General features: G+C 69.1%; 92 protein-coding genes and 2 pseudogenes. 54 read left to right on the forward strand and 40 right to left on the reverse strand.

Translation table 11 applies throughout. From position 1 onward, the window contains the following. Window positions 1-431: pseudogene (locus BST17_RS19225) on the forward strand (glycoside hydrolase); the annotation flags it as partial. Here the strand turns inward: BST17_RS19225 and BST17_RS19230 are convergent. Genes BST17_RS19230 through BST17_RS19240 form a run of 3 tightly spaced genes read right to left on the reverse strand, consistent with a single transcriptional unit; the run spans window position 421 to window position 4,888 of the window. Further along, on the reverse strand, window positions 421-1,605 hold the full coding sequence (locus BST17_RS19230) for a lycopene cyclase family protein (protein ID WP_083060505.1): 1,185 nt from the start codon (window positions 1,603-1,605) through the stop codon (window positions 421-423). The pseudogene BST17_RS19225 and the gene BST17_RS19230 overlap by 11 nt on opposite strands. A gap of 5 nt (window positions 1,606-1,610) precedes the next feature. Then, the gene (locus BST17_RS19235; RefSeq protein WP_083060506.1) at window positions 1,611-2,429 is read right to left on the reverse strand and encodes an MOSC domain-containing protein; all 819 of its coding nucleotides are present in this window, start codon (window positions 2,427-2,429) and stop codon (window positions 1,611-1,613) included. A 29-nt stretch (window positions 2,430-2,458) separates the two neighbouring features. Further along, window positions 2,459-4,888 carry a S15 peptidase family protein gene (locus BST17_RS19240; RefSeq protein WP_234807733.1) on the reverse strand — a complete coding sequence of 810 codons (2,430 nt, stop codon included), beginning with the start codon at window positions 4,886-4,888 and terminating at the stop codon, window positions 2,459-2,461. Between the two features lie 121 nt (window positions 4,889-5,009). Here BST17_RS19240 and BST17_RS19245 point away from each other — a divergent pair, with 121 nt between their 5' ends. Beyond that, window positions 5,010-5,336 (forward strand): hypothetical protein, encoded by a 327-nt coding sequence (locus BST17_RS19245; protein WP_234807734.1) that lies wholly within the window; start codon window positions 5,010-5,012, stop codon window positions 5,334-5,336. A 129-nt stretch (window positions 5,337-5,465) separates the two neighbouring features. Here the strand turns inward: BST17_RS19245 and BST17_RS19250 are convergent, their stop codons facing one another. Both BST17_RS19250 and BST17_RS19255 read right to left on the reverse strand, forming a co-directional pair. Next, the gene (locus BST17_RS19250; protein ID WP_083060507.1) at window positions 5,466-6,209 is read right to left on the reverse strand and encodes an NADPH-dependent F420 reductase; all 744 of its coding nucleotides are present in this window, start codon (window positions 6,207-6,209) and stop codon (window positions 5,466-5,468) included. A 49-nt stretch (window positions 6,210-6,258) separates the two neighbouring features. Then, on the reverse strand, window positions 6,259-6,570 hold the full coding sequence (locus BST17_RS19255) for an NIPSNAP family protein (protein ID WP_083060508.1): 312 nt from the start codon (window positions 6,568-6,570) through the stop codon (window positions 6,259-6,261). Between the two features lie 176 nt (window positions 6,571-6,746). On the opposite strand from BST17_RS19255, the gene BST17_RS19260 reads away from it, so the two are divergent. Further along, window positions 6,747-7,598 carry an HpcH/HpaI aldolase/citrate lyase family protein gene (locus BST17_RS19260; RefSeq protein WP_083060509.1) on the forward strand — a complete coding sequence of 284 codons (852 nt, stop codon included), beginning with the start codon at window positions 6,747-6,749 and terminating at the stop codon, window positions 7,596-7,598. 1 nt (window position 7,599) lies between these two features. Here BST17_RS19260 and BST17_RS19265 read toward each other — a convergent pair whose 3' ends face one another. Further along, a complete protein-coding gene (locus BST17_RS19265) occupies window positions 7,600-8,364 on the reverse strand; it encodes a DUF1906 domain-containing protein (RefSeq protein ID WP_083060510.1) in 765 nt (254 codons plus the stop codon). A 144-nt stretch (window positions 8,365-8,508) separates the two neighbouring features. Here BST17_RS19265 and BST17_RS19270 point away from each other — a divergent pair, with 144 nt between their 5' ends. Next, complete coding sequence (locus BST17_RS19270) at window positions 8,509-8,961, forward strand: carboxymuconolactone decarboxylase family protein (protein ID WP_083060511.1); 453 nt, start codon at window positions 8,509-8,511, stop codon at window positions 8,959-8,961. Between the two features lie 185 nt (window positions 8,962-9,146). On the opposite strand, the gene BST17_RS19275 is transcribed toward BST17_RS19270, so the two are convergent. The 6 genes from BST17_RS19275 to BST17_RS19300 form a co-directional block, all read right to left on the reverse strand. Next, window positions 9,147-10,343: a DUF222 domain-containing protein gene (locus BST17_RS19275; RefSeq protein ID WP_308214700.1), complete on the reverse strand. Its 1,197-nt coding sequence runs from the start codon at window positions 10,341-10,343 to the stop codon at window positions 9,147-9,149. Between the two features lie 367 nt (window positions 10,344-10,710). Continuing rightward, window positions 10,711-11,244: a GNAT family N-acetyltransferase gene (locus BST17_RS19280; protein ID WP_083060513.1), complete on the reverse strand. Its 534-nt coding sequence runs from the start codon at window positions 11,242-11,244 to the stop codon at window positions 10,711-10,713. 57 nt (window positions 11,245-11,301) lie between these two features. Next, window positions 11,302-13,446, reverse strand: a complete 2,145-nt coding sequence (locus BST17_RS19285; protein WP_083060514.1) for a DNA gyrase subunit A — start codon at window positions 13,444-13,446, stop codon at window positions 11,302-11,304. A 9-nt stretch (window positions 13,447-13,455) separates the two neighbouring features. Beyond that, a complete protein-coding gene (locus BST17_RS19290) occupies window positions 13,456-15,489 on the reverse strand; it encodes a toprim domain-containing protein (RefSeq protein ID WP_083060515.1) in 2,034 nt (677 codons plus the stop codon). 135 nt (window positions 15,490-15,624) lie between these two features. Further along, window positions 15,625-16,170 carry a hypothetical protein gene (locus BST17_RS19295; RefSeq protein WP_083060516.1) on the reverse strand — a complete coding sequence of 182 codons (546 nt, stop codon included), beginning with the start codon at window positions 16,168-16,170 and terminating at the stop codon, window positions 15,625-15,627. A 24-nt stretch (window positions 16,171-16,194) separates the two neighbouring features. Continuing rightward, window positions 16,195-17,355 carry a YihY/virulence factor BrkB family protein gene (locus tag BST17_RS19300; RefSeq protein WP_234807735.1) on the reverse strand — a complete coding sequence of 387 codons (1,161 nt, stop codon included), beginning with the start codon at window positions 17,353-17,355 and terminating at the stop codon, window positions 16,195-16,197. Between the two features lie 138 nt (window positions 17,356-17,493). Here BST17_RS19300 and BST17_RS19305 point away from each other — a divergent pair, with 138 nt between their 5' ends. Further along, window positions 17,494-17,934, forward strand: coding sequence for a thiol-disulfide oxidoreductase DCC family protein (locus BST17_RS19305; protein WP_083060517.1), 441 nt, complete (start codon window positions 17,494-17,496; stop codon window positions 17,932-17,934). Here the strand turns inward: BST17_RS19305 and BST17_RS19310 are convergent. After that, the gene (locus tag BST17_RS19310) at window positions 17,925-19,079 is read right to left on the reverse strand and encodes an NAD(P)/FAD-dependent oxidoreductase (RefSeq protein WP_083060518.1); all 1,155 of its coding nucleotides are present in this window, start codon (window positions 19,077-19,079) and stop codon (window positions 17,925-17,927) included. The genes BST17_RS19305 and BST17_RS19310 overlap by 10 nt on opposite strands. Before the next feature lie 144 nt (window positions 19,080-19,223). On the opposite strand from BST17_RS19310, the gene BST17_RS19315 reads away from it, so the two are divergent. Then, window positions 19,224-20,324, forward strand: coding sequence for a glutamate--cysteine ligase (locus tag BST17_RS19315; protein WP_083060519.1), 1,101 nt, complete (start codon window positions 19,224-19,226; stop codon window positions 20,322-20,324). Here BST17_RS19315 and BST17_RS19320 read toward each other — a convergent pair. Further along, window positions 20,321-20,938: a TetR/AcrR family transcriptional regulator gene (locus BST17_RS19320; RefSeq protein ID WP_083060520.1), complete on the reverse strand. Its 618-nt coding sequence runs from the start codon at window positions 20,936-20,938 to the stop codon at window positions 20,321-20,323. The genes BST17_RS19315 and BST17_RS19320 overlap by 4 nt on opposite strands. Before the next feature lie 102 nt (window positions 20,939-21,040). On the opposite strand from BST17_RS19320, the gene BST17_RS19325 reads away from it, so the two are divergent. The 4 genes from BST17_RS19325 (at window position 21,041) to BST17_RS19340 (ending at window position 24,772) form a co-directional block, all read left to right on the forward strand. Beyond that, a complete protein-coding gene (locus BST17_RS19325) occupies window positions 21,041-22,438 on the forward strand; it encodes a serine hydrolase domain-containing protein (protein WP_083060521.1) in 1,398 nt (465 codons plus the stop codon). 77 nt (window positions 22,439-22,515) lie between these two features. Beyond that, on the forward strand, window positions 22,516-22,731 hold the full coding sequence (locus BST17_RS19330) for a hypothetical protein (protein WP_083060522.1): 216 nt from the start codon (window positions 22,516-22,518) through the stop codon (window positions 22,729-22,731). A gap of 131 nt (window positions 22,732-22,862) precedes the next feature. Further along, complete coding sequence (locus BST17_RS19335) at window positions 22,863-24,131, forward strand: sensor histidine kinase (RefSeq protein WP_234807736.1); 1,269 nt, start codon at window positions 22,863-22,865, stop codon at window positions 24,129-24,131. After that, entirely contained in the window at window positions 24,128-24,772 is a 645-nt protein-coding gene (locus tag BST17_RS19340) for a response regulator transcription factor (RefSeq protein ID WP_083060586.1), read from the forward strand. The genes BST17_RS19335 and BST17_RS19340 overlap by 4 nt, the downstream gene beginning before the upstream one ends. Window positions 24,773-24,774: 2 nt before the next feature. Here the strand turns inward: BST17_RS19340 and BST17_RS19345 are convergent, their stop codons facing one another. The 3 genes from BST17_RS19345 to BST17_RS19355 form a co-directional block, all read right to left on the reverse strand. Beyond that, a complete protein-coding gene (locus tag BST17_RS19345) occupies window positions 24,775-26,967 on the reverse strand; it encodes an MMPL family transporter (RefSeq protein WP_083060524.1) in 2,193 nt (730 codons plus the stop codon). A gap of 80 nt (window positions 26,968-27,047) precedes the next feature. Then, the gene (locus BST17_RS19350; RefSeq protein WP_083060525.1) at window positions 27,048-28,679 is read right to left on the reverse strand and encodes a cation:proton antiporter domain-containing protein; all 1,632 of its coding nucleotides are present in this window, start codon (window positions 28,677-28,679) and stop codon (window positions 27,048-27,050) included. Between the two features lie 81 nt (window positions 28,680-28,760). Beyond that, a complete protein-coding gene (locus tag BST17_RS19355; protein ID WP_083060526.1) occupies window positions 28,761-29,336 on the reverse strand; it encodes a TetR family transcriptional regulator in 576 nt (191 codons plus the stop codon). A 116-nt stretch (window positions 29,337-29,452) separates the two neighbouring features. On the opposite strand from BST17_RS19355, the gene BST17_RS19360 reads away from it, so the two are divergent. Then, window positions 29,453-30,889: an MFS transporter gene (locus BST17_RS19360; RefSeq protein WP_234807737.1), complete on the forward strand. Its 1,437-nt coding sequence runs from the start codon at window positions 29,453-29,455 to the stop codon at window positions 30,887-30,889. 71 nt (window positions 30,890-30,960) lie between these two features. After that, entirely contained in the window at window positions 30,961-31,212 is a 252-nt protein-coding gene (locus BST17_RS19365) for a hypothetical protein (protein WP_083060527.1), read from the forward strand. Window positions 31,213-31,362: 150 nt separating this feature from the next. On the opposite strand, the gene BST17_RS19370 is transcribed toward BST17_RS19365, so the two are convergent. Then, window positions 31,363-31,740 carry a heme-binding protein gene (locus BST17_RS19370; RefSeq protein ID WP_083060528.1) on the reverse strand — a complete coding sequence of 126 codons (378 nt, stop codon included), beginning with the start codon at window positions 31,738-31,740 and terminating at the stop codon, window positions 31,363-31,365. 618 nt (window positions 31,741-32,358) lie between these two features. Here BST17_RS19370 and BST17_RS19375 point away from each other — a divergent pair. Continuing rightward, window positions 32,359-34,626 (forward strand): hypothetical protein, encoded by a 2,268-nt coding sequence (locus tag BST17_RS19375; protein ID WP_133053554.1) that lies wholly within the window; start codon window positions 32,359-32,361, stop codon window positions 34,624-34,626. 14 nt (window positions 34,627-34,640) lie between these two features. Beyond that, complete coding sequence (gene ilvA / locus BST17_RS19380; protein WP_083060530.1) at window positions 34,641-35,870, forward strand: threonine ammonia-lyase; 1,230 nt, start codon at window positions 34,641-34,643, stop codon at window positions 35,868-35,870. Here the strand turns inward: ilvA and BST17_RS19385 are convergent. Then, a complete protein-coding gene (locus tag BST17_RS19385; RefSeq protein WP_083060531.1) occupies window positions 35,863-36,888 on the reverse strand; it encodes a fused (3R)-hydroxyacyl-ACP dehydratase subunits HadA/HadB in 1,026 nt (341 codons plus the stop codon). The two genes, ilvA and BST17_RS19385, sit on opposite strands and share 8 nt — an antisense overlap. Window positions 36,889-37,175: 287 nt before the next feature. Beyond that, complete coding sequence (locus BST17_RS19390; RefSeq protein WP_083060532.1) at window positions 37,176-38,000, reverse strand: alpha/beta fold hydrolase; 825 nt, start codon at window positions 37,998-38,000, stop codon at window positions 37,176-37,178. 77 nt (window positions 38,001-38,077) lie between these two features. On the opposite strand from BST17_RS19390, the gene BST17_RS19395 reads away from it, so the two are divergent. After that, complete coding sequence (locus BST17_RS19395) at window positions 38,078-38,653, forward strand: TetR/AcrR family transcriptional regulator (RefSeq protein ID WP_083060588.1); 576 nt, start codon at window positions 38,078-38,080, stop codon at window positions 38,651-38,653. Here BST17_RS19395 and BST17_RS19400 read toward each other — a convergent pair. Continuing rightward, window positions 38,631-39,092, reverse strand: coding sequence for a GNAT family N-acetyltransferase (locus BST17_RS19400; protein WP_083060533.1), 462 nt, complete (start codon window positions 39,090-39,092; stop codon window positions 38,631-38,633). The two genes, BST17_RS19395 and BST17_RS19400, sit on opposite strands and share 23 nt — an antisense overlap. 38 nt (window positions 39,093-39,130) lie before the next feature. On the opposite strand from BST17_RS19400, the gene BST17_RS19405 reads away from it, so the two are divergent. Next, on the forward strand, window positions 39,131-39,334 hold the full coding sequence (locus BST17_RS19405) for a zinc-ribbon domain-containing protein (RefSeq protein ID WP_083060534.1): 204 nt from the start codon (window positions 39,131-39,133) through the stop codon (window positions 39,332-39,334). Next, window positions 39,331-40,971, forward strand: coding sequence for an ABC-F family ATP-binding cassette domain-containing protein (locus BST17_RS19410; protein WP_083060535.1), 1,641 nt, complete (start codon window positions 39,331-39,333; stop codon window positions 40,969-40,971). Before BST17_RS19405 ends, BST17_RS19410 begins: the two co-directional genes overlap by 4 nt. Window positions 40,972-41,019: 48 nt before the next feature. On the opposite strand, the gene BST17_RS19415 is transcribed toward BST17_RS19410, so the two are convergent. Continuing rightward, entirely contained in the window at window positions 41,020-42,126 is a 1,107-nt protein-coding gene (locus tag BST17_RS19415; RefSeq protein ID WP_083060536.1) for a cellulase family glycosylhydrolase, read from the reverse strand. Between the two features lie 815 nt (window positions 42,127-42,941). Between BST17_RS19415 and BST17_RS19420 the strand changes: the two genes are divergently transcribed. The 3 genes from BST17_RS19420 (at window position 42,942) to BST17_RS19430 (ending at window position 45,971) form a co-directional block, all read left to right on the forward strand. Then, window positions 42,942-43,475: a sigma-70 family RNA polymerase sigma factor gene (locus tag BST17_RS19420; protein WP_109750214.1), complete on the forward strand. Its 534-nt coding sequence runs from the start codon at window positions 42,942-42,944 to the stop codon at window positions 43,473-43,475. Window positions 43,476-43,748: 273 nt separating this feature from the next. Continuing rightward, window positions 43,749-44,756 carry a glycoside hydrolase family 6 protein gene (locus BST17_RS19425; protein ID WP_083060538.1) on the forward strand — a complete coding sequence of 336 codons (1,008 nt, stop codon included), beginning with the start codon at window positions 43,749-43,751 and terminating at the stop codon, window positions 44,754-44,756. A gap of 90 nt (window positions 44,757-44,846) precedes the next feature. Beyond that, the gene (locus BST17_RS19430; protein ID WP_083060539.1) at window positions 44,847-45,971 is read left to right on the forward strand and encodes an RES family NAD+ phosphorylase; all 1,125 of its coding nucleotides are present in this window, start codon (window positions 44,847-44,849) and stop codon (window positions 45,969-45,971) included. On the opposite strand, the gene BST17_RS19435 is transcribed toward BST17_RS19430, so the two are convergent. Both BST17_RS19435 and BST17_RS19440 read right to left on the reverse strand, forming a co-directional pair. Continuing rightward, on the reverse strand, window positions 45,938-46,387 hold the full coding sequence (locus BST17_RS19435; protein WP_083060589.1) for a pyridoxamine 5'-phosphate oxidase family protein: 450 nt from the start codon (window positions 46,385-46,387) through the stop codon (window positions 45,938-45,940). The two genes, BST17_RS19430 and BST17_RS19435, sit on opposite strands and share 34 nt — an antisense overlap. Beyond that, window positions 46,384-47,217, reverse strand: a complete 834-nt coding sequence (locus BST17_RS19440) for an NAD(P)H-binding protein (RefSeq protein WP_083060540.1) — start codon at window positions 47,215-47,217, stop codon at window positions 46,384-46,386. Before BST17_RS19440 ends, BST17_RS19435 begins: the two co-directional genes overlap by 4 nt. Before the next feature lie 81 nt (window positions 47,218-47,298). On the opposite strand from BST17_RS19440, the gene BST17_RS19445 reads away from it, so the two are divergent. The 7 genes from BST17_RS19445 to BST17_RS19470 all read left to right on the forward strand — a co-directional run bounded on the left by BST17_RS19445 (window position 47,299) and on the right by BST17_RS19470 (window position 53,974). Beyond that, entirely contained in the window at window positions 47,299-48,237 is a 939-nt protein-coding gene (locus BST17_RS19445) for an AraC family transcriptional regulator (protein WP_083060541.1), read from the forward strand. 81 nt (window positions 48,238-48,318) lie between these two features. Beyond that, window positions 48,319-49,098: a cutinase family protein gene (locus BST17_RS19450; RefSeq protein ID WP_234807738.1), complete on the forward strand. Its 780-nt coding sequence runs from the start codon at window positions 48,319-48,321 to the stop codon at window positions 49,096-49,098. Between the two features lie 76 nt (window positions 49,099-49,174). Then, window positions 49,175-50,647: a serine/threonine-protein kinase gene (locus BST17_RS19455; RefSeq protein WP_083060543.1), complete on the forward strand. Its 1,473-nt coding sequence runs from the start codon at window positions 49,175-49,177 to the stop codon at window positions 50,645-50,647. Window positions 50,648-50,696: 49 nt separating this feature from the next. Continuing rightward, the gene (locus BST17_RS19460; RefSeq protein ID WP_083060544.1) at window positions 50,697-51,890 is read left to right on the forward strand and encodes a DUF7373 family lipoprotein; all 1,194 of its coding nucleotides are present in this window, start codon (window positions 50,697-50,699) and stop codon (window positions 51,888-51,890) included. A 45-nt stretch (window positions 51,891-51,935) separates the two neighbouring features. Continuing rightward, window positions 51,936-52,058, forward strand: a complete 123-nt coding sequence (locus BST17_RS29880; RefSeq protein WP_264002063.1) for a hypothetical protein — start codon at window positions 51,936-51,938, stop codon at window positions 52,056-52,058. Window positions 52,059-52,181: 123 nt separating this feature from the next. Then, window positions 52,182-53,321, forward strand: coding sequence for an NAD(P)H-binding protein (locus BST17_RS29975; RefSeq protein WP_083060545.1), 1,140 nt, complete (start codon window positions 52,182-52,184; stop codon window positions 53,319-53,321). Then, window positions 53,318-53,974, forward strand: a complete 657-nt coding sequence (locus BST17_RS19470) for a nitroreductase (protein WP_083060546.1) — start codon at window positions 53,318-53,320, stop codon at window positions 53,972-53,974. Before BST17_RS29975 ends, BST17_RS19470 begins: the two co-directional genes overlap by 4 nt. On the opposite strand, the gene BST17_RS19475 is transcribed toward BST17_RS19470, so the two are convergent. From BST17_RS19475 to BST17_RS19495, 5 genes are all read right to left on the reverse strand, one after another. Then, on the reverse strand, window positions 53,952-56,735 hold the full coding sequence (locus BST17_RS19475; RefSeq protein WP_083060547.1) for a helix-turn-helix transcriptional regulator: 2,784 nt from the start codon (window positions 56,733-56,735) through the stop codon (window positions 53,952-53,954). The genes BST17_RS19470 and BST17_RS19475 overlap by 23 nt on opposite strands. Before the next feature lie 42 nt (window positions 56,736-56,777). Continuing rightward, entirely contained in the window at window positions 56,778-57,656 is an 879-nt protein-coding gene (locus BST17_RS19480; protein ID WP_083060548.1) for a TIGR03854 family LLM class F420-dependent oxidoreductase, read from the reverse strand. A 27-nt stretch (window positions 57,657-57,683) separates the two neighbouring features. Then, window positions 57,684-58,052, reverse strand: a complete 369-nt coding sequence (locus BST17_RS19485) for an STAS domain-containing protein (RefSeq protein ID WP_083060549.1) — start codon at window positions 58,050-58,052, stop codon at window positions 57,684-57,686. Between the two features lie 133 nt (window positions 58,053-58,185). Further along, a complete protein-coding gene (locus BST17_RS19490) occupies window positions 58,186-59,166 on the reverse strand; it encodes a helix-turn-helix transcriptional regulator (protein WP_083060550.1) in 981 nt (326 codons plus the stop codon). 102 nt (window positions 59,167-59,268) lie between these two features. Further along, the gene (locus tag BST17_RS19495; RefSeq protein ID WP_083060551.1) at window positions 59,269-59,979 is read right to left on the reverse strand and encodes a GAF and ANTAR domain-containing protein; all 711 of its coding nucleotides are present in this window, start codon (window positions 59,977-59,979) and stop codon (window positions 59,269-59,271) included. 72 nt (window positions 59,980-60,051) lie between these two features. Here BST17_RS19495 and BST17_RS19500 point away from each other — a divergent pair, with 72 nt between their 5' ends. Continuing rightward, entirely contained in the window at window positions 60,052-60,531 is a 480-nt protein-coding gene (locus tag BST17_RS19500; RefSeq protein WP_083060552.1) for an SRPBCC family protein, read from the forward strand. A gap of 3 nt (window positions 60,532-60,534) precedes the next feature. Here BST17_RS19500 and BST17_RS19505 read toward each other — a convergent pair whose 3' ends face one another. The 3 genes from BST17_RS19505 to BST17_RS19515 form a co-directional block, all read right to left on the reverse strand. Then, window positions 60,535-61,404, reverse strand: coding sequence for an alpha/beta fold hydrolase (locus BST17_RS19505; RefSeq protein ID WP_083060553.1), 870 nt, complete (start codon window positions 61,402-61,404; stop codon window positions 60,535-60,537). Between the two features lie 20 nt (window positions 61,405-61,424). Continuing rightward, window positions 61,425-61,898 (reverse strand): hypothetical protein, encoded by a 474-nt coding sequence (locus tag BST17_RS19510; RefSeq protein ID WP_083060554.1) that lies wholly within the window; start codon window positions 61,896-61,898, stop codon window positions 61,425-61,427. Window positions 61,899-62,051: 153 nt separating this feature from the next. Continuing rightward, the gene (locus BST17_RS19515; protein WP_083060555.1) at window positions 62,052-63,302 is read right to left on the reverse strand and encodes an MFS transporter; all 1,251 of its coding nucleotides are present in this window, start codon (window positions 63,300-63,302) and stop codon (window positions 62,052-62,054) included. A 116-nt stretch (window positions 63,303-63,418) separates the two neighbouring features. Between BST17_RS19515 and BST17_RS19520 the strand changes: the two genes are divergently transcribed. The 9 genes from BST17_RS19520 to BST17_RS19560 all read left to right on the forward strand — a co-directional run bounded on the left by BST17_RS19520 (window position 63,419) and on the right by BST17_RS19560 (window position 70,416). After that, a complete protein-coding gene (locus BST17_RS19520) occupies window positions 63,419-64,420 on the forward strand; it encodes an AAA family ATPase (RefSeq protein ID WP_083060556.1) in 1,002 nt (333 codons plus the stop codon). A 7-nt stretch (window positions 64,421-64,427) separates the two neighbouring features. Next, window positions 64,428-65,297, forward strand: a complete 870-nt coding sequence (locus BST17_RS19525; RefSeq protein ID WP_083060557.1) for a DUF58 domain-containing protein — start codon at window positions 64,428-64,430, stop codon at window positions 65,295-65,297. 16 nt (window positions 65,298-65,313) lie between these two features. Further along, on the forward strand, window positions 65,314-65,754 hold the full coding sequence (locus BST17_RS19530) for a hypothetical protein (RefSeq protein WP_234807739.1): 441 nt from the start codon (window positions 65,314-65,316) through the stop codon (window positions 65,752-65,754). Beyond that, the gene (locus BST17_RS19535) at window positions 65,745-66,680 is read left to right on the forward strand and encodes a hypothetical protein (protein WP_083060558.1); all 936 of its coding nucleotides are present in this window, start codon (window positions 65,745-65,747) and stop codon (window positions 66,678-66,680) included. Before BST17_RS19530 ends, BST17_RS19535 begins: the two co-directional genes overlap by 10 nt. Continuing rightward, window positions 66,677-67,549, forward strand: a complete 873-nt coding sequence (locus tag BST17_RS19540; protein WP_083060559.1) for a vWA domain-containing protein — start codon at window positions 66,677-66,679, stop codon at window positions 67,547-67,549. The genes BST17_RS19535 and BST17_RS19540 overlap by 4 nt, the downstream gene beginning before the upstream one ends. Beyond that, window positions 67,546-68,157, forward strand: coding sequence for a hypothetical protein (locus tag BST17_RS19545; protein WP_083060560.1), 612 nt, complete (start codon window positions 67,546-67,548; stop codon window positions 68,155-68,157). Before BST17_RS19540 ends, BST17_RS19545 begins: the two co-directional genes overlap by 4 nt. A gap of 65 nt (window positions 68,158-68,222) precedes the next feature. Next, window positions 68,223-69,062: an SDR family oxidoreductase gene (locus BST17_RS19550; RefSeq protein ID WP_083060561.1), complete on the forward strand. Its 840-nt coding sequence runs from the start codon at window positions 68,223-68,225 to the stop codon at window positions 69,060-69,062. A gap of 38 nt (window positions 69,063-69,100) precedes the next feature. Beyond that, complete coding sequence (locus BST17_RS19555) at window positions 69,101-70,117, forward strand: DNA topoisomerase IB (protein WP_083060562.1); 1,017 nt, start codon at window positions 69,101-69,103, stop codon at window positions 70,115-70,117. A 41-nt stretch (window positions 70,118-70,158) separates the two neighbouring features. Next, entirely contained in the window at window positions 70,159-70,416 is a 258-nt protein-coding gene (locus BST17_RS19560; RefSeq protein WP_083060563.1) for a DUF7218 family protein, read from the forward strand. Here the strand turns inward: BST17_RS19560 and BST17_RS19565 are convergent. Beyond that, complete coding sequence (locus tag BST17_RS19565) at window positions 70,410-70,958, reverse strand: hypothetical protein (RefSeq protein WP_083060591.1); 549 nt, start codon at window positions 70,956-70,958, stop codon at window positions 70,410-70,412. The two genes, BST17_RS19560 and BST17_RS19565, sit on opposite strands and share 7 nt — an antisense overlap. A 23-nt stretch (window positions 70,959-70,981) precedes the next feature. Here BST17_RS19565 and BST17_RS19570 point away from each other — a divergent pair, with 23 nt between their 5' ends. Next, window positions 70,982-71,746: an endonuclease/exonuclease/phosphatase family protein gene (locus tag BST17_RS19570; protein ID WP_083060564.1), complete on the forward strand. Its 765-nt coding sequence runs from the start codon at window positions 70,982-70,984 to the stop codon at window positions 71,744-71,746. On the opposite strand, the gene BST17_RS19575 is transcribed toward BST17_RS19570, so the two are convergent. Next, entirely contained in the window at window positions 71,743-71,928 is a 186-nt protein-coding gene (locus BST17_RS19575) for a hypothetical protein (protein ID WP_083060565.1), read from the reverse strand. The two genes, BST17_RS19570 and BST17_RS19575, sit on opposite strands and share 4 nt — an antisense overlap. 178 nt (window positions 71,929-72,106) lie before the next feature. Here BST17_RS19575 and BST17_RS19580 point away from each other — a divergent pair, with 178 nt between their 5' ends. Beyond that, window positions 72,107-72,295: a hypothetical protein gene (locus BST17_RS19580; protein ID WP_083060566.1), complete on the forward strand. Its 189-nt coding sequence runs from the start codon at window positions 72,107-72,109 to the stop codon at window positions 72,293-72,295. Here the strand turns inward: BST17_RS19580 and BST17_RS19585 are convergent. Next, the gene (locus BST17_RS19585; RefSeq protein ID WP_234807740.1) at window positions 72,292-73,356 is read right to left on the reverse strand and encodes an Rv2629 family ribosome hibernation factor; all 1,065 of its coding nucleotides are present in this window, start codon (window positions 73,354-73,356) and stop codon (window positions 72,292-72,294) included. The two genes, BST17_RS19580 and BST17_RS19585, sit on opposite strands and share 4 nt — an antisense overlap. A 132-nt stretch (window positions 73,357-73,488) precedes the next feature. Between BST17_RS19585 and BST17_RS19590 the strand changes: the two genes are divergently transcribed. The 5 genes from BST17_RS19590 (at window position 73,489) to BST17_RS19605 (ending at window position 78,602) form a co-directional block, all read left to right on the forward strand. After that, a complete protein-coding gene (locus BST17_RS19590; RefSeq protein ID WP_083060567.1) occupies window positions 73,489-74,397 on the forward strand; it encodes an aldehyde dehydrogenase family protein in 909 nt (302 codons plus the stop codon). A gap of 42 nt (window positions 74,398-74,439) precedes the next feature. Further along, window positions 74,440-74,583: a hypothetical protein gene (locus tag BST17_RS29355; protein ID WP_165762307.1), complete on the forward strand. Its 144-nt coding sequence runs from the start codon at window positions 74,440-74,442 to the stop codon at window positions 74,581-74,583. Continuing rightward, window positions 74,580-76,076 (forward strand): FAD-dependent oxidoreductase, encoded by a 1,497-nt coding sequence (locus BST17_RS19595; protein ID WP_083060568.1) that lies wholly within the window; start codon window positions 74,580-74,582, stop codon window positions 76,074-76,076. The genes BST17_RS29355 and BST17_RS19595 overlap by 4 nt, the downstream gene beginning before the upstream one ends. A gap of 45 nt (window positions 76,077-76,121) precedes the next feature. Continuing rightward, window positions 76,122-77,300: a zinc-dependent alcohol dehydrogenase gene (locus BST17_RS19600; protein WP_083060569.1), complete on the forward strand. Its 1,179-nt coding sequence runs from the start codon at window positions 76,122-76,124 to the stop codon at window positions 77,298-77,300. Window positions 77,301-77,471: 171 nt separating this feature from the next. Beyond that, entirely contained in the window at window positions 77,472-78,602 is a 1,131-nt protein-coding gene (locus BST17_RS19605; protein ID WP_083060570.1) for a glycoside hydrolase 5 family protein, read from the forward strand. Here the strand turns inward: BST17_RS19605 and BST17_RS19610 are convergent. The 3 genes from BST17_RS19610 to BST17_RS19620 all read right to left on the reverse strand — a co-directional run bounded on the left by BST17_RS19610 (window position 78,577) and on the right by BST17_RS19620 (window position 82,240). Next, window positions 78,577-78,966, reverse strand: a complete 390-nt coding sequence (locus tag BST17_RS19610) for a VOC family protein (protein WP_083060571.1) — start codon at window positions 78,964-78,966, stop codon at window positions 78,577-78,579. The genes BST17_RS19605 and BST17_RS19610 overlap by 26 nt on opposite strands. Window positions 78,967-79,073: 107 nt before the next feature. After that, the gene (locus BST17_RS19615; RefSeq protein ID WP_083060572.1) at window positions 79,074-81,581 is read right to left on the reverse strand and encodes a DEAD/DEAH box helicase; all 2,508 of its coding nucleotides are present in this window, start codon (window positions 81,579-81,581) and stop codon (window positions 79,074-79,076) included. 56 nt (window positions 81,582-81,637) lie between these two features. Next, window positions 81,638-82,240, reverse strand: coding sequence for a TetR/AcrR family transcriptional regulator (locus BST17_RS19620; RefSeq protein ID WP_083060573.1), 603 nt, complete (start codon window positions 82,238-82,240; stop codon window positions 81,638-81,640). Between the two features lie 69 nt (window positions 82,241-82,309). Between BST17_RS19620 and BST17_RS19625 the strand changes: the two genes are divergently transcribed. The 6 genes and pseudogenes from BST17_RS19625 to BST17_RS19650 all read left to right on the forward strand — a co-directional run. After that, complete coding sequence (locus BST17_RS19625; protein WP_083060574.1) at window positions 82,310-83,476, forward strand: spirocyclase AveC family protein; 1,167 nt, start codon at window positions 82,310-82,312, stop codon at window positions 83,474-83,476. Next, entirely contained in the window at window positions 83,473-84,270 is a 798-nt protein-coding gene (locus BST17_RS19630; RefSeq protein ID WP_083060575.1) for a CbbQ/NirQ/NorQ/GpvN family protein, read from the forward strand. The genes BST17_RS19625 and BST17_RS19630 overlap by 4 nt, the downstream gene beginning before the upstream one ends. Then, a complete protein-coding gene (locus BST17_RS19635; RefSeq protein ID WP_083060576.1) occupies window positions 84,267-85,901 on the forward strand; it encodes a nitric oxide reductase activation protein NorD in 1,635 nt (544 codons plus the stop codon). Before BST17_RS19630 ends, BST17_RS19635 begins: the two co-directional genes overlap by 4 nt. Window positions 85,902-85,998: 97 nt before the next feature. After that, window positions 85,999-86,757, forward strand: coding sequence for an SDR family oxidoreductase (locus BST17_RS19640; protein WP_083060577.1), 759 nt, complete (start codon window positions 85,999-86,001; stop codon window positions 86,755-86,757). 18 nt (window positions 86,758-86,775) lie between these two features. Then, the gene (locus BST17_RS19645) at window positions 86,776-87,534 is read left to right on the forward strand and encodes an SDR family oxidoreductase (protein ID WP_083060578.1); all 759 of its coding nucleotides are present in this window, start codon (window positions 86,776-86,778) and stop codon (window positions 87,532-87,534) included. Between the two features lie 85 nt (window positions 87,535-87,619). After that, window positions 87,620-88,459: pseudogene (locus BST17_RS19650) on the forward strand (hypothetical protein); the annotation flags it as partial. Here BST17_RS19650 and BST17_RS19655 read toward each other — a convergent pair. After that, window positions 88,426-89,091, reverse strand: coding sequence for a potassium channel family protein (locus tag BST17_RS19655; protein WP_083060579.1), 666 nt, complete (start codon window positions 89,089-89,091; stop codon window positions 88,426-88,428). The pseudogene BST17_RS19650 and the gene BST17_RS19655 sit on opposite strands and share 34 nt — an antisense overlap. A 56-nt stretch (window positions 89,092-89,147) precedes the next feature. On the opposite strand from BST17_RS19655, the gene BST17_RS19660 reads away from it, so the two are divergent. Both BST17_RS19660 and BST17_RS19665 read left to right on the forward strand, forming a co-directional pair. Continuing rightward, a complete protein-coding gene (locus tag BST17_RS19660; protein ID WP_083060580.1) occupies window positions 89,148-90,644 on the forward strand; it encodes a potassium/proton antiporter in 1,497 nt (498 codons plus the stop codon). Between the two features lie 58 nt (window positions 90,645-90,702). Further along, window positions 90,703-91,302, forward strand: coding sequence for a hypothetical protein (locus BST17_RS19665; RefSeq protein ID WP_083060581.1), 600 nt, complete (start codon window positions 90,703-90,705; stop codon window positions 91,300-91,302). Here BST17_RS19665 and BST17_RS19670 read toward each other — a convergent pair. Next, the gene (locus BST17_RS19670; protein ID WP_083060582.1) at window positions 91,270-91,854 is read right to left on the reverse strand and encodes a TetR/AcrR family transcriptional regulator; all 585 of its coding nucleotides are present in this window, start codon (window positions 91,852-91,854) and stop codon (window positions 91,270-91,272) included. The two genes, BST17_RS19665 and BST17_RS19670, sit on opposite strands and share 33 nt — an antisense overlap. A 224-nt stretch (window positions 91,855-92,078) precedes the next feature. Here BST17_RS19670 and BST17_RS19675 point away from each other — a divergent pair, with 224 nt between their 5' ends. Together BST17_RS19675 and BST17_RS19680 are read left to right on the forward strand one after the other, a co-directional pair. After that, window positions 92,079-92,510, forward strand: coding sequence for an MmpS family transport accessory protein (locus BST17_RS19675; RefSeq protein ID WP_019514292.1), 432 nt, complete (start codon window positions 92,079-92,081; stop codon window positions 92,508-92,510). 2 nt (window positions 92,511-92,512) lie between these two features. Continuing rightward, window positions 92,513-93,876 (forward strand): MMPL family transporter (locus tag BST17_RS19680; protein ID WP_133053555.1); only part of this gene is annotated, 1,364 nt, incomplete at its 3' end.

Genomic DNA, 93,876 nt, shown 5'->3' on the forward strand with positions numbered 1-93,876 from the left:
CGCCCGCCCCGCAGGACCCCGCGATCCTCGCCATGCCGGCCCAGCCGTCGCTGGCCGCCGCCCGCGTCGACATCCCCGAGGCCGCGGCGCTGCCGGTCGGTGTCGCCAACGAGGCGGGCCTGCAACCCAAGGCGGTCCTGGCCGCCCGCGCCATCAGTCAGCAGTTCCCGCAGATCAACGAGATCGGCGGGGTGCGGCCGGACTCCAAGCCCTGGCATCCCAGCGGGCTGGCGATCGACATCATGATCCCGAATTCGGGCAGCGCCGAGGGCATCGCGCTCGGCGACCAGATCATGGCCTATGCGATGGCCAACGCCGCCCGGTTCGGTCTGCAGGACGTGATCTGGCGGGGCACCTATTACACGCCCGCCGGTCCGCAGGCGTCCGGGTACGGGCACTTCGACCACGTGCACATCACCGTCACCCGCTGACCCGTCGGGCGGACACCGCGGGCGGCCGCAGTGCCGAGCCGACCAGATGGCGGCGGAGCCGGGCGTCCGATATCCGGAACAGGTGACCCATCGCCAGCGCGGTGCCGGGCAGATCATCGCGGGCGGTCAGATAGGTCCAGCGGTGCGCGGCGGGCAGCGTGAAGAACGTCTCGAAGAACTGCGGAACGTCGTCCGCGGGCATCCGCAGCAGGGCCTCCAGTCCGATCCGGCGGAGGCGGTGGATCGCCCGGGCCGATCGGGACCACACCAGGTCGCGGCCCGCCCTCAGTGCGGCGTCGGGGCCGTCGGTGAGGTGGGTGGCGAAGGCGCCTGCCAACTCCGGCGCGAGCTGCAGGGACGCCGCGACACTGAACCCGGTCGCCGGATGGACCAGTGGCGCGGCCGCGCCGAACCCGAGCACTCCGGCCCCGGTGTGCCTGGGCTGATCCAGGGGAAAGGACACCTTCTCGGCCCGGGCGTCGTCGGGTATCGCGATGCCGTGGTGGGCGAGCCGGGAGTGCAGCCGCCTGCGCAGCGTCGCCAGGGGCAGGCCGGGCCGGCGGGCCAGCGAGGTCTCCTCCACCAGCATCTGCCCGGCACCGAGCGGGATCGCGTACAGGAAGGTCGGCCACCCGGATTCACCGTGATCGGCGCGCCAGTCCATGAACAGCGCCTCGCCGGGTTTGGTCAGTGCGGAGACGGATTCGGCATCCAGCACCACACCGTAGGCGGTCTGGGCGGTGCCGCCCGGTTGTGGCGAGCGCGGATCGAGCGGACGGGACCGCCCGCCCGCGTCCACGATCACCGCCGCCCGCAGCCGGGTGCCGTCGGCCAGCGCGACCTCGCCGCGACCGGGCGCCCCGATGGCCCGCCCGGTGTACACGTGCACCCCGGCGAGCCGGTCGGCCAGGTGAGCCTGCAACGCCGGGACATCCAGGACGGCGTACTCCCAGCCCAAGGCGTGCTCGGTGAGCGCGACGGCCCGGCCGTCGGCACGTGCCGCAACCACCGATTCGGGAAGATCGGCGGGTAGCTCGGCGCTCCACATCCCGTAGGTCGCGATCCACGGGCGCTCGGGGGCGGTGTCGACCAGCCCGGTGTCCAGCCCGACCCGTGCGCAGGCACCTGCCAACGCCATCCCGGCGGGCCCACCGCCGACGACCAGTACGTCCATCCGGGTCAGCTCGGTGAGAACCGGTCACCGAGGCTGATCGTGCCCTCGGTGACCACCTCGAAATATGCTCCGGCACAGGGCAGCCGGCCCAGGCCGAAGGAATCGACCAGGTTCTCCCGGGCCGGGGTGCGCAGCGCGTGGGCGGCGCGGTCCAGGTCACCGTGCGCCAGGGTCGGGATCACGCACCGCGGCGTGGCGCCCATGCCCCGCAGCTGTGCGGTGCCCACACCGAAAGTCTGCCCCGTCCAGTCGTTCTCGGTGTAGGCGGGATGACCCGGGGGTGTGGTGATGACGATGTTCGGGCGGTACCGCAGGCCCTCGGTGCCGATCTGCTCCAGCGTGGCGGTGGTGATGACGTGCAGCGGGGCCAGGTCGACGAAGGAGTCGCCGGGCGTCGCCTCACCCAGTTCGAGCAGCGGCGCGTCCACGACGGCGTCCAGTCCGCGGTCGAGCACCTGTTCGGGATCGGCGCGCTCCAGGCTGGCACCCGCCGGCCGCCGGTCGGCGACCCGCACCGGCCGCGCCACCAGCTCGGAGAGCGCGTCGTCGAAATCGGCGTCCCCGGGCGTCAGCTGCCTGCCGTCGGGCAGTCGGACGCGCACCCGGTCCCCGTCCAGGCTGGCGGTGCAGGTGAGCAGCGTGCGCCACAGCCGCGCCTGTTTGGCGCTGGCCACCCGCCCGGTCTCGGCGTCGATCAACGCCAGCCGACGATCCCCCGCGGCGCCCTCGTGGTTGACCTCGAGCGTGGCGACGGACTCGCCGAGCATGGACTTGACCGGGTAGCGGTACAGACTGTCCACGTGCAGCGCGGATTCGGTGGCCATACTCGAACACTACGACGGCGGTGGGGGCCTCAGCTCGCCAGCGGGGTCAGCGTCGCCGGGTCCACCGTCGGCAGACTCAGCCGCATGTCGGTCACCCGTAGCGAACCGAACGAGGTGAGGGTGGCGTAGGTGGTCGATGAGGCGACCAGTTGCACCGTCACGGTCTGGCCGGGACGCAGGGTGTGCGCGACCGGCTCCAGCGCGATGGTCATCGAGTGCGGCTGCCCGTCCAGGGTGACGGGGACGGGGGTGATCTGGTTGCCGAGCACACGGCCGGTGGAGTTGTCCACCAGTTGGGCGTAGACGTGCCGGGCGGTGCCGGTCCCGCTGTAGCTCAGCGTCAACTGCGGCGCCCCGACGACGTGTGTCGTGGTGGCCGACACCGGTGAGCGCAGATTCAGCGCGTTGGCGGCCTTGGACGCGCCGAACGGGATCACCCCGAGCATCGGGCCCGAGCCACCGAGGAAGGGCAGCAGCGGCAGCGACCCGCCGGAACCACGCGACTCGATGGCGGTGCCCGGGATGGTCGGATAGCTCTCGGAGGCGTAGAACTGCCCGCGCTGGTCGACGAACTCGAACTGCGGACCGGTCACCGCGGCGGTGTTGCCGTTGACGTATCGGTCGAGCCAGGCCAGGGTGGCGCGCTGGATGAGCACCCCGTCGGTCGGGTCGAAGAGGTCACCGCACAGGCCGTGCCCGCCGCAGTACCAGATCACCTTCGTCGGAACGCCATTGGCGATCAAAGTCGATGCGGTGGTGTCGGCCTCCTGTAGCGAGAACAGGGTGTCGACGGTGCCCTGGATCAGCAGGGTCGGGGCGGTGATCTTGCCGACGAGCTCGCGCGGGCCGCCGGGTCCCAGTTGGGCCAGCCGGGCCTGCTCGGCCGCGGTCTGTCTGCCGGTCAGCACGCCGTAGATGGTCGCGGGCAGGATGGCGGGGTTCGGCCGGGTGAACAGGGTGATCCCGGCGGTCAGGATCGCCGCCCAGCTGCTCTTGAACGCCTGGTTCTGGTACGTGGCGGTGTTCAGGGTGTTCCAGGTGATCGCGGGGACGATCGCATCGATGCGCGGATCCGTTGCAGCGCTGACCAATTGGATGCCGCCGCCATAGGAGGCGCCGGTCATGCCGATGCGCGGATCCAGCACCCCCGGGTCCAGGCGGGCCTCCGGCAGGGTGGCCACCCAGCTGATGATCGTCGACACGTCCTTGGCGTCGAAGTCGGGGGAGTCCTGCTCCAGCCGCCCGCCGGAGCTGTGCTCGCCGCGGGGGTCCCAAGTGACGACGTTGTAGCCGGCGGCCCGCAGCGTGCCGGTGTACACCAGCCCCGAGGTGTCGGCGATGATCCCGTCCAGCAGGGTGGGGCCGAGGTTCGTCGCGCCGGGCAGCAGCAGGCCGGGGCCCTGCAGGATGGTGGCGGCCTTCTCCCCGGGTTTCAGGCCGGCCGCGGGCATGAAGTGCGCGTTGATGCGAGTGCCGTCGAACGAGGTCAACATGACGTCGCGGGGGCGGGGCGTGCCGGCGGGCCGCCCCCACTCCCAGGGATAGCCGACGATGGGGTGCAGCAGATCGCTGACCACCGGAATCTGGTTGATGACCGCGACGATCGGCGTGACGAAAAGAGGCCCGAGCACCGGTATCCGCTGGAGCGGTTCGAGCAGTGGTGTCTTGGGCGTCGCGATCACCGGGGCGTGGGTCACCGGGTCGATGACCACCGCGGCGCCGGTGCTCGGTGCCAGGGTGCTCCTGCTCGCCGCGGCCAGCATGGTCCACGACAGGGGGGTGTCGATGGGCGCCGTGGGTCCGGTCCCGGCGGTCCGCACCGTGCGCGGACGCACCAGCGCCGTCGGGACCTCTGCGGCCGGTGTCGGCGCGAAGATGACGGGGTCGGTGGACTCCGGCGCTGTGCTTGCTGAGTCGACGGGCTGGGTGTCACCGGGCTGGTTGTCTTCGCGCTGAGTATCCGCGGGGCGAACATGTTCGGCGCCAGGCATTTCCGCCAGGTTCTCGTCCGGTCCCGTCTCGTCGGGTCTCGTCTGCTCTGTTGGCGCTGTTGCCTCTGTTGTCTCGGCCGGTTCGTCCTGCTCGGTCTTGGCGGACTCGGATGCTTGGGGCCGGTTCTCCGCGGGCCGGGTCTCGTCGGGTTTGGATTCGGGTTCGGTCCGAGCATTGCCGTCGTGGCGAACCGACACCGCGCGAGGCTTCTTCGCCACCGGCTTCTTTTTCGGAACGAGCGACGCGGGCTTCTCGGTGTTCGCCGGGCGCTCGGCGCCGGTGGTGTCGGCGGCGCCCGATGACGGTGCCGACTCGCCCGTCGTAGACGTGGTGTCCCGGCTGCCGGACGTCTCGGCCGGCGCGGCCGACGCGATCCCGGTGCCGCACAGTACCGCTGTGCCGATTCCCAGCGCTGCGGCGAGCCCGCCGACCCTGCCGATGTGGGAAGCCGTGCTGACGCGGGTCATGGCAGGGCTCTCCAGTCAGTTGGCGGGGAGTTTGCTGGGCACGTGATGTACATCACAACACGCGGGCCGTGGTCGGGCAAGCCGGGAAACGCAGCGCGGGGCGGGCTGGCATGCTCGACCCGTGGATAGCGCCTTGGCGGGGTTGCGATTGAAATCCACGACGGTGACTCTGCGGCGGGCCCGACGGGCCGATGTGCCTGAGCTGGTCGCGATGCTCGCCGCGGACCCGGTGGAGCCGGCCGGCGGCGACCTGGCCCCTTACTACGCCGCCTTCGACGTGATGGACGGGCAGGAGCACGAACTCCTACTGGTTGCCGGCCGGGGCGGCGAGGTCGTCGCAACGCTGCAGTTGACGAGCGATAACGCGCGGGTCGACGCGCACCGGTTCTACCAGCGCCTGAAGTTCATCGCCTCCCACACCGGCTTCAAGCTGTCGCTCCCGCGCTGACCGGGACCCCGCGGGGACCTCGGATCTGTTCGGGGACAGTCCGTTTTGCGCGGGATTCAGCATGTATCCGAAGTCGCGTCAGGGCTGACAGCACCCGCGTTGTGAACCCCGCCGAACGACCGGGCGGCGTCAGGCCGTGCGGGCACTCCATTCCGCGGTCCGCGCGGGCGTCGCCTCGGCGAGCGCCCTGCGGGTGTCCTCGGCGTCGAAATCCTTGCCGTACACCGGTGTCCCGGGCTGTTGGCGCCACGACTCGGAGATCGGGCCGGCGTCGACGGGGTCGAAGCCGAGTTCATCGACGACCCGGTGCACCAGCTCACGACCGGGGCCGTCCTCGCCCGCGACCGGCAGTGCGATGCGATCGGTTGTGCCACTGGGTGTTCCGCGTTCGAGCAGATGCTTCCAGAAGATGCCGTTGAACACCTTGTAGACCGGGGCCCCGATCTGCTCGGCCACCCAGGCGCTCTCGACCTGCCCGTCCTCGATCGGGGTGATCTCGCCGTCACGCTGCTGGGGGTAGTAGTTGTTGGTCTCGATCACCGGCGCACCGGGCTTGCGGTCATCGACGATGCCGTCGGCGAGGTCGGGGACGTTCTTCTGCGGGATGCTGAGGATGACGAGGTCGGCGTCGGCCGCCGCGTCCTTGGCCCATACCGCGGTCGCGCCTGTTTCGGCAGCGAGATCGGCCAGCGTCTCCGGTGAGCGCGAGTTGGACACGTTCACCTCGTGTCCGAGTTCGCGCAGCCGGCGCGCCAGCGTCCCGCCGATATGTCCTGCGCCGATGATTCCGATCTTCATGCGTCGCCTCCTGTTGATGTTGGCCTGTTTCGCACCAACGGCGCGAGCGCGGGCCTTGTTCCGAGTAGGTCGCACCGAATCGGATATCTCCGCGCTTCATGCACCGCGGAGCCAACTCCGCCCGCTATCGCAGTCCTGAGCACGCAATCGGTGTGAGTTCCCGGACCTCGGTGGCGATGATCAGTCCGGGATCGAAACTCGCGTGGTCGTCGAGGAAGTCCTGGCTGTCGCGGTAGGTTGCTGCGAGCCGCTGCGGATCCGCTCCGGGGCGATAGCCGACGAGGGCGATCACCCGGTGTGGTTCTGCGGCATCGGTCCACACCCCGTGCACGTCGATGCCGTAGGCACGCAACGTGCGGATGTGGCGCGGCCAGAACTCGTCGATGTAGCGGTTCAGCGCCGCGGCGTCGGCCAGGGTGTAGGTCCGCAGTTCCACCAGTCGAGTCTCTGCTGCCGGCGCCACGCACACCATGCAGGTGGCGGGGGATCGGGAGTAGGGCTGGCGGGAATGGCGGTCACGCCACGCTGGCGTGAACATTATGTGCTTAATGTGGCCGATGCGTCGCGGTGCCCGGACGATGGGAACCACATCGCCGAGCGGAAGGTCAATGCGTGACGGTTTCGACGCAGACAACCCAACGACCCCGGAAGCCGCACTGGTCGCTGGCCCGGACCTGGCTGTTGCAGCCCGGTGTTCCCGACGGTGCCGACCTGTTCGACGCTGCGGTGGCGGGTGGCGCGGACGCCGTGGTGCTCGACATCGAGGACGGCCTGCCCGATTCGCAGAAGGCTGCCGGTCGTGCGGCCGTCGCCGAATGGTTGGGCGGCGGGCATGCCTGGGTGCGGATCAACAGTGTGGCCACGGCAGCCTGGTCGGCCGATCTCGACGCGGTGGCCGCGGCACCCGGTCTGCGCGGCGTGATGTTGGCCAAGGTGGAATCCGGCGACGATATCGCTGCCACTGCGGCGCGGTTGCCTGCCGGCACCCCGCTGGTGGCGCTCGTCGAGTCGGCGCTCGGCATTGAGGCGGTCTCCGAGATTGCGCGCACCCCGGGTTGTCACCGAATCGCATTCGGGCTCGGCGATTTCCGCCGGGACACCGGGATGAGCGGGGATCCGGCGGTGCTGGCCTATCCCCGCGCCCGACTGGTGATCGCCAGCCGCGCCGCACAGTTGCCCGCCCCCATCGACGGTCCGACCCTGCGGGATCAGTCGCGTCACCTGGCCCGTGAGACCGAGGTTGCCAAGGCGGCGGGAATGACCGGGCGGCTGTGCCTGGATTCCGGGCACGCCGAGACGATCAACAGCCTGCTCAGCCCGTCGGCGCTGGACATCGACGAGGCCCGCCGGACGCTGGCCCGGTTGGATGCGCCCACCGGCGCGTACGACGGCAGCGTCGGGCCCACCCGCGCCCGGGCTCAGGCGGTGTTGGATCTCGCCGAGAAACTCGGGTTGGTCCAGTAGGTCAGGGGTGCAGGTTCCACTGGCCGACATCTGAGGCGAGCACGTCGTTGACGTCGACGCGGCTGCCGCCGACCAGCGGTCCGGGATTGGAGGCGGTGTCGATGATGCGTTGGTACAGCACGGCCGCCGGATGGATCTGGCCGCCCGACCAGGACCGGGTCTGCCACACCCACGCCTTGCCCGGGGTGCTGGAACGTCCGACGACACCGCTGGCGATGGCCCATTCGCAGGGGCGGATACCCGCGTAGATGCCGGTGCGCATCTGGCCGAGCACCGAATTGATGCCCCGGAACCATTGCAGCGCAAGGGTGTCCCACGTGTTGCGATCGATATCGTCATCCACGCTGAAGTACACCGGAGCGGTCTGTCCGCCACCGGCCGCGGTGTGCAGCTGCCAGGCGGTGCGGGCGTCGGCGACACCGCCGGCGAAGCCCCGGGTGAAATCCGACGGTGCGGTTCCGCCGGGTTTGCCGTACTGGTAATTGCTGACGATCACCAGCCCGGCGGCGGTCAGCGATTGGGCGTAGGGCAGCGTGATCGGCTTGGCGCCGAACGACGAACCGGGCCGCGAGGTCGACACGTAGTTGATGACGCCGGCGTGCCCGGCCGCCCGGATGTCGGCCGCCGGGATCTGGCGCGCGGCGAAGTCGATGAGGGTGGGCGCTGCGGCGGAAGCGGACGGGGCGCCCGCGGTCGCGGCACCGAGCCCGGCCAGCGCCGTCGTCGCCGCGGCGTAGCGCAGCGCGTCACGCCGGGAGAATTGCACGGCGCGATGTTAACAAAGTGACAGTTGTTCATCGGGCAGCCTCGCCGACGCCTGCCGGTGTCACACATTGACCCGCCATCTCGTCAGGGGAGAGGACCACCGGACGATCCAGACTGTCCGGACTACCGAGAAGGAGGGGCGCCAATGCTCCCGCACGTGAACATCAGCAAGCAGTTCGCCGAACCGTACAAGACCTTCGCCGCGCTGGACGCCCAGGTGAAGTCAGCCGTCGAACAGGCGGGACTCTCGGTTCTCCTGGCCGAGCTGGTGAAGATACGGGTGTCCCAACTCAACGGCTGCGCATTCTGTCTGCGGATGCACACCCGCGACGCACTGGCCGCCGGTGAGACCACCGACCGGCTCGCCGTGCTACCCGCGTGGTGGGAGTCGCAGTACTTCACCGATCAGGAGCAGGCGGCGCTGACTCTGGCCGAGCGGGTCACCCGGATAGGCGACGAACACACCGCCGCGCCCGCCGCGGTCGATGTCGAGACGGCGCTGACCGCGCAGCAGATTGCGGCGGTCACCTGGCTGGTGGTGGTCATGAACGGGTGGAACCGTATCGCGATCGCGAGCCATTATCCGGTCGGTCCCTAGAGCCCATGTGGACCTGAACCCGGCCGGGCGACTCCGAGACGGGAAGCCCTGTGCACATGTCGAGTGCGGGCGGCAATCTTATCCACGCAGCGGTTGACGTCACCGAACCCGCCGTGACACAGGACTTCCCGTCCGATGGCGCTGGTATTCACTGTGCAGTTGTCAAGGTGCGGTGCAGTTCTGGGTCACGCGGCGGTGGGTAGGTCGGTCATGGTGCGTCGATTGTGTGAGCGCAGATGCTCGGGCTCGGGCTCACCTGGCTTGTGCGGTGGTATGAACCAGGGATAACGGTCGCGGCCGAGGTACACCGTCCAGCCGCCGTGGTGGATGAGACTGTGGTGCAGCCGGCACAGCAGCACCCCGTTGTCGAGGCTGGTCTCACCGCCTTCACTCCAGGGTTGGATGTGGTGGGCGTCGCACCAGGACACCGGCCGGCCACACCCTGGGTGCGCGCAGCCCCCGTCGCGGACGCCCAGTGTTTTGCGGATCGCCGGGGTGAACAGCCGGTCGGCGCGCCCGACATCGAGTGGCACCCCGGAGTAATCGACAATGACATGGGTCAGCGTGGAATCGCACGCGATCAGATCCGCGGTCGCGGCACTGACCGGCCCGCCGAACCCGAGGGAATCCACGTGGTCCTCACCGCGCTGCCCCGGGCGAATGAGCGTGACATGCGGTAGTACCCCACCGGACATGGGTCGCGTCGACTGCGACAGATAGGTCCGCAGGATCTGCCCGACCGCATCACCGCGGCGTTTGTCGATCGGGCGGGGGTCCGGTGACCCGTCCGGCAGCGGGACCGGCCGGCATAACGGATCCAGCGCCGCACACAATTCTTCCCCGGTCCCGACGTCGAGGTTGAGGGTGGCCTCGTACCGGCCCTCCTCGCCCAGGACCAGGGTCATCGTGTTCAGGTCGGCGTCCTCGGCGACCGGCACCGCGCGTTCTTCCAGAGGTAAGTCTGCGGTGCGGTCGATCCCGATCGCCCGCGCCTTCTTACCCACCTCAGCCGGGGTCGCCTGGATCATCAGTTTGGTCACCACAGCGGCCCGATCCTGATCGGACAGTTCGGTTCTGGCATTGATGTGGGTGACGCCCTTGCCGACGGCGTCGGCGAACTCGATGCTGATCCCACCCAGCCGTTGCGCGGTGGTCAGCGCCGGCAGCAGATGCGCTGCCCGGCCCACCCGCACCGCCCGCGCCGCCGCACCCGGGGCCATCCCGAGCAGCGCCAACAGGTCGGTTCCGGTCTTCAAATGCCGCCTGGCCGGGATCCCGGCCCGCTCCGCAGCCGCCACCGCGGACGCAACAACAAAGGCGAGCAGATTGCCCGCCGTCACCGCCGCAGCCAACACCGACAACAGCGCCTCGTCATCAACCACCGGCCGCGGACACTCGAACAAATGAAACAACGTCCGATCAGCAGCATCGTCCGGCACCTCAGCCGGGGTGAGGTCATCGATCAACGCATCAACAAAACAACTCACATCGGTGGCGTCCATAGTGGATACCGGCTTTCACACTCGGTGCCCGAGGGCACGATGAGGCAACACATGCCTGGTCCCGCAGGACCAGGGCAACCTTGCCGCGACCGGGGCCACGGTCTGGCGCTCACCGGGTACTGATCGGGAGCGATGTTGCGTTCGAACGTGTGTTCGATTATACATCGAATCGCCGACCAGTGCAAGCACTTTGCGCGATAGGGGTGGCACATCATGGCCGGATCGGCCCGCGCCACCGGCCAACCCGCTACAGCCTGGTGAACGGCGCCGCGTAACGGAAGAGGCCCGCCTGGCCCTCGTACGCTGTGAGTGTTCGAATCTGAAAGTAGTCACCCCACAACGGGTCTGGCGCCATCACCCCGGCCGTGGCGGCGGGAACAAACCCGAAGCGGCGGTAGTAGGCGGGCTCGCCGAGCAGGCACACCAGCGATTCGCCGAGCGCGTCGGCGGCGCCCAGCACACTGTGCATGAGCGCCGCGCCGACTCCCGAGCCCTGGTGTTGCGGCGCGACACTGAGCGGTCCGAGGCCCAGTGCCGGTGCGCCATCGACGTCACCGCGGGTGGCAACGACGTGTCCGATGATGCGTGCGTCGTCGACGGCGACCAGCGAAAGGCCGGGTATCCAGCCAGGATCGGCACGCAACCACGCAATCAGCGCCACTTCGCCAGGCGGCCCGCCCGGTTCGACCGGCGGGGCGCTGCGGGCGGCCTCGCTGAAGGCGGCCGCAGTCACAGCGCTGATGGCCCCGATGTCATCAACGGTTTCGCGTCGAACGATCACGCACGAACCATCTCCCCAACGGGCAGCTTCGTCAACCGAATTGCGCGGCTCGACCGATCAGGACGGTTCCGCCGGTGTCACATCGGTGCCGGACCCCTTGGTCGACGCCTTTGCCCGCTTCTCGGCACGCACCGCGCGCTTACCGCGCACGTAACCTGTCGCCGAGACGGCCGCCGACAACAGCGCTGCCTCGCCGCCCACGAACGGGTGGAATCCGACACCGGCGCCGCCGCGTCCCTTGACCGGGATATCGGCGACTTCGGTGACCTTCCAGCCCTTTTCGGAGATCGACAGGATGGCCTCGCCGTTCTGGCAGGACAGCGGCAGCGCGGCGATCACCTCGTCGTCCTCGCCCGAGAGCTTGACCCCGGCAACCCCGTTGCCCGCGGCACCCTGCGGATTCACCGCGGCCGGATCGATGCGCAGCACCTTCCCGCGGCGCGTCACCAGCGCCAGGTGATAACCCTCGGCCAGCACGCCGGAGCGCAGCAGGCCGGTGATATCCGGCGCTACCGGGATATCGCGGATCTTGAACGGCAGGCCGTTGCCATTGGTGAACTTCACGCGTCCATCGGTCCACACCGCCCAGCCCAGGCCGGCGGTCAGCAGATCACCGTGACTGTCCGAGAACACCCCGCGGTCATCCAGGCGCCAGGCCGCGTTGACCTTGCGCTCGCGGGGCCCGTCCTCGTCAGCACCCGCGGTCACCGGGGTGGCCTCGGTGTCGAGCACGGTGCGCCGGTCGAACTCGGGCCCCTTGAACAGCTTCGCGGTCTCGACCAGCTCCTTGTCGATCACCTTGCGGCGCGCATCGGGATTGGTCACCAGCTCGGTGAGCTCGGCGAACTCGGCGTCCAGCTTGTCCGCCTCGGCCTGCAGTTCGATCACATCGAGCTTGGTCAGCCGGCGAAGTTGCAGGGCCAGCACGTAATTGGCCTGTTCCTCGTCGATCTCGAAGCGTTCCTGCAGGCCCCGGCGCGCATCGTCGACGGTGTCGGAGCCGCGGATCACCGCGACGGCGGCGTCGATGTCCAGGTGGATCTTCATCAGGCCGGCCACCAGATGGCGCCGCGCGGTGACCCGCTCCAGCCGGTACTCGCTGCGGTGCAGGACCACCGAATCCCGCAGATGCAGGAAGGCGCCGATCAACTCGCGCACATTCCACCAGCGAGGCACCCGGTCCTCGTCGAGTGCGACCAGGCTGGCGGCGAAGGTGGACTCCAGCGGAGTCAGCGCCAGCAGTTGATCGCGGATCTGCTCGGCGCTGTAACCGCGCTTGGCGGTGACGACGATGCGCAGGCCGTTGCGGCGGTCGGTCAGGTCCGACATGTCGGCGACACCGGACATCTCGCCGGACTCCACCAGGGCCCGGATCCGTTCCTGCACAGTGTTGCTCGCGACACCGGGCGGCAACTCGGTGATCACGCAGTTCTTGCCGTCGACGCTGACGGTGCCACGCACGGTGAGCTGGCCGCGGCCGGTGGTGATGTACTCACGCAGCCCTGCGGTGCCGACAACGGTTGCCCCGCAACCCCAGTCGGGACCCGGGATCAGCTTCATCAGGGTGTCATCGGTGGTGTTGGGCCGGGCGAGCAGGGCCCGGCAGGCCGCCATGACCTCGCGCGGATTGTGCGCGGGCACCTTGGTGGCCCAACCCTCGGCGATGCCGACCGCACCGTTGCACAGCAGCACCGGCCACTGCGCGGGCAGCATCGTCGGTTCGGTCCACTCGCCGTCGAAGGTCTGCACCATCGGGACGGCGTGGTCGTTCAGCTCGGCGGTCAACGCGGCGCCCTGCGCCGACAACCGCATCTCGGTGTAGCGGTCGGCGGCCGGGATATCGCCCTGGATGCGGGGAAAGGCGCCCTGCCCGTCGATGACCTTGACCCGCTGGAATTCGGCGGCCATCAACGCGGCCGCCCCGTACATCGACGCGCCACCGTGCGGATGCAGGTTGCCGGTGACCGCCGAGCAGATCTTGGACGACTTCTGCGGCTTGTTCCCGGGCTGCAGGCCCGACTCGTGCATCTGGTAGAGCAGGCGGCGCTGGCCGGGCTTGAGCCCGTCGAACGCCGACGGGATGGCGCGGTCGCTGACGCTGTACAGCGCGAAGGTCAGCTGATAGTGGTTCCAGTAGTCGTCGGCGCTTTGATCGAGCACCAGATCGGGGTTCTGTTCGGGAACGTCGAGGGTGGCGGTCACGAAAATCTCCTATGTCAGGTCGAGTGCGGAGGTGTCGACGCGGGCGGCCACATCGGCCATCCACGTGCGCCGGCCCTCGGGCGGCCCGCCGAACAAGGTGTGGTGCAGCTTCTTCTCGCTGTCATCGGGGTGCAGCCGGATCACGGTGCGCCGCTCCGGATCCAGCACGGTGTTCCAGAAATCATCGGCGTCCATCTCGCCGAGACCCTTGTTGCGCTGCACCTCGACCTTGCGCTTGGACCTGGCCTTCAGCTCGGCAACGGCGGCGTCGCGCTCGGACTCGTCCTGACAGTAGATCCGCTCGGTGCCGTCCTTGACGACGAACAGCGGCGGCAGCGTCACGTACACCATCCCGGCCTCGACGAGCGGGCGGTAGAAGTCCAGGAACATCGAGATCAGGCTGGAGTTGATGTTGCCGCCATCGGGGTCTGCGTCGGAAGCGAACAGGATGCGGTCATACCGGCACAGTTCCGGATCGCAGTTGTCGCGCAGTCCGCAGCCCAGGATGCGTTCGATGGAATCGAACTCGTCCTTGACCCTGGCCTTGCTGATCGCGAAGCCATACACGTTGGGCGGCTTGCCTTTCAGCGGGAAGGCAGCCTGGAAGGTGGCGTCGCGGGCCGCCTTGATGGTGCCCAGCGCCGAATCGCCCTCGCACAGGAACAGTTCGGCGCCGGACCCGCGGCCGGTCTCCCGGCTGGGCAGCAGCTTCGGCGGCAGGGAGAGGTTGGTGCCCAGTCCCTTGGCCTTCGACGCCGCCCGGGACCGGGCCTTGGCACCCTCGGCGCTGCGCCGTGCCCGCGCCGACTCCAGCGCGAGCTTCGTCCAGAGCGACACGGTGTCGCCGTTGGCCGGGTTGGCGGCCCAGATGGTCACGCTGCGCGCCACATCGGGGGCCATCGCCACGTTGAGCGACCGCGAGGACACCGCGGTCTTGGCCTGCGAATCCCAGGCCACGTCTGGGGCGCGGGTGTCGACGGCCAGCGCGGTCACCGCCACGAAATCCTGTGGCTCCGGGCCGTCTTCGCCCTTGGCCAGCCCCAGGTCGCGGATCCGCGACGCGCGGTCGGCCAGCGCCTCGGACAGGCCCTTCATCGCGGCCGTCAGGTGCGAGCCGCCGCCGGGGGTACGCACGGTGTTGCAGAACGCCGCGACGGTGGCGGGCTCGGCGGGGCCGGCTGTCAGCGACCAACGGAACGGTGTCGGCCCGCGTCCGGTGGTGTATTCGCCGCGGCCCTCCACCACGGCGCGCACGGCAGGTGACGGGGTGCCCGCAGCGGTGCACATCAGATCGAGCAGGGTGTCGCTGCCCCACGGGCCGTCGAACGGTTCGAGCAGCGACGCCGGGATCTCCTCGCCGGGCCAGCCCTCGTCGACCACGGTCAGGTGCACACCGGGGGACATCCGCGCGGCGGCGTGCGCGCGCAGCAGCACCTCGCCGACATCGATGGTGGAGTCCGGCACCACGGCCTTGTCGAACAGGATGCGGACCTCGGTGCCGTGCGCGTCCGGCTTGCGATTGCCGGTGCCGCGCAGCTTCTGGGTGTCGGCCCGGGTGAACGGCGCCTCGGGGTCGAAATCCTTGCCCTCGAACGTGCCGGGGTATCCGGCGCCGAAACTCTGCAGATAGGTCTTGCCCGCGCGGCGCACCGTCACATCGGTGCGTGCGGAGATGAAAACGGCTGCCGCGGCGCCGATCCCGTTGAGGCCGGCGCCGGTGCTGGCGGCATCGGTGTGTGCGGAGAACTTGCCGCCGGCGCGCGCGGTGCCCAGCGTCTTGACGATGCCGTTCTTTCCCGTCACCGGGTCGGAGTCGACGGGCAGGCCGCGGCCGTCGTCGGCCACGCTCACCGAGCCGTCGGCGTGCAGGGTGATGGTGACGGTCGACCCGCCGTGGCTGGGATCGGCGACCTCCTCGATGGCGTTGTCCACCAGCTCGCGCAGGGCGGTGTTGAGGACGTCGAGGCCCAGGTTGACCGCCGGCCGCAGACGGGTGTGCTGGACATCATCGAGTTCGGTGATGTCTGCGGCGTTGTAACTCACTGCTCGTTCTCTCCATCGGGGCCGGGGGTGCCGGGGAAAGCGTAGTCCGCCTGCCCGACATCTCCGCGCATCCGAGCCGGGTGGGCGGCGGGCGGCGGGGAAAACATCATGCGTGGTCAGCCAGTGTGAGACCGGTTACAGCGGGCCCGGCGGCGGTCGGTCGTGGATGCCGGTGCCGTACACATGGGTCAGCCGGTGCCGCCTGATCAGCTCGCCCGCGTCCGGCAGCACCGGGTGCGGGCCGACGGTGTCCACGGCCAGGCTGCGGATCCGCCGGTTGAGCCGCCCGGACGCCCGACTGATCTCCCTCCAGTCCCAGTCCCGTGGGTCGCCGTACTCGGGATAGTTGCCTGCCCACTTCTGGGCCCTGGTCGGCGAGTTGTGGTTCGTTGTGCTCCAGCGCAGCTCGTGTCCGACGAAGAAGGTCCCGAAGCTCAGTTGGATCAACCCCCAGCCGCCGATCACGTCGCGATCCAACAGCGGGCGGCCACCGGCCGCCGTGACGTGCAGCATCAGGTGCGTGCCGTACGGCGCCGCCGGCACCGCGGCGGGTTCGTCGAAACGCCGCACCGGTGCGTTCTCGGCATGCATCTCGTACACCGCGAACTCGCCCTGGGCGAAGACGGTGTCGATGACGGCACGGTGGTCCTCCCCCTCGGCATAGAAACGTAGGTGCGGCACCGGCCGATTATCGCCGCGGATCGCTCAGCCGTCGTCGCGGCCGCGAGACTCACGCAGTTGCCTGCCCTGCGCGATGTCGGACTCCTCCTTGGCCTGGTTCTTCTCGGTGACGCGGCTGTCCCGTGGCGGCAGCTGGAGCTCGCGCTCGGCGGCGATGCCGGCCTGCAGTTGTCGGCCCCGCTCGAGCTCGGCGTCCAGTTCGGCGCCGAACAACAAGGCGAGGTTCGTGATCCACAACCACAGCAGGAAGACGATGACGCCGGCCAGCGCGCCGTAGGTCTTGTTGTAGCTGCCGAAGTTCGCGACGTAGAAGCCGAATCCGACGGAGGCGACGACCCAGATCAGGATGGCGGCGGCGGCTCCGACGCTGATCCAGCGGAATTTGGGCTGCTGGACGTTGGGGGCCGCGTAGTACAGCACCGCGACCGCCCCGATCACCAGGACCAGGATGACCGGGAACCGGGCGATGTTCCAGGTCGTTTGGGCCGCCGGACCGAGCCCGACGGCATCACCCACCGCTCCGGCGATGGGGCCGCTGATGGCAAGCATGAATGCGACCGCCGCCGCGGAGACCAGGCCGGCGAAGGTGAGCAGCAGCTGGATCGGCCGCAGTTTCCAGACGGGCCGGCCCTCCTCGACCTCATAGATGCGGTTCATCGCGCGGCCGAACGCGCCGATGTATCCCGACGCCGACCACAGTGCGCCGGCGATACCGATGACGAGCGCGAGCCCGGCCGACGGTGCCTCCACGAGCTGCTGGATGGGCGCCCGCAAGGTGTCCACCGCCGAGGACGGGCCCAGATCCTCGACGATCTGCAGGACGGCGTCGGTGGTCCGTTTTCCCTGACCGAAGACACCGAGCAGGGACACCATCACCACCAGCGCCGGGAACAGCGACAGCACGGCGTAGTACGTCAGCGCCGCGGCGAGGTCGGTGCACTGGTCGGACCCGAACTCGCGGGCCGTTTTGCGCAGGACGTAGAACAGCGACGGCTTGGTCAGGTCCGCCGGTGAATCGGGTTTGGCCGGGTCGTCGGGGTCGGGTGCGTCATCGGGATCCGGTTCGGCGGCCGTCACCGCGGGGGTCGGTACGGACCAGGTGACGGGGGGTGGCTGAGGCGTGGCGCGCCTGCCGAGCAGGACGCCGGCCAGCAGTCCGCCGACCAGGGCCACCAACGTCTTCATCACGGACACTCCCGAGATCGATGGGTTCGGAACGGATCGAGGACATGCCCGCGGGTCGCCACCGCGAAACAGCACCGTTTCCGCACCCGCCGTCGGGGAAACCACCGGGGTAGCGTCGAACAGAATCTGGAGGATCCGATGAGCACGCCGACCGAATCGAATGCACCCGTCCTGCTGTACGACGGTGTGTGCGGGGTGTGCAACGGTGCCGTGCGGACGATCCTGCGCTTCGACAGCCGCGGGACCCTGCGCTTCGCCGCGCTGGACAGTGACTTCGCCCGCGACATCATCGCCCGGCATCCGTACCTGGCCGACCTGGATACCGTTGTGTTCGTGCGTGATCCGGGGTCGTCGCGGGAAACGGTGAGCACCCAGTCGGCGGCGCTGTTGCAGGTGGCCGATTATCTGGGTGGCTTCTGGAAGCTGGCGCTGGCCGCGCGGGTCATCCCACCCGCCGTCCGGGACCGGTTGTATGCCGCGTTCGCCACGGTGCGCTATCGCGTCGGCGGACAGTACGACACCTGCCCCATCCCGCCGCCCGAGGTGCGCAGTCGATTCGTCGACGCCACCTACGGGTGAACCGACAGTCGCTTCGCCCGCTTGCCGCCCCTGGGCCAGAAGTAGCTGCCAGGCTTGCGCGCCTCCTTGGCCAGGAAGCTCAACGTCCCGGCACAGACCGACTCCTTGATGGTCGCTGCCAGCCGGCCCCCGATGTGCATGCCGATCGCGGTGTCGTCGAAACGCGACAGTTGGATGGTGCCCGCATGCCGGCCGAGGCTGATGCACTGTCCCACCGAGGCCGGGTTCAGCACGCCGGGCTCCCGTCCGTCGATATGCGCCAGCACGGTGTCGGCCGCGTGCGATGCCAGCGGCATGGCAAGCTGGCAGCTCATCCGCAGCGGAACCGCCGACGGGGAGGCCGCATCCCCGGCCGCCACGATCGCCGGATATCCGACGGCGGTGAGCGTCTCGTCGGTCAGCAGGCGCCCCAGCGCGTCGGTGGGCAGCCCGCTGGCGGCAGCCAACGTCGGCACGCCGAACCCGGCCGTCCACACCGTGGCCGCGGCGGGCACGTTCCGGCCGTCCGTCAGCGCCACGTGATCGGCGGCGACGGCGGCCACCTTCGCGTTCTCCACCACGGTGACACCGAGCTTGTGCAACCGCTTGGCCACCGACCGGCGACCGCCGCGGGCCAGCGATCCCCCGAGCACATCGGTGACCAGCGTGACGGGCCGGCCGGCCTCGGCGAATTCGGAGGCGGCCTCAATACCGGTCAGACCGCCCCCGACGACCACGATCGGCGCCGCGGCCGGCAGGCTCGCCATCCGCTCGGCCAACCGCTGGGCCGCCTCCAGTTCGCCCAGCGGATAAGCGAATTCGTCGGCGCCGGGAACGGCCGCGGGCACCGGTGCGGTGCTACCGACGGCGTAGATCAGATGGTCATAGGCCACCGCCGAACCGGATGCGAGCAGCACCTTGCCGGATTCGGCGTCGATCCGATCGACACTGTCGACGATCAGGCGCACCCGGTCGGACAGGATCGTCGCGTAGTCGGCCACCGCGTCGTCGGTACCCGCCACCAGCTGGTGCAACCGGATGCGTTCCACGAACTGCGGGCGGGGGTTGATCAGCGCGACGTCGACATCCGCGCGTTGCAGCAGCCTGTTGGCGGCCAGTACACCGGCGTATCCGCCGCCGACGACGACGATCTGGGTGGTGGTCATCGAAATTCCTCTCCTCGGTCCTGGTATGACGACCGTGTCATCCGCGGTGTGGGTCAGGGACCACGGAAAACCCGTAGTCCGCTACCGGCTACGGCCCGCGGCCATGTTTCCCGGACCCGGTATCAGGGCACCTGAGGTCTCACCATGGCCAGCCATCCCACATTCGGGGTCGAGGAGGAGTTCCTGCTCGCCGACCCACAGTCCGGCGAGCCGGTACCGCTCAACCGGCGGGTGGCCGCCCTCGCGGCGGACGCCGGGGTCGATCTGCAGCTCGAACTCACCAGCTGCCAGGTCGAGACCGCCACCGAGGTCGCCGACGATGCCGCCGACCTGCTCGCCCAACTCACCCGGTTGCGACGCGTGGCCGCCGATGCCGCCGATGCCGCGGGCGCGCGCCTGCTCGCCGTCGGGTTGCCACCGACTGTGCCGCAGCATTTCCCGATCACCGACAAGCCGCGTTACCACCACATCGCGGAACGATTCGGGATGATCGCCCACGAGCAGGGCATCAGCGGATGCCATGTGCACGTGGCGGTTCCGGACCGGGACACCGCCATCACGGTGAGCAACCGGCTGCGCCCATGGCTGCCGCTGCTGCTGGCGCTGACCGCCAACTCGGCGATCTACCGGGGGGCCGACAGCGGCCACGCCAGTTGGCGCCATGTGCTGTGGTCACGGTGGCCCAGTGCCGGGCCGCCACCGCATTTCGGGTCGGCGGCCGAGTACGACGCCGCCGTGCGGGTGATGCAGAACACCGGCGCGATGCTCGATGACGGCATGGTCTATTGGGATGTGCGGCCGTCGGCGAATTTCCCGACCGTCGAGGTCCGTGTCGCCGACGTGCCGGCGACCGTCGCCGACACCGTCCTGCATGCCGTGCTGACCCGCGCCGCGGTGATGACGGCGCTGGACGAGGAGGCCCGCGGCGTCCCGGCACCGCGGATTCCCGAGCACGTCCTGGACGCGGCATTCTGGCGATCTGCGCGCGACGGGCTCACCGGGGAACTGGTCGACTCCTACGCAACCGGGCACACCGCACCGGCCGAGGAGGTGCTGGGGGCCTTCGTCGACCGCCTCGGCCCCGCGCTGCGTGCGGTCGGCGACGACGGTCTGGTCGAGGCCGGGATGCGCCGAATTCTGCACGGCGGCAACGGCGCAATGCGGCAGCAGGCCGCCTGGCGACGTCGTCGGGAGGTCACCGATGTGATCGACGCGGTCGCAGCGGCCACCGTCGAGGGCTGTTAGGCGTCGAACAACCGCGCCGCCAGAGCCAGTAGCGGGGCGTGCAGGGACCGGACGTCGCCGGAATCACTGTCGGCCAGTTCATGGGTCACCAGCGAGGCGATGGCCGCCACGAGCGCACGGCAGGCGAACCGCCCCTCCTCGGTGTCGATCCCGAAGACGCCCTGCACACCGTCGACCGTGCGCTGCTGCAGCTGCATCCGGGCGTGTAGCGCCTCCGGGCCGGCGGCGTAGACCTCGATGAGATAGACCCGCGCCATCGCCGGGTCGCGGGCCAGGGTGTCCAGGTAGTTCGTCAGCACCGCGCTGAACACGTCCATCGGTGTGGCCTTGGCCGGCAGTGTGCCCGCCGCCTCGCTGACCCGGTGGTGGATGCGCGCATACGCGTCCAGAAAGCAGGCCTGCTTGCTGTCGTAGTGCTCGTAGAACGTCTGCTTGGAGACCTTGGCGCGCTCGGTGATATCGGCCACCGTGGTGCCCGCGAACCCCTTGACCTGCATGACCTCACCCAGCGCGGTCAGCATCCGGCTGCGTTGGTCGGCGGCCACCTGCGCGCGGGTCAGGTTGTGCCGCCCAGGAGGCAACTTCGCCGACAAGCTCCACCCCCGCGTTCGCATGTCTCATTTGTGTACGTAGTCGTTTATAGTGCTACCTGCAGCAGTCGGCGTCGAGGGGTCGTCGACTCTGCACCATCGTTGCCTACCGGTTCTGGTCCGTCGATGACACAGCTACGCCGGCTCTGCGCCGTCGGCGCGATTCTCGCCGCGGCGGCCTGCGGTGCGCCAGAACCTCCCGCGCCCGGCCCGCCGGCACCCAGCGCGGCAACACCGGCCAATACGCCACGTCTCGCCGCACCGGCACCCGCACCCGCCGCCGTCACCCCCGCCGAGTTCGCACCGGTGGGTGCTGCCGTCGACGACGCGATCGCGGCGCACCGGTTGCCCGGCGCGGTGGTCCAGATCGGGCACGCCGGCCAGATCGTCTTCCGGCAGGCCTTCGGCCAACGCAAGCTCGCGACCGAACCGGGGCCCGACGGCAACCCAGGTGCGGCCGAGCCGATGACCACCGACACGATCTTCGACCTGGCGTCCCTGACCAAGAGCATCGCCACGACGACGGCGGTCATGCAGTTGCACGAACAGGGCAAGATCGGGCTCGACGAGCCGGTACAGACCTACCTGCCCGGGTTCAACCCGACCGGGGATCCGCGCCGCGCACAGGTCACGGTGCAGATGCTGCTCACCCACTCGTCCGGTATCGCCGGCGATCTCAGCCTCGACGGCCCGTGGGGGTTGGACCGGGCCGACAGGGCCGAGGGCATCCGCCGGGCCCAGGGCGCCTGGGTGGTGGGCGAGCCGGGCCAGAGCTTCCACTACTCCGACATCGGATTCATCCTGCTGGGCGCGATCGTCGAGAAGCTCACCAGCCGCGCCATCGACGAGCACGTGCAGAGCAACGTGTTCGGCCCGCTCGGTATGACCGAGACCCGCTACCTCCCGGTCGCCAAAGCGTGTGGGCCGCACCGGGTTCGCGGCACCGCGATCGTTGCCGACCCGGATGGGCCCCGGCCCGAGCACTGCCCGGCCGGTAGTTGGGACACCGATCTGTTGACCCGCGTCGCGCCCACCGCACGCGATGGGGACACCCCCGGGCTCAATCCCGACTTCGGGCAGCTGCTGCGGGGCACCGTGCACGACCCGACCGCCCGCCGGATGGGTGGCGCCACAGGCAGCGCCGGTGTCTTCACCACGGCCGACGATGTGGGGCGGTTCGCTCAGGCGTTGCTGGACCGGCTGGCCGGCCGGCCGAGTCCCTTCCCGCTGACGCAGGCCTCCGCGGAACTGATGACCAGCGGACACCGGCTCGCCGATGCCGACGTACGCGGACTCGGCTGGGATATCGACACGCCCCATTCCAGCCCGCGCGGCGCGCTGTTCCCGGTGGGCAGTTTCGGCCACACCGGGTTCACCGGCACGTCCCTGTGGATCGACCCGGGATCGGACACCTATGTGGTGGTGCTCGCCAACGTCATCCACCAACCCGGCGGGCCGCCCGTCGGGCCCCTCGCCGGCGAGATCGCCACGCACGCAGCGCAGGCGCTGCACCTCTACGGCTGACCGCCGGGAAGAAAACGCGCCGGCCGACGGTTGTAGCCGATATCGCAGCAGCAGTCAGATGGAAGAGGCGAAGAGCGATGAAGAAGATCGGATTGGCGGGAATCATCGCCGGAGCGTTCACCGCGGCGGTCGTCGGTTTGGCCGGGCCCGCGCAAGCCGAGGCGACGGTGCACATGCTCCCGCAGGCCCCTGGCGGGATCTACTACGACAATGACAACGACTACTACCCCTGGCGGGACCAGCTGTTCCCGACCGTGAAGGTGCCCCAGGTCGACACCTCGGTCCGGCACTGACCCGACCCCCTGCCACGAGGGCGCCCGCACCGCGGGCGCCCTCGTGCCATGTCGGGGTGGGGCCAGCCCTACCCTGAACACGCAGGCGCACGGGATGGGGGTGAGACCGGCAGATGCCTAGCGTCGACGTCGTGACCACCGCGCAACCCGCCGGGGTGATCCGCCAGCTCGGCGTCGACACCGGATACGTCCTGCTCGGCTTCCCCCTGGCCATCACCAGCTTCTGCTTCGCCGTCACCGGATTGTCGGCCGGGTTGGGGACCTTGGTGGTGGCCATCGGCGTGCCCGTCATCGTCGGCACGGTGCTGATCGCCCGCGTCCTCGCGGATATGGAACGCTTCCGGTATCCCGCGGTCACCCACACCGAGCGCACCCGGCCCGACTATCGCAAGGTCCCGCCCGGGTCCGGCCTCTGGAAACGGATGGTCAACCCGCTCGCCGACGCCCAGTCCTGGTTGGATGTGACGCACGCGTTGGCGCGCTTCCCGATCTCGGTGTTCACCTTCTGCGTGGTGGTGAGCTGGTGGGTGGTCGCGGTGGGCGGCACGCTGACGGTGCTGTGGGACTGGGCGATTCCGCGCGGGCCGGACAATCAGTCGCTGGCGCAGCTGGTCGGGCTCGGTGACAGCGCCGTCGCGCGCATCGGCTTCCAGACCGCCATCGGGGTGTTCTGTCTGATCACCCTGCCGCTCGTCGTGCGGGGCTGCGCGCTGCTGGAGGCCGCGTTCGCGCGGGTGCTGCTCACCGGCGTGGCAGAGATGCGCCAGACGATCACCGTTCTGACAGAACAGAAGTCGGCCGCGGCATCGGCTGAGGCGCATGCGCTGCGGCGCCTGGAGCGCGATATCCACGACGGGCCGCAGCAGCGACTGATCCGGCTCGCGATGGATCTGGGCCGGGCCCGCGCACACACCGAACCCGGACCGGGCCGCGACACCCTCGACGAGGCGATCGCCCAGACCCAGGAAACACTCAACGAACTGCGGGCGCTCTCGCGCGGGATCGCCCCACCGGTGCTGACCGATCGCGGCCTGCCGAGTGCGCTTGCGGCACTGGCCATCCGGTGTACGGTGCCGGTGGAGCTGACAGTGGACCCGGCGCTGGGAACCCCGCAGGGCCGCCTGGACGCCGCGGTCGAGACGGCGGTGTACTTCGCGGTGGCCGAGGCACTGACCAACGTCGCCAAGCACAGCGGCGCCACGACCTGCTGGGTCACGGTGGCGCGTGGTCCGGTCCGCGTCGGGGTGGAGATCGTCGACGACGGCGATGGGGGTGCGCACGTGGCCAAGGGGCACGGCCTGGCCGGCCTGGCCGACCGCATCCTGGGTGCCGGCGGCACACTGGACGTGATCAGCCCCGACGGCGGGCCGACGACGATCCGGGTGGAGCTGCCGTGCTGAGAGTGGTGGTCGCCGATGATTCGGTCCTGTTGCGGGAGGGGTTGATCCGCCTGCTCACCGAGAACGGGCACGAGGTGGTGGCCGCGGTGGGGGACGGTCCGGCGCTGGTGGACGCCATCGGCACACACCGGCCCGATGTGTCCGTGGTGGATGTCCGGATGCCGCCGTCACACACCGATGAGGGGCTGCGGGCGGCGGTGCAGGCCCGCCGGCTGGTCGCCCGGAGCCCGATCCTGGTGCTCTCGCAATACGTCGAGGTGTCCTACGCCGACGACCTGCTGGCCGACGGCGCGGGTGCGGTCGGCTATCTGCTCAAGGATCGCGTGGTGGCCGTCGGCGAGTTCCTCGACGCCGTCGCCCGGGTGGCCTCCGGCGGCACGGTGCTCGACCCCGATGTCGTCGCCCAGCTTCTGGTGCGCCGCCGCCGCGACGACCCGTTGCGGCAGTTGACCTTGCGCGAGCAGGAGGTGCTGGCATCGATGGCCGAGGGCCGCTCCAACACCAACATCGCCCGCACCCTGGTGATCACCGATGGTGCGGTGGAAAAGCACGTCACCAACATCTTCGCCAAGCTCGGACTGCCGCCCGACGGCGAGCAGCACCGGCGGGTCCTCGCGGTGTTGGCCTACCTGCGCGGCTGACCTCAGCGCGCCGGGACCGGCGCGCGGTGCTCGGCCTCCAGCTTGGTGCCCTCGATATCGAGGTCGGGAACGTATTTGTCGAACCACCGGGAGTGCGCCCACATCCGGTCGCCCAGCATCGCCATGACCGCCGGGATCAGCGTCAGCCGCACGACGAATGCGTCGAGGAAGACGCCGACCGCGAGCGTCAGACCGACGGATTTGATGATCGGGTCGCTGCCCGCCACGAAGGCGATGAACACACCGAACATGATCAGGGCGGCCGCCGTCACGACCCGCGCGGACAGGCCCAGCCCGCTGCGTACCGCGGCGGTGGCATCCTCGGTGCGGCCCAGTTCCTCCTTGATCCGCGACACCACGAACACCTCGTAGTCGCTGGACAACCCGAAGATGATGGCCAGCACGATGATCGGCAGGAAGCTGATGGTCTCGCCGGGGGTGATACCGAGCAGGCCTGCACCCCAACCCCATTGGAAGACGGCCACCTGAACACCCATGGCCGCGAACACCGAGAGCAGGAAGCCGACGATGGAGGTCAGCGGCACCAGGGCGGCGCGGAACGCGACCGTCAGCAGGATGAATGCCAGGCCGACGACCACCACCACGAAAATCGGCAGCGCGGTGGCCAACTTGTCCGAGGTGTCGATATTGGACGCGGTGGTGCCGCCGACGAGGAAGCTCGCGCCGGTACCCGCCTGGATCGTGTCGCGATCGGCCCGGATCTTGTTGACCAGATCAGCGGTCGCGGTGTCGTTGGGCCCGGTTTCGGGGATCACCTGGATCAACGCGGTGCGTTGGTCACCGCCCGCCGGGATGGCCGCGACCACGCCGGGCTCGCGGCCGATGTTGGCCGCGATGGTCCGTGCGGCATTCGGGTCGGTGGCCTGCGAGATGTCGGCCACCACCAGCAGCGGCCCGTTGAACCCGGGGCCGAGATGCTCGGCGGTCAGGTCGTAGGCCTGGCGCGAGGTGTTGGATTCCGGCTGCGATGATCCGCTGGGCAGGCCGAGATGCATTCCCAGCGCGGGCAATCCGATGACGACGAGGGCCGCCGACCCGGCGACCAGAAGCGGCTTGCGGAACCGCACCACGAACCGGGCCCAGGCGGCACCGAGGGTGCGCTGCGGTGTGTAGGCCGCGACCTGGGCGACCTCCTTGGGGCGGCCCGGCTGCAGCGGCGGTTCGATGAACTTCGCCACCTTGCCGCCGGCGAACCCGAACAGGGCCGGCAGCAGGGTCAGCGCGATGAGCATGGCGATGAAGACCGAAACGGCTGCGGCCACACCCATGTAGGTGAGGAACGGGATGCCGACGACCGCCAGACCGCACAGCGCGATCACGACCGTCAGTGCGGCGAACACGACCGATCCGCCCGCGGTGCCGGCCGCCAGGGCGGCGGCCTCCTCCCGGGGTTTGAGCAGCAGCAGGTTGTTGCGGTAGCGGTTCAGGATGAACAGCGCGTAGTCGATCCCGCAGGACAGCCCCAGCATCAGCGCCAGCGAGAGGGCGGCCGTGGGCATGTCGATGACGGCGGCGGAGATGAAGATGCCCAGCGCGCCGATTCCGACGCCGACGGCGGCGGTCAGGATCGGCAGGCCGGCCGCGACGACGGATCCGAAGGTGATCAGCAGGACCAGAAACGCCACGCTGATACCGATGATCTCGGGAAGGTGCGGGACGGCCACCTTGTAGCCCGGGAAGACCGCACCGGAGTACTCCACCTGCAGACCGGCATCCTGGGCGGGCTTCATGGCGTCTTCGAGCGCGGTCAACGCGGAATCGCTCACCTCGCCGATCGGGGCACGCCACTGGACGGTGCCGAGCGCGACGCGGCCGTCGGGTGACACCTGGCCGGTCTGGCCCGGCCCTGCCGCGGCGGCGATGTCGGGGATCGAACCCAGACCGGCCACCGCCCGCTCGATGGCCGGGGCCAGTCCGGGATCGGAGACCACCCGGCCCTCGGGCGCGGCGAACGTGATCTGCGTCTGTGCACCGCTGTAGGCGGGCAGCTTGGTTTGCAGTTGTTCGACGGCGCGTTGGGACTCGGTGCCGGGGATGGTGAAGTTGTCGCTGGGTTCACCGCGGAACCCGATGAACGCGGCGGCGACGCCGAGCAGGACCACCAGCCAGGTGCCGAGCACGAGCCAACGGCGGCGGAAGCTGAAGCCGCCCACGGCGAACAGGAAACGGGACATAGCGCTCCGTGTTCCCGGATAGTGCTTAGCTCATGCAGACAAATTGTGTGATCTGTATTTTCCGGTGGTGAACTGCGGCGTCAACGCGATTTCGGATCCGCATCGCGTTCGGCCTCGAGTTCGGGGTCGATGACGGCCGGGACTGGGCCGCCGCCCACCTGGTCGGCGAGTTCCAGCCCGGCGCCGGCGTACACGTTGAAGGCGATGTCCACGCCGTGCTCCCTGGCCCAGGCCACCTCGTCGTCGTAGCGGGCCACCGCGGCCACCGTGCCGCTGAAGCCGGACTCGCGCAGACAGTCCAGCGCGGTCACGTTGGCACCGTGGCGGGGCATGGCCAGGATCGCGATCCGTGCCGATTCCGAGTGCCGCAGCCGGTGCCAGAAGTCCAGGTCGGTGGCGTCGCCCTCGACGACGCGCAGACCCTCCTCGGCGAGCCGCTGGATCCGCCGACCGTCGTAGTCGACGCCGACCACCCGGTACCCGTAGTGATCGGTCAGCCGCTGGTAGGCCGCGAAACCCACCCGGCCCATCCCGATCACGACCACCTCGGCGTCGCCGGCGTCGACCGGACGCTCCTCGGGTTGCAGTCGCTGTTCGTCCTGGGCCGGGAGGCGGGCGGCGATCTTCTCCACCATCAGGTGGCCGCGGCCGTTCACCAGCGCCGAGACCACGAAACTCAAGGCCACCGCGATCGACATCTCCACCAGCCAGGCGGGTGCGAGCATGCCGGCCGATACCCCGACCGATACCACGATCAGGCCGAACTCCGAGTAGTTCATCAGGCTCAGCCCGGCCAGCAGCGAGGTGCGGTGCCGCAGCCGCATCAGTGACAACAGCGCGACGTACCACCCCGCCTTGAACGGCAACAGCAACACCATCAGCACCGCGACGCCGATGGTCGGCAGGTCCGGCAGCCCGGTCAGCCCGATCGACACAAAGAATCCGACCAGCAGCAGTTCCTTGATGTGGAACAGCGATCGCGCCAGTTCCGAGGACGCCGAATGCGAGGCCAGCAGGACGCCGATGATCAGTGCGCCCAGATCGCCCTTGAGCCCGACGGCCGAGAACAGCGCGTAACCCGGCACGAACGCCATCACGATGCCGAACAGCGACTGCATCTCTCCGTGCCCGAGCCGGGTCCAGATCTTGCGCAGCACCCGCGTCAGCGGCCACAGGCCGATCAGCGCCAGCGCCCACGGGCTGGGCAGGTGACCGCTCGTCGCGGTCAGGAACACCACGGCGACGATGTCCTGCATCACCAGGATGCCGATCGCGACGCGGCCGTAGAGCGCATGCGATTCACCGCGCTCCTCCAGGACCTTCACCACGAAGACGGTGCTGGAGAACGACAGCGCGAACGCCAGCAGCGCGATGGTCTGCAGGCTCTGTCCGGACAGCATGGCCATCCCGGCGACGGCCGCCACCCAAAGCGCGGCACCGCCGAGGACGACGCTGATGACCATGTGCACCGATGTCGTCAGCCAGACCTCGCGGCGCAGCAGGATCCGCACGTCGAGTTTGAGCCCGATGGCGAACAGCAGCAGGGTGACGCCGAGGTCGGCCAGGATCTCCAACTGCGGAATGTGCTCCACGTCAAGGGCATTGATGACGAAACCGGCCGCCAGGAACCCGACGAGTGGGGGCAGCCGGACCGCCATGGCGAGTCCGCCCAGCCCGAAGGTCACGACGAGATAGATGGCGACAGTCGTCATAGGCGGTTCGGGTCCTCCGGAGAGCTCGTCGGGGCGGGCGCGCTCTCAGTATCGCGACAACGGCGGCAGATCTCTCGCCGGCTAGGGGGCCGAACCGAGGTGGGCGAAGACCTTGTCCAGGGATTCGGTCATGGTGCGCTCCTCACCGGCGGCCCAGCGTCGCCAGGCGAGGTCGAGGCAGGCGAGGGCCGCGACGGTGACCGGGCGGGCCGCCCCGGGGGTGTCGATGCGGGCGGCGAGCACCGGGGTGAGCGCGTCCTCGTAGGCGAATCTGCGCTGCGCCATCCGGGTGCGCAGCGACACGGTGGCATTGATCATCCGCACCCGCGAACGCTCCAGCTCGGAATGTTCGTCGATATGGGTCAGTGCGTCGGCGAAGGCGCGCTGCATCAGCTGCCACGGGGTTTCCCCGGACCGGACCGGAAGACTCTGCAGGGTGGCGGCGTAGTCGATCGAGGACGCCTCGATTGCCGCGAGGACCGCGTCCTCCTTTGAGCCGAAGTATCGGAAGAAAGTGGCGCGGGAGATGCCGACCTCGCCGGCGGCCTCTTCGACCGTCACCGCGTCAAAACCACGGCGGGCGAACAGCTCGCTCATCGCCTGCGCGATCTCGGTGCGCAGGGCAAGACGTGCGCGCTCCCGTACTCCGGCGGCCATGGGGGCAAGAGTAGCTGAACTGATGCGGAATATCAGGAGAGGAACTGAGGCTTCAACTTGATACTCAGTCTCACGCGACGGTAGCGTGACTCGGGCACGGTGATGGAGGACGGTTGATGACAGTCGATACCCGGGCCGCGGTGGACACCCCGCCAGGCCCGTCCGGACCGATCGCGCGCAGCGGGCGGGTGGTGTCGGCCCTCGCGTTCGCCGGTATGACGGCGGCGTTCACCCAGACCATCCTGATCCCGATCCAGGGCGAGTTGCCGCAGTTGCTCGCCGCGTCCAGCAGCGACACCGCCTGGGTCATCACCATCACGCTCCTGGTCGCGGCCATCTGCACCCCCATCTCCGGCAAGCTCGGCGATATGTACGGCAAGCGCCGTATCGCGCTGAGCCTGCTCGGTGTGCTGATGTTCGGTTCGGTGGTTGCCGCGCTGTCCTCGACCGTGGCACCGCTGATCGTCGGCAGGGGACTGCAGGGTGTCGGCATGGGTGTCATCCCGCTCGGCATCGCCATCCTGCGTGACACGCTGTCCGCCGATCGCCTCGGTTCGGGCATCGCGTTGGTCAGCGCCACCCTCGGTGTCGGTGGTGCGCTGGGCCTGCCGATCAGTGCGTTCGTCACCGAGCATTTCGACTGGCATGTGCTGTTCTGGTTCGCCGCCGGCCTCGGCGCCATCGCCTTCACCCTGATGGCTACCCTGGTGCCGGAGAGCGGTCTACGCGCCGGGGGCCGGGTCGACGGTGTCGGCATCGTCGGCCTTGCCATCGGTCTTTCCGGTGTGCTGCTGGCCATCTCGCGTGGCAACGAGTGGGGCTGGACGTCGACACGCACCATCGGTGCCCTCGCCGGCGGTCTGGTCGTCCTGTTGATCTGGGGCTGGCTGGAGCTGCGCATCCGCGAACCGCTGGTGGATCTGCGGGTCAGCGCCCGCGCCCCGGTCCTGCTGACCAACCTGGCCTCGATCGCCATGGGCTTCGCCCTGTTCTCCTCCCAGATCGCCTTCCCGCAACTGCTCGAACTTCCGGTTCAGGCAGGCGGTTTGGGCATGCCGCTGCTGCAGGCGAGTCTGTATCTGATGCCGGCCGGGCTGGCCATGCTGGCCATGTCGCCGATCTCGGGCAGGCTGGGCCGGCTCTGGGGGCCCAAGCCGCTGCTGATCGCGGGCGCCTCGATCATGGGAACCGGGTACGTCGTGGCGGTGCTCGCCGACCTGCAGGCCGCGCACATACTGGTGATCAACGTGCTGATCGGCATCGGGATCGGCCTTGGTTACGCCGCCATGCCGACGCTGATCATGCGGGCCGTCCCGGCCTCGGAAACCGGCGCAGCCAACGGCCTGAACACCTTGATGCGTTCGCTCGGAACGGCCACCGCGGCCGCCGTGATCGCCGCGGTGCTCGCGCGGTCGGCAGTCCCGGTCGACGGATTCGCGATGCCCACCACCTCGGGTTTCCACACGGCTTTCCTGTTCGGCCTCGGCGCCGCCGTCTTGTGCACTGTCATCGCCGTTTTCATCCCGCAGTCCCGGCAGACCGCCGACGGGTGAACCTTGTTGTACACAGCCCCGGTTCCTGGGGATGCGCTGTACGCTTTCATCAATCCGATGAAAGGACCCCTGTGATCAAGTCACGTTTGACCGTCGCCGCACTGCTCGCCGGCGCTGGTGCTGTCGGCGCAATCATGGCCGCTCCGATGGCATCTGCCGAGCCCAGCTGCACGCAGGCCGGCAATATCGTCTCCGGAACCAGCACCGTGTGCCAGAGCCCGGGCAACGCGCAGATCACCAGCTCGCCCGGCCAGCTCGGCGAGACCCAGTGGGGGATGTGGCCCTGGGGCTACGGCGGCTACGGGGGCATCGGGATTCTCTGACCCCAGTTTCTGGCAAGCGCCGGCATCCGCGTCACGCGGGTGCCGGCGCTTACTTGTCGGTGGGTAGGCGCCGACCGAAACCGCGAAACCCGGATGGCGCTCGCGGCGCTCATCCGGGTTTCGATCGTGAATCGGGGACCGCGGTTGCGGTCAGAGGATGTCGACGTCTCCGTCGCCGTCGGTGTCACCGCAGCGGATGCGGATGTCCTGCAGCGGCTTCCGGATGTTCTTGAGCTCCGCGCCGGTCTGCGGATTGGCGTCGAAGTACTCGTTGACCTTCTGCTCCATCTGATCGTGCGGCAGGCCGTGCAGACTGGTGAAGAAATCGTTGACCGGCGGGTGGGTGAACAGGTAGGCCGAGGTCGCGGCCGAGACACCGGATTGCACGCCGGCCAGATCGGCTGCCGTGCAATTGGGCGGCGGGACGGGCTCGGCGAATGCGGACGGCGCGCCGGCGAGCAGCGTCGCACCGGTGACCGCGCCGGCTCCCAGGATTCCGATTACCGCACGACGGGCATTGAGCAACATTGATCGGCTCCTCTGTAGATCCGTGGTCAGGACGTGACGACGCGCCAGTGTGGTGCTGACGGTCAAAGCTAATCAGATCTTAGGTGCAGTTTCTCGGCTTGGGGCCAGACTGCCGAGTCGCGTCCGTCCCGGCTCGAGGTCGGGTGGCGGTGCCCGTGGTCGAACCGAGGTGCGCCGCAACACACATTTTTGACGCCACTGTCTATTTGCTCCCGGGAGTCCGCGTAGTCATCAGCTGGCCTTACGCACGAAATCCGGTTAGCAATATCATTGATTACGCAACAACCTTAGCTGATATCGCTACGGCAGTATCGGAATACCGCTTACAGTCTCGGTGGCCGAACAATGGGTGGTACAGACCCGCTCGGCCGGGTAGGGCGAGGGCGGTGGGCGCTGGGGAGCGCGGCCACGGCCCTCGATCGATGCGGGGGCACGGACCAGCTTGGAGAGAACTCTATGTGCGCAGCTCCCGCCCGACACCGCGTCGTGCCAGGCAACCGGCAACTGTGGCCGGCCAAAGAGCTACTCGCACAAGGTGATACCGGCGGTACCGCCAGGCACGCGCGGGATGCTTCGCGCCGCTACGCGCTGCACGTCGGTCGGGTGGGCGCATTGGCGGTGTCTCTCGGCGTCGGGATGGCGATCGCCGGCGCGGTCGCGCAACCCGCGCATGCGGACACCGGAAACGGCTCGTCCGCAACGGACACCAAGAGCGAATCCACGGCCTCGGACTCCGATTCCCGCTCGGCACCCCCACGCAAGCGGGGCCCCAAGACGGCCGTCACATCACGCCCCGCAACCGCACCCCAGCGCGACGACGCCGACCCGCAATCCTCCGCGCCGGGCGCCGACGTGGTACCGACGCAGGACTCGGACACCGACCCGATCGAGGCTCCCGACCCCACCGAGGTCCCCGAGCCCACCGAGGTCCCCGAACCCACCGAACCCACTGAAACCGCCACGCCGGTACGGCCCGCTCCGGAATCCCTCCCCACCACACCGGGCCGCACGACCCGACCGCACCTGCAGACGGTGCGCACCATGCAGGTCGAGACGGTGAGCACCGCCCTGGTGCAGCCCGCACAGCCGCTCGAAACCCAGCCGCCGGTCGACGGCGAGTCATCGGCCGAGCAGACCGCGCCCGCCGCCCCCGTTGCCGAATCGGTGCCGACGCCGTCGGTGCAGGAACCGGCACCGGCGGTCGGCACCGTCACGCCGAAGATGCGCGCCGCCGGCGTCACGCAGGGCACCCAGTCGGCCAACCCGCCGACGCCGCTGGACGTGCTGTTCAACTCGATGATGGCCTGGGTCGCCCGGCAGATCAGTCACACCTTCGTCAACCGCACGCCGGTCGCCGGACCGATCGGCTACGAGCAGAACGCGCTCGGACAGGTCTACATCGACCTGAACGCCACCGATCCCAACGGCGATGTGCTGACCTACGACATCATCCAGCCCGAAAAGGGTTGGGTGTACCGCGATCTGATCAGCGGGAAGTTCGTCTACACGCCGTGGGCGCTGGTCACCGGCCAGCCACTGGTGGACAGCTTCCAGATCGTGGTGCGCGATGACTCCGAGCACCTGCCCGGTGTCCTCGGCCAGATCCAAACCGTGGTCGAGACGGTCACCCGGTTTCTCGGCATCGCCCAGGCCGACAATCTGACGGTGACCGTGCCGGTGACGGTCGACCCCGTCTATCAGGCGCCGCCGCTGGTGACGCCCATCGTCGGTGGGGGTTATCAGCTCGGCGGCGCACCGGCCCCCATCGTGTCCACGGTCGACATCATCGACGGTGACTCCACGGGACTGAAGCGGGTGGTCATCAAGATCGCGACGCTCGCCCAGAGCGGGGACACGCTGACCTACACCGCGCCGGTGGACAGCCCGGTCATCGGCGAATGGGACGCCGAGACCCTGACCCTGACGTTGACCGGTGCCGGCACGCTCGAGCAGTACGAGGCCGCGGTCAGGGCGGTGACGTTCTCGGCCACCGAGGGCGCACTGCTGGCGCGCGGGATCACCATCTCGGCCACCGATTCCGATGACGTCGAGAACATCGCGCCGGGCTTCGTGACCGTCGCGGTGTGGGCGCCGCCCACCCTGCCACCCCTGGTGACGCCGATTGCCGGTGGCGGCTTCACCATCGGGGGCAGTCCGGTCAGGATCGTGTCGGCGGTGGACATCGTCGACGGTGACTCGGGCCGGTTGTCGAAGGTGGTGGTGCGGATCGCAACGCTCGGGCAGAGCGGTGATGTGCTGGGTTACGTTGCACCGAACGGCAATCCGGTCATCGGGACGTGGGATGCCGCGGCGCGGACGTTGACGTTGACCGGTGATGCGACGCTGGCCCAGTACGAGGAGGCGGTCAAGGCCGTGACCTTCTCCGCGACGCAGGGCGCGGCCCTGGTGCGCGGGTTGACCATCTCGGCCACCGACGAGCACGGTATCTCCACCATCGCACCCGGCTTCGTCACGGTGGCCGTGTCCTCACCGACGCGGCTGGTGCCGCTGGTCACGCCGATCGGGGGCCGCTCCTACACCGTCGGTGGTGCACCGGTGAATCCCGTTGCGGCGGTGAGTATCGTCGACGCCGACTCCAGTCACCTGCAGAAGGTGACCGTGCGCGTCACCACCTTTGGCAAGGATGGCGACACGCTGTCCTACGCCGGGCTGCCGGACAACCCGGTGACCGCCGGTTACGACGCGGCGAACCGGACACTGACCCTGTCCGGGGTCGCCACCAAGCAGCAGTACGAGGACGCACTGAAGGCGGTCACCTTCACCGCCACGCAGGGAACGTGGACCACCCGCACGATCCTGATCGTGGCCACCGACACCGACGGGGTGAACAGCGCTGCCGGGTCGTTGACCTTGTCGGTCTGGTAGCCAACCATGGGTGTGTGAACCACGCCCTGGTGACCCGCGACGAGATCATCGCAGCGTTCGAGCGGCTTGCCACGGTGATCCGGGAGACGCCGGTACTCGCCTCCCGGGTGCTGTCGGAACGGACCGGCCGCCAGGTCTGGCTAAAGTGTGAGAACCTGCAGCGCACAGGATCGTTCAAGCCACGCGGCGCCTACAACCGGATCGCCAACCTGGACCCGGCGCAGCGGGCGCAGGGGGTGGTGGCGGCCAGTGCGGGCAACCACGCCCAGGGCGTGGCGTGGGCCGCCGGTGCGCTCGGGATCGAGGCCACGGTGTTCATGCCGGAGAACGCCGCCCTGCCCAAGGTCGTCGCGACCAAGGCCTACGGCGGCCGGGTGCATCTGTCCGGCGCGACGCTCGCCGAGGCGCTGGAGGCCGCGGCCGACTTCGCGGCGGAGACCGGCGCGGTGTTGATCCACCCGTTCGACCACATCGACGTGGTGGCGGGGCAGGCGGGCGTGGGCATCGAGATCCTGCGCCAGATCCCGGATGTGGCAACGATTCTGGTGCCCACCGGTGGCGGGGGACTGGTGGCCGGGATCGCCGCGGCCATGCACCACCTCGCGCCGCAGGTCCGGGTGATCGGCGTGCAGGCCGAGGGGGCGGCCGCCTGGCCTGCCTCGCTGAGCGCGGGCGAACCCGTTCGTGCACAGTCGGTCTCGACGATGGCCGACGGCATCGCGGTGCCCCTCCCGGGACGGGTACCCTTCGCCGCGGTGCAGGCGTACGTCGACACCATCGTGACGGTCAGCGAGGAGGCGCTGTCCGGGGCGCTGCTGCTCTGCCTGGAACGGGCGAAGATGCTCGTCGAACCCGCGGGGGCGGCGGCGGTGGCCGCCCTGATGACCGCGGAACTCGACATCCGCGGCCCGGTGTGCGCGGTGCTCTCGGGCGGCAACATCGATCCGCTGGTGCTGACCCACGTGATGAACCACGGGCTGCGGGCCGCCGGGCGCTATCTCGTCGTCAAGGCCGTCATCGCCGACCGCCCCGGTGGGTTGAGCGGACTGTTGAACATCGTCAGCGCAGGCGGGGCGAGCGTGCTGGATGTCGTGCACCGCCGGACCGCGCCCACGCTGGGGCTCGATGAGGTGGAGGTCATGCTCACGGTCGAGACGCGCGGCAGCGCACACCGCGAAGCCGTGCTGGCGGCCCTGGCCGAGGCCGGGGTGCGGGCCACCGTCGAGGACGACCGGGTCAGCTGAACCGGACGTTGAGCGTGGCCAGTCCGAAGATCTTGCGGCCGCCGGACTTGGCGCCGACCAGCACGACCCCGGTGCGCGTCGCGGGATCCAGCGATTTGATCTTGCCGGTGAACTCGATCTCGGTGCCGCCGGCCGGCACGATCGCGGGTTGCGAGAGGCGCACCGCATAGCGGGTCACCGCGCCGGGGTCACCGGACCAGGCCGAACCGAAGCTGTTGCCCAGCCCCATGGTCAGCATGCCGTGGGCCAGCACATCATCCTGGCCGGCCAGTTTGGCGATGTTCTCGTCCCAGTGCAGCGGATTGGCGTCACCGGCGACACCGGCGTAGTTGACCAGATCGCCGCGGGACAGCCGGGCCTGGTGCGACGGCAGTTCGTCGCCGACCTTGACGTCGTCGAAGGACGGCGAGGCGGGGGTGCGGGTGCTGCCGTCGGCGATCGTCACGGTGCCCTCGGGACGAACCGTCTTCTCGTACGGCGCCCCCGATTCCTCGGCGCCGAGCATGTTGATGCCGTGCATCATGACGCCCTGCACGGCGGGTCGGATGGCGGCGTCGACCTCCTCGGCGCCGACCCCGACGACGGTGGTGTGCAGGGTGTGCACCACCTCGCCCGCGGTGTCGGTGAAGGTGTTGGTGACGGTGATCAGGTCGCGGCCGGCGATGCGGCGCACCGAGGCCAGTTCGATGTCGATGGTCAGCTCGTCACCCTCGACGATCGGCCGGTGCTGTTCGAAGACCTCCTCGGTCTGCAGATACATGTCGTAGCCGACCACGATCTGCTCGAACATGCGTTGGTTGCAGGCCATGGCCGGGGCGGAGGTGAAGGTCAGCGGAGCGACCAGACCCGGATAACCCAGCGCGCGCGCGGCGGCGAGGTCCCAGTGCGCGGGGTGCTTGTCCTGGACCGCGCGGGCGAATTCACGGATCTTCTCGCGGCCCACCAGATAGGTGCCGTCCATCTGGTAGTAGTGGCCGACCCGGGCTTGGAGTGTCGACGCTTCTGCTGCTGCGGTCATGATGGGGCTCAAATCTTCTATCTGCATATTTGCTGACGCTGACCTGAGCACCCTAACGCGCAGCGGCTAGGGTGCCGGAATCCGGGGATCGACGGTGTAACGGCCGCCGGGGTCCTGGCAGAAGAAGAGTCCGCAGTTGAACGGCGGTCGGGTCAGGTTCTCCAGCGGGATCTCGGCGGGTGTTCGGCATGGGTGACTCCTCATGGTGTGCGCCGCGGGTGCGGGGCGTCGATGAGGGAATTTCACCGGAGGGCCGGACCTACCGATCCCAACTTCAGGCGGCCCGGTCACCCGACGAAGTGCCGCAACGCCGCCACCATGATCTCCGGCTGATCCTCGGGGATCAGGGTCCACGAGTCCTCGACGATCTCCTTGGTCGCATTCGGGAAGAGCTCCACCAATCGGTCGGCGTGTGCGGGCGGCATCATCCGGTCCTCGCGCGCCCACAGCACCAGCACCGGCTTGGTGAAGCGCCGCATCCGCTGCGAGAGCTCGAGCAGGTGGCGCCGCGACGGCGCACCGGTGGTGAACTTGACCAGATCGCGGCGCACGGCCGGGTCGCGGACCGCGGGTTCGAACCAGTCGTCGAAGAGGGCGTCGGGCAGGCCGCGTTTGGTCAGCCCGCCATAGGCCCGCGTGCTGTGCCGGAAGAATTTCGTGCCCAGCAGCCTGGTCAGTACCCAGCCGCCACCGGGGAGGCGGCACAGCATGGCCGCCGGGCGGGCGGGTGCGGGCGGATAGTTGTCGAACGCGGTGCACGAGGCGAGCACCAGCCGGCCCAGGCGTTCGTCGCGGCCGTCGGAGATGAGGAACTGGCCGCCGCCCCAGTCGTTGAGCACCAGCGTGACGTCCCGCAGGTCCAGGGCGTCCAGCACGTCGGCGAGGATGGCGGCCACGCCCTGCTCGGTGAGGTCGGCCTCGGGGCGCATCGCCTGTTTGTGCGCACCCATCGGCAGTGTCGGTGTGATGCAACGGTATTCGGGCAGCTGTGGGATCACCTTGCGCCATTGCCTGCCGTCCATCAGCAGGCCGTGCCCGAAGACGAGGACCGGGCCGTCGCCGCCGGTGTCCTGGTAGGCGATGCGGCCGGACGGCACGTCGACATAGGGCATGCGATCTCCTAGATAGATCGTTCTATTTTGCCTGACGATATGCTCACAGCGCGCGCCGTGCAAGAAGGAGAGTGGAGATGGCCGACCCGGGTACCCGCGACCGGATCCTGACCGCGACCGCCGAGTTGTACCGCAGGCAGGGCATGGCGGCCACCGGTCTCAAGCAGATCTCCGCGGCGGCCAGGGCCCCGTTCGGGTCGATCTACCACCACTTCCCGGGCGGTAAGGAAGCCATCACCGCGGAGGTCATCCGCGCCGAGGGCGTCCGCTACGGCAGATTCGTCGGGGCGCAACTCTCGGTCACCGATCCCGCCGACGGCATCGAGGAACTGTTCGCCGGCGCGGGCCGGCTGATGGAGGAGCAGGACTACAGCGAGGCGTGCTCCATCGAGACGATCGCGCTGGAGGTGGCGAGCACCAATGACACCCTGCGGCGAGAATCGGCCACGGTCTTCCAGACCTGGGTGGACGGGATCACCGAGTGGTTCGGCCAACTCGACATCGACGGCGAACAGAGCCGGCGGCTGGCGCTGATCACCCTCACCGCGCTCGAGGGGGCCTTCGTGCTGTGCCGCACCCTGCGTTCGGTCGAACCGATCATCGCCGCCGGACGCGGTGTGCAGGCCGCGGTCAACGAGGTGCTGGCGCAGTGATGTCCTTACAGAAGAAGACCCGGTCGAATCCGTCCTCGGTGCGACGGCCCACCTCGGCGTAACCCAACCGCGGGTACATCCTCAGATTCTCGGTCATCGCGGCGTTGGTGTAGAGCCGGATCTGGGCGAATCCGCCTTGGCGCGCCTGTCTTTCGGCGTGATCGAGTAACCGTCGGCCGAATCCGTGTCCATGCCACCGGGGGTCCACGGCGACGTTCTCGATCAACAGGTGATCGGCTGCCGGGATCGCGACCAGCACCCCCACGACGGCGTCCGCGTCGAGCAGGACATGGGTGTGCGGCAACAGCGCGCGGTGATCGGCGGTCATCGGGGCGGGGGCGCGGCCGATGCGGGCGATGTACGGGCGGTAGGCGGCCGCGACGATGTGCTCGACGGCGGTGATGTCGTCGGCCGTCGCGGCGCGGATGGAACTGCTCACGCCAGGCAATCTAGTCTCGGCCTCTCTAGGCTGGAGACGTGCTCTTCATCTTCGGCTTCGGCACCAAACAGAAACTGCTCGGCGCGGCCGACGTCCGGACCTGCCCGCGGTGCCACAACACCACCCAGTGGTCGCGGATGCGCCAGTACAAACAGTTCACGTTGTTCTTCATCCCGATCGCCCGGTGGAGCCGTAAGCAATTCGAGGTGTGCGGCATCTGCGGCGCGAGCATCGCCGTATGACCGCCACCCTGGTGGCCAAGGATGTGGCCGGCGGCTTCGCCCACCGGACGCTGTTCGAGAACGTCAACGTCACGGTCGCCCCGGGTGACGTGCTCGGCGTCGTGGGGGCCAACGGCGCGGGTAAGAGCACCCTGATGCGCATCCTGGCCGGCGACCTGCCACCGCTCGAGGGAACGGTGAGCCTGGCCCCGGCCGATGCCTTCGTCGGGTGGTTGCCCCAGGAGCACGAACGGCTCGCCGGAGAGACCGTCGCCGCCTATATCGCCCGCCGGACGGGTTGCGCGGCCGCGACCATGGCGATGGAGTCGGCGGCGGAGAGGCTGTCCGAGTCCGATGCGGCCGCCGACGCGTACGGCACCGCGCTCGATCATTGGTTGGCCACCGGCGCGGCCGATCTGGATGAGCGGCTCGCGCCGGTACTGGCCGATCTGGCACTCGCGGTCGACCCGGAAACCACCCCGATGACGGCGCTGTCGGGAGGGCAGGCCGCCCGCGTCGGGCTGGCCGCGCTGATGTTGTCGCGGTTCGACATCGTGCTGCTCGACGAGCCCACCAACGATCTCGACCTCGACGGACTGGTCCGGTTGGAGCAGTTCGTCCGGGAGTTGCGCGGCGGGGTCGTGCTGGTCAGCCACGACCGGGAGTTCCTGGCCCGCACGGTGACACGGGTCCTGGAACTCGATCTGGCGCAGAACATCACCACGGTCTTCGGCGGTGGCTACGAGAGCTACCTGGACGAGCGCGCGGTGGCGCGTCGACACCGCCGCGAGGCGTATGAGGAATTCGCCGGACGCAAGGCGGATCTGGTGGCCCGGGCCCGGGTGCAACGGGAGTGGTCGAGTCAGGGCGTGCGCAACGCGATGCGCAAGGCGCCGGACAACGACAAGAACCGTCGCCGGGCGCAGACGGAGTCCAGCGAGAAGCAGGCGCAGAAGGTCCGCCAGATGGAGAGCCGGATCGCGCGCCTCGAGGAGGTCGAGGAGCCGCGCAAGGAGTGGACCCTGCAGTTCAGCATCGGCGCCGCACCACGCGCCAGCGCCGTGGTCGCGACGCTCGACGATGCCGTTGTGCGGCAGGGCGACTTCGTCTTCGGTCCGGTCTCGCTACAGGTGAATGCGGGCGACCGGATCGGCATCACCGGTCCCAACGGGGCAGGCAAGTCGACGTTGCTGCGGTTGTTGCTCGGCCGCCGCGCACCCGACAGCGGGCGGGCCGGTATGGGCGCCAGCGTCGCGATCGGCGAGATAGACCAGGCCCGAGCCGAATTCGTCGGTACCGGGCGGCTGGTGGATCGATTCGAGGCACATGTCCCGGACTGGTCGACCGCTGATGTGCGGACCCTGCTGGCCAAGTTCGGCCTGGGCGCCGATCATGTCGAGCGGGCGGTCGACGACCTCTCACCGGGGGAGCGCACGCGCGCCGGGATGGCGCTGCTGCAGGCCCGCGGCACCAACGTCCTGGTGCTCGACGAGCCGACGAACCACCTCGACCTGCCCGCCATCGAACAGCTCGAGCAGGCGCTCGACACGTACGACGGTGCGCTGCTGCTGGTGACACACGACCGGCGCATGCTGGCCAACGTTCGGCTGGACCGGCACTGGGTCGTCCAGGACGGCCGGGTCCGCGAGTCGTCGTGAGCCCAACGCCGACGGCGGTCTCAGCCTGCCCGGAACACCGGGCGCCATCTAACCGCTCGTCTTCAGCAGCGTGCCGTCGTGGTCGGCGATCCAACCCCGGATCGCCTCCACCGCGGGCTTGGCGGCCCAGTTGCGGTCGTAGATGCCCCACGGGGTCTCGTTCGGCCGGTCCACCAGCGAGTAGATGAACATCGGTCCGACGCCGTCGAGACCGGACCAGGTATCGGCGAAGTCGACCATCCACGCCGCCTGGGTGGCGGCGTTCACCGCCGAGGTCGGAACCCCGTACTCGGTGGTCCAGATGAGCTTGGCACCGTCACCGGCGTTGTTCATCAACTCACGCAGCGACATCAGTTGGCGGTACGGGGTGTTGGCGTAGGGCATTCCGGCCGAGAAGCTGCTGGAGAAGTTGTAGGGATGGAAGGACAGCGCATCGAAATAGCCCTGGGCGCCTTGGGCGTACATCTGGCTCAGGTAGTTGACCGGATTGATGGTCCAGGTCCCGAAGCTCAGCCCGGCGCCCAGGACGCCGCCGATGATCAGTGCGGTCGGCTCGACGGTCTTGATCGCGGTGTAGGCCGCCTTGAGCAGGGCGGTGTAGCCGGCGACATTGGGTTCGGGGGACCAACCGATGTTCGCGTTGGGCTCGTTCCAGATCTCGTAGGCGGCGATGCGCGGATTGCCGCCGGCGGCGCCGTAGCGCAGCGCCAACTGGGTCATGAACCTGGCGTAATCGGCGGGATCATTCGGGGCGGCGTTCGGGAGCCAGAATCCGTTGCGAGAAGCCCAGACCGGCGTACTGGTGACCGCGCCGACGACCGCGATGCCCCGCTGCGCGGCGGCGTCGAGGATACGGTCGGAGACGGCCCAGTTGTACCCGCCGCGAGACGGTTCCATGGCTCGCCACGGTAGGAACACCCGGATCTGGGTCACCCCCAGCTGTTCGAAAGCCTGCATGGCAGTGGTCAACTCGGCGGGCGTCATGAAGTAGAGATTGGATTCGGCGATGCCCAGCGCGCCGGCGGAGGTGTCGATGCGGGCGGGCGCCACCGCATGCGCGGCGGTTGTCTCGACCGAGGTCGCAAACACCATCGCGGCGATGAGCGCGGCGATGCGGGCGCGCCGGGCAATGGCGCGAAAAGGTAGGGACAGCATGACGGCCTCTCTGGCAGTCCGGAGCGGAACAGGCTGCGATGGCGCTCAATGTAAGCCGCACAACCGCTTTGCCGCAGCGGTGGGAATCCCGGATCGGATCGGGGCGCGGCGCTTTTCGGTGACCGGCGGCCGATGGCGGACTCGACCCCGCCGATCAAGATCAGCAAAGTGACGCGCGGTGACTGCGTGGGCGGGCGCGGCGCGTCCGCGACGATGTGGCAGCGGATGGCGAGCCGGGATGCAGCTACTTCTGTTTGCAACTATCCCGAAAGATCGCGAATTTGCTGCGGTGTAAAAATGCGCGGACCGTCACCGCGGTAAATTTTCCGTCGCCACCGGGTGGCGGCGGAGAAGTGGTTCGCCGGTCCAGGGAGGGGGTCAAAACCGTTCGCCGAAGCGGAGATAACGTCACGCAACCGTGACCCTGCCGTTGGTCTACCGAGACGGATTGCCGATGAGGCGGGCGGTGATCAGGGACCGCGCCGATCGCAGGTCGCTCAGGGTCCGGGGAGCAGCAGCTGATGCTGCGGACGGCGGATGCGCTGAACGAGGTGTCCGCCGCGGTGGAGGTGTGCTGCGATGCCGACTGCTTCGACGATCTGCCACGCAGCCATGGGTGGCCTCGCGGTACGGGCGACGGCCGGTCGGAACGTCGATGAGCAGCAGCGCCATCGCCGGCAGGGTACCGCTAGCCGGTAGCGGGCCCTACCGCTGGCCGCAGTCGGCGTTTGGGGTCAGCCGGGCAGACCACGATCGTCATGAGCAGCAGGATTCCACATATACCCCACATCGCTTCGACTTCGAGAGAGCCAGCCATGGAATCCACCCTCACCGCCACTTTCGAACACGATGTGCGTGAGCATCTGGACGTGTTGCGCCGCGGTGCATTCCGCATGACGCGCAACAGTGCCGATGCCGAGGAACTGCTGCAGGAGACCCTGTTGAAGGCGTTCGCCGGGTTCGGCGGGTTCCAGCAGGGGACGAATCTGCGGGCCTGGCTGTTCCGGATCATGACCAACACCCACATCGGTAACTACCGCAAGAGCGTGCGGCGCCCCGAGTTCCTCTGTGACGACATCGCCGAACTGGGCGCGTCGTTGCCCGGTCGGTCGCGATCCGCCGAGGCCGAGGTGCTGGAGCTGATGCCCGACGATGCGGTGGCCACCGCGCTGGCCGGGCTTCCCGAGCAGTTCCGCGAGGTGCTCTGCTACGCAGCCATCGACGGCTACTCCTGCCGCGAGATCGCCGAGATCATGCACACGCCGATGGGCACGGTGCTGTCCCGCCTGCACCGTGGGCGCACGCTGCTGCGCGCCGCACTCTCGACACCGGAGCTGCTGGCCGCCTGATCCTGCGATGTGAGGAGTCCGGGCCGTGATGGTCACGGCTGAGACTCCGCAGATCGCAGGCCGGTGGGGCGGACTCTGCAACCTGTGGTGCTGCTGTGACTCAGCGCATATTGACGTTGGCGTGTTGCTGGGCCGGGTGGCCGACCCGGAGAGTCCGCACGTGATGTCCGTCCGTGACGGTCGGTGACTGTTTGCCATGGCCCGAAATGGCCCGTGACCAGCGCTCCAGCGATTGGCTATCGACACCGAGCCGCACTAACTTTTGAGATCGTGATGTCCTCAGCTGCTGGCACCGCCGCACGGTGGCTCGCCCCCTTCCTGGCCGTGGCGGCCGTTGCCGGCCTCGGCGTGACGCCCGCGCCGACGCCCGACTCCGCGCCCGAGATCAGATTGGCCGGCGAGGCCAATCCGCTGGCCGGCAAGCCGTTCTACGTCGACCCGATCTCGAAGGCGATGCGTGCCGCGCAGGCCTCTCCGGGCACCCCGCAGCTGGACTACGTCGCCAACACCCCGCAGGCCTACTGGCTCGACCAGGCCTTCCCGGCCTCCACCGTGTCGGGCACGGTGGGCAAGCTCGTCGGCGCCGCGCAGGCCGCCGGTGCGACACCGGTCCTGTCGATCTACGCACTGCCGCACCGCGACTGCTACAGCTACGCCGCGGGCGGATTCGGTTCCGCCGACGGCTACCGCCAGTGGATCGACGCCATCTCGGCCGGACTGGGCGGCGCCCCGGCAGCGATCATCCTGGAACCGGACGCGCTCGCCATGGCGGACTGCCTCTCGGCCGATCAGCGGCAGGAGCGCTTCGACCTCATCCGTTACGCGGTCGACACGCTGACCCGTGACCCGGCCGCCGCGGTGTACATCGACGCCGGGCATTCCCGCTGGGTCGACGCCGGCGAGATGGCGAATCGGCTCAATCAGGTCGGCGTCGACCGTGCCCGCGGATTCAGCCTCAACACCACGAACTACTTCACCACCGAAGAACAGATCGGCTACGGCGAAGCCATCTCCGGGATGACCAACGGCGCCAACTACGTCATCGACACATCGCGCAACGGCAACGGCCCCGCCCCGGACAGCCCGCTCAGCTGGTGCAACCCGCCGGGCCGCGCGCTCGGTGTCCCGCCGACGACGGCGACCGCGAGCCCCAAGGTGGACGCCTATCTGTGGGTGAAGCGCGTCGGTGAATCCGACGGCTCCTGTGACCGCGGCGAGCCGAGCGCGGGCACGTTCGTCAACCAATACGCCATCGATCTGGCCCGCAACGCCGGCAAGTAGCGCGCCCGGCCGACAGGTGGCCGAGGCAGACGGCAACAGTCCTTCCCGGACTCCTGAGCGGCCGGGGTCGACTGACCTATAGTCGGCCACGTGGAGACGGCCGATCCCCGGGCGGTGTGCCCCGCCCACGTCGCGGACGACTTCCTGCGCACCCTCATCCGGACCGCCGCCACCGAGACGCACTGCAGCTATTGCGGCACCTCGGGCGAGTCGCCGTTCGCCATCACCCGCATCGCGTTCGTGGAGGCGATCCTGGTCGGTGTCGGCGTGCACTACGAGCCGCAGACCGTCCCCGGTGAATCCGTCGCGGCGCGCGAGGTGGCGGTCGAGGTCCTGACCGCCGCCGGGGTCTCGCACCCGGATCTGGTCGACGACGTGGTGGACGCCCTGAGCGTGACCCCCGGCTGGGTGCGCCGAGATCACCGCAGCGGCAACAGTATCGAACAGCTGACCTACAGCTGGGAGGCGTTCAAGCACATCGTCAAGTACGAGATGCGGTATTTCTTCTCGACCCGTCCGACCGGCGAAGCGGACGAGATGACCGCGGGTCAGGTGCTGGCGGCGGTGTCCGATCTCGGCGAGCACCACCCCGCCGTCTGGCCGGCGCCCTGCCCGGCACCGTTGTTCCGGGCACGGATGGCCACCTCGCAGGACGAGGCCGCATCGTGGCATCACGTCGCCGATATCGGCCCGCCCCCGTCGGAGCGGGCCGCCGCCAACCGGATGAGCCCCGCCGGGATCAGCATCTTCTACGGCGCGACCGACCGCGCCACGGCGATCGCCGAGGCCGGTGCCCATGCCGCGTTCCGTTATGTGACCACCGCCGAGTTCACGCCGACCCGCGAACTCCGGCTGATCGATCTCACGAATCTTCCCGCGCTGCCCAGCATCTTCGATGCGACCGCGCATCCGGAGTACTACATCCTGCGCTTCCTGCAGATGTTCATCCACGACATCACCCTGCCCGTGGAACTCGACGGCCACGAGCACATCGACTACGTGCCCACCCAGGTCTTCACCGAGTACTTCCGCCACGCCTTTCCTGGCCGGGTCGACGGCCTGATGTTCCCCAGCGTCCAGGGGCCGGGAAACAATGTCGTCGTCTTCGTCGGCCCCGGTCAGTGCGCGGACCTCGGAGCCGACACCGAACACACCCGACTCACCATGGACCCCAACACGCTTCAGGTGAGCCGGGTGATGACGGTGGCGCGCTGATCCAGCACGTATCGGCTCACCTTGTCCGGGTGGAGCACCAACCGCACCTGCTCTTCGGCCTGGATGGCGGCCAGGTCGCGGACCCGCGCCGGGTCGTCGAGATCCCAGTAGCGGGCGGCCAGCCGCCCCGCCAACGCCGATGCGCCATCGGTCTCGATACGCACCGGGCCCGTTATCGACACCCAGTGCTCCCGCTCGCCGACGGGTGCGGTCACCACGATGCAGGCGCGGGCGTCACGCCGCAACCGACGCACCTTGACGGTATCCGGGCCGGTGAACAGCTGGACGGTTCCCGTGTCGGTGACCTCGAACCACACCGGGCGCGGCTCTGCCGGATCCGGACCGCCCGCGACACTGAGGAATCCGTACAGCGGACGACGCAGCAGTGCGATGTCCTGGTCGGTGAGCGGGCTCATCGGTGCCACGCTCCCGCCGCCGCGGCCCGCGCCACGTACTCCTCGAAGCTGTGCGGCTGACGGCCGAGCACGGTCACCACCCCCTCGGAGGGGTCGGCGATCCCGCCGTCGGCCATCAACGTGAACATCGCCGCCACGTGCTCGGCGTCGCCCTGGGCCACCCCGGCGGCCACCAGGGCCGCGACGTACTCGTCGGCGGTGATCTGCCGGTAGGTCATCGGCAGACCGGTTGCGCGCGAGATCAATTCGGTGGCCTCGGCGAAGGTCACCGAGCGCGGTCCGCTGAGCTCGTACACCTTGCCGGCGTGGCCCGGTTCGGTCAGCACCCGGGCCGCGACGTCGGCGACATCGTCGATGTCGATGAAGGGCTCTCCCACGTCCCCGGCGGGCAGTGCCAACTCACCGGCCAGCAGCGGGGCGTGGAACAGGTCCTCATCGAAGTTCTGCGCGAAGTTGTTGGGCCGCAGGATCGTCCACTCCAACGCCGAACGGCGCACCGCGTCCTCCGCGGAACGCATGTCCACTCCGAACGTCGACTCGCCCCAGGAGTCCGCGCCGCGGCCGGACAGCACCGTCACCCGGCGCACGCCGGCGGCCTGCGCACGGGTCAGGAAATCGGCGGCCGGCCCGGGCCAGGGCGGTGCGACCAGATAGACCGCACCGACCCCGTCCAGCGCGGCATCCCAGGTGTCGGGTGCCGACCAGTCGAACCGGGTGCCGCTGGAGCGAGAGGCCGGGCGGACCGGCACACCGCGCAGTCGCAGCCGCGGCAGCAGGCGCCGACCGGTCTTCCCGGTGGCCCCGAGTACGAGAATCGTGTCATTGCTCATGCAGACCACTCAACCCGGCGAACCCGGACGATTCCATGGCCGAAAGGCCGAGATCCATGTCCGATCCTCTACGCTGGTGGCATGGATGCCTTCGGCGACCTGTTCCGCGGGGTGCGTGCGCATGGCTCGTTGTTCGGCGGTTCCACGCTGACACCGCCGTGGAATCTGCATTTCGTCGACGGCGCACCCCTGACGTTATGCACGGTGCTCACCGGGGGTGGCTGGATCGTGACCGAGGCCGCGCCACCGGAACCGCTGCGGGCCGGGGACACCGTCATCGTGCGCGGGCCGGAAACCTTCACCTTCGTCGATGATCTGGACAGCGCGGCCGACGCGGTCGAATGCGGAACGGAATGCGCGGCGCCCGAGTACGGCGGGACCCGGCACCGGTTGGGCTGGAACGACTTCGGGGACCGCGGCGCCGAGACCACCACGCTGATCGTCGGCGCGTACCCGGTACGGGGGGAGATCAGCCGGCGCCTCCTCGACGAGCTTCCCGCGGTGTTGCGGGTGCCCGGTGGCGGCGAGGGTGATGCGGTGCTCGAGCACCTGGCCGCCGAGGTGGCCATCGATGCGCCCGGCCAGCAGGTGGTGCTGGACCGGCTGCTGGACTGGATGCTGGTGTGCACGCTGCGCGCCTGGTTCGACCGGCCGGGCGGCCGACCGCCGGCCTGGTGGGCCGCCCAGCGCGATCCGGTGGTCGGTGACGCGCTGCGGTCGCTGCATGACGATCCGGCGGCCCCGTGGACGGTGGCCACCCTGGCCGACCGCGCCGGGGTGGCCCGGTCGACCCTGGCCAAACGCTTCACCGAGCTGGTGGGCGAACCGCCGTCGAGCTACCTCACGAGATGGCGGATGACGCTGGCGGCCGATCTGTTGCTGGAGAACCAGGCCACCGTGGCCGAGGTGGCGCGGCGCGTCGGATACGCCGACCCGTTCGGGTTCAGCGCGGCGTTCAAGCGGGTCCGCGGTGTCAGCCCCACCGCGTTCCGCCGGGCGGCCGTGCACCAACCGGCGTGACCAGGGTCATCGCCGGGATCGGTAACGCCGGCCGGCGCCGGCGGCGATATAACCCGCGTGATCACTCGACTTGGAGCGGCTGTGCTGCTTGCCGCCACGGCCCTGGCCGTGGCGCCCACCGCCACCGCCGAGCCGGCTTGCGCCGATGTGCACTGGATCGGGGCTGCCGGGTCGGGCCAGCGCGACGGCGCCCAGTTGGCCGCCAACGCCGGCATGGGGGATGTGGTCTACGCGTCGTATCAGCAGCTCAACAGCGCGCTGACCGCCAGCGGCCGCACGATGACCGCGGAGGCCGTGCAGTACCCGGCCGCGCCCGTGCCGCTCGCCGGGGGCCTCGGCGGCTGGATGAACTTCATGGACAGCGTCGAGGACGGCACCGAGGCAGCCGCCGAGCAGCTGGAGGCCTTCACGGCGCGCTGCCCGCAGACCAAGGTCGTGCTGGCCGGGTACTCCCAGGGCGCCATGGTGATCCACCGCAACCTGCATGATCTGGCGGACAACCCACAGGTTGCCGCGGCCCTGCTGGTCGCCGACGGCGACCGGTTGCCGGCCGACACCACCATCAACCTGGGGTCGACGGCCGCGCTGCCCGGCGCGGGCAAGGGCGTCGCGCAGGAGCATTCGTTCCTGGCCTCGACCGACACCTCGCCACTGGACCCGCTGATGGGGGCGCGCACCGTCAGCGTCTGTGATGTGGGCGACCCGGTCTGCGACTACGACCCGCAGGTCGAGGAGATCCCGGCGTCCTCGATCGCCATCCACACCGCCTACGAGCCGGCGACCAGCGGCCCGCACGCGTGGGGCGCCCCGCTGTATCAGCTGGTGATGAATTCGGTCGCCGCACCCGCACCGTCGATCTAGTTAGGGATCGCAGCGCGGCGGGAAGCCTATCCGTCGCCAGTGATCCTCGAACGGACTCGAACGGAAAGGTTGGGATGTGGGCACCGTGAAGGGCGGCTCGCGGTTGGGCACCCGGTTCGGGCCCTACGAGCTGCGGTCGGTGCTCGGCGTCGGCGGCATGGGCGAGGTGTACCGCGCCTACGACACCGCCCGGGAGCGGATGGTCGCGATCAAGCTGCTGCGCCCCGACCTGGTGGCCGACCCCAGTTTTCAGGACCGGTTCCGGCGGGAGTCGCGGCTGGCCGCCCGGCTGCAGGCGCCGCACATCATCCCGGTGCACGACTTCGGCGAGATCGACGGTGTGCTGTACATCGACATGCGCCTGGTGGAGGGGCCCAGCCTCAAGGAGGTTCTGCACACCCAGGGTGCGCTCGCGCCGCGCCGAGCGGTGTCGATCATCGCGCAGGTGGCCACCGCGCTGGATGCCGCGCATGCCAACCACCTGGTGCACCGGGACATCAAACCGGAGAACATCCTGCTGACCCAGGACGACTTCGCGTATCTGGTCGACTTCGGCATCGCGCACGGCGGGGGAGAGCCGGCCGTCACGTCGACCGGTCTGGTCGTCGGTTCCAGCGCCTACCTGGCTCCGGAGCGGTTCAGCGGGGACCGGGGCGCCCCGGCGGCCGACATCTATTCGCTGGCCTGCGTGCTGTATGAGGCCCTGACCGGGTTGGAGCCATATGCCGCCGGCGATGTGCGGCAGGTGTGGGCGGCACACATGTTCTCGGCGCCACCGCGCCCGAGCATCATGCGGCGCGGCGTCGGCCGGGCGTTCGACGATGTGATCGCGCGGGGGATGGCCAAGGACCCGGGTCATCGGTACGCCACCGCAGGGGAGCTGGCTCGCGCCGCGGCGCAGGCCATCGACGGCGCCGCGCCGGTCGTTGCGGCGCCCGCCCCCGCCACGCCGCCCCCGACCCAGCAGTACTCCGCGGTGTACGCGACACCGCATCCCTCGGTGGTCACCCCGCTGCCCGCGCGGCCGCGGCGCCCCTCCTCGGGACGGTGGGTGCTGGCGCTGGCAACCATCGGATTGTTCGCCATCGCAGGGGCTTTGGCCTCGGCACTGGTGTTCGGCGGCGATGACGGCACCGCGCCGCGGTCGCCACTGGCCGTGCCGGCACAGTCGCCGGAGGCCTCGGCGGCAGCGCCGACCACCTCGACGACGCCGGCCGTCGCCGGCGTATCAGGCACCGATTCGCAAGGCTTCGTGGGACATTCGGCTCGGTGCGACAGCTCCAGCACACCCGCCGCGCTGATCCGCACCGCCCAGTCGCTGGCGATCATCTGCCGGACCTCGTCGGACGACTTCTACTACCGCGGCGAGCGGCTGCGCGACGGCGCCAACCTGGAACTGCGCGATGCCCGACGCTCCGGTGCCGGCTTCGTCGCGGTCAATCCGGCCGACGGCGCGCGCTATGAGGTCATGCCCGGTCTGCTGACCATCTCCAGCAACGGACGGGTGGATTCGTCGGAACGCGCACTGGAGTACGGCTGGGCGCAATGAATTACGACGAGTCCGGCCCACCGGCGGGCACGGGGGTTATGGTCGGGGCGTGAACAGGATCGGTGTCCTCGTTGTCGCCGTCGGCATGCTCGCAGCGTGCTCGTCACCGGAGAATCCCGCCTCGGGCGGCCCGGCCGTACAAACCCCACAGACCTCGCTTCCGCCCATCGTCAGTCCCGCGCAACTCGACGCCGGCAGCTACCCCACCGCCGTTCGCCCGCCGCTGGGCCGGGCGGGTGACCCGAAGACGGGCGGGGTGGTCGACGCTCAGCATCTCGCCGATTACGTCGTGGGTCCGTGGGAGGCCGACCGGGAACTCATCGCCCCGTACCTGAGCACCTTCTACCTACTGGACACGCCGACCACGCTGGCCCAGTTCTCACCGGACAGCGTGGCGCAGCAAGCGCAGCGGCACGGCTTCGTCAACGGATTCGCCTCCGCGCGGGAGGCCCCCGACCGGCACGTCATGATCAACGCGGTGCTGCGGTTCCCGGACCAGGCGGCGGCCGCGGCGGCCGCCACCGACATGAACACCGCCACGGCGCAACAGTCCATCCGCGGCGTCAGTCCGACCCCGGCCACCATCCCCGGCCATCCCGAGGCGGCGGCCTCCAGCTATCCGTTCACCCCGACCGGATCGGACCGCGAATGGGCGGTGATCCGGTCGTTCACCCCGCACGGACCGTATGTCTTCATGCAGCTTGTCCAGTCCGCCGACGGTCTCGATGCGGCGGCGGCCATGGTGCAGAAGGTGATCGACGCACAGGGCCCGCGAGTCGACGAATTCACCCCCGCCGACCCGAACGCACTGGCCGAGGTGGAGCTCGACCCCACCGGACTGCTCGCCAGAACGCTTCCGGCGGCCTCGAATCCGAGTTCGACCAAGAATGCCGTCTACAGCTCCCGTGGCGCCATGCACTTCCAGACCAACCCGCTGGAATCCAAGACCCTGTTCTCCGACACCGGTGTCAAGACCGTCGCCATGGCTGCGGCCAGCGTCTACCAGGCCCGCAACCCGGGGTCGGCGCTGATGATCGTCAACGCCTTCAGCAAGGAGATCCTCAACCAGGGTGAAGCCGTCGACGCCGTGCCCCGGCTGCCCGAAAGCCACTGTGCCACCCGCGGAAAAGCCTTCTACTGTGTCGCGCCGGCCGGTGACTACGCCATCGAGGTCAACGGTGACGCTCTGCCCGATGTACACCAGCGCACCGCCGCGCAATACATCCTGCTGACGACGGGTTGAGCGGACGGGGGTTGGCAGGCCGGGAAGACGGGTACCGGTACGCACATGACCACTCAGGATCCGAAACCGACCGAAATCCACGCCGACGAGGACGAGGTGCTCACCACGCCGGCCACCCCGGGGGCCGAGGCGCTGCCGACCGACGCGCCCGAGGACTCCGAGACGTAACTCGCCACCGCGCAGACCCGTAGTCGCGTCCACCACGGATGCGACTACGGGTTTTCCGTGATTCAGGGGCCTCCCTCCCGGTGCGAACCTCGTATCGGTAACCCGCCGAGGGAAGGAAAACCCATGTCAGACGTGCTCGCCAAGCTCAACCAGGCCATGACGGTCATCCAGGGTGTGCAGCCGCCGTTCATCCCCGCCGACGCCCATGCGATGACGGCGATCATCGAGTGGGGGCCCGGCGATCGAGGTGCACCGCCCCATCGGCATCCGGGCGGACCGTGCTTCGGCTACGTCCTGGAGGGCGAGATGCTCTTCGAGCTCGAGGGTGAAGCTCCCCGCATCATCAAGGCCGGCGAGGCGTTCTGGGAGCCCGGTGGTGATGTCATCCACTACTCCGACGGCAACCATCGTGACGATGTTCCGCTGCGGTTCCTGGTCACGATGCTGTGCACACCGGGCCAGGAGATGTTCGTCCTCGTCGATGAGGAGGAACTCGAGGCCCGCAAGGACCGCCGCGTCACCGCGAAGAACATCACCGTCGTCGGCGCCACCGGCCAGATCGGTCGGCAACTCGTCGACGCCCTGACCGCCGCCGGGCATCACGTCACCGGCGCATCGCGGCACAGCGGGGTGGATGCGGCGCTGGGCACCGGGCTCGACGAGGCGTTGGCCGGAGCGGATGTCGTCATCGACGTGCTGAACTCACCGACCATGGACGATGACGCGGCGCTGGCGTTCTTCACCGCCACCTCGGCCAATGTCAGTGGTGCGGCGAAGAAGGCCGGTGTGGGTCACTACGTCCTGCTGTCGATCGTCGGCGTCGACGGTCTGCAGGGCGGTGGCTATCTGCGAGGAAAGGTGTTGCAGGAGAACACCGTCGCCGCCTCGGGCGTGCCCTACACCATCGTCCGGGCCACCCAGTTCCACGAGTTCACCGAGATGATCGCGGGCGCGCTGGTCGACGGCGACCAGGTGCACGCCCCCGACGCGCTGATCCAGCCGATCGCCACGGCCGATGTGACCGCCGTGCTCGCCCGGGTGGCCACCGAAGCCCCGCTCTACGGCGTGCACGATGTCGGCGGGCCGGAGAAGATGACGTTCGCCGCACTGGCCGCGGCCGTTCTGCCCCAGCAGAACCTGCGCATCCGCACCGATCCGGCGGCCACCTACTTCGGCACCCCGGTCACCGAGACCAGCCTGGTCACCGGTGCCGGAGCCGAACTGGCACCGACTCGCCTGGCGGACTGGCTCGGTGCCCGATGAGCACGTTCACCGACCTCGTGCGGCGTCGCCGATCGACGCGAAAGTTTTTGACCGACAAGCCGGTTCCGCAGGAACTGCTGCAGGAATCGCTGGAACTGGCGATGCGGGCACCATCGAATTCCAACGTGCAGCCGTGGCGGGTGTACCTGGCCACCGGCGCCCGCCGGGACAAGCTGGCCGCCGCCCTGTCCACCGCGGCCCGGACCGTCCCGCCGGCCAATCTCGGGCTACCGGATACGTTCGCCCCGCTGCGCCGCGAGCTCGGCGCCCTGGTCTACGGATCGATGGGGGTGGCGCGCGACGATGTGGATGCCCGCTGGACCGCCCAGTTGCGCAACTTCGAGTTCTTCGGCGCACCGGTGGTTGCGATGGTGTGCATGCACCGCGATCTCGGGCTGCCCGATGCCCTGGGCGTGGGCATGTTCCTGCAGACCTTGCTGCTGGCGCTCACCGAACGGGGTATCGACAGTTGCGTGCAGGTGTCGACGGCGCTGTACCCGGATCTGGTCCGCGAGCAACTCGACATCCCGGACGACCTGACGATCCTGTGTGGGGTCAGCATCGGCTACGCCGACCCGGACTTCCCCGCCAACAATCTGACGATTCCGCGGAACGAGCTCGGGCACAACGTCATTCAGACCGACGATCGGTGACGGCAGCGGCGTTCCTGAGCTCCCGGCGGGACCGGATACCGAGCTTGGCGAACACCTTGCGCAGGTGATACTCCACGGTGTGGGCGCTGATGAACAGCCGGCCGGCGATTTCCTGATTCGTCAGGCCCCGGCCGGCAAGCTGCGCGATCTGCAGTTCCTGGGCGGTCAACTGATCACCGGCGGCGGTCGGCTCCTTGCGGGTCTTGGCCCCGGCGGCCTGCAGCTCCCGGCGGGCCCGCTCCGCGAACGCGACGGCGCCCATCCGGTGCAGCGACTCATGCGCTGCGCGCAACTCCACGCGGGCCTGCTTGGCGGCGCGGTTGCGGCGCAACCACTCCCCGTAGATCAGCCGGGTCCGCGCGACGTGGACCGCCTGCCGGGTCCGGCCGAAGTGCTCGAGGGCCTCGACGTACAGTGCGGCGGCGCCCGGGCCGTCGGTGAGCAGAGCGCGGGACCGCGCCAGTGATCCCAGCGCGCGGGGTGTCCCGGCAGCCAGCGTGCGCGCCCGCAGACGGTCCATCGCCTCGACGGCATGTTCGGGTTGGTCGGACCGGGCGGCGGCCTCGATGAGCTCGATCAACATCTCGTTGTAGAAGCCCAGATCCTCGTAGTCGAAGGCCAGCAGCGCCGCCGCGAGCGCCGCCGGGTACTGCCCCTTGCCGTTGTTCAACACCGCTGCGCCGTAGTGCGCCAGTCCGGTGATGCGGCCCTCACCGCGGGCGGTGCTCTCGGCGAGCGCGCCGGCGATGAGCCGCGACGCCTCGGCCTCGTCACCCGACCAGGCCGACAGGACCAGCCGGTGATAGCGCGGCGGTGTGTACCCGGTCGCCACCGAGATCTCGTGCGCCCTGGCCACCAGATCCCTGGCGGCGGCCAGTTCGCCGGCCTCCATCTGGGAGCCGGCCTGGGCCAGCAGGGACGCCGGCAACAGGGCCAGGGCGCCGCGATCGGTGGCCAACTGCACAGCGCAGGTGGAGATGTCGTGCCAGCCCTCGTCATCCCAGGCCTCGTGGATCAGCGACTCGTGCACGATCGGGAAGCCGAGCCAGAACCAATGCGAGCCCTGTCCGGCGACCTCGTCGCGCCCCGCGGTCTTGAGGGCATCGAGTGCGGCGTGCACGACGGGCATGGCGGCCGCGGCGCCGAGCGCCAGCCGGTCGGCCAGGGCGCGGGTGACCTGTCCGAGCGCATCCGCCGGTGCCCTGCCGGCGAGCGCGGTCCTGGCCGCGGCGCCGATCTCGGCGGCCTTGCCCGCACCGTGCCGGCCCAGGTACATCGCGGCGCTCATCGCCTCCAGGTATGCCTCGGTGGCCATGCCCGGATCCAGTGCCTCCCATTGCGCGGCGACCGTGCGGAACCGGTCGACGGCGGCCAGCAGGGCCTGCGCGTCACCACCGGTCCTGGCCGCGACGAACGCCAACCGCGTGCTCAGCTGCGCCAGCCGGACCAACTCGGATTCGGTGAGCGGGCACAGCTGCGCGGTGTCCAGCAGCTGGCGGGCAGCCTCGAACGACGCGACCTCGCGGTGTGCCTCGGCGGCGGCCAATGCACGGGTGCCGCGGACGGACGGATCGGGTGTCAGCTCGACAGCACGGGTGAGAAATGCTGCGGCCGCGGCGGTTCCGCCACGTTGGCGGGCCCGCCGCGCCGAGGTCTCGAGCTCGTCGGCCACCTCCGCGTCGACGCTGTCGGCGGCCAGCGCGCGATGCCAGGCCCGGCGATCCGGGTCGAGGGCCGGGTCGGTGCCCGACGCCAGGGCCGCGTGGGCGGCGCGCCGCTGGTCCACCGTGGCCGAATGGTAGGTGACGCTGCGGGCCAACGGGTGTTGGAACTGCACCCGGGTGCCCACGGTGATCAGGCCGGCGTCCGCGGCGGCGGTGGCGGCCGAGTCGGGTAATCCCTGCACCTCCATCGCGCGGCGCAGCAGCGAGGGATCGCCGACCGGCTCGGAGGCCGCGAGCAGCAGCACCCGGCGGGACTCGACGGGCAACGACTGCAGGGCAGCCAGGTAGCGGTCCTCGATCTCGGCGACCACCGGCCTGCGGTCGGGTCGCTGGTAACCGCCGGCCAGGTCGACAGCGCTGAGATCCTTCGAGATGGCCAGCAGGGCAAGCGGATTACCGCGGGCCTCGGCGATGATGCGATCCCCGACGGCCGGGTCCAGGCGCCCGGGGAACACCGTCGCGAGCAATTCGCGCGCGCTGTCGTCGCTCAACCCGGTGACCGCCATGGCGGGCAGCCCGGCGATCCCGTCGATCGGGGTGCGCAGTGCCAACATCAAGCAGACCGGCGCGGCGGGCAGTCGGCGGGCCACGAAGAACAGCGTCTGGGCCGACACGGTGTCCAGCCACTGCACGTCATCGACGATCAGCAGCACCGGCCGGTGCGCGGCGGCGGCCGCCACGAGTCCGATGACGGCGAGCCCGACCAGGAATCGGTCCGGCGCGGGCGCGGTATCGCTGAGACCGAAGGCGCTCTCCAGCGCCGCCCGCTGCGGCGCGGGCAGGGTGTGGCGCAGATCCAGGATGGGTGCGCACACCTGCTGCAGACCGGCGAACGCCAGCTCCATGTCGGATTCGATACCGGTGGCGCCGAGCACCTGGAAATCGGTGGCGGCGGCGCGCACATGGTCGAGCAGGGCGGTCTTGCCGACGCCGGCCTGCCCGAGCAGGACCCGCACCTCGCTCCCGCCGGACCGGACGGTGTGCAGCAGGTCGTCGAGGATCTGGCATTCGGTGCTGCGGCCGGCGAGCGCGATCATCGCCGAGCATCCTTTCACGCCCGGTGGGAACGTGACGATCGCTCAGTTCTGGCGGGGCAGCAGTTCGGCGACGAAGCGGTCGATGAACGACCGGGCCGAGGGGGTGCCGACGGCGGAGATGACGAATTTGGACAGCCCGGCGTCGAGATACCCGTCGAGTTTGCGGTGCAGGTCCGACCAGCTGTCCGAGATCAGCTCGGCCGGATCGGTGTCCGGTCGCTGCCCGCGCAGCACATCGTGCACATGTGGCGGGACCCCGCCCTCGGCGAACAACAGGGTGATGCCGAAATGGTCGTCCTCGATGGTGCGCCCGGCCTCCGCGGCGGCGTCGATGATGGTCTCCCGCGCGCGACCGGCCTGCACCGGGGTCAGAAAGCTACCCAGCCAGCCGTCGCCGTACCGACCGATGCGGCGCAGCGCCGCCGCAGCCGCGCCGCCGATCCAGACATCCAACGGTCTGGGGCCGGCGTCGAGGCGGAAGTCCAGGTCGAAATAGTCACCCCGGAAGGACACCTCGCCGCCGCCGAGCGCGGCGCGCAGCAGCCGCAGCGACTCGTCGAACAGGTCGGCCCGGCGACCGTGCGGGACCGGGAAGAGCCGGCGCTCCTCGGCTCGTGCGGCCTGCAGGCCGAACACCGGCAGCACCCGCCCCGGAGCCAACGCGCTGAGCGAGAGCAGCTGTTTGGCCACCAGCACCGGGTTGCGACCGGGCAGGATCGCCACCGAGGTGCCGACTTTCAGCTTCTCCGTACGGGCCAGCGCGTAGGCCATTCCCACGGTGGGGTCCACCGCCGGCGAGTACACCAGCTCCGGGAACCACAGCGAGTCGACCCCGGCCGCTTCCAGGCTGTCGACGATGCCGGCCAGCCCGGCCGGGTCCGTCGAGCCGTCGACGGCGATACCGAACCTGATCTTGGTCACCCCGGTTGCAACAGCCCGGCGGCCGCATCACATCCCGGCAGGCATCCCGTCGTGCCGCGCCGCGTACTCGCAGACCTTGAGCACCCGCCGCACCGCGGGGCCGGTCAGCACGGTGAGCGCCACCTCGGCCATGATGCATCGGCACTCGAGCGTCTTGAGCATCGAATAGCCCTCGCAGGCAAAGAAATCGACATCCGTCAGATCCAGCACCATCCGATGGCACAGCACGACCTTGCTCAGCGCATAGTCGAGCAGGACGTCGGTGGTGGTGGCGTCGAGGTCACCGGAGACGGTGACGATCGCGAGGTCGAGATCCTGCCACTGGGTGGCCATCTGCAGGTGTTGCCGGGCCGAACGGACCGGTACCGACGTGATGCTGGGGAGTGTGTCTGTCATGACAGCCCTCACACGATGCGGGTTGTCGCGAAAGCGACCTGAACGGCTGCTTCTGAACCGAAATCAACGGTACGCGGCAGCGACATCCAGATGACGACAGTTCATGGCCATTGTGCGCATGGTGCGGCGTGGCTCACCGACGCAGCGTCTCGTGCGGGCTCTCCCCGTAGGTGCGCCGGTACAACACCGCGAAGCGTCCGGTGTGGGCAAAACCCCAGCGCGCGGCCGTCGCGGCGACGGTGGTCATCGAGCGGTCCCCGGCGATCAGTTCCTTGCGGGCCTGCGCCAGCCGGATCGTGCGCAGATACGCCGTCGGCGTGGTGTTCAGATGCCGACGGAACAGGTACTGCACGGTCCGCGGCGACAGGTACAGCGCGGCGGCGATGTCGCGGACGCTGATATCGCGCGAGGCGTTCTCCTGGATGAAGGCGATGGCCTGGCGCAGCAGCGCCGGCTGGTCGGCGTTCGGATCGACATCCGGTGAATCCGCGGGCAGATCGTTGGGAAAGGTGCTCAGCACCGCGCTGGCCAGCATCCGGCCCGCCGAGCGCAGGACGATCGGGTCGTCGGAGGCGTCTTCGGGCGTCAGCAGGCTGTCCAGGAATCTCTCCGTCGCATCGAGGGCGTGGCTGGTGGTCCCCGCCGGGGTCAACCCGGTGAACCGCGGCACTGCAGGCGACTCGGTGTCGATGGCCGCGACCTCGGCAAGCAGCGCCTTGGACACCACCACCGAGCGCAATTGGGCATCGGTGAGCGTGATCCGCACCCCGCCGAGTCCGGTGGAGGCGAGGATCCACTGACCCTGCCCGGCGCTCTCGACGCATCCGCCGTGCTGCACCTCGACGCGGCCACCCAGCACGCACAGGGCAACGACCGCGGGGACATGCTCGGCGCGCAACTGCACCTGCCCGGTGTGGCTGATTTCTTCGATCGCGAACGTGTCGACATCGACCCGGGAGTGGGTGCACGAGCAAACCGACTGGTCAGCTCCCTCGGGGCGGGTGATCGTGAACCGTGTCGAGTAGGTCTGGTCCAGGTATTTCTGGATCAGCTCGGGATCGTTGGAGTTGATACCTGCCCGCTCGGGGCCGGCCTCAAGGGGTTCGGACGTCATCAGGGCTCCATCGCGCAAGCGCCGGATGGGCGTCGTACCTGAACCCACGGTTGCGTTCAGTTTACCCAAACCGCCCGGATCGAACCCAAGTCGACCTCGTCCTCAGGTCGGTGGGGTCTCCTCGGGGCGGGATTCGATGACCTGTTCGGCCAGGTCCACCAGCGGGGTGTTGCTCTCCTGGGAGAGCCGGCGCAGCAGGCCGAAGGCGCCCGCCGCATCCACGCCGAACCGCTCCATCAGGATGCCCTTGGCCTGCCCGATGAGATCCCGGGAGGCCAGGGCGCTGCGGAACTGCTCGTCGCGCACGAGCAGGTTCCAGGCGACCGCGGTGTGCGTGGCCAGGATCAATCCGAGTTCGACCGCGTCGTCGTCGAAGGCGTCGGCAACGTCGCTGTAGAAGTTCAGCGCGCCCATCGCGTCGCGGTTACGGAACAACTGGAATGCCAGCGACGAACGAATGTCGGTGTTCTGCTGGGTTTCCTGGCAGAACACCGGCCAGCGCTGCTCGGTCTCGATATTGCGGATGCGCATGGTGTGCTGCTCCCAGGCTGCCTCCAGGCAGGGGCCCTGCTTGGTGCGTCGCTGGATGTCATCGATCTTGTCGGCCACCGAGTCGGTGGCGGCCACCGACTTCACCTCACCCTCGCGCGTGGCCACCGTGATGCTGGCCGATACGGCACCCGGCAGCGCGGCCGCGGCATTACTGGTGAGCTCGCGCAGCGCGGTCTCGGTATCGCTGGGTTGGCTGCGTTCCAGATCGCGCAGCAGTTCCGCGAAGCGCAGGGCCACTGCGTCACGCCGGGGGATGAGCATGACCTGAAAATAGCGCGGATTCGGGCAGGCAGCTCACGGGTAGTCGAAACCCTTCGCAGGGAGGAGGCCGACATGGCCGATCACATGGAAGTCGACAGCGAGCTCGCCGTCGCCCACCACACGGTGGCCCCGCGCGACCGGGTGTGGGCGGTGCTCGCCGACGGGTGGACCTACGCCCAGTGGGTGGTCGGTAACAGCCGGATGCGGGCGGTGGATCCCGACTGGCCGGCGGTTGGCAGCACACTGCACCACTCGATAGGCATCTGGCCGCTGACACTGGACGATGTGACCAGCGTCGAGGAGAACCGGCCGGATGAGATGCTGGTGTTGCTGGCGAAGGGTCGGCCGTTCGGCAAGGCCCGTATCAGCCTGACGCTGTCCGACGGCGCCGGCAGTGGGTGCCTCATCCGGATGTCCGAGGTGCCGGTGGGCGCGCCGATGGGCTGGCTGCCCGAACGGGCGGCGCTGGCGTTGGCGGCCCCGCGCAACCGGGAGTGCCTGCGCCGGCTGGCCGCGCTCGCGGAGCGACGCCGGCCCGCTGACACCGAATAGGGGTCACTGCCGGTTCAGGAAGCTCAGCATTGCCGGCGCGGCCTGCACCCAGGTGTCAAAACCGTTGTAGTGCTGCACTTTTCCTGCCGCGCGTAACCGGCTGGCGCTTTCCCAGGCATCTTCGGGCCACGGTGGGTCGATCAGCCGGGAACCCTTGATCAGGCAGTGGACCGCCAGCGACGTCCGCTTGGGGTGGTCCCAGTCGTTCTCCCCTCCGCGGATGATCAGGGTGGGAATGGTGATGGCGTCGAACATGTCGTCCGGGATCCCCGGGATGGTCTGCCCCGGCTTGGGGACGAACGCGTCCAGCCAGCGCAGCATCACCTTCAGGAAGCTCTCGGCATCGAGGTCCAGCAGTCGCCCGCGGTTGGCCGGGTTGGCCTCGATGCGGGCGGACCACTCGGGCACCGTGAGTAGCCCCTCGATGCCCAGGCCCCGGACGGCCAGAATGCTCGGCACGAGGTAGTAGTTGCCCAGCACAGCGGACCCGTAGACGCCACCGACGATGTTCCAGACGATCAGGCTGGTGAAATTCTGCGGATATGTCATCGCGGCCAGCATCGAGTCCCTGGCACCGCCGGATCCCCCGGCGATGATGCACGGCCCGATGTCCAATGCGGTCAGCAGCAGGTGCAGTGTCTCGGCCCGCATGTGCGACTCGCTGGCGGCGAAGAACTGCACGTCCGACCGACCGCAGTTGGGTCGGTCCCAGAGCAGCACCCGGTATCCGCCGGCCACCAGTGCCAGCGCCAACGGCCGCAGGCCGGGGATGTCCATCCCGAACCGGCCGCCGGGTGTCAATACGATCAGATCGCCTGTGTTGCCCAGGATTTCGTAGACGACGGTGCCGCCGTTGACAACGATCGTGGCCACCCGGCCACGGTATCGCGATGTCAGTGCGAAACGGGAGTGCGCGCCGCGGTGGGCGTGACATCGGTGGTGCGCGCGGTGCGGGCCGCGATGGCACGACGGCGCTGGCGCTCGTCACGGTTCATCCGGCGGCACAATGTGCGCAGATTTCCGGCGGACAGCGCACGGTGGCGGTCCACCAGCAGGTCGAGTTGTTGCCAGCTCAGACCGTCGAGGTCGCCGTCGGCGTCGTGGCCGGCGATCACCACGCCGCCGCGCAGCAACGGGACGTTGCGGGCGCCCAGCGACGTCGTCGCGAGCAGCAGTTCGGTGGCGGTGCGGTTGATACGGCGCTGGCAGCCCCGGGCCGACGGGCTGAACCAGAAGTCGAACTGGCGGTCGGTGCTGGTCAGCGCCTGCAGACCCTGGGCTTGGACGAGGTCGGTGATATCGGCGGTGGTGTAGGCGCGGGTCTCATAGCTGGCGCCGCTGGCGCTGAGGTAAAGGACGGTGTTCATGATGGTGATCCATTCGGCTCTTTCGTTGTTACCGGTGTGACGCTTGGCTGCGTCTGTTACCAAAGTTACCCATGTGACAAACGAGCCAACCCTTGATAACGATCTGGTAGCCGAAAAATTCCGCGGGCGTCCAGGCGTCAGGGCATCCGGACGTCAGGGCAGCGGCCCGGCGAGCCTGGCCGGCCGGCACAGTGCGGCAACCGTCAGCGTGAGGGTGGCGGCGACCGCGAATGCGGCCTGCACGTTCACGGCGTCGGCGGTCCCGCCCAACACGGCGGCGGCGATCGGACGGGAGCCGAGGAAACCGACCATCCACAGCGCCATGATCCGGCCACGCAACTCCTGCGGGGCACGCTCCTGCACGACCGTGGTCAGTCCGGTGAGAGCCCAACCGAACCCGAGCCCGGCCAGCGCGAACCCGGCGATTGCCAGGGCGGGCACCACACTGGCGGCCAGCACCGCGCAGCCCACCCCGAGGCCGGCCAATCCGAGGAAGGACACCCGGGCGGCCGGGATGCGACCGCCCAGGATGGCCAGCACGCCCATCCCGACCGCCGCGCCGACGCCGAACACCGCGGACAGCAGTCCGACCAGTTCGGTGCCGCCATCCAGCGCATCGGCCAACGACGGGGCCAATGTGATCGACGGGTCGGCGGCGACGCCGACGGTCGTGACGGCGATGAGCGCCATCAACAACGGCCGGTCCCGCCAGACATGCCACAGTGCCGCGCGCACCCGACGGTCGGCGTCGGCGGCCCGTGGCGGCGGCGCGGGGAGCCGGACCGCGACGATGAACAACGCGAAGATCAGATGCAGTCCAGCGCTCACGGCGAAACCGGTGGCCGCCCCGAAATGCGCGGCCAGATACGCGCCGGCGGCCGGACCGACGATGCGGCCGACGGTCATCGGGATGCTGTTGAGCGCCATGGCCGTCGACAACTCGCCCGGCCGGATGATGTCCGGCACGATCGACTGCATGGCCGGACCGCCGACGACGAAGCCGATGCCGACCAGCAGGGAGCCGAGCAGCACGGCCACGGCCGGCGCAGTCCCCTGCCGGTCCGGTTGCAGGAACATCCAGACCGCAATCGAGCCGGAGCCGGCCAGGCAGAGCACCCGGCCGAGCAGGATCTGCAGCCCCGGGTTGCCCGCGTCGGCCCATCGGCCGCTGATCGGGCTGAGGATCAGCTGCGGCCCGAACTGGAAGACCCCGACCAGCCCGACCATGAGGGCGGACCCGGTCGCCTCGTAGACCACGACGGCCGCGATGATGCTGTGCGTCCAGACCGCGACGATGGAGAACATCCGGCCCCAGAACAAGGTGCCGAAAACCGGGTCGAGCAGCAACCGCCCCGCACCGCGCGGGCGCGCGGGTGCGGTGGGATCGGTCAGCTGCGGCACCAAATATGTTTAGCAAACACAGCTAAATTCACACAGTCCGCGCCGTCAGGGACCCGGATCGCTTGGCGGCAGCAAAACATGGGTAACCGGAGCCGGATACGCACCCTCCGGAAGGATCCATGACCGCATCGCACGTGCACCCCGCCGAAGCGGCGATCGAGGACGCCCGCAATGTCGCCGCCGCGGTGGCCGCCGAGTTCTCCACCAAAGTCGTCGGACAACATCATCTCCGTGAGTCGATGCTGCTCGCGCTGCTGGCCGGCGGTCACCTGCTGGTCGAGAGCGTGCCCGGCCTGGCGAAGACGACGGCCGCACGGGTGGTCGCGGAATCCATCGACGGCAGCTTCCGGCGTATCCAGTGCACCCCCGACCTCTTACCCAGCGATATCGTCGGCACCCAGATCTACGAGGCGGCCAGCAACACCTTCGTCACCCAACTCGGCCCGGTGCACGCCAACATCGTGCTGCTCGACGAGATCAACCGCTCCAGCGCCAAGACCCAGAGCGCCATGCTGGAGGCGATGCAGGAACGTCAGACCACCATCGCCGGGGTGGAGTATCCGATCCCGTCGCCGTTCCTGGTGATCGCCACCCAGAACCCGGTCGACCAGGAGGGCACCTATCCGCTCTCGGAGGCCCAGACCGACCGGTTCATGCTGAAGGAACTGGTGCAGTACCCGTCCGTCGAGGACGAGGTCGAGATCATCGAACGGATGGATGCCGGACTGTACGACCGCGACCATCCCGCCCGGCCCGTTGTCACCGTCGACGAGATCCGCCGCGCCCAGACCGCCGTGCGGAGCGTGCACATGGACCGGGTACTCGTCGAATACGCGGGCCGCCTGGTCGGCGTGACCAGGGACCCGGACCGGCACCTGCCCGCCAACATCGCGCGGCTCATCGAATACGGGGCCAGCCCCCGCGCGACCATCGCGTTCTGCCGTACCGCCCGGGCGCTGGCCGTGTTGCGTGGGCGCAACCACGTGCTGCCCGATGACATCGCCCGGTTGGCGCACCGCGTGCTGCGTCACCGGATGGTGCTCGGATTCGAGGCCGCCAGTGCCCGCATCACCCCCGACGCGGTGGTGGAAGCGGTGTTGCGGGCCGTACCGGTGCCGTGAGGTTGCCATGGGCAGACACCTCGATGCCGCCAAGGCGTACATCGGCCGGGATGCGGCGGGCATGCTCGCCGGCGGCCGATATGCGCTGGTGCACACCAGGAGCATGGAGTTCGACGAGTTGCGTCCGTACGTGCCGGGCGATGATGTGCGCGATATCGACTGGAAGGCCACCGCGCGTTCCGGGCACACCCTGATCAAGCAGTTCGTCACCGAGAAGCATCACAAGATCCTGGTGGTCGCCGACGCCGGCCGAAACGCCTGCGCCGAAACCCCGTCCGGTGAACTCAAATGTCAGGTGACATCGCACATCATCGGCGCGATCGGACTGATCACGCTGCCCCGCTCCGACGAGATCGGCCTGGTCACCGGAGACCGGCGAGGATCTTTCGACATCCGGTTACGGCGCGGCGAAACGCATATCGAGCGGATGCTGCACCGCTATCACCAGCATGTCGGCGCCGAGCCGGATGCCAGTGACATCGTGGTCCAGCTGCAGTGGGTCGCCCAACATCAGCGCCATCCACTGCTGATCGTCGTCGTTTCCGACGAACCTGATGTGAGCGACCGGTTACGCGATGTGCTGCAGTCCCTCGGTGCGCGCCATGACGTGCTGTGGGCGATGATCGAAGACCGTCCAGCGCTCGACCCCGCCGACCCCGGCGCCGGCTATGACGTCGCCGACGGTCGCCGGGTGCTGGACGCAGAGGTGCTCGGCGAGCGGGTGCTGCGCGCCTATCGACGCGCCGAAGAGCAACGGCGACAGGAACTCTCGGAGTTCATGACCGAACTGCGGGTACCGCACGCGCGGATCGCGTCGAGTAGGGGGATCGCGCCGGCGTTGGTCGCGATGACGGGGGTGTATGCCCGTGCCGGATGACCTATTGAGGTACCTGATGGATGCGCCGCCGGCGCCGACGGGCTGGTTGTGGGGTGTCGGCCTCATCGCCGCGGTGGTGATCGGCTGGTACGCGGCGGTGCTGTGGTGGACCGCCCCGGGCCGGGCCGAGCCCGCCGTGATGGCCGCGGCACGTACCGCGTTGACCAGGCGTCGCGCGCTGCGTGCCATCGAGGACACCAGGATGCGGTACCGCACCGCCGACCTCGGCGCGCCGGCCGCCGCCGCGGAACTCAGCGGACATGTCCGTCGATTCCTGCAGGACACCACCGGACAACGCGTCGAGTATCTCCAACTCCCCGAGATCGCCGCGGGTGCCCTCGCGCCCGCGGCGCCGGTGCTCACCGACCTCGACGACGTCCACTTCAACCGGACCACGGTGACCGATGTCGAGGCCGCCGCCGATGCCGCCGAACGGCTGGTGCGCGAATGGATCTGATGTGGTGGGCCGTCGTGGCCGCCGCGTGCTTCGGACTCGCCGGATGCGTGGGTGCGGCCCTGCTGTGGCCCGGCCGGGCGCCGGACCGGCCGCCGCGCGCGCTGGCCAACACCCGAAGACTGACCGCGCTGCCCGAGTATGTGCGTGCCGCGCGCATGCAGACCATCACGACCGCGCTGAGCATCGTGCTGCTGCTGGCGGCATTCGCCACCGCGGCGCTGGCCGCCGCGCGGCCGACCGGCCTGCCCGTGCCGCCCCGCCAGGCCGCCGCCGAGCAGCCGGAGGACATCATGGTCTGCGTCGGCGACCCCGCCGAGGATCCGGCGGTGCAGACCGCCCTGCGTTACTTCGCCGCGGCGGCCCGCGGATTCGGCAGCGAACGTATCGGTCTGACATCGGCGGACCGCCGGGTGGTTCCGCTGACCCGCGATTATCAATACGCCGCAGCACGGTTCGCCGCCCCGGGCGCACTGACCGCCGACATCCGCTATGTCGACTACGCCCCGACCGTGGCAGACATCCTGACACTGTGCCTGACCGGTTTCCCGGATTTCGAGTCCGCGGCACCCCAGCGCCGGTCGTTGATCTACATCGGTCCGGCGAGCCTGCCCGACGACCCCGCCCCCGGGCTGTTCAGTGATGCGACCGTGCGCCGGCTGGCTGTGGACGGCGGCATACAGATCAACGCCGTCACCGCCGGCACCGGCCTGCCCGCCGCGCTCGCCGAGGCCACCGGCGGACGGGCATACGCCGGGACCGCCGACGTCAACGGCAGGCTGGCCGAGATCCGGCGCAACCCGCCGCCGCCGGTGACCGATGCCGAGGGCGCGACGGCGTACTCCTCGGAGACACCGGACCCGGCCCTGTTGGCGGCGATTCTGGCGGTGGCCGCCGTCCTGCTGATCCCGGTGGTGATCCGGCGATGACCCTGCAACCCGCGTTACCGCTGTGGCTGCCCATCGCCGCGGCCGCCGTGGTGCTGGCCGCCGCCGTGCTGGGCAGGCGCGGCCCGTACCGGACACTCATCGTGGCGGCCGTCCTGCTGTTGTGCGCGCTGCTGCGACCGGTCATCGGTGACTCCGAGCAGGCGGTCACCCGCGTCGCAGGTGACCGTGACCCCAACGTGTTCCTGGTCGTCGACCGGTCACCCGATATGTCGGGACCGGCGATTGCACAGGCGCGCAGCGATATGGCGGCCCTGATCGACCGCTACCCCGATGCGCGCTTCGCGGTGATCGGCTTCGCCGCCCGGCCGGCACTGGACTGGCCGCTGTCGGCCGACCGCTGGAGCCTGCGACCGGTCGTCAGCACCATCACCGTGGACGAGTCGGTGCCCGTGGACACGGCCAATGCCGGCGCGGCCGCAAATGTGCTGCGCTACCAGCTCATCGGCGCCACCCAGCAGTTCCCCCGGGCCCGCAACCTGGTGTTCTATCTGGGGTCCGGGACGCCGGGGTCACCGCTTCCGCCACGGGACTTCGACCTGGCCGAGGACGCCGTGGACGGCGGCGCGGTGCTCGGATACCGGGACGACGGGACGGCGGCACTGCGGGGGATCGCCGATCAGATCGGAGTGCCGTTCGTACCGCGCGAACCCGACCGGCCGTTGGACGACCTGCTCGGCGCGGACGATATGGCCGACGGCGGGTCCGAGGCGGGCACGCAGACTCCGGCGGGATTCGAGTTGTACTGGGCGCTGAGCGGTGCCGCGGCCGTCCTGCTGCTCGGTGCCTTGTACCGGGCATTGCGGGAGCTGCGGCGTACCAGGCTGGACCGGGTGGCGGTGGGCCGATGACAGCACGACGCAGACGATTGCTGGTGCTCTCGGCGCCGGTGGTGCTGATACTGCTGCTCGTCGCCGGCTGGTCGGTGTGGACCGGTCTGACCGACCGGGCTGCCACACAACGATTCTCCGATGGACTGGCCGCAGCCCGGGACGACCGGCTGCTCGATGCCGAGGAAGATTTCGTCGCCGTGCTCGAGCGTGTGGAGGGCGGGCGGTCCTGTGCGCTGCGGGTCGATCTGGTGCTGGTGCGGGAGACCTTGGGGGACCGGGCGGTGGCCGCCGTCGACGCCGATGAGGCACGCGGGTACTACCGCAGCGCCCGCGAGGTCGTCGAGCAGGCGCCGCCGGGTTGCTTCGCCGACAACACCGACACCGATCCCGGTCGCCGGGAGATCCGTGAGCGGGCGGCGCCCCGGCTCGACGCCAAGCTGGCCGCGCTGTCCCAGCCACTGCCACCGGCACCGCCGCTCGCACCGCCACCACCACCGCCCCCGGCCGGGTCACCCGCCCCCGGCGGCGCCTCGACACCCGACGAGCAGGAACGCCGCCTGAACCCCGATCAGGGCGACCCGCTCGACCGGCTCGGTGACATCCTGCGCGATGCCGCCGGGCGGTGAGATCGGGACGCCGCGGCGTGACACCGAGACCGTCATCCGTAACGGTCATGAGATACGGTCCAGGGATGGATGCGGTGACGGTGATCACGGGCGGGGCCGGCGGGATGGGCGTGGCGACGGCGGAGATCGTGGGGCGCACCGACCGGGTGGTCCTCGCCGACGTGCGCGCCGACCGGCTGGCCCACGCGGTCACGACGTTGGCCGACCTCGGTATCGACGCGGTTGCCGTGCAGTGCGACGTCACCGATCGGCAGGCCGTCGACACGCTGTACGCCACGGCGGCCGAGCTGGGCCGGGTGCGCGCCGTCGTGCACACCGCGGGCGTCAGCCCCGCGATGGGTGACGCCGAATACGTCATGCGCACCAACGTGTTCGGCACGGTGCATGTCAACGAGGCGTTCCACGAGAACGTCGACCCGGGAGGCGCGATCGTGAACGTCGCGTCGATGGCCGCGCACATCCTGCCCGAATCACTCATCCCGGTCGGCAGCTTCCCGGGGGCACTGGCCGATGAGGCGGCGTTCCTGGCCGATGTGCTGCCCGCCTGTGCCGTGGCCGGGGACGAGCAGCGCTCCGGCATCGCCTACGCAATCAGTAAGAACTTCGTGAAGTGGTACAGCAGTGCCCAGGCCGAACGGTTCAACGGGCGCGGCCTGCGCATCGTGTCGGTATCACCCGGTTCGGTCGACACCGAGATGGGCAGGCTGGAGGAAGCGGGCGGCGCCGGCGCGCTGGTGGCCGACGCCGCAGTACCCCGCTGGGGCAGGCCCGAGGAGATGGCCGAACTGTTCGCCTTCTGTGTCAGCGACCGGGCGGGCTATCTCACCGGAACCGACATCCTCAACGACGGCGGAGTCGTCGCCTCGATCCGGGAGCGGGCCCGGGTCGGCGCGCGCAACGACTGACCGCGTGTAAAGCCCGCGCCGCCAGGGTAATAGGACGCATGCGGTTGCGGCGGAGTGATCTCGACGGCCCCGGCATCAGCCGGCAGCGCAGAGGTAAGGGTTTCAGCTATCTGGATCCCGACGGCCGACCGCTGGACGACGCCGACCATCGGGCCCGCATTAAGGATCTCGTCATTCCGCCGGCCTGGCGCAAGGTGTGGATCAGTCCGCACGAGAACGGCCACATCCAGGCGGTGGGCACCGATGCCGCGGGCCGCCGGCAGTACCTGTATCACCAGGCCTGGCAGGAGGAGCGGGCCGAGGAGAAGTTCGACCGGGTGCTGGAGATGTCGACCGCGCTGCCCGCCTGGCGGGAGCGGATCGCCGCGGACCTCAACGGCCGCGGGCTGTCCCGGGACCGGGTCCTGGCGTTGGCGCTGCACCTGCTGGACCTCGGCTACTTCCGGGCCGGTGGCGAGCAGTACGCCGAGGAGCATGAGTCCTACGGTCTGGCAACGCTGCAGTGCGAGCATGTCAGTCTCCGCAGAGGGGCCGTCGCCTTCGACTTCCCGGCCAAGAGCGGGGTGCGCCGGATCTGGGAGATCGACGACCCCGAGGTGCTCAGGGCGGTACGCGCGCTGCTGCGCAGAGATGGCCGCACCGACCGGTTGCTGGTGTGCCGCAACGGTTCCGGGTGGGTCGACATCCACGCCGCGGACCTGAATACGCGTTTCAAGGAGCTGGTCGGCGACGACTACAGCGTGAAGGATCTGCGCACCTGGCACGGCACCGTGCTGGCGGCCGCCGCCTTCGCCGAGGCCGATCCGGGCGAGACGGAACGTCAGCGCAAGCGCGCGGTGTCCGGGGTGATGAAGCAGGTGTCCGAGGAGCTGGGCAACACCCCGGCGGTGGCCCGCAGCTCGTATGTGGATCCGCGGGTGGTCGCCGGCTACGAGCGGGGCACCACCATCGCGGCGGCGGCCAAGCGGGCGGCACGGGAAAAGGACCGGGCGGCCGCCGTGGCGATACTGGAGAAGGCGACCCGCAACCTGGTGCGCAAGGTCGGCAAGGGCTGACGGTCCCGTTTCGTGCGGCCCGCTCCCGGGAATCCACCGACATGCCGAATTCATCGATCAAGAACGAGAAGATGTACGAGGATCTGCGCGAGCAGGGCAACTCGAAGGAGAAGGCGGCACGCATCTCCAATGCGGCGGCCGCCCGCGGCACGTCCGCGGTGGGCCGCAAGGGCGGCAAGTCAGGGTCCTACGAGGACTGGAACGTGGCCGACCTCAAGAAGCGCGCCAAGGAACTGGGCATGAGCGGCTATTCGAAGCTCACCAAGGACAAGCTCGTCGACAAGCTGCGCAATCACTGACCACTGAGGCCGAGCCGATCGGCCAACACCAGGAACGCGACCGCGAAGTCGTTGTCGGCGGTCGTGGCCCGCAGTTCGGCCCAGTCCACCCGTTCCCGCACCGCCCGTACGGCCGGCAGCAAGCGGGTGAAATCGCAGTAGTGCTCGTTGAGCGCGCGCAACTTCTGCGCCAGGACGAACGTCACCGGAAGCACCGGCATCCGGATCGCCACCACATCATGCTGTTCGGCGCACGCGAGGGTCTGCGCGGTCACGGGATCGCCGTTGACGCGGTGCAGGACATCGACCAGGGCCGGACCGGCATGCGCTTTGAACAACCAGTCCTCCGGCGGCCGTTCGATGCGGAACCCGGCCTTGCACAGCGTTGCGGCCGCGGCCTCGGTATCCGCCTCGGCGACCACGAAATCGACATCGTGCACGGGTTCGGGCCCACCCGCCACCCAGAGGGCGTAGCTCCCGGCGAGCGCGAACGGCGGGCCGTGCTCCTTGAGCGCCGACGCGGCCGTGCGCAGGGCTGCCCGCAGTTCCTCATGTGTCGACATGCATTCGTGGGTACCCACTGATCATGCGGATCGCCACCTTCAACATCCTGCACGGACGGACCGTCGGTGACGGCGTGCACCCGTCTCGGCTGACCGAGTGCATCAAGCGGCTCGACCCGGACATCCTTGCGCTGCAGGAGGTCGACCTCGAACAGCAGCGGTCGGGCCGTGCCGATCTCACCGCCGTCGCCGCCGAGGCGATGGGCGCGGTCACTCATCGCTTCGTCGCCGCAATCGCCGGCACCCCGGGTGCCACCTGGATGGCGGCCACCGGCGAGGAACAGCCCGGCACCGCGGCATACGGAATCGCCCTGCTGTCGCGCTTCCCGGCCACGAGTTGGCAGGTGGTGCGACTGCCGCGGATTCCGGTGCGCTTCCCGATGTATCTGCCGGGGCCGAACAAGGTGATGATCGTCAACGAGGAGCCGCGCGCCGCGGTGATCGCCCAATTGGACACCCCGCTCGGCCCGATGTCGGTTGCCAACACCCATCTCTCGTTTGTGCCGGGATGGAACCGCAGGCAACTGCGCAGGTTGGTGCGGGATCTGCAGGGGCTGCCCGGGCCACACATCGTCACCGGTGATCTGAACCTTGCCCCGGAGGCGGCGAGCCGCTACACAGGGTTCCGGTCCTTGGCGACCGCGCCGACCTTTCCCGCGGACGCCCCCACCAAGCAACTCGACCACATCCTGACCGACGACCCGGCGCTGTGTGCGCGCAATTGTGAAGCGCCGCTGGCAGATCTGTCCGACCACCGACCGCTGGCCGTCGACATCGAGCTGGGCTAATCGGCCTCGCTGCGCGCCTCGGCGCCGGTCTGCCCGCTGTCGAAATCCTCGTCGGAGAAGGTACGCCCCACATACGAGCCACCTTCCTCGCCGTCGGCCCGGGAGCCGGCCACCTTCGGGTCATCGTCGACATCGGATTCACTGTGCTCGGATTCGCGCTTCTCCGGATCTGGACCTGTCATCGCGCTTGGATACCCGTCGCCCGGATGCGCTAACCGCCGAGCCCGCGCAGTTCCGGGCCGGTCCGGTCACCCTGGCACCGAACGGATTCCGCCTCCTCGGCGGGACGCCGGATCGGTGTTCGGCATCGGACCGGGCACCCAGGATTAGCGGAGCCGAAAACGGGAAACTAATTGGGCTATGGCTACTTATCGAGTTCTAAATCCGCACGGCGACGTCGTCGACACCAAAGACATCGAAAGCGCCGGCGACGCGCACGCGTGGTTCGTCGATTCCAAGGCCGACAACTCCGAACTCGGCTGGCGCATGGAGGTCAAGTCCGATGACGGCTGGGCATTCTTCGACGACAGCGAGGGCTCACCGGACTAGGCGGGTCGGCGCCGGTACCGCAGTACCGCGCCGACGCCGTCGTCGGGGTAGACGCGGTCATCGATACGGATCAGCTCCGACGCGGTGGACACGGCCAGCAGCGGCAGCGCCTCGTCGGCTCGGACGCTCGCCGTCGGCGCAGCACCGAACTCGGACAGCACGTCCGCGTTCGGCGCGATCTCGCTGAGGTGCTCACCGAGCACCACGGTGCGGTCCTGCAGATCACCGATGATCAGCGTGTCCACCGCACCATCGCGCAACGCGGCGCAGACACCGGGCAGGCCCTGTGCCGCCAACCCGGACCCGCCGTCGCGCGCGGCCTCGAACCGCTGGGCCGCGTCACCGATGGCCCCGTTGCGCCGCAATAGGAAGTGCTCGTCGACATCGGCCCGCAACCGGTCGGTGTCGATGCTGCCCCGGGCGCCGTCGGCCAAGGTGACCACCCGGTCGCGCACCCGGCCGGGTAGCGCGCTGAGCAGGTCGTGGCGGGCCCGGACCTCACCCACCACGAACACGGTCTCGGGATCGACCTCGTCGAACAGGATGGTGATCTCGCGGGTGATTTCGCGGATGTTCTGGCGTGCAGCCTCGGCCGCGCGCAGTTGCGGGTCGCCGTAGCCGGCGGTTTCGGCGCCGGCCGCCTTATGCACCGGGAACCCGCTGCCCTGCACGGTGGTGTCCTCGTCACGGCCGTCGCGGTGCACCGTGACATCGGCGCCGGTGCGATCGACCGCGATCAGCAGATAGGTGGGGTCGGTCAGCCCATGTTCGACGAACGGCATGAGATAGGGCAGCGCCGACACCCGTACCAGCGGCACAGCGGGACCGCGCAGCAGCGGTTCGTTCAACACGACGCCCGCGTGATCGGCCACCAGTGCCCGCCCCGCCTGCCCCGAGGTCGGCAGGCTGCCCAGGACGGCCCGCTGCAGGTGCTCGGCCACGGTGGCGCCCACGCCGTGGGCATCGAGGTGACCGCGGATGGCGCGCCACCGGAGCTCCAGTTGCGCCACTGCGTCCTCGGTGTCGTGCGAATTGTCGTAGTGCAATCTGGCCGCGGTCAACCTGATGCTGCGTGAACGCCCAGCAGCCCGGCCGCCACGGCGACCGGATCCGTACGGCACCGATTGACACCCGGCGATTACACCGCGACCAGCCGGGCACCCCAACCGGCATCACCGACCGAGGAGTGAGCGATGGGAAACGTCGTGGTGCACAAGCCCAGTGAGCGCTGTGCGGACACCGGCAGGCTGTTCGCGGAACTGATCGCAGCGCAACTGCCGGACGGTGTGCTCGAGATCGTCGACGGTGACGGGGCCGTCGGAGCCCGCCTGGCGGCCTCCCCGTTCGTCGACGTGGTCGCGCATGTCGGGAGTTCGGCCACCGGGCGGGATATCGCGTGCGCCTGCGCCCAACGCGGTGCCAAGGCATTGTTGGAGAACGGTGGTAACGACGCGTTGATCGTGGACGCGGGCGTGCCACCGGACTGGGCCGCCGGCCAGGCCGCGCTGGGCGCGTTCGCCAACGCCGGCCAGATCTGCGTGTCGGTGGAGCGCATCTACGTCCACGAGGCGGTGGCCGCCGAGTTCACCGATGCCCTGGTCGCCGAGGCACGGTCCTGGGCAGACCGGATCGGTCCGCTGGTCGACGAGCGGCAATGTGGACACGTCCACCGCCACGTCAGCGATGCGGCGCACCGCGGCGCGCGGATCCTCGTCGGCGGTGAACCCGCCGGCCACGGGAACTTCTATCCGCCCACGGTGCTCACCGGGTGTACACCCGACATGTTGATCTTCAGCGACGAGACGTTCGGCCCGGTCGCGGCGGTCCGGCAGGTGCCGGATTTCCAGACCGCGCTGACCGAGGCGGCCGATGACCGGTTCGGCCTGGCCGCGACGGTCCTGACCGCGGACATGTCGCGCGCGCAGCAGGCCTGGCGTGCGCTGCCGGTCGGAACCGTCAAGATCAACAACGTGTTCGGCGGGGCTCCGGGCGGCGCCGCGCAACCGCGGCGGGCCAGCGGTGCGGGATTCGGCTACGGGCCGGAACTACTCGACGAGATGAGTGCGGTGAAGGTCGTGCACTACGCACCGGTCGGGGGTTGACTGCCCCGTTTCGGCGCCGCGGCACGGGGTATCGCCGCCCCTATGACCGCCAATCCCGACGAGGACGCTCAGCACGACCCCGATGGTGACCCCGAGATGATCCAACCCGAACGGCTGCAGCCCCAGCCCGATCAGGCCGAGGGTGCCGATGATCCGGACGAGACCGGGGAGGGCACCGGCGCATGACATCGTTGTGGCTGGACGGTCGCACCGAGGTGGTCGACCGTGCCTCCGGGCTTTCGGACGACACCTTCGACGTCGCGGTCGTCGGCGCCGGGATCACCGGCCTGTGCACTGCGCTGCTGCTGGCACGTGCCGGTAAGCGGGTGGTGGTGCTGGAGGCCCACCATGTCGGCGCCGGTACCACCGGGAACACCACCGGGAAGGTCAGCCTGTTGCAGGGGAGCAAGCTGTCCCGGATCCGGGACAAACACGGGGACCAGATACTGCGCGCGTACGTCGACGGCAATACCGAGGGACGTGACTGGCTGTTGCGCCACCTGGAGGCGCATGGGTTGAGCGTGCAACGGGAGGATGCCTACACCTACGCCCAATCGGAGTCCGGTGTCGATTCGGCGCGCCGGGAACTCGAGGCCTGCCGGGCCGCCGGTCTGCCGGCCGAGTGGGCGTCCGACGCGGCCGTGCCGTTCCCCTTCGCCGGCGGCGTCCGCCTGCCCGACCAGGCCCAGATCGACCCGATTCCGCTGCTGGACAGCTTCGTCGTGGAGTTCGAGCGGCACGGCGGAACGCTGGTGCAGGGCGCGCGGGTACGGGGCGTCTCGGTCGGCACCCCGCTGCGGCTGACCGTCGACCGGGCCGGCGCGTCGACGACGGTGACCGCCGAGCACTGCATCCTGGCGACCGGTATCCCGATCCTTGACCGGGGCGGCTTCTTCGCCAAGGTCAGTCCGCACCGATCCTATTGTGTGGCTTTCGATGTGCCCGGTGACATCACCCGGCCGATGTTCATCTCCACCGATTCGCCGACCCGGTCGGTGCGTTATGCGCCGACACCGGGCGGTGATCGGTTGATCGTCGGCGGCGGCGGGCACAAGGTGGGTCGGGCCACCGATGCCGCGCGCCGGGTGGCAGATCTGGTGCACTGGGCCAAGCAGCACTTCCCGGGCGCGGTACAGACGCATTTCTGGTCGGCGCAGGACTATTCACCAATCGACGAGTTGCCCTATGCGGGTCCGATTCTGCCCGGCGCACAACACATCTGGATCGCCACCGGATTCGACAAGTGGGGGATGACCAACGGTATCGCCGCGGCGCTGGCACTGTCCGGGCAGATCCTGGGTGGCCACATGCCGTGGGCGAACGCGTTCGCCGCGTGGAGCCCGCGCGAACTGCGCGGACTGTCCGCGGCACTCAAGCTCAATCTGTCCGACGGGTACGAGTTGGCCAAGGGGTGGGTGGCGCCGGCCACCCGCAGGGCAGACCCGGACGAAGGGCACGGGGTGGTCGCGGGACCGCCGTGGCATCTGCACGCCGACAGTGTTGTCGACGGGGTCCACCGGACGGTCTCTCCGGTATGTCCCCACCTTGGTGGCATCGTGACCTGGAACGACGCCGACTGTGCCTGGGAGTGTCCGCTGCACGGGTCCCGATTCGCGCCGGACGGGACGCTGCTGGAGGGGCCGGCCACGCGAGGGCTGACCGCTTCCGAACCATACTGACCGGCGCGGCTGTTTCGGACCCCGCTCGGCGGGCATGCCTGCCCCATGAAAGCTGTCACCTGGCAAGGTAAACGCGACGTCCGGGTCGAACAGGTACCTGATCCGAAGATCGAACAGTCCACGGACGCGATCATCGAGGTGACCTCGACCAACATCTGCGGTTCCGACCTGCACCTCTACGAGGTCCTGGGGGCGTTCATGAGCCCCGGCGACATCCTCGGCCATGAGCCGATGGGCATCGTGGCCGAGGTGGGCGCCGATGTCACGAATCTCAAGGTCGGCGACCGCGTGGTGATCCCGTTCCAGATCTCGTGCGGGTCCTGCTACATGTGCGATCGCACGCTCTACACCCAGTGCGAGACCACCCAGGTACGCGAACACGGAATGGGCGCGGCGCTTTTCGGTTACTCGGAACTCTACGGTCAGGTGCCCGGCGGGCAGGCCGAGCTGCTGCGGGTGCCGCAGGCACAGTTCACCCACATCAAGGTCCCGGAGGGTCCGCCGGACTCCCGGTTCGTCTACCTGTCCGATGTGTTGCCCACCGCGTGGCAGGCGGTCGCCTATGCCGGTATCCCGGACGGCGGCTCGGTCACCGTACTGGGACTCGGACCGATCGGCGACATGGCGGCGCGTATCGCGGCGCACCTCGGCTACGAGGTGATCGCGGTGGACCGGGTCCCCGAGCGGCTGGCGCGGGCGCAGAGTCGCGGTCTGCGCACGCTGGACCTCGAGCAGAATCCGTCCCTGGGTGATGCGGTCCGCGAGCTCACCGGTGGCCGCGGCACCGACGCGGTGATCGACGCCGTCGGCATGGAGGCGCACGGTTCGCCGATCACCAAGGCGGCACAGCAGCTGAGCGGGCTGCTGCCGGACGCCCTGGCCAAACCGCTCATGGAGAAGGCCGGCGTGGACCGGTTGGATGCGCTGTACTCGGCCATCGACATCGTCCGCCGTGGCGGCACCATATCCCTGATCGGCGTCTATGGCGGTATGGCCGACCCCATGCCGATGCTCACGCTGTTCGACAAGCAGGTGCAGCTGCGGATGGGCCAGGCCAATGTGAAGAAGTGGGTGGACGACATCATGCCGTTGCTCACCGACGCCGACCCGCTGGGGGTGGACACCTTCGCCACCCACACCCTGCCGTTGGACGCGGCGCCGCACGCCTACGACATCTTCCAACGCAAGGCCGACGGTGCGGTGAAAGTCGTTCTGACACCCTGACCTGCGGACCTCATCGACCCGGCGCCATCGGCGCCGGGTCGATGTGTGTACGCATGCCGTGCTGCGGGTACGGTACGGCTGTCCGGGGGGTCGATGACGAACACGAAATCGAAGGACGGCATATTGGTACGTGATCTGAGACACACCAAGGCAATTCACACTACGAGCTCGGTGCGCCGCAGAACACTTCTCAAACTCCCGCTACTGGCGTCGCCGGCTGCTGCGGCGCTCGCGACGGCTCCGCACGCCCGCGCTGCGGCCGGTCGATGGTCCAACGACCGTGCGCACCGCTGGTTCCGGGCGCAGGGTTGGCTGGTCGGGGCGAACTACATCACGTCGAACGCCATCAACCAGCTCGAGATGTTCCAGGCCAACACCTTTGACCCGATGCGCATCGACAGCGAGCTGCGGATGGCCCGATCCATGGGTCTGAACACGGTGCGGGTGTTCCTCCACGACCAGCTGTGGACGCAGGACCGCATCGGTTTCCACCAGCGGCTCGGCCAGTTCGTCGACATCGCGGCCAAGCACGGGATCCGGCCGCTGCTGGTGCTGTTCGACTCGTGCTGGGATCCGCTGCCGCGCAGCGGCCCGCAGCGGGCACCGACACCGGGTGTGCACAACTCGGGCTGGGTGCAGAGTCCGGGTGCCGAGCGACTCGACGACCGTCGGTATCGACAGGTGTTACAGGAGTACGTCGTCCGGGTCATCGGGCAGTTCCGCAATGACGAACGTGTGCTGGGCTGGGATCTGTGGAACGAGCCGGACAATCCTGCTGCGGTGTATTCGAAGGTGGAGCGCAAGGACAAGCCCGAACTGGTGGCCGAGCTGTTGCCGCAGGTGTTTCGCTGGGCGCGGACCGTCGACCCGGTACAGCCGCTGACGACCGGGGTGTGGGAGGGCGAATGGGGCGATGCCGCCCGGCGCAGCCACATGGCATCCATCCAGCTCGACCTGGCCGATGTGCTGAGCTTTCACAGTTACGACAATCCGGCCGGTTTCGAGCACCGCATCGAGGAACTGCAGCCGTGGGGAAGGCCGCTGATGTGCACCGAGTATCTGGCGCGCACCGAGGGCAGCACCATCGAAGGCGTCCTGCCGGTGGCCAAGCGGCGGCGCGTCGGCGCCTACACGTGGGGCCTGGTGGCCGGCAAGACCCAGACGTTCCTACCGTGGGACTCCTGGGACAAGCCGTATCTCGAACCGCCACGGGAATGGTTCCACGATCTGATCTTCGACGACGGCAGGCCCTACCGGCCACCCGAGGTCGACGCCCTCAGGAAGCTGACTGGATCTGAATGAGGTTGCCGCAGGTGTCGTCGAACACCGCGGTCGTCACCGGTCCCATCTCGGCGGGTTGCTGGGTGAACCGCACCCCGAGGCCCACCAGCCGCTCGTACTCGGTGCGCACATCGTCGACGACGAACGCGGTGGCCGGAATACCGTCCTCGAACAGGGCATCCTTGAACGGTTTCGCCGCCGGGTGGCCGTCGGGTTCGAGCACCAGCTCGACACCGTCGGGGTCGTCCGGACCGACCACTGTGATCCAGCGCGGCCCGCCACCCATCGGCACGTCGTGTTTGAGGCGGAAACCCAGTGTCCCGGTGTAGAACTGCAACGCCCTGTCTTGATCGTCGACGAGCACACTGACGTAGCTGATCTTCATGACGACTCCCTCCGCGGGCCGCGCAGCCACCGTTGCACGATCGGTCTCAGCGGCGCGGTGTTGATGTGAATTTGTAGCGTCCTTCGGTCAACATGTGCCGGTGCCGATCAGTCCGGGCCGGCATCGATGAGCCGCACCACCGGCGAGCCCTCCTCATCGGAGGCCGCCAGATCGACCTCGGCCGTGATCGCCCAATCATGGTTACCCACAGGATCATCGAGGATCTGACGGACCTCCCACCGGTCGGCCTGCCGGTCGATGATCAGCAACGCCGGCCCGCGGGCGTCGGGACCGATGCCGACATCGTCGTACTCGGCGTAGTACTCCGCGCCGGCCTGCGCCCAGCGCTCGGCGTGCCAGCCTGCGGCGGCGTCCAATTCGCCGAGCTCGGTATAGCGGCGGTGGGCGAACAGTTCCACCCGCCGGAACAGGGCATTGCGCACCATTGCGGTGAAGGCCCGGGCGTTACCGGTCAGCGGGCGGGGGCGGGTCGGTACTGGTACCGGGATGTCGTGCGGCAGATCGGGACTGGTCAGCTGTTCCCACTCGTCGAGCAGGCTGGAATCGATCTGGCGGACGAGCTCGCCGAGCCACTCGACGATGTCGTGGACCTCCTCGGTGCGCGCCGCCGTCGGCACTCCGGACCGCAGCGCCTTGAATGCGTCGGACAGGTAACGCAGCACCGCGCCTTCGGAGCGGGTCAACCCGTACTGGCTGACGTACTCCCGGAAGGTCATGGCGCGCTCCCACATCTCGCGCACCACCGATTTCGGTGCCAGCGTGCCGTCGGCAGCCCACGGGTTGGTCTGCAGATACACCGCGAAGGTGTGCTCCAACAACTCCGCCAACGGTTTCGGATAACTGATCTCGTCGAGCAGTTCGAGGCGCTCGTCGTATTCGATGCCTTCGGCCTTCATCGCGGCGACCGCCTCACCGCGGGCCTTCTTCAGCTGGGCGGCCAGGATCTGCCGGGGATCCTCCAGCGTCGCCTCGATAACCGAAACCACATCCAGTGCATAGGTTTCGGAGTCGGCATCCAATACGTCGACAGCGACCAGCGCGAAGGTGGACAGCGGTTGGTTGAGCGCGAAGTCGGCCGGCAGATCCACCGTGAGCCGGTAGCGGCGCCCGTCGGGCTCGGGGGCGTCCAGGCGTTGCACGATCCCGGCCTGCAGCAGCGAGCGGGCGATGCCCAGGGTCTCGCGGATCAGCTTGAGCTGACGCTTGCGCGGTTCGTGATTGTCGGTGAGCAGTCGGCGCATCGCCTGGAACGGATCACCCGGCCGGTCCACGACGTCGAGGACCATGGCCGTGGAGACCCGCATGCTGCTGGTGAGTGCCTCGGGTGTGGCGTCCACCAGACGCGCCATGGTCTTCTCGCTCCACGGCACCATTCCTTCGGGTACCTTGCGTCGCACCAACTTCCGTCGCTTCTTCGGATCGTCGGCGACCTTGGCGAACTGTTTGAGGTTCTCGACCTCGTGCTCGGGTGCCTGCACCACGACATTGCCCACCGTGTCGAAACCGGCCCGCCCCGCCCGCCCGGCGATCTGATGGAACTCGCGGGCATTGAGCAATCGGGTGCGGGTCCCGTCGTATTTCGACAGTGCGGAGAACACCACCGTCCGGATCGGTACATTGATCCCCACGCCCAGGGTGTCCGTGCCGCAGATGACCTTCAACAGACCGGCCTGGGCCAACTGTTCGACCAGCCTGCGATATTTGGGCAGCATCCCGGCGTGGTGCACGCCGATGCCATGGCGCACCAACCGGGACAGCGTGGATCCGAATGCGGTGGAGAAGCGGAAGGCGCCGATGTGCTCGGCGATGGCCACCTTCTCCTCCTTGCTGGACACGTTCACACTCATCAACGCCTGCGCCCGCTCCAGCGCCGACGCCTGGGTGAAGTGCACCACGTACACCGGCGCCTGACGGCTGTCCAGCAGGTCGCCGATCGTCTCGTGCATCGGTGTGGTGGCGTAGGAGTAGTACAGCGGCACCGGACGCTGGGCGCCGGTCACCAACGCGGTGGGCCGACCGGTGCGCCGGGTCAGATCCGACCGCAGGAACGTGACATCGCCGAGTGTCGCCGACATCAGCAGGAACTGGGCGCGCGGTAGTTCCAGCAGCGGCACCTGCCAGGCCCAGCCGCGGTCCGGGTCGCCGTAGAAGTGGAACTCGTCCATCACCACCAGGCCGATGTCCGCATCGGCCCCCTCACGCAGGGCGATGTTGGCAAGGATCTCCGCGGTGCACGCGATGATCGGCGCGTCGGCGTTCACCGCGGCATCCCCGGTGAGCATCCCGACGTTCGCCGCGCCGAACACATCGCACAGCGCGAAGAACTTCTCGCTGACCAATGCCTTGATCGGTGCGGTGTAGAAGCTGACGCGGTCGCCGGCCAGCGCGGCGTAGATCGCTCCGGTGGCCACCAGCGACTTGCCCGAGCCGGTCGGCGTCGCCAGCACCACGTTGCTGCCGCTGACCAGCTCGATCAACGCCTCTTCCTGCGCCGGGTAGAGGTCGGTGCCGTTACCGGCGGCCCACTCGCCGAAGGCGGTGAACAGCGCATCGGGATCGGCATCGCGGTCGGGGCTCAGGGGAGTGGCGGTCATCGTGGCACCAGCCTGCCCTTTCGACGTCGGCACCCGGTAGGCGGGGCGGTCGGCCCTCAGCCCAGCTTGATCGCCGACAGGTACATCTCGACGATCGGCCGGTACAGGTCGACGTCGTCGAGTTGACTGCCGAGCACCACCGCGTCACTGGTGGCGACGAGCACCTGGGCGAACGTCAGCGGTGGGATCAGCAGCGTCGCGCCGAGGCGCTGCATGCCCTCGCTGATGAACGTGCTCAGGGCCTCGACCACCTCGGACCGCTTACCGGCGACCCGTTCCCGGGCCTCCGGATTGCGCAGCAGATAGAGCGTGAACTCGTGGCCGAGCGCGCTGTGTTCGGCGCCGCGATCCAGGCTGAGCTGCCGCCACCGGTCGGCGATGGCGTCGAGTTCGGGCGCGCCGACCTCGGTCGCCGTGGAGAGCACCTCGGCGAAGTTCTCGAAATAGCGCCGCCAGTAGCGGTCACTGACCGCGAAGAACAGGTCCTCCTTGGTGGCGAAGTGCTTGTAGATCGCCCCCTTGGTGTAGCCGGCGGCGCGGGCGATGTCATCGAGGCTGGCCGGCGCAAAACCTTTGTCGGCGAACACCTCCTCGGCGGCGTCCAGCAGCAGGGCGCGGGTGCGTTCCAAGCGTTTCTCGCGCGTCCACTGCTCGACCATGAGGGCCAGTCTGGCACAGAATCCAAGAAACCCTTGAGTTACTCAGATACTGGTTGGTATCTTCACCGGATGAGCAACCTGCCGAAAAACGCCGGCATCACCGAATCCCTCAGTGACACAGCGCTACCCGTCGAGCGCCCGCCGGGGACATCGAATCGGGTCAAGGTGCTGGCCGGTATCGGCGCCGCGATACTGGCGCTGCAGATCTATGTCTGGATCCGGTGGATCACCGGGCCATACTTCGAGCGGGTTCCCCAGGGGCCCAGCGAGCCGCCGCTGTACATGAAGATCCCGTTGATCGCCAATGCGGTGATCCTCTGGCTGGCGCTGCCTTTCGCCCTGTGGTTCTTCCTGATCAAGCCGTGGCGCCAGGAACGCCGGATCTCCCTGGACGGCATGCTGCTGGTGTCGATGGGCCTGATGTTCTTCCAGGACCCGTTCCTGAACTACTTCAACACCTGGTGCACCTACAACACCTGGCTGTGGAACCGCGGGTCGTGGGCGCCCTATCTGCCGGGCACGACCAACACCGAGCATCCGGGCGCGATGGTCGCCGAACCGCTGCTGACCAACGCGCCCGGCTACGCCTACGGCGTCCTGCTCATCACCATCATCGGCTGCGTGCTCATGCGCAAGATCAAGGCGCGCTGGCCCAACATCAGCAATTTCCGGCTGATCATGATCACCTACGCCATCGCCTTCGTCTTCGACTTCGTGATGGAGGCTCTGGTCCTGCTGCCCACCGGCCTGTACACCTATCCCGGCGCCATTCAGGCGGTGTCGTTCAACGCGGGTACCTATTACCAGTGGCCGGTCTACGAGGGCCTGATGTGGGGTGGCGTGCAGACCGCGCTGTGCTGTCTGCGCTACTTCACCGATGACCGCGGCCGCACCGTCATGGAACGCGGACTCGACAGTCTGCGTGGCGGCTTCGTGCGCCAACAGTTCACCCGGTTCCTGGCGATCTTCGCCGGTGTCAGCGCGTGTTTCTTCTTCTTCTACAACGTGCCGGCCATCTACCTCGGTATGCACGCCGACCCGTGGCCCGAGGACCACCAGAAGCGGTCCTACTTCAACGGTGGCATCTGCGGAGAGGGCACCGACCGACCCTGCCCGCACCCCGATCTGCCGATGCAACGCAACGATTCCGGCTACATCGACAGCGCCGGCGAACTCGTGCTCCCCGAGGGCGCGACCGTGCCGACCACCGTGCCCTTCGAACGGCCGGCCGGATGATCGAAACCTCTGTTCGCGCACCGTATTACCGGGCAGCCGGCGACGAGGCGCAGGTCTTCCGGGCCGCCGCCCGGCGGGGTTCCCCGATCCTGTTGAAGGGTCCCACCGGTTGCGGCAAGACCCGCTTCGTGGCCGCCATGGCGCACGAACTGGGCCGCGAACTCGTCACCGTCGCCGGACACGAGGACCTGACATCGGCGGATCTGGTCGGACGGTTCCTGCTCAAGGGCGGGGAGACCGTCTGGGTGGACGGACCGCTGACCCGGGCGGTGCGCGGGGGCGCCATCTTCTACCTCGACGAGGTGGTCGAGGCGCGGCAGGACACCACCGTGGTCATCCACCCACTCGCCGATCACCGCCGCGAACTGCCCGTCGACCGGCTCGGCGTGACACTGTCCGCGGCGCCCGGATTCCAGCTCGTGATCTCCTACAACCCCGGCTATCAGAGTGTGCTGAAGAGCCTCAAGGAGTCCACCCGGCAACGATTCGTCGCCATCGAACTGGGGTTTCCGCCCGCACAGATCGAGACCGAGGTGGTCGCATACGAGGCCGGAATCGAACCGGGGACCGCGCGCATCCTGGTCGACCTGGCCAACACCATCCGCCATCTCGACGGGTCACCGCTGCGTGAGGTGGCGTCCACCCGGATGCTCATCCTCACCGGCGGGTTGGTCGCCGAAGGCCTGAGCCTGCGCAGCGCCGTGCAGGCCGCCATGGTCCAGGTGCTCTCCGATGACGCCGACATCGTGCGGGGCCTCGGCGAACTGGTCGACGCGACGCTGCCACGCGCGTGACCGATCCGGCCGCGTTGCGGTTGCTGGCCACCGCGGTGGCCGGCAGAGCCGTCGAGGTGGCGCATGCCGCACCCGGACAGCAGGCCCACACCGACGGCCGGGTCATCTACGTCACTGCGGGCCCGGCGGAGCGGCAACGCCGTGAGATGTTGCTGCAGGGCGCCCTTCTGGGCGCCGGCAGCCTGCACCGGCGGTACCTGACGGCCTTGCGTAACCGGCCGGTGACGGCGCGGCGGTATCTGTCGCTGGAGGGGCGGCGGGCACTCGCCGAGATGTCGGCCCGGTTTCCGCTCGCCGCGGCGCTGGGAGCGGACCCGCCGGCCACCGCGAGCAGCGCGGAGTCTCTTCGGGTCGCTCGCAGCCGCCGACACGTCCAGGAACCGCCGGACTGGTTCGGTGTCCTGCGGCCGACCGGCGTGCAGGGCGCGCCGGCAGGCCCCGATACCCCGGCCGCCGGTACCGAGGGCGAGGTGACGGTCACCGAGGGCGACACCGAGAGCGATCGCGAACCCGGCGGGCCGAGCCGGATCCTGAAACTGTTCGAGGCACCGGTCAATTCGCGGGCGTTGTCGGAACTGTTGCGCACGCTGTTCGGTGGGGCACGGGCCGCGGTCGAGGGCACCGCCGGTGCGGAGCTGCAGGTGGGGTCGACCCGCCAGGCCGGGAAACCGGGTCGCGACGCGCGGCCGACGGCCACCCGGATCCACTTCACCTCGCGGGAGCGGCCGGGCGCCGCCATCGGCGTGGGCGGCGCGGTGTATCCGGAGTGGGACGTCCACGCCGGGCGCTACCGGCCGGACTGGTGCCGCGTCATCGACTTCCCGCTGACGACGGCCGCCGATATCACCGCCGCCGAGGTCGTCGACGATAGGGTGCTCAGAGCGCGACTGGCGCGAGTGGGGTTGGGCCCCAGATTGTTACGCGGTCGCGCCGACGGCGATGACCTCGATGTCGAGGCACTCATCTCGCTGTGCGTCGATCTGCGGTCGGGATTCTCCCCGCCCGAGCACATCTATCTCGAACGCCGCACACTGGAACGCAATCTCGGCGTGCTCATCCTGGTCGACGCCTCCGGGTCGGCGACCGACGCCGATCTAGATGGTCTCGCCGTGCTCGACCATCAGCGCCGGGCCGCGGCCACCATCGCCGCGACCCTGGAGGAACTCGGCGACCGGGTGGCCGTCTACGCGTTCCGGTCCCAGGGGCGTGGCGCCGTCCACCTGCCGGCCATCAAGACCTTCGAGCAACGTTTCGGCGCGGCCGGGCGGGCCCGGCTCAACCAGCTGCAGCCGTCCGGGTACACCCGCCTCGGCGCGGCTGTCCGTGGAGCGGGCGAGATCCTGAAGACCCAGGCCGGTACCCCGAACCGGCTCCTCGTTGTGCTCTCCGACGGCTTCCCCTATGACAACGGCTACGAAGGGCGCTACGCCGAGGCTGACACCGCCAGGGCGTTGGCGGAGTTGCGCGCCGACGGAGTGGCGTGCCTGTGCCTGTCGATCGGCGGCGAGGTTCCGGGCGCGGCGGTGTTCGGCTCGGCCTGCCATGCCGGCGGCGCCTCGCTCGCCGAGCTCAGCCCACGGATGGATGAACTGTTCCTGACGGCGTTGCGCGAGCTCGCCGCGCCGTTGTGAAGACCGGGGGCGGACTACGGACTTTCAAGGGCTGCCGGGCGGCGCCATGACGTGACGCTGGAGGGGACAGTTCGCCAACCCGAAGGGCTCTCCCACCATGAACGTTCCCGCGCTCACGATCGTCGTCATCGGCGGTACCGGTCTGATCGGCTCGAAAGTCGTCGCCAAGCTCGGCGCACTCGGCCACCGGGCGGTCGCCGCGTCACCCAGCTCGGGGGTGGACACCATCAGCGGTGCCGGGGTGGCTGCGGCTCTCGCCGGTGCCGACGTCGTCGTCGACGTCACCAACTCACCGTCCTTCGCCGATGACGACGTGCTGGCCTTCTTCACCACGTCCACGGCCACTCTGCTGGCCGCCGAGCGGGAACAGGGGGTCGGTCACCATGTGGCCCTGTCGGTCGTGGGTGCGGCCGGGGTGCCCGACAGCGGGTACATGCGCGCGAAGGTCGCGCAGGAGAAGCTGATCGCCGACTCCGGGATCCCCCATACGATCGTGCGGGCCACCCAGTTCTACGAATTCGTCGAGGCGATCGCGGGTTCGGCCACCGACGGTGAGGTCGTCCGGTTGCCGCACGCGGCCATGCAGCCCATCGCCGCCGAGGATGTCGCCACCGGCGTCACCCGCGCCGCCGTCGGCGCCCCGGTCGATGGTGCGGTGGAGATCGCCGGGCCGGAGAAGATCGCGATGGACGATTTCGTCCGCACCGGTCTGGCCGCCAAGGGTGACACCCGCCGGGTCGTCACCGACGCACGCGCACCGTACTTCGGTGCCGTGATCGAGGACCACAGCATCGTTCCCGCCGGTGCGGCGGTCACGGTGTTCGATACCACGTTCGCGCAGTGGCTGTCGGCCTGACCTTCCGACAGTCCGCGGGTGCGCATCGTCGTGGTGGGCGGTACCGGCCGGGTGGGCTCGAAGGTGGTGCAGCAATTGGTGACCCGCGGACACGAGGTGGTGGCCGCGGCGCCGTCCACCGGCGTGGACGCCGTCTCCACCGCGGGGCTTTCCGCGGTACTGGACGGTGCCGCGGTGGTGGTGGACACCTCGAACCTGCCCTCGTCGGACAGCGACGCGGCGCGTGAATTCTTCGTCACCGCCACGCTGAACCTGCTGTCGGCAGGGGAGCGGGCCGGGGTGGGTCATCACGTCGTGCTGTCCATGGTCGGGATCGACAGGCTGGCGGCGGTCAGCGGGTATCACGCCGCGAAACTGCTGCAGGAACACCTGGTGGCGGCCGGGCCGCTGCCGTTCACCATCGTGCGCTCCACGCCGTGCTTCGAATCGGTGCTCGGCGCGGTGGAATCCGGCCGCCGCGGACCCGTCCTGCGCCTGCCGCCGGCGCTGGTCCAACCGATCGCGAGCGCCGACGCCGCCGAAGCGCTGGCCGTGGCGGCGGTCGGTGCCCCTGTCACCGATGTCGTCGAGGTCAGCGGACCGCGCACCTACCGGCTCGACGCCATGGTGCGGACCGCCCTCGTCGCGCGCGGCGACCGGCGCCGGGTCATCGCCGATCCATCGGCGCCCCTCGGTGAGATCCCGGTCGGCGAGCGGACCCTGTTGCCCGGCAGCGGTGCGGTGCGCTTCGAAACCCGATTCGAGGACTGGCTGATTCGCAGCATCATCGGGCGGTGAGCAGGACTCACGGGGAGCGGGGCGTCCGGCAGACTACGGATGTTCAAGGGTCCGGCTCCGCCGCGCAGCTGCCAGGGTCGAAACCATGGCCAAGATCCTGTTGCAGACCACCATCGCGCAGACCGAGGACGACTGGGACATCAGTCGCTTCGGACTGCTGACCGCCGAGTTGCGGGCCGCCGGACACCACGTGCTGGCCCGCAACCGGTGCGCCGATGCGACCGACGACCCGGTGCTACGCCGTGTCGGCGACCTCGGGTTCGATCAGTTGTGGTTGCTGGCAGTGGATTCCGGGGACGGGCTGACCGCTGCGGAGGCCGACGCCATCGTCGCGTTCCGCCGGCGCGGTGGTGGCGTGCTGACCGCGCGCGACCACCAGGACCTCGGACGCTGCCTGCTGCGGCTCGGCCCGCTCGGCAGCGTCAACCGGTTCCACAGCGACACCGAGAACGCCGCGGCGCTCTGCGATGACCGGGATAATCGCGATATCGCCTGGCCCAACTACCATTCGGGGTCCAACGGCGACTACCAACCGGTGTTCGTCGAGGGACCTGTGCATCCGCTGCTGCGCACCCGGCGCACCCGCAGTGGCCGCGTCGAATGGTTCCCGGCCCACCCGCACGAGGGTGCGGTGTCTGCCGACGTACCGCATGCCACGGTGCTCGCCCAGGGCCGCAGCACGCACACGGGCCGCAGGTTCAACCTGGCCGTCCTGCTCGACGGCGAACGCGCCGAGGACGGGACTCCGATGGGCCGCGCGGTGGCCGCCTCCACCTTCCACCATTTCGCGGACTACAACTGGGACACCGACCGCGGCGCGCCCACGTTCGTCACCGAGGCGCCCGGTACCGGCATCAAGGACGACCCGGGTCGGCTGTCGGCCTTCCTGGATTACGTCCGCAACCTGGCCGACTGGCTGTCGCCGGGCCACTCGGCGGCGTTCTCGGCGATCAACAGCAGCTCGTCACCGGCGACGAACACGTCCGCGGGCCGCGGCACCAACATCTCGCCGCCGCGCAATACCGTCACCAGCGCGGTGGCCGGCGGCAGGTCCAGCTGATCGATCCGGGCACCGATCAACGGGTTGTCCTCGGGCAGTGTGATTTTGGTCAGCGCCGCATGCCCCTCACGCAGGCCCATCAGTCGCACCAGGTGCCCGACGTCGATGGCGCCCTCGATTCCGGCGACCAGCGCGCCCGGTGTCGACACCGCCACGTCGACACCCCACGCCGCCCCGAACAGCCACTGATTCTCGACATCGTTGATCCGGGCCACCACCCGGGGCACCCCGAACTCGGTCTTGGCCAGCAGCCCGATGACCAGGTTGGCCTTGTCGTCACCGGTGGCGGCGATCAGCACGTCGCAGGTCTGCGCACCGGCCTCCTGCAGGGTGGACAGTTCGCAGGCGTCACCGAGCAACCAGTCGGCGGCCGCGACGCTGTCGGGCTCGAAACGCCGGCGCTCCCGCTCGATCAGCAGCACCTTGTGCCCGTACCCCAACAGCTCGTGCGCGACGGAGCGGCCGACGTTGCCGGCACCGGCCACCCCGATCCGCATCTTGCGCGCTGCCACCCCGCTAGTTTGACTTATCGCGGTAAGGGGACGGGGCGGAAATGACGCTGCACGAGCTGTACCTGGCGCTGCTGATCGGCGGTCTCGTGCTGCTGGCCAGCATCGTCGGGACCCGGGTGGCCACCCGGGTCGGCTTCCCGGCGCTGCTGTTCTTCCTGCTCGTGGGCGTGGTGCTGGGCGAGGACGGGCTCGGCCTGGACTTCGACAGCGTCGAGGCGGCCCGCAACATCTGCACGGCGGCGCTGGCGGTGATCCTCGTCGAGGGCGGGTTGACCACCCGGTTCGCCGACATCCGAAAGGTGTTGGCCCCGGCCGGGTCGCTGGCCACCGTCGGGGTGATGGTCAGCACCATGCTCACCGCCTCCGGCGCGCACTTCCTGCTCGGATTCGACTGGCAACTGGCACTGCTGCTGGGAGCGATCGTGTCGTCCACCGATGCGGCCGCGGTCTTCTCGGTGCTGCGGGTCCTGCCACTGCCGCGCCGGCTGGCCGGGCTGCTGGAGGCCGAGTCCGGGTTCAACGACGCCCCGGCGGTGATCCTGGTCCTGATGTTCAGCGTGGTGCCGTTCGTCTTCGAACCGGCAGGCACGATGTGGGAGATCGTGTTCGAGCTCGCCGCCGGCGCGCTGATCGGCCTGGGGGTCGGGTTCCTCGGCGCAGTGACGTTGCGCCGCATCGCCTTGCCGGCGTCCGGGTTGTACCCCATCGCGACCTTCGGGCTGGGGGTGGTGGCCTTCGCGGCCGCCGGCACCGTGCACGCCAGCGGCTTCCTGGCCGCCTACCTGGCCGCGGTGGTGCTGGCCAATTCCGGTCTGCCGCATCGGTCCACGACGCGTTCGTTCGCCGAGGGCCTGGGCTGGCTGGCGCAGATCGGGCTGTTCGTGCTGCTGGGTCTGCTGGTCGATCCCAGCGAGCTGGGCCGCGATCTGGTCCCGGCCATCGTCACCGGGCTGGTGCTGCTGCTGGTGGCCCGTCCGGTCTCGGTGGCCGCCTCGCTGGTCGGTTTCGGAATCCCGCTGCGCGAGCAGCTCTTCCTGTCCTGGGCCGGGTTGCGCGGCGCCGTTCCGATCGTGCTGGCGACCTTCCCGATCGTCGCCGGGGTGTCCGGCAGCTCGCGGCTGCTGAACATCGTCTTCGTCCTGGTGGTGATCTTCACGCTCATCCAGGCGCCGAGTCTGCACCTGGTGGCCCGCCTGCTGGGGCTGACCGACGCCGGGGCCACCCGCGAGATCCAGGTGGAGGCGGCGCCGCTGGACGTGCTGGACGCCGAGCTGTTGACCATGAAGGTGCAGTCGCCGTCGCGACTGCACAATGTCACCATTCTCGAACTGCGCCTGCCCGACCCCGCGGTCATCACGCTGATCATCAGGGACGGCAACACTTTTGTGCCGCTGCCCGACACCCGCATCGCGACCGGGGACGAATTGCTGATCGTCACCACCAGCACCATGCGCGCGGCGGCGGAGGCCCGGCTGCGGGCGGTGAGCCGCCGCGGCAAGTTGGCCTATTGGTTCGACGAGTACGGTGACCCCGAATAGGCATGGACATCGGCGTGGCGGGTGGCCGGAATCGCGGCGACATGGTCAGCTGGTGAGGATGTCTACCTCGCGTGCACTCCAGCTGACAGTCGGATTCGCGGCCGTGGGCGCCGCGCTGCTCGCGGTGGCCGGCACCGCGGGCGCCGAACCCGAAACCGACAGTCAGGGTTACCTGCAGTCGTTCGCGCGGTGTGCCGCTCCCGCGACCGCGGTCATCTTCGGTAGCACCGCGACCTCGCGTGTCGCCATCTGCGAGGAATCGGACGGGAGCTATGAGTACCGCGGCGTGCGGGTGCGTGACGGCGCGCAGCTGTCCCTGCCCGCCACCCGCTCCGGCGACGGGTACGTGGCCTTCAACGATGGCCAGTCCTACACGGTGACGTCGGAGTCCCTGGTCTTCAGCGTCGGCGATGACGTGGTCCGCACCGAAGATCTGACCGATGTGCATGAGCCCGGCGGTACCTCGAGCGGGTCGTCGACGTCATCGACTGCGACGACGAGTGCTGCGACCACGACGTCCGCGACCACGACGGTGACGACCACGACGGTGACGACCACGACTCTGCCCACCACGACGTCGACCACCCCGTTGCCGCCGCCGGGACCCGCCGAAATCGGGGGTCAGCTAGGAGAGGTGTTCAGCGGCGGGCCGCGATGACTGCAGCATCCGCTGGGCACAGTCGAGCAGGATGCGGTGCAGATCCTGATCGGCGATGTCCTGCAGATGCGGTTCGGCGGTGCTGCCGAAGATCCCGGAGGTGATCATGCCGATGGTGACCCGGGTCTCGGCGTCGTGCGTGGTGCCGATCAGCAGTTCGCGCAGGCTGTCGGTGATGGCCTCGAACTCGCGGTGCGACTGCACCAGCGCCAGAACGGCCGGGTCGCCGTAGAACATCGAACCGATCCGGCGGTGTCGCACGGCCAACTCGACGAAACCGCTGATCGCCGCGTCCCGGCGGGACTCGGCCGACGAGATGGATTCGGCGATGCGAACCAGGCGCTCCATATCGTCGAACACCGGACGCACCACGGCGAGCACGATGTCGTCCTTGGTGTGGAACTGGTAGTAGATGGCGGCCTTCCGGACGCCCAGATGGTCGGCGATCATCTGCAACGAGGTGCCGTTGACACCGCGTTCGGCGAACAGGTGCAGCGCGGCCTCGATCACGCGGTCGCGCGCGAATCCGCGCTGCGACACCGGCTTGGCCACCTGACACCCTCCCATCGTCACCGGCACCTATGTCACCGACACTGTGGCATGTTGCCTGCCGCAATGCGGCCGTTGAGTAGTCCTCGTCACATTTTCTAGCCGTGCGACTTGTAGAAGCTTAGCCGCGTGGCTAACCTGACCGCAGTTGGATAAGGCTACGCTTACCGGCGTCTGAGCGCAGGCCCCACGTGGCATGAAAGGCCGAAGCGAATGGCATCTCAGCAGTGAACGTGCTGAAGAAGATCTGGATCCCGCTCGTCATCCTGGCGGTGGTGTTCGTCAGTACGTTCACGGTGATGCGGGTGCGCACGTTCTTCGGGACGGGACCGGGGTACGTGTCCACCGAGAACAGTGCTGCCGATGACAGCGAGCCGTTCGATCCCAAGGTCGTCAAGTACGAGGTGTGGGGTGAGCCGGGGGCGACGGCGAACGTGAACTACATGGATCTCGATGCCAAGCCGGTGCGCGCGGACAATGTGACGCTGCCGTGGGAGATCACCTTGAGCACGACCGCACCGTCGGTGTTCCCGACGATCTCGGGTCAGGGTGACGGCAGTACGCTGTCGTGCCGGATCACCGTCGATGACGAGGTCAAGGACGAGCGGACCGTCAACGGCGTCGGCGCCCACACCTACTGCCTGGTGAAGTCGGCATGACGATGTTCTCCGGGTCAAGTGAGCCCCGCACCGACGCGATCCCGGTCGCCCAACCTGCGCATCGCGGCGGCATCGCGCTGTGGATCCGCCGGCTGGCACTGCCGATCATCATCGGCTGGGTGGTGGTCATCGGGTTCCTGAACGTCTCGGTGCCCCAGCTCGAAGTCGTCGGCGAGATGCGCTCGGTGTCGATGAGTCCGGGCAACGCCCCGGCGGTCATCGCGACCAAGCGGGTCGGCACCGTGTTCGACGAGTTCAGTTCGGACAGTTCGGCGATGATCGTGCTGGAGGACGAGAACCAGCTCGACGAGGCCGACCGCGACTTCTACAAGGACATGATCGCCAAGCTGGAGGCCGACCCCGAGCACGTCCAGCATGTGCAGGACTTCTGGGGCGACCCGCTGACCGCGGCCGGCGCGCAGAGCAGCGACGGCAAATCGACCTACGTGCAGGTCTACACCGCCGGTAATCAGGGTGAGGCGCTGGCCAACGAGTCCATCGAGAAGGTCCAGGACATCGTCTACGGCATGCAGCCGCCGCCGGGTCTGAAGGTCTACGTCACCGGGCCCGCCGCGCTGGCGGCCGATCAGCAGATCGCCGCCGACCGCAGCCTGCGGATGATCGAGGGCCTGACATTCCTGGTCATCATCGTGATGCTGTTGCTGATCTACCGGTCAGTGGTGACGATGCTCATCACCATCGTCATGGTGGTGCTGTGCCTGCTGTCCGCCCGCGGGGTGGTCGCCTTCCTGGGCTATCACGAGATCATCGGGCTGTCGGTCTTTGCCACCAGTCTGTTGGTGACCCTGGCCATCGCCGCGTCGACGGACTACGCGATCTTCCTACTGGGCCGATATCAGGAGGCCCGCGCCGAGGGCGAGGACCGGGAATCCGCGTACTTCACCATGTTCCACGGCACCGCACACGTGGTGATGGGCTCGGGTCTGACGATCGCCGGCGCGACGTTCTGCCTGCACTTCACGAACATGCCGTACTTCGTGACCCTCGGCATCCCGCTGGCCATCGGCATGGTGGTGGTGGTGTTCGCCGCGCTGACGCTGGGGCCGGCCATCATCAGTATCGCCTCCCGGTTCGGCAAGACCCTGGAACCCAGACGCGCCATGCGGACCCGCGGCTGGCGCAAGATCGGGGCGGCCATCGTGCGGTGGCCCGGCCCGATCCTGGTCACCACGATGGCGATCAGCATGGTCGGTCTGCTCGCCCTGCCGGGTTATCAGACCAGCTACAACGACCGCAATTATCTGCCCACGGATCTGCCCGCCCAGGAGGGTTACGCGGCCGCGGACCGGCACTTCTCGCAGGCCCGGATGAATCCCGAACTGCTGCTGGTGGAAAGCGATCACGA

This window comes from Mycolicibacterium bacteremicum (assembly GCF_002086115.1).
Lineage (GTDB): Bacteria > Actinomycetota > Actinomycetes > Mycobacteriales > Mycobacteriaceae > Mycobacterium > Mycobacterium bacteremicum.

What these genes read in the sequence shown, in the direction of transcription:
- BST17_RS19315 (WP_083060519.1), top strand. Translation starts at nt 19,224, where the DNA reads ATGGCCAGCCATCCCACATTCGGGGTCGAGGAGGAGTTCCTGCTCGCC.
- BST17_RS19530 (WP_234807739.1), top strand. Translation starts at nt 65,314, where the DNA reads ATGGATGCGCCGCCGGCGCCGACGGGCTGGTTGTGGGGTGTCGGCCTC.
- BST17_RS19370 (WP_083060528.1), bottom strand. Translation starts at nt 31,740, where the DNA reads ATGTTGCTCAATGCCCGTCGTGCGGTAATCGGAATCCTGGGAGCCGGC.
- BST17_RS19565 (WP_083060591.1), bottom strand. Translation starts at nt 70,958, where the DNA reads ATGTCGACACATGAGGAACTGCGGGCAGCCCTGCGCACGGCCGCGTCG.
- BST17_RS19545 (WP_083060560.1), top strand. Translation starts at nt 67,546, where the DNA reads ATGACAGCACGACGCAGACGATTGCTGGTGCTCTCGGCGCCGGTGGTG.
- BST17_RS19345 (WP_083060524.1), bottom strand. Translation starts at nt 26,967, where the DNA reads ATGTCCCGTTTCCTGTTCGCCGTGGGCGGCTTCAGCTTCCGCCGCCGT.
- BST17_RS19395 (WP_083060588.1), top strand. Translation starts at nt 38,078, where the DNA reads ATGGCCGACCCGGGTACCCGCGACCGGATCCTGACCGCGACCGCCGAG.
- BST17_RS19320 (WP_083060520.1), bottom strand. Translation starts at nt 20,938, where the DNA reads ATGCGAACGCGGGGGTGGAGCTTGTCGGCGAAGTTGCCTCCTGGGCGG.
- BST17_RS29880 (WP_264002063.1), top strand. Translation starts at nt 51,936, where the DNA reads ATGACCACTCAGGATCCGAAACCGACCGAAATCCACGCCGACGAGGAC.
- BST17_RS19305 (WP_083060517.1), top strand. Translation starts at nt 17,494, where the DNA reads ATGAGCACGCCGACCGAATCGAATGCACCCGTCCTGCTGTACGACGGT.
- BST17_RS29355 (WP_165762307.1), top strand. Translation starts at nt 74,440, where the DNA reads ATGACCGCCAATCCCGACGAGGACGCTCAGCACGACCCCGATGGTGAC.
- BST17_RS19575 (WP_083060565.1), bottom strand. Translation starts at nt 71,928, where the DNA reads ATGACAGGTCCAGATCCGGAGAAGCGCGAATCCGAGCACAGTGAATCC.
- BST17_RS19640 (WP_083060577.1), top strand. Translation starts at nt 85,999, where the DNA reads ATGAACGTTCCCGCGCTCACGATCGTCGTCATCGGCGGTACCGGTCTG.
- BST17_RS19495 (WP_083060551.1), bottom strand. Translation starts at nt 59,979, where the DNA reads ATGCTCATCCCCCGGCGTGACGCAGTGGCCCTGCGCTTCGCGGAACTG.
- BST17_RS29975 (WP_083060545.1), top strand. Translation starts at nt 52,182, where the DNA reads ATGTCAGACGTGCTCGCCAAGCTCAACCAGGCCATGACGGTCATCCAG.
- BST17_RS19595 (WP_083060568.1), top strand. Translation starts at nt 74,580, where the DNA reads ATGACATCGTTGTGGCTGGACGGTCGCACCGAGGTGGTCGACCGTGCC.
- BST17_RS19325 (WP_083060521.1), top strand. Translation starts at nt 21,041, where the DNA reads ATGACACAGCTACGCCGGCTCTGCGCCGTCGGCGCGATTCTCGCCGCG.
- BST17_RS19230 (WP_083060505.1), bottom strand. Translation starts at nt 1,605, where the DNA reads ATGGACGTACTGGTCGTCGGCGGTGGGCCCGCCGGGATGGCGTTGGCA.
- BST17_RS19330 (WP_083060522.1), top strand. Translation starts at nt 22,516, where the DNA reads ATGAAGAAGATCGGATTGGCGGGAATCATCGCCGGAGCGTTCACCGCG.
- BST17_RS19525 (WP_083060557.1), top strand. Translation starts at nt 64,428, where the DNA reads ATGGGCAGACACCTCGATGCCGCCAAGGCGTACATCGGCCGGGATGCG.
- BST17_RS19350 (WP_083060525.1), bottom strand. Translation starts at nt 28,679, where the DNA reads ATGACGACTGTCGCCATCTATCTCGTCGTGACCTTCGGGCTGGGCGGA.
- BST17_RS19665 (WP_083060581.1), top strand. Translation starts at nt 90,703, where the DNA reads ATGTCTACCTCGCGTGCACTCCAGCTGACAGTCGGATTCGCGGCCGTG.
- BST17_RS19660 (WP_083060580.1), top strand. Translation starts at nt 89,148, where the DNA reads ATGACGCTGCACGAGCTGTACCTGGCGCTGCTGATCGGCGGTCTCGTG.
- BST17_RS19385 (WP_083060531.1), bottom strand. Translation starts at nt 36,888, where the DNA reads ATGACCGCAGCAGCAGAAGCGTCGACACTCCAAGCCCGGGTCGGCCAC.
- BST17_RS19235 (WP_083060506.1), bottom strand. Translation starts at nt 2,429, where the DNA reads ATGGCCACCGAATCCGCGCTGCACGTGGACAGTCTGTACCGCTACCCG.
- BST17_RS19355 (WP_083060526.1), bottom strand. Translation starts at nt 29,336, where the DNA reads ATGGCCGCCGGAGTACGGGAGCGCGCACGTCTTGCCCTGCGCACCGAG.
- BST17_RS19410 (WP_083060535.1), top strand. Translation starts at nt 39,331, where the DNA reads ATGACCGCCACCCTGGTGGCCAAGGATGTGGCCGGCGGCTTCGCCCAC.
- BST17_RS19620 (WP_083060573.1), bottom strand. Translation starts at nt 82,240, where the DNA reads ATGGTCGAGCAGTGGACGCGCGAGAAACGCTTGGAACGCACCCGCGCC.
- BST17_RS19600 (WP_083060569.1), top strand. Translation starts at nt 76,122, where the DNA reads ATGAAAGCTGTCACCTGGCAAGGTAAACGCGACGTCCGGGTCGAACAG.
- BST17_RS19425 (WP_083060538.1), top strand. Translation starts at nt 43,749, where the DNA reads ATGTCCTCAGCTGCTGGCACCGCCGCACGGTGGCTCGCCCCCTTCCTG.
- BST17_RS19310 (WP_083060518.1), bottom strand. Translation starts at nt 19,079, where the DNA reads ATGACCACCACCCAGATCGTCGTCGTCGGCGGCGGATACGCCGGTGTA.
- BST17_RS19550 (WP_083060561.1), top strand. Translation starts at nt 68,223, where the DNA reads ATGGATGCGGTGACGGTGATCACGGGCGGGGCCGGCGGGATGGGCGTG.
- BST17_RS19420 (WP_109750214.1), top strand. Translation starts at nt 42,942, where the DNA reads ATGGAATCCACCCTCACCGCCACTTTCGAACACGATGTGCGTGAGCAT.
- BST17_RS19560 (WP_083060563.1), top strand. Translation starts at nt 70,159, where the DNA reads ATGCCGAATTCATCGATCAAGAACGAGAAGATGTACGAGGATCTGCGC.
- BST17_RS19590 (WP_083060567.1), top strand. Translation starts at nt 73,489, where the DNA reads ATGGGAAACGTCGTGGTGCACAAGCCCAGTGAGCGCTGTGCGGACACC.
- BST17_RS19630 (WP_083060575.1), top strand. Translation starts at nt 83,473, where the DNA reads ATGATCGAAACCTCTGTTCGCGCACCGTATTACCGGGCAGCCGGCGAC.
- BST17_RS19580 (WP_083060566.1), top strand. Translation starts at nt 72,107, where the DNA reads ATGGCTACTTATCGAGTTCTAAATCCGCACGGCGACGTCGTCGACACC.
- BST17_RS19625 (WP_083060574.1), top strand. Translation starts at nt 82,310, where the DNA reads ATGAGCAACCTGCCGAAAAACGCCGGCATCACCGAATCCCTCAGTGAC.
- BST17_RS19610 (WP_083060571.1), bottom strand. Translation starts at nt 78,966, where the DNA reads ATGAAGATCAGCTACGTCAGTGTGCTCGTCGACGATCAAGACAGGGCG.
- BST17_RS19520 (WP_083060556.1), top strand. Translation starts at nt 63,419, where the DNA reads ATGACCGCATCGCACGTGCACCCCGCCGAAGCGGCGATCGAGGACGCC.
- BST17_RS19485 (WP_083060549.1), bottom strand. Translation starts at nt 58,052, where the DNA reads ATGACAGACACACTCCCCAGCATCACGTCGGTACCGGTCCGTTCGGCC.
- BST17_RS19490 (WP_083060550.1), bottom strand. Translation starts at nt 59,166, where the DNA reads ATGACGTCCGAACCCCTTGAGGCCGGCCCCGAGCGGGCAGGTATCAAC.
- BST17_RS19615 (WP_083060572.1), bottom strand. Translation starts at nt 81,581, where the DNA reads ATGACCGCCACTCCCCTGAGCCCCGACCGCGATGCCGATCCCGATGCG.
- BST17_RS19475 (WP_083060547.1), bottom strand. Translation starts at nt 56,735, where the DNA reads ATGATCGCGCTCGCCGGCCGCAGCACCGAATGCCAGATCCTCGACGAC.
- BST17_RS19535 (WP_083060558.1), top strand. Translation starts at nt 65,745, where the DNA reads ATGGATCTGATGTGGTGGGCCGTCGTGGCCGCCGCGTGCTTCGGACTC.
- BST17_RS19510 (WP_083060554.1), bottom strand. Translation starts at nt 61,898, where the DNA reads ATGAACACCGTCCTTTACCTCAGCGCCAGCGGCGCCAGCTATGAGACC.
- BST17_RS19555 (WP_083060562.1), top strand. Translation starts at nt 69,101, where the DNA reads ATGCGGTTGCGGCGGAGTGATCTCGACGGCCCCGGCATCAGCCGGCAG.
- BST17_RS19445 (WP_083060541.1), top strand. Translation starts at nt 47,299, where the DNA reads ATGGATGCCTTCGGCGACCTGTTCCGCGGGGTGCGTGCGCATGGCTCG.
- BST17_RS19240 (WP_234807733.1), bottom strand. Translation starts at nt 4,888, where the DNA reads ATGACCCGCGTCAGCACGGCTTCCCACATCGGCAGGGTCGGCGGGCTC.
- BST17_RS19390 (WP_083060532.1), bottom strand. Translation starts at nt 38,000, where the DNA reads ATGCCCTATGTCGACGTGCCGTCCGGCCGCATCGCCTACCAGGACACC.
- BST17_RS19360 (WP_234807737.1), top strand. Translation starts at nt 29,453, where the DNA reads ATGACAGTCGATACCCGGGCCGCGGTGGACACCCCGCCAGGCCCGTCC.
- BST17_RS19300 (WP_234807735.1), bottom strand. Translation starts at nt 17,355, where the DNA reads ATGAAGACGTTGGTGGCCCTGGTCGGCGGACTGCTGGCCGGCGTCCTG.
- BST17_RS19570 (WP_083060564.1), top strand. Translation starts at nt 70,982, where the DNA reads ATGCGGATCGCCACCTTCAACATCCTGCACGGACGGACCGTCGGTGAC.
- BST17_RS19440 (WP_083060540.1), bottom strand. Translation starts at nt 47,217, where the DNA reads ATGAGCAATGACACGATTCTCGTACTCGGGGCCACCGGGAAGACCGGT.
- BST17_RS19415 (WP_083060536.1), bottom strand. Translation starts at nt 42,126, where the DNA reads ATGCTGTCCCTACCTTTTCGCGCCATTGCCCGGCGCGCCCGCATCGCC.
- BST17_RS19540 (WP_083060559.1), top strand. Translation starts at nt 66,677, where the DNA reads ATGACCCTGCAACCCGCGTTACCGCTGTGGCTGCCCATCGCCGCGGCC.
- BST17_RS19270 (WP_083060511.1), top strand. Translation starts at nt 8,509, where the DNA reads ATGCTCCCGCACGTGAACATCAGCAAGCAGTTCGCCGAACCGTACAAG.
- BST17_RS19435 (WP_083060589.1), bottom strand. Translation starts at nt 46,387, where the DNA reads ATGAGCCCGCTCACCGACCAGGACATCGCACTGCTGCGTCGTCCGCTG.
- BST17_RS19470 (WP_083060546.1), top strand. Translation starts at nt 53,318, where the DNA reads ATGAGCACGTTCACCGACCTCGTGCGGCGTCGCCGATCGACGCGAAAG.
- BST17_RS19655 (WP_083060579.1), bottom strand. Translation starts at nt 89,091, where the DNA reads ATGCGGATCGGGGTGGCCGGTGCCGGCAACGTCGGCCGCTCCGTCGCG.
- BST17_RS19500 (WP_083060552.1), top strand. Translation starts at nt 60,052, where the DNA reads ATGGCCGATCACATGGAAGTCGACAGCGAGCTCGCCGTCGCCCACCAC.